Annotated in this window: 95 protein-coding genes, 1 tRNA gene and 4 pseudogenes (2 of these 100 cut by a window edge); 36 read left to right on the forward strand and 64 right to left on the reverse strand. The window is 62.0% G+C overall.

What is annotated here, in order from left to right:
• Positions 1-681 carry the 5' portion of a chromate efflux transporter gene (chrA, locus tag LOL23_RS02930; RefSeq protein WP_160976771.1) on the reverse strand. 510 nt of this gene lie to the left of the window's left edge, so 681 of the gene's 1,191 nt are visible here — the first part of the coding sequence; its start codon is at positions 679-681; its stop codon lies beyond the left edge, outside the window.
• 33 nt (positions 682-714) lie between these two features.
• Complete coding sequence (locus LOL23_RS02935) at positions 715-1,002, reverse strand: I78 family peptidase inhibitor (protein WP_160976773.1); 288 nt, start codon at positions 1,000-1,002, stop codon at positions 715-717.
• Between the two features lie 191 nt (positions 1,003-1,193).
• Between LOL23_RS02935 and LOL23_RS02940 the strand changes: the two genes are divergently transcribed.
• Both LOL23_RS02940 and LOL23_RS02945 read left to right on the forward strand, forming a co-directional pair.
• Positions 1,194-3,140 carry an ABC transporter ATP-binding protein/permease gene (locus LOL23_RS02940; protein ID WP_160976775.1) on the forward strand — a complete coding sequence of 649 codons (1,947 nt, stop codon included), beginning with the start codon at positions 1,194-1,196 and terminating at the stop codon, positions 3,138-3,140.
• A gap of 166 nt (positions 3,141-3,306) precedes the next feature.
• Positions 3,307-3,732, forward strand: coding sequence for a VOC family protein (locus LOL23_RS02945; RefSeq protein WP_160976777.1), 426 nt, complete (start codon positions 3,307-3,309; stop codon positions 3,730-3,732).
• A gap of 123 nt (positions 3,733-3,855) precedes the next feature.
• Here the strand turns inward: LOL23_RS02945 and LOL23_RS02950 are convergent, their stop codons facing one another.
• Together LOL23_RS02950 and LOL23_RS02955 are read right to left on the reverse strand one after the other, a co-directional pair.
• A complete protein-coding gene (locus LOL23_RS02950) occupies positions 3,856-4,989 on the reverse strand; it encodes a DSD1 family PLP-dependent enzyme (RefSeq protein WP_160976779.1) in 1,134 nt (377 codons plus the stop codon).
• Between the two features lie 109 nt (positions 4,990-5,098).
• Positions 5,099-6,487, reverse strand: coding sequence for an L-serine ammonia-lyase (locus tag LOL23_RS02955; RefSeq protein WP_237173130.1), 1,389 nt, complete (start codon positions 6,485-6,487; stop codon positions 5,099-5,101).
• Between the two features lie 155 nt (positions 6,488-6,642).
• Between LOL23_RS02955 and LOL23_RS02960 the strand changes: the two genes are divergently transcribed.
• Entirely contained in the window at positions 6,643-7,458 is an 816-nt protein-coding gene (locus LOL23_RS02960; protein ID WP_160976783.1) for an alpha/beta fold hydrolase, read from the forward strand.
• A 145-nt stretch (positions 7,459-7,603) separates the two neighbouring features.
• Here the strand turns inward: LOL23_RS02960 and LOL23_RS02965 are convergent.
• The 14 genes and pseudogenes from LOL23_RS02965 to LOL23_RS03040 form a co-directional block, all read right to left on the reverse strand.
• Positions 7,604-9,076: pseudogene (locus tag LOL23_RS02965) on the reverse strand (efflux transporter outer membrane subunit); the annotation flags it as partial.
• Positions 9,073-10,191 carry an ABC transporter permease gene (locus LOL23_RS02970; protein ID WP_160976787.1) on the reverse strand — a complete coding sequence of 373 codons (1,119 nt, stop codon included), beginning with the start codon at positions 10,189-10,191 and terminating at the stop codon, positions 9,073-9,075. The pseudogene LOL23_RS02965 and the gene LOL23_RS02970, both read right to left, overlap by 4 nt.
• A gap of 4 nt (positions 10,192-10,195) precedes the next feature.
• The gene (locus LOL23_RS02975; protein WP_160976789.1) at positions 10,196-11,365 is read right to left on the reverse strand and encodes an ABC transporter permease; all 1,170 of its coding nucleotides are present in this window, start codon (positions 11,363-11,365) and stop codon (positions 10,196-10,198) included.
• Positions 11,362-13,134, reverse strand: a complete 1,773-nt coding sequence (locus tag LOL23_RS02980; RefSeq protein WP_160976791.1) for an ATP-binding cassette domain-containing protein — start codon at positions 13,132-13,134, stop codon at positions 11,362-11,364. Before LOL23_RS02980 ends, LOL23_RS02975 begins: the two co-directional genes overlap by 4 nt.
• A 1-nt stretch (position 13,135) precedes the next feature.
• Positions 13,136-14,176 (reverse strand): secretion protein HlyD, encoded by a 1,041-nt coding sequence (hlyD, locus tag LOL23_RS02985; protein ID WP_160976793.1) that lies wholly within the window; start codon positions 14,174-14,176, stop codon positions 13,136-13,138.
• A 27-nt stretch (positions 14,177-14,203) separates the two neighbouring features.
• A complete protein-coding gene (locus LOL23_RS02990; protein WP_160976795.1) occupies positions 14,204-14,629 on the reverse strand; it encodes a hypothetical protein in 426 nt (141 codons plus the stop codon).
• Between the two features lie 190 nt (positions 14,630-14,819).
• Entirely contained in the window at positions 14,820-15,428 is a 609-nt protein-coding gene (locus tag LOL23_RS02995) for a TetR/AcrR family transcriptional regulator (protein ID WP_160976797.1), read from the reverse strand.
• A 1,101-nt stretch (positions 15,429-16,529) separates the two neighbouring features.
• Positions 16,530-18,278, reverse strand: a complete 1,749-nt coding sequence (locus LOL23_RS03005; RefSeq protein ID WP_032957520.1) for an ATP-dependent nuclease — start codon at positions 18,276-18,278, stop codon at positions 16,530-16,532.
• A gap of 156 nt (positions 18,279-18,434) precedes the next feature.
• Positions 18,435-21,938: a DEAD/DEAH box helicase gene (locus LOL23_RS03010; RefSeq protein ID WP_237173131.1), complete on the reverse strand. Its 3,504-nt coding sequence runs from the start codon at positions 21,936-21,938 to the stop codon at positions 18,435-18,437.
• Complete coding sequence (locus LOL23_RS03015) at positions 21,925-22,707, reverse strand: HamA C-terminal domain-containing protein (protein ID WP_032957538.1); 783 nt, start codon at positions 22,705-22,707, stop codon at positions 21,925-21,927. Before LOL23_RS03015 ends, LOL23_RS03010 begins: the two co-directional genes overlap by 14 nt.
• 225 nt (positions 22,708-22,932) lie before the next feature.
• Complete coding sequence (locus tag LOL23_RS18940) at positions 22,933-23,391, reverse strand: type II TA system antitoxin, ParD family (RefSeq protein WP_255772639.1); 459 nt, start codon at positions 23,389-23,391, stop codon at positions 22,933-22,935.
• A gap of 11 nt (positions 23,392-23,402) precedes the next feature.
• A complete protein-coding gene (locus tag LOL23_RS03030) occupies positions 23,403-23,663 on the reverse strand; it encodes a hypothetical protein (RefSeq protein WP_237173132.1) in 261 nt (86 codons plus the stop codon).
• Positions 23,664-23,954, reverse strand: a complete 291-nt coding sequence (locus tag LOL23_RS03035; protein ID WP_032957513.1) for a type II toxin-antitoxin system RelE/ParE family toxin — start codon at positions 23,952-23,954, stop codon at positions 23,664-23,666. It lies immediately after the preceding gene.
• Entirely contained in the window at positions 23,942-24,220 is a 279-nt protein-coding gene (locus LOL23_RS03040; RefSeq protein ID WP_032957511.1) for a CopG family ribbon-helix-helix protein, read from the reverse strand. The genes LOL23_RS03035 and LOL23_RS03040 overlap by 13 nt, the downstream gene beginning before the upstream one ends.
• A gap of 204 nt (positions 24,221-24,424) precedes the next feature.
• Between LOL23_RS03040 and LOL23_RS03045 the strand changes: the two genes are divergently transcribed.
• From LOL23_RS03045 to LOL23_RS03060, 4 genes are read left to right on the forward strand one after another with little or no spacing between them, the layout of a single operon-like run.
• Complete coding sequence (locus LOL23_RS03045; protein ID WP_237173133.1) at positions 24,425-24,676, forward strand: hypothetical protein; 252 nt, start codon at positions 24,425-24,427, stop codon at positions 24,674-24,676.
• A complete protein-coding gene (locus tag LOL23_RS03050; RefSeq protein WP_439652063.1) occupies positions 24,673-25,530 on the forward strand; it encodes a recombinase family protein in 858 nt (285 codons plus the stop codon). Before LOL23_RS03045 ends, LOL23_RS03050 begins: the two co-directional genes overlap by 4 nt.
• Positions 25,527-25,697 carry a hypothetical protein gene (locus LOL23_RS03055; protein WP_155271649.1) on the forward strand — a complete coding sequence of 57 codons (171 nt, stop codon included), beginning with the start codon at positions 25,527-25,529 and terminating at the stop codon, positions 25,695-25,697. Before LOL23_RS03050 ends, LOL23_RS03055 begins: the two co-directional genes overlap by 4 nt.
• Positions 25,698-25,726: 29 nt before the next feature.
• A complete protein-coding gene (locus LOL23_RS03060) occupies positions 25,727-26,059 on the forward strand; it encodes a hypothetical protein (RefSeq protein WP_237173134.1) in 333 nt (110 codons plus the stop codon).
• Between the two features lie 60 nt (positions 26,060-26,119).
• Here LOL23_RS03060 and LOL23_RS03065 read toward each other — a convergent pair whose 3' ends face one another.
• The 8 genes and pseudogenes from LOL23_RS03065 to guaA all read right to left on the reverse strand — a co-directional run bounded on the left by LOL23_RS03065 (position 26,120) and on the right by guaA (position 34,210).
• Entirely contained in the window at positions 26,120-26,377 is a 258-nt protein-coding gene (locus tag LOL23_RS03065) for a hypothetical protein (protein WP_237173135.1), read from the reverse strand.
• Positions 26,378-26,389: 12 nt separating this feature from the next.
• Positions 26,390-26,635 (reverse strand): type I toxin-antitoxin system ptaRNA1 family toxin, encoded by a 246-nt coding sequence (locus LOL23_RS03070; RefSeq protein ID WP_237173136.1) that lies wholly within the window; start codon positions 26,633-26,635, stop codon positions 26,390-26,392.
• Positions 26,636-26,700: 65 nt separating this feature from the next.
• Positions 26,701-28,266 carry a P-type conjugative transfer protein TrbL gene (gene trbL, locus LOL23_RS03075; protein ID WP_237173137.1) on the reverse strand — a complete coding sequence of 522 codons (1,566 nt, stop codon included), beginning with the start codon at positions 28,264-28,266 and terminating at the stop codon, positions 26,701-26,703.
• 18 nt (positions 28,267-28,284) lie between these two features.
• Positions 28,285-28,518, reverse strand: coding sequence for an entry exclusion lipoprotein TrbK (gene trbK / locus LOL23_RS03080; protein WP_151024282.1), 234 nt, complete (start codon positions 28,516-28,518; stop codon positions 28,285-28,287).
• 11 nt (positions 28,519-28,529) lie between these two features.
• A complete protein-coding gene (trbJ, locus tag LOL23_RS03085; RefSeq protein WP_237173138.1) occupies positions 28,530-29,342 on the reverse strand; it encodes a P-type conjugative transfer protein TrbJ in 813 nt (270 codons plus the stop codon).
• Positions 29,343-30,515: 1,173 nt separating this feature from the next.
• Complete coding sequence (locus LOL23_RS03090) at positions 30,516-31,214, reverse strand: ABC transporter ATPase (protein ID WP_237173139.1); 699 nt, start codon at positions 31,212-31,214, stop codon at positions 30,516-30,518.
• A gap of 139 nt (positions 31,215-31,353) precedes the next feature.
• Positions 31,354-32,313: pseudogene (locus LOL23_RS03095) on the reverse strand (tyrosine-type recombinase/integrase); the annotation flags it as partial.
• Positions 32,314-32,620: 307 nt separating this feature from the next.
• On the reverse strand, positions 32,621-34,210 hold the full coding sequence (guaA, locus tag LOL23_RS03100; RefSeq protein WP_160982586.1) for a glutamine-hydrolyzing GMP synthase: 1,590 nt from the start codon (positions 34,208-34,210) through the stop codon (positions 32,621-32,623).
• A 143-nt stretch (positions 34,211-34,353) separates the two neighbouring features.
• Between guaA and LOL23_RS03105 the strand changes: the two genes are divergently transcribed.
• Together LOL23_RS03105 and LOL23_RS03110 are read left to right on the forward strand one after the other, a co-directional pair.
• Positions 34,354-35,583 (forward strand): YbfB/YjiJ family MFS transporter, encoded by a 1,230-nt coding sequence (locus tag LOL23_RS03105; protein WP_237173140.1) that lies wholly within the window; start codon positions 34,354-34,356, stop codon positions 35,581-35,583.
• Between the two features lie 50 nt (positions 35,584-35,633).
• The gene (locus LOL23_RS03110) at positions 35,634-36,407 is read left to right on the forward strand and encodes an alpha/beta fold hydrolase (RefSeq protein ID WP_160982582.1); all 774 of its coding nucleotides are present in this window, start codon (positions 35,634-35,636) and stop codon (positions 36,405-36,407) included.
• A 44-nt stretch (positions 36,408-36,451) separates the two neighbouring features.
• On the opposite strand, the gene LOL23_RS03115 is transcribed toward LOL23_RS03110, so the two are convergent.
• Positions 36,452-37,042 carry an MgtC/SapB family protein gene (locus LOL23_RS03115; protein ID WP_160982580.1) on the reverse strand — a complete coding sequence of 197 codons (591 nt, stop codon included), beginning with the start codon at positions 37,040-37,042 and terminating at the stop codon, positions 36,452-36,454.
• A 525-nt stretch (positions 37,043-37,567) separates the two neighbouring features.
• Here LOL23_RS03115 and LOL23_RS03120 point away from each other — a divergent pair.
• Positions 37,568-39,808, forward strand: a complete 2,241-nt coding sequence (locus LOL23_RS03120; RefSeq protein ID WP_237173141.1) for a TonB-dependent siderophore receptor — start codon at positions 37,568-37,570, stop codon at positions 39,806-39,808.
• Positions 39,809-39,883: 75 nt separating this feature from the next.
• Here LOL23_RS03120 and guaB read toward each other — a convergent pair whose 3' ends face one another.
• From guaB to LOL23_RS03185, 13 genes are all read right to left on the reverse strand, one after another.
• On the reverse strand, positions 39,884-41,344 hold the full coding sequence (gene guaB / locus LOL23_RS03125; RefSeq protein WP_160982576.1) for an IMP dehydrogenase: 1,461 nt from the start codon (positions 41,342-41,344) through the stop codon (positions 39,884-39,886).
• An 87-nt stretch (positions 41,345-41,431) separates the two neighbouring features.
• Positions 41,432-45,574 carry a phosphoribosylformylglycinamidine synthase gene (gene purL / locus LOL23_RS03130; RefSeq protein ID WP_237173142.1) on the reverse strand — a complete coding sequence of 1,381 codons (4,143 nt, stop codon included), beginning with the start codon at positions 45,572-45,574 and terminating at the stop codon, positions 41,432-41,434.
• A 58-nt stretch (positions 45,575-45,632) separates the two neighbouring features.
• On the reverse strand, positions 45,633-46,211 hold the full coding sequence (gene greB / locus LOL23_RS03135; protein ID WP_160982572.1) for a transcription elongation factor GreB: 579 nt from the start codon (positions 46,209-46,211) through the stop codon (positions 45,633-45,635).
• Positions 46,212-46,275: 64 nt separating this feature from the next.
• Positions 46,276-47,106, reverse strand: coding sequence for a 3',5'-nucleoside bisphosphate phosphatase (locus LOL23_RS03140; protein WP_160982570.1), 831 nt, complete (start codon positions 47,104-47,106; stop codon positions 46,276-46,278).
• 156 nt (positions 47,107-47,262) lie between these two features.
• Entirely contained in the window at positions 47,263-48,210 is a 948-nt protein-coding gene (locus tag LOL23_RS03145; RefSeq protein ID WP_237173143.1) for an alpha/beta fold hydrolase, read from the reverse strand.
• A gap of 128 nt (positions 48,211-48,338) precedes the next feature.
• Entirely contained in the window at positions 48,339-49,751 is a 1,413-nt protein-coding gene (gene lpdA, locus LOL23_RS03150) for a dihydrolipoyl dehydrogenase (protein WP_237173144.1), read from the reverse strand.
• 8 nt (positions 49,752-49,759) lie between these two features.
• A complete protein-coding gene (locus LOL23_RS03155) occupies positions 49,760-51,280 on the reverse strand; it encodes a dihydrolipoamide acetyltransferase family protein (protein WP_160982566.1) in 1,521 nt (506 codons plus the stop codon).
• Positions 51,281-51,282: 2 nt separating this feature from the next.
• Entirely contained in the window at positions 51,283-52,374 is a 1,092-nt protein-coding gene (locus LOL23_RS03160; RefSeq protein WP_160982564.1) for an alpha-ketoacid dehydrogenase subunit beta, read from the reverse strand.
• Positions 52,375-52,376: 2 nt separating this feature from the next.
• Entirely contained in the window at positions 52,377-53,612 is a 1,236-nt protein-coding gene (locus LOL23_RS03165) for a 3-methyl-2-oxobutanoate dehydrogenase (2-methylpropanoyl-transferring) subunit alpha (RefSeq protein ID WP_160982562.1), read from the reverse strand.
• 208 nt (positions 53,613-53,820) lie between these two features.
• Positions 53,821-56,478 carry a DNA internalization-related competence protein ComEC/Rec2 gene (locus LOL23_RS03170; protein WP_237173145.1) on the reverse strand — a complete coding sequence of 886 codons (2,658 nt, stop codon included), beginning with the start codon at positions 56,476-56,478 and terminating at the stop codon, positions 53,821-53,823.
• Between the two features lie 217 nt (positions 56,479-56,695).
• Positions 56,696-57,514, reverse strand: coding sequence for a TatD family hydrolase (locus LOL23_RS03175; protein WP_160981641.1), 819 nt, complete (start codon positions 57,512-57,514; stop codon positions 56,696-56,698).
• 29 nt (positions 57,515-57,543) lie between these two features.
• Positions 57,544-58,257, reverse strand: a complete 714-nt coding sequence (gene lolD, locus LOL23_RS03180; protein ID WP_160981643.1) for a lipoprotein-releasing ABC transporter ATP-binding protein LolD — start codon at positions 58,255-58,257, stop codon at positions 57,544-57,546.
• Complete coding sequence (locus LOL23_RS03185) at positions 58,250-59,521, reverse strand: lipoprotein-releasing ABC transporter permease subunit (protein WP_160981645.1); 1,272 nt, start codon at positions 59,519-59,521, stop codon at positions 58,250-58,252. Before LOL23_RS03185 ends, lolD begins: the two co-directional genes overlap by 8 nt.
• A gap of 39 nt (positions 59,522-59,560) precedes the next feature.
• Here LOL23_RS03185 and LOL23_RS03190 point away from each other — a divergent pair, with 39 nt between their 5' ends.
• Complete coding sequence (locus LOL23_RS03190; RefSeq protein ID WP_160981647.1) at positions 59,561-60,487, forward strand: hypothetical protein; 927 nt, start codon at positions 59,561-59,563, stop codon at positions 60,485-60,487.
• Entirely contained in the window at positions 60,469-62,169 is a 1,701-nt protein-coding gene (gene recJ, locus LOL23_RS03195; RefSeq protein ID WP_237173197.1) for a single-stranded-DNA-specific exonuclease RecJ, read from the forward strand. The genes LOL23_RS03190 and recJ overlap by 19 nt, the downstream gene beginning before the upstream one ends.
• 168 nt (positions 62,170-62,337) lie before the next feature.
• Here recJ and LOL23_RS03200 read toward each other — a convergent pair whose 3' ends face one another.
• Positions 62,338-62,856 (reverse strand): VOC family protein, encoded by a 519-nt coding sequence (locus tag LOL23_RS03200; RefSeq protein WP_237173198.1) that lies wholly within the window; start codon positions 62,854-62,856, stop codon positions 62,338-62,340.
• A 33-nt stretch (positions 62,857-62,889) separates the two neighbouring features.
• Positions 62,890-63,360, reverse strand: a pseudogene (locus tag LOL23_RS18945) (YybH family protein); the annotation flags it as partial.
• A 162-nt stretch (positions 63,361-63,522) separates the two neighbouring features.
• Here LOL23_RS18945 and LOL23_RS03210 point away from each other — a divergent pair.
• Entirely contained in the window at positions 63,523-64,206 is a 684-nt protein-coding gene (locus LOL23_RS03210) for a winged helix-turn-helix transcriptional regulator (RefSeq protein ID WP_160981651.1), read from the forward strand.
• Positions 64,207-64,316: 110 nt separating this feature from the next.
• Here the strand turns inward: LOL23_RS03210 and LOL23_RS03215 are convergent, their stop codons facing one another.
• Entirely contained in the window at positions 64,317-65,234 is a 918-nt protein-coding gene (locus tag LOL23_RS03215) for a DMT family transporter (protein WP_160981653.1), read from the reverse strand.
• A gap of 130 nt (positions 65,235-65,364) precedes the next feature.
• Between LOL23_RS03215 and epsC the strand changes: the two genes are divergently transcribed.
• The gene (gene epsC / locus LOL23_RS03220) at positions 65,365-66,288 is read left to right on the forward strand and encodes a serine O-acetyltransferase EpsC (protein ID WP_160981655.1); all 924 of its coding nucleotides are present in this window, start codon (positions 65,365-65,367) and stop codon (positions 66,286-66,288) included.
• 18 nt (positions 66,289-66,306) lie between these two features.
• Here epsC and LOL23_RS03225 read toward each other — a convergent pair whose 3' ends face one another.
• The 5 genes from LOL23_RS03225 to LOL23_RS03245 all read right to left on the reverse strand — a co-directional run bounded on the left by LOL23_RS03225 (position 66,307) and on the right by LOL23_RS03245 (position 70,897).
• On the reverse strand, positions 66,307-67,188 hold the full coding sequence (locus LOL23_RS03225) for a type 2 periplasmic-binding domain-containing protein (RefSeq protein ID WP_160981657.1): 882 nt from the start codon (positions 67,186-67,188) through the stop codon (positions 66,307-66,309).
• Positions 67,185-67,958: an ABC transporter permease gene (locus tag LOL23_RS03230; protein ID WP_160981659.1), complete on the reverse strand. Its 774-nt coding sequence runs from the start codon at positions 67,956-67,958 to the stop codon at positions 67,185-67,187. The genes LOL23_RS03225 and LOL23_RS03230 overlap by 4 nt, the downstream gene beginning before the upstream one ends.
• A 13-nt stretch (positions 67,959-67,971) precedes the next feature.
• Positions 67,972-68,967: an ABC transporter substrate-binding protein gene (locus LOL23_RS03235; RefSeq protein ID WP_160981661.1), complete on the reverse strand. Its 996-nt coding sequence runs from the start codon at positions 68,965-68,967 to the stop codon at positions 67,972-67,974.
• 155 nt (positions 68,968-69,122) lie between these two features.
• Positions 69,123-69,929: an ABC transporter ATP-binding protein gene (locus LOL23_RS03240; protein WP_160981663.1), complete on the reverse strand. Its 807-nt coding sequence runs from the start codon at positions 69,927-69,929 to the stop codon at positions 69,123-69,125.
• 212 nt (positions 69,930-70,141) lie between these two features.
• Positions 70,142-70,897: a peroxidase-related enzyme gene (locus tag LOL23_RS03245; protein WP_237173146.1), complete on the reverse strand. Its 756-nt coding sequence runs from the start codon at positions 70,895-70,897 to the stop codon at positions 70,142-70,144.
• A gap of 295 nt (positions 70,898-71,192) precedes the next feature.
• Here LOL23_RS03245 and LOL23_RS03250 point away from each other — a divergent pair, with 295 nt between their 5' ends.
• The 5 genes from LOL23_RS03250 (at position 71,193) to LOL23_RS03270 (ending at position 76,616) form a co-directional block, all read left to right on the forward strand.
• The gene (locus tag LOL23_RS03250; RefSeq protein WP_160981665.1) at positions 71,193-71,747 is read left to right on the forward strand and encodes a hemerythrin domain-containing protein; all 555 of its coding nucleotides are present in this window, start codon (positions 71,193-71,195) and stop codon (positions 71,745-71,747) included.
• A gap of 131 nt (positions 71,748-71,878) precedes the next feature.
• Positions 71,879-73,588 (forward strand): methyl-accepting chemotaxis protein, encoded by a 1,710-nt coding sequence (locus tag LOL23_RS03255; protein WP_237173147.1) that lies wholly within the window; start codon positions 71,879-71,881, stop codon positions 73,586-73,588.
• A 118-nt stretch (positions 73,589-73,706) separates the two neighbouring features.
• Entirely contained in the window at positions 73,707-74,705 is a 999-nt protein-coding gene (locus tag LOL23_RS03260; protein ID WP_160981669.1) for a TRAP transporter substrate-binding protein, read from the forward strand.
• 94 nt (positions 74,706-74,799) lie between these two features.
• Positions 74,800-75,342, forward strand: coding sequence for a TRAP transporter small permease (locus tag LOL23_RS03265; protein WP_160981671.1), 543 nt, complete (start codon positions 74,800-74,802; stop codon positions 75,340-75,342).
• The gene (locus LOL23_RS03270) at positions 75,339-76,616 is read left to right on the forward strand and encodes a TRAP transporter large permease (protein WP_160981673.1); all 1,278 of its coding nucleotides are present in this window, start codon (positions 75,339-75,341) and stop codon (positions 76,614-76,616) included. The genes LOL23_RS03265 and LOL23_RS03270 overlap by 4 nt, the downstream gene beginning before the upstream one ends.
• Before the next feature lie 49 nt (positions 76,617-76,665).
• Here the strand turns inward: LOL23_RS03270 and LOL23_RS03275 are convergent, their stop codons facing one another.
• Positions 76,666-77,757 carry a tellurite resistance/C4-dicarboxylate transporter family protein gene (locus tag LOL23_RS03275; RefSeq protein WP_305072115.1) on the reverse strand — a complete coding sequence of 364 codons (1,092 nt, stop codon included), beginning with the start codon at positions 77,755-77,757 and terminating at the stop codon, positions 76,666-76,668.
• Positions 77,758-77,865: 108 nt separating this feature from the next.
• Here LOL23_RS03275 and prfB point away from each other — a divergent pair.
• The 3 genes from prfB to lysS all read left to right on the forward strand — a co-directional run bounded on the left by prfB (position 77,866) and on the right by lysS (position 81,261).
• A protein-coding gene (prfB, locus tag LOL23_RS03280) for a peptide chain release factor 2 (protein WP_202411809.1) occupies positions 77,866-78,970 on the forward strand; the annotation gives its coding sequence in 2 pieces (ribosomal slippage) (positions 77,866-77,946 and positions 77,948-78,970; 1,104 coding nt in all).
• A 2-nt stretch (positions 78,971-78,972) separates the two neighbouring features.
• Complete coding sequence (locus tag LOL23_RS03285; RefSeq protein ID WP_160981677.1) at positions 78,973-79,728, forward strand: SDR family oxidoreductase; 756 nt, start codon at positions 78,973-78,975, stop codon at positions 79,726-79,728.
• A gap of 12 nt (positions 79,729-79,740) precedes the next feature.
• The gene (gene lysS, locus LOL23_RS03290; RefSeq protein WP_160981679.1) at positions 79,741-81,261 is read left to right on the forward strand and encodes a lysine--tRNA ligase; all 1,521 of its coding nucleotides are present in this window, start codon (positions 79,741-79,743) and stop codon (positions 81,259-81,261) included.
• Between the two features lie 137 nt (positions 81,262-81,398).
• On the opposite strand, the gene LOL23_RS03295 is transcribed toward lysS, so the two are convergent.
• The 7 genes from LOL23_RS03295 to uvrB all read right to left on the reverse strand — a co-directional run bounded on the left by LOL23_RS03295 (position 81,399) and on the right by uvrB (position 87,994).
• Positions 81,399-82,283 carry a methylglyoxal synthase gene (locus LOL23_RS03295; RefSeq protein ID WP_160981681.1) on the reverse strand — a complete coding sequence of 295 codons (885 nt, stop codon included), beginning with the start codon at positions 82,281-82,283 and terminating at the stop codon, positions 81,399-81,401.
• 81 nt (positions 82,284-82,364) lie between these two features.
• Positions 82,365-82,688 carry an iron-sulfur cluster assembly protein IscA gene (gene iscA, locus LOL23_RS03300; RefSeq protein WP_160981683.1) on the reverse strand — a complete coding sequence of 108 codons (324 nt, stop codon included), beginning with the start codon at positions 82,686-82,688 and terminating at the stop codon, positions 82,365-82,367.
• Between the two features lie 2 nt (positions 82,689-82,690).
• Positions 82,691-83,059 (reverse strand): iron-sulfur cluster assembly scaffold protein, encoded by a 369-nt coding sequence (locus LOL23_RS03305; protein ID WP_237173199.1) that lies wholly within the window; start codon positions 83,057-83,059, stop codon positions 82,691-82,693.
• A 43-nt stretch (positions 83,060-83,102) separates the two neighbouring features.
• Positions 83,103-84,314 carry an IscS subfamily cysteine desulfurase gene (locus LOL23_RS03310; RefSeq protein WP_237173149.1) on the reverse strand — a complete coding sequence of 404 codons (1,212 nt, stop codon included), beginning with the start codon at positions 84,312-84,314 and terminating at the stop codon, positions 83,103-83,105.
• A gap of 22 nt (positions 84,315-84,336) precedes the next feature.
• Positions 84,337-84,843, reverse strand: coding sequence for a Fe-S cluster assembly transcriptional regulator IscR (gene iscR / locus LOL23_RS03315; RefSeq protein ID WP_160981689.1), 507 nt, complete (start codon positions 84,841-84,843; stop codon positions 84,337-84,339).
• A 210-nt stretch (positions 84,844-85,053) separates the two neighbouring features.
• Positions 85,054-85,545 carry a low molecular weight protein-tyrosine-phosphatase gene (locus LOL23_RS03320; protein ID WP_160981937.1) on the reverse strand — a complete coding sequence of 164 codons (492 nt, stop codon included), beginning with the start codon at positions 85,543-85,545 and terminating at the stop codon, positions 85,054-85,056.
• Positions 85,546-85,972: 427 nt separating this feature from the next.
• Positions 85,973-87,994 (reverse strand): excinuclease ABC subunit UvrB, encoded by a 2,022-nt coding sequence (gene uvrB, locus LOL23_RS03325; RefSeq protein WP_160981691.1) that lies wholly within the window; start codon positions 87,992-87,994, stop codon positions 85,973-85,975.
• Positions 87,995-88,201: 207 nt separating this feature from the next.
• Here uvrB and LOL23_RS03330 point away from each other — a divergent pair, with 207 nt between their 5' ends.
• Both LOL23_RS03330 and lexA read left to right on the forward strand, forming a co-directional pair.
• On the forward strand, positions 88,202-89,401 hold the full coding sequence (locus tag LOL23_RS03330; protein ID WP_237173150.1) for an amino acid aminotransferase: 1,200 nt from the start codon (positions 88,202-88,204) through the stop codon (positions 89,399-89,401).
• A gap of 115 nt (positions 89,402-89,516) precedes the next feature.
• Positions 89,517-90,173 (forward strand): transcriptional repressor LexA, encoded by a 657-nt coding sequence (gene lexA / locus LOL23_RS03335; protein WP_237173151.1) that lies wholly within the window; start codon positions 89,517-89,519, stop codon positions 90,171-90,173.
• A 209-nt stretch (positions 90,174-90,382) separates the two neighbouring features.
• On the opposite strand, the gene lon is transcribed toward lexA, so the two are convergent.
• From lon to tig, 4 genes are all read right to left on the reverse strand, one after another.
• A complete protein-coding gene (gene lon, locus LOL23_RS03340) occupies positions 90,383-92,851 on the reverse strand; it encodes an endopeptidase La (RefSeq protein ID WP_160981696.1) in 2,469 nt (822 codons plus the stop codon).
• A 149-nt stretch (positions 92,852-93,000) separates the two neighbouring features.
• The gene (gene clpX / locus LOL23_RS03345) at positions 93,001-94,308 is read right to left on the reverse strand and encodes an ATP-dependent Clp protease ATP-binding subunit ClpX (protein WP_160981698.1); all 1,308 of its coding nucleotides are present in this window, start codon (positions 94,306-94,308) and stop codon (positions 93,001-93,003) included.
• A 92-nt stretch (positions 94,309-94,400) separates the two neighbouring features.
• The gene (clpP, locus tag LOL23_RS03350) at positions 94,401-95,063 is read right to left on the reverse strand and encodes an ATP-dependent Clp endopeptidase proteolytic subunit ClpP (protein ID WP_160981700.1); all 663 of its coding nucleotides are present in this window, start codon (positions 95,061-95,063) and stop codon (positions 94,401-94,403) included.
• Complete coding sequence (tig, locus tag LOL23_RS03355) at positions 95,064-96,374, reverse strand: trigger factor (RefSeq protein WP_160981702.1); 1,311 nt, start codon at positions 96,372-96,374, stop codon at positions 95,064-95,066. It abuts the gene before it with no gap.
• Positions 96,375-96,521: 147 nt separating this feature from the next.
• On the opposite strand from tig, the gene LOL23_RS03360 reads away from it, so the two are divergent.
• From LOL23_RS03360 to tnpA, 7 genes and pseudogenes are all read left to right on the forward strand, one after another.
• Positions 96,522-96,606: transfer RNA gene (locus tag LOL23_RS03360), tRNA-Leu, on the forward strand.
• A 93-nt stretch (positions 96,607-96,699) separates the two neighbouring features.
• Positions 96,700-97,914, forward strand: a complete 1,215-nt coding sequence (gene dapC, locus LOL23_RS03365) for a succinyldiaminopimelate transaminase (RefSeq protein WP_160981704.1) — start codon at positions 96,700-96,702, stop codon at positions 97,912-97,914.
• Positions 97,911-98,732, forward strand: a complete 822-nt coding sequence (dapD, locus tag LOL23_RS03370) for a 2,3,4,5-tetrahydropyridine-2,6-dicarboxylate N-succinyltransferase (protein WP_160981706.1) — start codon at positions 97,911-97,913, stop codon at positions 98,730-98,732. The genes dapC and dapD overlap by 4 nt, the downstream gene beginning before the upstream one ends.
• Positions 98,732-99,871, forward strand: coding sequence for a succinyl-diaminopimelate desuccinylase (gene dapE / locus LOL23_RS03375; RefSeq protein WP_160981708.1), 1,140 nt, complete (start codon positions 98,732-98,734; stop codon positions 99,869-99,871). The genes dapD and dapE overlap by 1 nt, the downstream gene beginning before the upstream one ends.
• Before the next feature lie 17 nt (positions 99,872-99,888).
• Entirely contained in the window at positions 99,889-100,785 is an 897-nt protein-coding gene (gene prmB, locus LOL23_RS03380; RefSeq protein WP_160981710.1) for a 50S ribosomal protein L3 N(5)-glutamine methyltransferase, read from the forward strand.
• A complete protein-coding gene (locus LOL23_RS03385) occupies positions 100,782-102,752 on the forward strand; it encodes an ABC-F family ATP-binding cassette domain-containing protein (RefSeq protein ID WP_160981712.1) in 1,971 nt (656 codons plus the stop codon). The genes prmB and LOL23_RS03385 overlap by 4 nt, the downstream gene beginning before the upstream one ends.
• A 150-nt stretch (positions 102,753-102,902) precedes the next feature.
• Positions 102,903-103,169: pseudogene (tnpA, locus tag LOL23_RS03390) on the forward strand (IS200/IS605 family transposase); the annotation flags it as partial.
• A gap of 248 nt (positions 103,170-103,417) precedes the next feature.
• On the opposite strand, the gene LOL23_RS03395 reads toward tnpA, so the two are convergent.
• The 4 genes from LOL23_RS03395 to purN all read right to left on the reverse strand — a co-directional run bounded on the left by LOL23_RS03395 (position 103,418) and on the right by purN (position 109,529).
• A complete protein-coding gene (locus tag LOL23_RS03395) occupies positions 103,418-105,889 on the reverse strand; it encodes a UvrD-helicase domain-containing protein (protein ID WP_160981716.1) in 2,472 nt (823 codons plus the stop codon).
• Positions 105,886-107,097, reverse strand: coding sequence for a DesA family fatty acid desaturase (locus tag LOL23_RS03400; protein WP_160981718.1), 1,212 nt, complete (start codon positions 107,095-107,097; stop codon positions 105,886-105,888). The genes LOL23_RS03395 and LOL23_RS03400 overlap by 4 nt, the downstream gene beginning before the upstream one ends.
• A gap of 117 nt (positions 107,098-107,214) precedes the next feature.
• Positions 107,215-108,438, reverse strand: coding sequence for an RsmB/NOP family class I SAM-dependent RNA methyltransferase (locus LOL23_RS03405; RefSeq protein WP_439652068.1), 1,224 nt, complete (start codon positions 108,436-108,438; stop codon positions 107,215-107,217).
• A gap of 392 nt (positions 108,439-108,830) precedes the next feature.
• Complete coding sequence (gene purN, locus LOL23_RS03410) at positions 108,831-109,529, reverse strand: phosphoribosylglycinamide formyltransferase (RefSeq protein ID WP_255457230.1); 699 nt, start codon at positions 109,527-109,529, stop codon at positions 108,831-108,833.
• A 47-nt stretch (positions 109,530-109,576) separates the two neighbouring features.
• Between purN and LOL23_RS03415 the strand changes: the two genes are divergently transcribed.
• The 5 genes in view from LOL23_RS03415 to LOL23_RS03435 are tightly spaced (at most 42 nt apart) and all read left to right on the forward strand, a layout consistent with a single transcriptional unit that may run on beyond the window.
• The gene (locus tag LOL23_RS03415) at positions 109,577-110,554 is read left to right on the forward strand and encodes a bifunctional riboflavin kinase/FAD synthetase (RefSeq protein WP_160981724.1); all 978 of its coding nucleotides are present in this window, start codon (positions 109,577-109,579) and stop codon (positions 110,552-110,554) included.
• On the forward strand, positions 110,532-113,369 hold the full coding sequence (gene ileS / locus LOL23_RS03420) for an isoleucine--tRNA ligase (RefSeq protein ID WP_160981726.1): 2,838 nt from the start codon (positions 110,532-110,534) through the stop codon (positions 113,367-113,369). The genes LOL23_RS03415 and ileS overlap by 23 nt, the downstream gene beginning before the upstream one ends.
• On the forward strand, positions 113,362-113,934 hold the full coding sequence (gene lspA, locus LOL23_RS03425) for a signal peptidase II (protein WP_160981728.1): 573 nt from the start codon (positions 113,362-113,364) through the stop codon (positions 113,932-113,934). Before ileS ends, lspA begins: the two co-directional genes overlap by 8 nt.
• 28 nt (positions 113,935-113,962) lie before the next feature.
• Positions 113,963-115,171, forward strand: coding sequence for a bifunctional phosphopantothenoylcysteine decarboxylase/phosphopantothenate--cysteine ligase CoaBC (gene coaBC / locus LOL23_RS03430; protein WP_237173152.1), 1,209 nt, complete (start codon positions 113,963-113,965; stop codon positions 115,169-115,171).
• A gap of 42 nt (positions 115,172-115,213) precedes the next feature.
• On the forward strand, positions 115,214-115,343 hold the 5' portion of the coding sequence (locus tag LOL23_RS03435) for a DedA family protein (RefSeq protein WP_160981732.1). Its footprint extends 503 nt past the window's final position; 130 of the gene's 633 nt are visible here — the first part of the coding sequence; the start codon lies at positions 115,214-115,216; its stop codon lies off the right edge, out of view.

Raw genomic sequence — 115,343 nt, forward strand, 5'->3', positions numbered from 1 at the left:
CATGGCGGCAACTGGTGAACCGGCTGCGGCAGCCCACAACGGCAGCGCCAGAAGCAAGCCGACAAACAACACCAGGGCCGCCAAGCCCTGGCGACGCGTGATGGGATAGCCACCAGGTTGGGCTGCGGTGGGGCTGCTGCCCGCGTCACGCAAACGTGCACCAGCCACCCCACCCAGCACGATGGCGGCGACCTGCCCCGGTGCGGACGGCACGGCCAGCACCAGCAGAGCGGCGATAATGGCCAGTGCCGCCCTCGGGCGGTCGGGGCAGAGCGATCTGGCCATGCCCCAAACCGCCTGGGCGACCACTGCAACGGCTGCTAACTTCAGACCATGAACCACGGGAGACGCGGCCAGGCCTGGAATGCCGGACACCCCATATGCAAAAACAATGAGTACCAACGCCGACGGCAGCGTGAACCCCGCCCATGCGGCAAATGCGCCGCGCCAGCCCGCTTGGCGCAGGCCCAGCGCCAGCCCCACCTGACTGCTGGCCGGCCCAGGCAAAAACTGGCATAACGCCACCAGATCGGCGTATTCGTGTTCATCGAGCCAACGGCGGCGATTGACGAACTCGGCATGAAAATACCCCAGATGCGCGATGGGCCCGCCAAAAGAGGTCAGGCCTAGCCGGAGAAAAACAAGAAAAACCCGCCATGCGGTTGAGCGTTCGCGCGTCATATGTGCCCGGAGAATTCGCCGGCCGCCACGCCGTCAGCCGCAATAGGCGCGAACCACCACGTCGTAGCTGTCCAGCTGGAGATTGATCCGCCCGGCATTATAGTCGCGCGTGATGGCCTGGCCGGGCCGGATCACCCTTACGACACTGGCGCCGCTGAGCTGGCGCGCCTGCTGCTCCAGTTCTGCCGTCATATGACGGCCGGGAATCGGGCTGATGCGCTGGGCGCTGCACATGCCCGGCGGGCCGGGTGGTTCGGCCGTTGGTACGGTACACGCCGCAAGGCCCGCCAACAGGCTGGACACAGCAAAAACACGAATCATAGCGCCCCCTTCGTCATAGTTGACTTGTTTATACCGTAAATCTACCGTCGCTGTTCTTGATGAAACATTTACAGGAATTTTTCTCCGTCGACGCAGTCAAACCCGCGTAGTCGCGTGCCGGCGGCCTGCAGGCATCATCTGTACGCGTGCGCCCACGCAGTCAACAAGACCACATCCACAAACACACAACAATGAACCTGTATCCACTGCTCATTGAAAGCGGCATCTGGCTGCTCAAGGCATATCTACTCACCATGTTTGCCGCTGCGACGACGGTGTTCGCACTGGCGCGATATACCGTCTGGGGCCGGCAGTTTTGGGTGCTGACCGCATCGTATTTTTCGCCTCGACGCAACTGGCGCCCACTGGCCGCACTGGGGCTGCTGCTATTGCTGACGCTGGCGGCCGTCCGCCTGCAAGTCTTGTTTTCCAACTGGTACAACAGTATGTATTCGGCGCTGCAGCAACTGGACGCGAAGGCATTCTGGCTCGCCATGGGCCTGTTCGGCATGCTCGCCCTGGCGCATGTGGTGCGCTCGCTACTCGATTTTTACATGCAGCAGGCATTCACGATTCACTGGCGCGTGTGGCTCAACGAGCGCCTGCTGGATCGCTGGCTGCAAGGCCAAGCCTATTACCGCACCCAATACCTTGACACCCCGGCCGACAACCCAGACCAGCGCATTCAACAGGATATCGCCAGTTTTGTGCAAGGCTCGCTCACGCTGTCGTTCGGCGTGATCAATGCGCTGGTCTCCACGATCGCGTTCACGCTCATACTCTGGAACCTGTCGGGCCCTCTCACGCTGGGCAGCGTCGATATACCGCGCGGTATGGTGTTCCTGGTATTTGGCTATGTATTACTGGCCACCGCCTGCGCGGTCCGCATAGGCCGGCCGCTGATCGGGCTGAACTTTCTTAACGAACGCTTTAACGCCGATTACCGCTATGCACTGATGCGCCTGCGCGAGTATGCCGAAAGCGTCGCGTTCTATGGCGGCGAGAAGGTAGAACGCATGCTGCTGAACAATCGCTTCTCTCGAGTGATCGAAAATGCCTGGTCGATTGTGTACCGGTCGCTCAAATTCCTGGGTTTCAATTTTTCTGTGTCTCAGGCCGCCGTGGTATTCCCCTTCATCATCCAGGCACCGCGCTTCTTCAGCAAGCAGATCAGCCTGGGCGATTTGATGCAGACGGCGCAGGCGTTCGGGCAGTTGCAAGACAACCTCTCGTTCTTTCGCAACGCCTACGACCAATTCGCCACCTACCGCGCCACGCTGAACCGGCTGAGCGGATTCTCCGGAGCAGTCGATAACGCAGCCCAACTGCCATCGCCCGCCCTGCAGAATCAGCCGGGCGCGCTGGCCCTGCACAGTGTGACCGTTACCACGCCCGACGGACATCTACTGCTGGGGAACGCATCGTTGGATCTGGCCAGCACCGGCCCGCTGCTTATCCGCGGGCCCTCAGGCGCGGGCAAGACCACGCTGCTGCGCGCCATTGCCGGTCTGTGGCCGCACGCGACGGGCCGCATCATCCGGCCCATGCACAGCACGCTGTTTCTTGCCCAGAAGCCCTACCTGCCCCTGGGCACCCTGCGCAACGCCTTGTATTACCCGCACCCTGTGCCGGGCTCAAGGCCACAGGAGAACACGCCCGCAGCAGACGATGCAGTGGTGGCCACTGCAGCCAAGGCAATCACGCCCACTCCCCCACTGCCCTTGCCGGACTCAAAAGACACAGACGCAGAGATTGGCGCCGTCCTGGCCGCGGTGCAGCTCTCGCATCTTGAACCACGGCTGGACGAGGACGCGGACTGGAGCCGCATCCTCTCGCTTGGCGAGCAACAGCGCCTGGCGTTCGGCCGCCTGTTGTTGACACGCCCTGAGCTTGCATTGCTGGATGAAGCTACGTCAGCTATGGACGAAGGCCTGGAAGATGCCATGTACCGGCTGATAAAAACACATCTTTCGGACACATTGCTGGTTAGTGTGGGTCACCGCGGCACGTTGGTGCGCCACCACCAAACGCTGTTCACGCTGGCTGGTGATGGGTCAGGCGCATGGACGCTGTCATCGGCCACACCGGCCGCGCCAGGCACAACGGCAGACCTCGCAACGGCCCTGAAGACCGCCTGAAGCTGTTGTACAACGTGGCAGGCGGAGGGGCGCTACGCGGGCCGCATACGCTGCACGCAAAGGCCAAGTATTCTATGATCGTGCCTGTTGAAACCTGCAACATTGCATCCCCAATCGACAGGCCGCAGGCACTGCCAGCCGGCCCCACCCATTCACGGAACCCCTAATGAGCCTCTCCCCTTTTCACCTGGCCATTCCCGTCTATGACCTGCCCGCCGCGCGCCGTTTCTACGGCGAGGTGTTTGGCCTTGAAGAAGGCCGCTCCAGCACGCAGTGGGTGGATTTCAACTTTTACGGCCACCAATTGGTCATCCACGAACACCCCAAGACGGCATCACAGGATCATGCCCATACCAATCCGGTAGACGGGCACGAGGTGCCTGTACCGCATTTCGGTATCGTGCTTGAATGGAGCCAGTGGGAAGCGCTGGCGGAACGGCTCAAATCCTTCGATACCAAGTTCGTGATCGAGCCGTACATCCGGTTCAGAGGCCAGGTGGGTGAACAGGCCACCATGTTCCTGCTCGACCCCTGTGGCAACGCGCTGGAATTCAAGGCGTTTAAAGACATGGGGCAGTTGTTCGCCAAATAAGCCCAGTTGCATACAACGGTCGCAGGGCCGGCGGCAGGCCGCTGCCCCCGGGGCCCACCCACGCAAGGGTGACAGCCGGCGCATGCGGCCATGTAAGCCCCACGTGCAGCACGCCAGCAAACATTACCAGCCATAGAAGCGCGGCCACACCTGGGCGCTGCCGTCCGCTTGAAGTGCCTGATATTCGGGATACTGGGCGCCGGTGGCGCAGGCATGGTTGGGCAAAATGCGCAGCCGTGTGCCAACCGGAAACTTCTTGGCGACATCGCTCTGCGTGCCGTCGGCACGCGACAATATCCCGTGCTCCTGGTTGGCGCCGCTAAGCACATAGCCTTCCAGCATACTGCCGTCTTCGGTGCATACCTGGCCATAGCCGAAATCCCGCTTCTGTGCCTGCGTGCCGCGATCACGGCTCATCGCCATCCAGCCAGCATCAACAATGGCCCAGCCCTTTTCCTTCTGGTGGCCGATCACCGTCGTGAGCACGCTCAGTGCAATCTCGTCGGTCGAACAGACACCGACGTTGTGCATGACCAGATCGAAAAACACATACACGCCGGCGCGCACCTCAGTCACCCCTTCGAGATGCTCCGCCGTCAATGCCGTGGGTGTAGAGCCGATACTGACACCCGGACACGGCAGGCCGGCCTCGCGCAGGCGCTGGGCGGCGCGTACCGCACCTGCGCGCTCTTGTTCGGCAATTTCGAGCAAGCCCTCGTGCGTATCGCGCTCGTAGCTTGCGCCGGCGTGTGTCATCACGCCGCCAATGCGCATGCCACCATCGCGCAGTGCTTGCGCAACCGCCAACAATATCTCGTCGTTCGGCTTGATCCCCGAGCGATGGCCGTCGGTGTCGATCTCTATCCATACCTCGAACATGACGCTGTGCTCGGCGCCGTATGTGCAGATTGCCTGCGCGGCATCCACGTTGTCCGTAAGCAGCTTGAGCGCGCAGCCGCGCCGGACCAGCGCGTGCGCCTGTGCAAGTTTGCCCGGCGCCATGCCGACCGCGTAGAAGATATCGTCAATGCCGGCCTCGAAGAACTGTTCAGCTTCTTTAAGCGTAGACACTGTGATGCCCTGCGCGCCCGCCGCCATTTGTGCCCGCACCACGGGCAGGGATTTGCTGGTTTTGACGTGGGGACGGAAACGCACGCCCAGCGCATCCATGCGTGCCTGCATGCGGGCGATATTGCGCTGCATGCGCGTCACGTCGACGAGAGCGGAGGGAGTGTTCAGTTGCTGTAGGGAGGTCATGGCGCAGGCTCGCGGATAAGGTTCACCGCCCTTCTGTGCGGTGACGCGGGCGGACAGCGTTGAGGGCAAGGTTGAAGGCTGGATCGTGAATGGCTGTATGGTAGCTGACTCAACACTCGACAATATTCACCGCCAACCCCCCGCGCGCGGTTTCCTTGTACTTGTTGAGCATGTCGGCGCCGGTATCGCGCATCGTCTTGATGACCTTGTCCAGGCTGACATAGTGGGAGCCATCGCCATGCAGCGCCATGCGCGCCGCGTTGATGGCCTTGACCGACGCAATGGCATTTCGCTCGATGCAGGGGATTTGCACGAGCCCACCCACCGGGTCGCAGGTGAGGCCCAGGTGATGCTCCATGCCGATTTCGGCAGCGTTCTCGATTTGCGCAGGGGTACCGCCCAGCACAGCGCACAGGGCACCCGCCGCCATGGAGCACGCCACGCCGACCTCACCCTGGCAGCCCACCTCGGCGCCGCTGATGGATGCGTTTTCTTTGTACAGAATGCCGATGGCGCCCGCCGTCAGCAGAAAGTCGATCACGCCTTTGTCGCTGGCGCCGCGGATGGCATGGGTGTAGTAGTGCAAGACAGCCGGGACAATACCCGCCGCCCCGTTCGTCGGGGCCGTTACCACGCGACCGCCCGCCGCATTTTCTTCGTTCACCGCCAAGGCCCAGACATTGACCCAGTCCATGATCCGGAGCGGGTCATCGGGGTCTGATGCAAACGTGCCCAGGCGTTCAAAGAGATCCGCCGCACGGCGCCGCACCTTGAAGCCGCCGGGCAGAATGCCTTGCGCATGGCAGCCGCGCCGCACACAGGCCTGCATCACTTGCCAGATATTGAGCAGGCCGGCATCGATTTCGTGGTCGGTGCGCCAATGGCGCTCATTGGCGCGCATCAGTTCGGCAATGCTGATGTCGTGCTGGCGTGTGAGCGCCAGAAGCTCATCCGCGTGGTGGAAAGTGAACGGAAGAATTGTCGTATCTGGTGCAATCACCTTCTGCCTGGAGCCATCGGCGGCCACCGCATCGCTGACAACGAAGCCGCCCCCCACCGAGTAGTAGGTGGCTTCGTGGATGACCGCACCCTGCTGGTCAAAGGCCGAACACAGCATACCGTTGGCATGGAAGGGCAAGGCTTGACGGCGGAAGAAGACAATGTCGCGGGCTTCGTCGAAGCAAATCGGGTGGCTGTCGGCCAGCGTGATTACCCCTGCATCGCGTATGGCCTGCAGCATGGCTGGTATCTGGTCCACATCCACCGTATCCGGTTCATGGCCTGCCAGGCCCAGCAGCACGGCCTTGTCACTACCGTGCCCCTTGCCGGTGGCGCCCAGCGAGCCATAAAAGCCCACCCGCACCCGTGTCACCGCGCTCATGCAGCCGTGGCGTGCCAGCGCGCGCGTGAACATTCCGGCCGCCCGCATGGGGCCCACCGTGTGGGAGCTGGAGGGGCCGATGCCTATTTTGAACAGATCGAATACGCTGATGGCCATGTTGCCTTCCTGATAATGCCTGCCTATGTTTTCAGGCGATGCAATACGCACTGGCGCGAACGCCCTAACCACACGCCGCTTGCTGCTCGTCGATTAGACGTCTGGACTTCATCATAGGGAGGCCGTATCGTTATGTCTATTCGTATATTCAAAACATGATTGACGCTACGACACTCCCCTCCTTCCGCGACCATTGGGTGCAACACCCGCAAGGGCGCCTCTTCACCCGCCGCTGGCAGCCATCCGGGCACCCGCCACACGGCAATCCCATTGTGCTGCTGCATGACTCGTTGGGTTGTGTGGCATTGTGGCGCGACTTCCCCGCTGCACTATGCCAGGCCACCGGCCGCGAAGTGATCGCCTACGACCGGCTTGGGTTCGGGCGCTCCGATGCCAGGGATGCGCTGCCGTCGCTGGATTTTGTAGCCGAGGAAGCGCGTGACTTCTTTCCGCGGGTCTGCGAGCAGCTCGGTGTGGATGGCTTTGTAGTGCTGGGCCATAGCGTGGGCGGCGGCATGGCAATCCAATGTGCGGCCAATGAGGTGGGACGTTGCGAAGCGTTAGTGACGCTGGCCGCGCAGATATTCCCGGAAGACCGGACGCTGGAGGGCATACGGATCGCGCGCATGCAGTTCCACGAAGCGGCGCAGATCGAGCGACTGGCGAAGTACCATGGCGACAAGGCGCGCTGGGTGCTGGACGCCTGGACAGAAATTTGGCTGCACCCTGGCTTTGCATCCTGGTCGATGGTGGATGTACTTCCGCGCGTACGCTGCCCAGTACTCGCCATTCATGGCGAACAGGATGAGTACGGTTCCACCCGCCATCCCCAACTCATTGGCCAACACAGTGGCGGTCCAGTGCGCATCGAAATTCTCTCCGGCGTTGGGCATATGCCTCAGCGGGAGCAGCCACAAACCGTGGTCGAGCTGGTATCGGCAGCCATAAACACACAGCGTCGCCGTGTATGACGCGCTTCGGGCCTTCCCAACATAGATGACACGAGTCAAGAGCCTTGCGGGCACCCAATCGTGCGCAAGTGCCCGGCGCGTCTGCGTTCGGCCTAGCAAGTCACCGTGCTGGAAGGCCTCCAAGCACACCTCGCTTGGCCACTTAGGTCGGCGCATCCCAGCCGCCTCCGAGTGCCTTGTATAGCGCTGCCAATTGCACAGCAGCATTGGTATGTGCCCGTGCAGCCGCGGTTTCGGCCTCGTGCAAGCTACGTTGGGCAGCCAGTAACTCGACCAGCGCAATGTCGCCCGCCGCGTAGCGCGCCTTGGCGTGGCCGTAGCTCGTGCGTGCAGCATCCAGTGCCATGCCCCGGCGCTGCAGTGTGTCCAGCCCGCCGTAATAGTCGCTCAGCGCGCGCTCGGCATCGCCCAGCGCCGCCAGCACCGCCTGCTCATAGGCCAATGCAGCCTGCCGCTCCGCCGCCTCACGCGCCCGAATTTCGGCCCGAACACGGCCACCATCAAACAGGCGCCAGGATATTAGCGGCAAGATGGAAAAACGCGAGCTGGATGCGTCGAACCAATCGCCCGTACTGAGTGCTTGAAACCCGCCGCCGACACCGATAGAGAGTTTGGGGAACAGCTCGGCCATGGCTACACCGATATCGGCGGAGCTCGCTGCCAGGCGACGTTCCGCAGCGAGTACATCAGGGCGTCGGCGCAGCACATCTGCGCGCTCACCCACCGGCAGCGCCCGCAGCGTGCTCGCCGCCAATGGGCCATCAAGCAATGCGAGCTCCCGCTCGGGCGGTGCGCCCAGCAGTACACCCAAGCCAAGCACTGCTGTGCGCTGGCGCGTCTGAATATCCGGGATCAGTGCGTTCACGGCCGCCCACTGGGCATTGGCCGCTTCCACGTCAGCGGCCGACGCGTCACCCAGCGAGTGCCGCTTGCGCACCAGCGCCAAAGTCTGCCGCAGTGTGTCCAGTGTGGCCTGTTGTGCCCGCAGCTCGTAACGGGCGCCGACGACGGTGAACCAGGTGCGCGCAACCTCGGCCACGATCCGCATACGTACGCCCTGTGCCTCGGCTTCGGTCGCCTGCAGGCGGGCGCTGGCGCCTTCCAGGGCCCGCTGCCTGGCGCCGAACAAATCGGCCTCCCAGGCCGCGTCGAAGCCCGCATCGTAGATGGTCTGCGTAGGGTCGAGACCGGGGATGGAGCCTACAGGCAAAGGGCCGTTCTCGCTTTGACGGCGCCGGTTGACACTCGCGCCAGCGTTGACAGAGGGTAGCCGCTCGCCCGCCGCACGATCACGCAAGGCGCGCGCCTCATCAATGCGTGCGGCAGCCTGACGCAGATCCAGATTCTGTGCCAGTGCCGTGGTGATCAAGTGATCGAGGACTGGATCACCCAGTGCAGACCACCATTGGCTCAAGTCCACAGACTGGGAGTCGCTGGCCAGCGGCAGCGTCCAGCCGCTGCCGACATCGACCGGCGGCGGTTCGCGGTAATCGGGGCCCACGGTCGTACAGGCAGTCAGCAGCAGGCAGGACAGGGTCAGTGCGAGCGAACGTGCGCGCCCTGGGTTCAAGCCAGCAGCGGTTTCCCGTAGAAAGGGACTGTGGGTCTTGTATTTCATTGCAAGCGTCCTCGGACAAATACGGAGGCCATTGTCAGCGTTGCAAGCGCAATAGCCATCAGCGGCCACACGCTGGCAAGAATGTCACCGGGCGGCATGGCCTTGAGAAAGCTGCCTTCAACGATGATGAGAAAGTGGGTCAACGGAATGGCTTGGGCCAACCATTGCAGGACGATGGGCATGTTTTCCACCGGCGTGGCAAAGCCAGATATCAACACGGCCGGCACGCCGATAGCGAAGGCCCCCAGAATGGCCTGCTGCTGCGTCATGCTGACGGCCGAAATCATCAGGCCGATGCCCACAACCGAGGCAATGAACAGCACCAGGCTGGCAAGCAGAAGTGCGAACGAGCCCGTGAATGGTATGCCGAACAGGAACACGCCAGCGCTGATCATGAACAGGCCCAGCAAAGTGCCGATGGTCAACGCAGGGAGCGACTTGGAAATAATGATCTCCGGCGTCGAGGTGGGCGACACAAGCAGTTGATCGAAGGTGCCGAGCTCACGTTCGCGCGCAATCGACAGCGAGGTGATGAGCAGCGCGCTGAACAGCGCCAGAATGCCTGTCAGGCCCGGCACGATGAACCATCGATAGACCAGATTCGGATTGAACCAGTGGCGTACCACCACGGGCGTTGGTGCTTGGGCGTCGGGCACAACTTCGGCGCCGACATCCGCAGCGATGGTCGATAGATAAGCCACCGTGATCTGTCCCGAGTTGCTGCGCCGGCCATCGACCAGCACCTGCGCGCGGCCACTTTCGCCAGCGGCGATGGCGCGCGAGAAATCCATCGGGATGGCAAGTGCGGCGATCACCTCGCCACCGTCGATCAGCGCGTGCAGCTGCTGCTGGCTGTCGACATGCCGGACGTGCGCGATGAAGTGGGCGCTGTCCAGACGCTGCACCAACTCGTGCGACCAGCGCCCTGCATCCTGGTCGTAGACAGCAATGTCGACGTTGCGCACTTCCAGTGTCGCGGCAAAGGCGAACACCAGTAACTGCAGAATCGGAGGCACAAACACCACCATGCGGCTGCGCGGGTCGCGCAAGACGCTAAGCACTTCCTTGATGAACTGGGCGCGCAAGCGGGTGAATGAGAACGCTGAGCTCAACACGGCCTTACTCCAGGTTCTTGCGCGTGGCGCGCTTGGCGATCATGAAGAACAACAGCCCGATCGCCGTCATAGCCGCCAGGTTGGGTAGGAATACGGCCCAGATGTCGCCAGCCAGGAACACCGTCTTCAGGGAGTCGACGAAGTAGCGCGCCGGAACCAGCCGGGTGATGACCCTGATTGGCGCGGGCATCGCGTCGATCTCATACAGAAAGCCCGACAGCATGAACGCCGGCAGAAAGCCCGTGAACAGCGCGATCTGCGCTGCCAGGAACTGGTTGCGTGCCAATGAGGAAATCAGCAGGCCTTGACCCAGAGCTGGCACCATGAAAACCGCCGACAAGAGCAACAGGGACAGCAAGGAGCCACGCATTGGGACGCCGAACACGAACACCGCCAGCGCCGCCGCACCCAGCGTGGACAGCATGCCAAGCACAAAGTATGGCAGCAGCTTGCCGATCAGGATTTCGGCTACCGAAGCAGGCGTGGACAGCACCGCCTCCATGGTGCCGCGCTCCCATTCGCGCGCCACCACCAGTGCAGTCAGCATGGTGCCAATGATGGTCATGACGATGGCAATGGCGCCGGGAATCAGTGCACGGCGGCTTTCCAGCTCGGGGTTGAACCAGTAGCGCGGCTCCAGCACAATGGATTGCGCGGGCGCTGCGGCGTCCAGCCCGGCACGCCAGGACTGCACCACGCCGCGGGCGTAATTTTCGACGTAGTTGGCAGTATTGGGGTAAGAGCCGTCGGTGACGATCTGCACCAGCGGCTCGCTGCCGCGCTGGGCCAGACGCTGCTCGAAATCCTGCGGAATCACGATGTAGCCGCGCAGCTCACCGGAGACGAGTTGATCGGCCACCTCGCGCCGGTCATGGGCGAAGTGTGTATCCAGGAAACGTGTGCCCGAAAGCGCTGCGGCCAATGACTGTGCCGATGCACCGGGCGACTCCAGGACCACGCCAACGCGGACATCCTTTGCATCCAGCGACACCGCATAGGCGAACAGCAGCAGCAATACCAACGGCAGCACGAACGCGATCAGCAGCGTCGAAGGGTCACGCAACGCCTGGTAGCTTTCCTTGGTGACGAGGGCCGTCAAGCGCCGCAAATCAAAACGGCGCAAGTCAGTCCGTAGCGATCCACCCCCGTCTCTGTGCTTTGTGGCGCGATTCATGAGGCGGCCTCCACCTCGCGGTCAGCAGATTCCACCAAATAAATGAACGCGTCCTCCATGGTTGGGTCGGGCCGTTCGGGACTAATTGCCGAACGTTTGAGGGCGTCAGGCGTATCGAGTGCAATCAGTTGCGCACGCGAGAGCATGGCCACGCGGTCGCAGTATTCGGCCTCATCCATGAAGTGGGTGGTGACCATGATGGTCACGCCCTTGCGCGCCAGACCGTTGATGTGTGTCCAGAATTCGCGCCGGGTGATGGGGTCTACCCCCGAAGTCGGCTCATCCAGGAATAGCACCGGCGGCCTGTGCATGAGCGAACAGGCCAATGCCAAGCGCTGCTTGTGCCCCAACGGCAATGAATCGGGCGTAGCGGACAGCCAGTTGCCCAAATCGAAGGTTGCAATCATTTCCTCGATACGCGCGCGCCGGGTATTGCCGTCCAGCCCATAGACACCGGCCGAGAACTCCAGGTTTTGCCGTACCGAAAGCAGGCCGTAAAGCGAGAACTTCTGCGCCATGTAGCCAAGGTGGCTCTTGGCTGCACCGGTGGCGTGACGCAGATCATGGCCCACTACATGCGCATCGCCAGCTGTCGGTTTCAGCAGGCCGCACAGCATCTTGAAGGTCGTAGACTTGCCGGCGCCGTTGGGGCCGAGCAGGCCGAAGATTTCGCCTTTCCGCACTTCAAAGCTGACCTGATCGGTGGCAGTAAACGCGCCGAAACGCTTGGTGAGATTCCGGCAAGACACGGCAATGTCAGAACCCAGCTCAACGGGCGGCAGGCGTTCGGCCAGCGTCGACGTGCCGCCGGGGCCGCCGCCGAGCAGATCGATGAAGGCGTCTTCGAAGCGCGCGGGCACCTGCGTCAGTTGCACCTGCGCTTGATCTGCCAGGGTTTGGATCTGCTCCGTGTCCGCGCCTTCACGCAGCACCACACGCACGCCGGCACCCTGGATCACGCCATCGCTGACGCTGGGCAAATCGAGGGCTTGTGTCAGGACCGCTCGGCGCTCCGCACCGACGTCTTCCAGACGGAAGCTTCGGCCTTCGAGCTGCGCGGTCAGCACTTGCGGCGGGCCGTCGAACAGAAGCTGCCCCTGATTCAGCAACAGCACACTCTCGCAACGCTCGGCCTCGTCGAGATAGGCGGTGGACCAGACCACGGCCATGCCCTCGTCTGTCAGCGCCTGCACCATACGCCACAAATCCTGGCGGCTAACGGGGTCGACACCCACGCCAGGCTCATCCAGCAACAGAACCTTGGGGCGCGCCATCAGCGCACAGGCCAGGCCCAGCTTTTGCTTCATACCGCCGGAGAGCTTGCCGGCCAAACGTTTCGTAAAGGGCCCTAACCGGGTGAAGTCCAGCAGCTCGGCAAACAGATCGGCGTTGCGATCCGCGTCCATGCCGCGCAACTGCGCATACAAGCGCATGTTTTCCATCACCGACAAGTCTTCGTACAGACCAAAGCGTTGCGGCATGTAGCCGCTGGCGACGTGAATGGCGTCGTTGTCCTTGACCACGTCATAGCCAGCCAAGGTGACGTGGCCGGCGTTCGGCGCCAGGAGGCCAGTCAGGATCCGCATCAGCGTTGTCTTGCCTGCGCCGTCGGGGCCGACCAGGCCCGTCAATTGCCCGTAGTAAATGCGCGCGCTCAAACCCCGCAGCGCCTTCACGTCCCCGAAATGCTTGTCCACATCTTCGATGACGACCGCGACGTCTGCACCCACGCCAGCAGGCACAGGGGCGATGGCAGCGCTCGACCCCATTTCAACGTCCCCCCACCGGGGTGCGGCTGCCGGCGTTCGCATCAACCTTGATCGTCACTGGCATGCCTTGGCGCAAGGCACTATCACTGTCGGCTTCGTCAATGACGATGCGCAGGCGGTATACCAGATCGGTGCGCAGGTCCGTCGTCTCCACCGTCTTGGGGGTAAATTCGGCGCGTGGCGAGATAAAACCGATCTGGCCACGATAGACCTTGTCCGATGAATCACTTTTTACGTGCACCACAGTGCCGGGGGCGATGCGCCCCAGATCCGACTCACCCACATAGGCACGCACGTAAACCGGTTTGTCCAGGCTCAGGCTGTAAACCGTATTCTGGCTTACAACCATGCTGCCGGGCTCACGCACCCGTGCGATGATGGTGCCGTCACTAGGTGCTATCAATTCGGTGTCCGCCAACGCTGTAGTGGCCTGCGCCGCGGAAGCCTGCGCAACCGCAAGGCGAGCCTCTGCGGCGGCGATGTCTTCTTTGCGAAAACCTTCAGATGCTTGCGACAGCGCTGCCTTGGCAGCCTCGACACCAGCAACTGCCTGGTCTCGTGCCGAGCGGGCGGCATCGACCGTACGCTGACTGCTCGCACCCGACGCCAACAGGGCGCGCTGACGCTGGAAATTGCGCTCGGTTTCGGTGGCAAGCGCCTGCGCCTGCCTGAGCGCCTCACGCGCTTGGGTGATTTCCTGCGGCCGCAGGCCATGGCGCAGCTTGGCCAGTTCCGCCTGCGCCACCTGCTCTTGGGCCTGCGCTGCCGCAAGCGCTTCCCGATAGGGTTGCGCGTCAAGCGTCGCCAGGTGTGCGCCGGCGCTGACGACATCACCCTCATCGAAAGCCATCTGCATCACGCGCCCAGGCTGACGGAACGCGAGTTGCACCTCGCGGATGTCGACGTTGCCGTAGAGGCGCAACGAATCCTCTGTGTCATGGCTGCGCAATAGCCAGAGCGCCAGTACGCCGCCAAGCCCGATCACGACAACGGCGATCACGGCCCAACGAATTTTCTTGAAATGGGGGTTTGGCGTTGTCATCAATGAGTTTCCGCTAAAGATAGGTGCTCAGTGCTCGCGTGCGACCGGCGCATTCGTCGCCGACCAGCGCCAGGCTATGGCAGCTATGCCAGCCCACACCAACGTGCGCAGCGTCATAGCAACCGCAGTGCGCGGCTCCCAGGCGCCACCCAGCAGCACATACACACCAAAGGCCAGGAATACAAGCGCTGTTGCCCCCACAATGGCAATCGCCAGCCACACTGCCCAGCGCCGATGCATCCACAAGCCAACGCCCGCAGCAATGTAGGCGAACCCCGCCAGGAAATTGAACCAAAGCACGAAAGGTACATAGTGGCCGGCGGCTTGGCGCGCCGCGCCATCAACAAACAAAACTGCGCCGCCCTCCCGAAGCGTCATCAGGCCAAAGCCGATGGCGAGCAGAGAGATCAGCCAGTTCCAAGCATTGCGTTGCAGGTAAGTGTTCATCTTCATGGCCTTTGCTTGAATGGGGAAAATACCTGGTTTCAACAATCGTCACGTCGTACGTGCGTACGCGCTAAGAACGGGTGGTTGGACTGAAGACTGCATAACGAAGAGCCACGCTGGGCGTGCAAAGCAATCGCCTGAACCTGGCGGACCGCTGGACGGGCCGAACAGTTGGGGCGGCAAGACGGAAAGTGTTTTATGGGATGTGCGCAATGCCACGCAGATAGATGTCAAACACGGCGGGTGCGTCACGACGGATGTGGCTGACCTTGTCGGCGATCAGGGACTGCATGACCAGCCCCTGAATCGTGCCGATGAACAGCACGGCGGCAGCGCCCACGTCCAGATCGGCGTCCAGTTCGCCCTGCGCCTTGCCTGCTTCCATCAGACGGCGCAGGCGCTGTTCGTATTGACGGATCAAGGTTTGCACCATCCGCTTGGCGAGTGTCTCGCCAGACCGCTGCAGCTCCCCGAACAGCATGCGCGGCACACCTGGGTGCTTCGCCACGAAGTCGATGTGCGTCATGAACATGGCCTTGAGCGCGGCGGCTGGCGACGCGGCGCCTTCGGCCGCCTTGTCGACAGTGATCAACAGGCGTTCACCGACCCAGGACATGGTTGCTTCCAGAATCGCGTCCTTGGTGGGGAAATGGCGGAACAGCGCCCCCTGTGTCAAGCCCATCCGATCGGCGATGGCCGTGGTCGTTATGTCGGCCGGATTTTGCTCTGCCGCCAAGTCCACCACAGCTTGTACTGTGGCTGCGCGCCGCTCTTCAGCCGACAGATATTGAGGACGTCCACTCATCGTTCAGACCCTATAAAGTAAGTAATCTATTACTATCTTAGCACGCAAAATATCCGCGCCGCAATAGTGGAGGGGTAGCTCAGTGGAGAGGGAAGGAAGCGTGCATGCGTATTCACAGGCCGCATTGGGGTAAGACCGCACCTTCTCTTAGCAGAGGCGCGGCATGTGACTACCGTTTCCAGGCCCCTGCGAGCGGTCACTCGGATGCATTGAAAACCCAAACCCGCCCAGTTCGGCCACCAATGACACAGTGAGCTGCCCAGCAGCTCGCAGGGCCTGGATGAGGAGAGCCTCTGTGCCGCTGGTATGCGCTGTCGCGTGCGGGCGACACCGTCACGTCCTTACAATTTTTTGTTGAGATCGGTGTGTGTCGTGCAACCCTGCACGAGTAACTGCTTTACTCTTGATCTTCCCAAGGGTTGATGACTTTCACGCCGGCCGCCAGGAACGGGCTTACGTCCCTTGTCGCCACGCTGAACCGTTATCCAAGGCAATCGCCGCGATGATGGCATCAGCGGCCTCAATGCCGCTGCCGGCCTTTGCGGCGTAACCGCCGCCGCTACCCCCTCGATCCGCAACACTTCGGCCTGAGCCAATGAACGCAAGCGGCCTGCCTCAAAGCTTCCAGCACACCGGCCCGGTCGGCTCCCGTCCAGCTCGGTCCGTAGCGTCGCGCTGGTCTGTGAATGCAACAGTTTCTTGGGTACCTACCCGCTCCATGTACTGGTACATCAACGTCCATCATGGCATCATCAGCCGATAATACCCGCTTTAATACCATGCTCAAACGGTGCTTGGCGCTTCCTTTAGTTGCCAGACCATGCCAGACGAAATCACAAAAAATCCCGCAATTACGCGGGCTTAGAGGTGGTTTCATGCTATTTGGTGCCGGTCTATGCCGGACGCGGGATCATTCCCACTCCATACTCAACAACCAAGTTTTCTGTAGGAAATTCAGTAACTTAACTCAAAGAATGGTTTTGATACCATGAAAAATACCAAGAGCAATCTAGAGAATTTGCCTTATCGACGAATGCGATCGTTCATGCACCGCTCACAGTAGCCTTGGGTTTCGATGATGATTAGCGGCATGGTCATTTACTAAGCGACGAGCGGCTCCGCTTCGAGCGCCAAAGACTTAAGAAACAATTTGCGGAGCTCGTCGAGCTTTTCTTTAGCTATGCCCCCATCCTCAATAGCCTTCAGAGTGTGAACTGGCTTCTGGTCGTCCCGAACAGGTAAGTTCAATCCGAGGAACTTCTCCATACAGCTATCGACGAAACAAGGCTCCGCAAGGCGACTTGGGCCAGCCTTACTCCTCAGCATTTCATTCACCACCTTGTGGTGGTCCTTATCCTGATCGTCATCAAGCATCAAACCATACGGGATGCCGAATCCTTCAAGTAGAGCAATATAGCGATGAAGATTGTATTTCCCCATCGCATCGACAATCGCCACACGATGGCGGCTCAAGTCATGCCAGTCCCGTGCGAACAGCCACGCGAACAAGGCTTTTTCGGTGGCCCCCTCCACAAGCAGCACGCGGTCGGCGAAGAACATGGAGGCCCGCTCGGAATCTAACCAGAGCTGATAGCGGAATCTCTCCTCCTGTTCCGCAATCACCGCGTCTTCGGTTGCGCCTTTTAGCAGTTTCCTGGCGTTTCCCTTTGCACTCTCCGCCACCGCTGCGTCGTTAACATAATTTTCCAACCAATTCTTGAACTCGTATCCTTGACCAAGTACCTTACCAAGGTCGGTCTTCTTGACCTGGCCAATGCTACTCACACCATTATTGCGGCGGACACGAACAATCTGGCACAGATCGTCCGCCACCTTGCCTACGAAGATTGGCGAATGGCTGGTCACAATGACCTGCTGAGCATCCCCCGCTCCCAACCTGCGCAGGTGGTAAGCCATATTCTCTTGTTGAGCTGGATGCAAAAATGCTTCCGGTTCCTCAAACAGGATGAGGGTAAAATCAGGGTCGAATTCCTTTTTCCCCGCCACCTTGCTTTCGGTAAAGCTGGGCGCGAGCTTAATAAGTTCATACAGGAATGATCGCTGGAACCCATGCCCATAACGATCGAGTGCAAACGATGTTTCTCCAAGCATGGCGTCCACGAAGCCATGCCGGATTAGGTTCTTAGTGATGTCCTCCGGTGCGACAGGGTTCACTCCCATATCGAATCGAATGCCCCATTGCTCGATGGATTGGTTGATAGGCTTAGAAATCTGAGTCAAGAAGCCCTGTTCTCCGCATGCCTCGTCGTTCAACTTTCCGAATGCGCCTTCCATTTCCTTGAATGCTGGGCTGTCCGCGATCACACGCTTTAGCATCAGATTAAGCATATCCCGCAAGGGCGACGGGCCGCTGGTTTTCATCTGCTCCGCAGCGGTAGTGAGTGCCGGAATGTATATGACGCTTCCGACCTTAGCGGTACCGACGTTCTTCGCTCCATAGAACAATTCTTTCTCGGGCTCACCATTGATGATGGCGTAAATGTTGCTTTGGCTTGGCTTAAATCTTTCCTTTTCGGGGGACGCGAAGTAGCGACGGACGGTGAGGCTGTAACCAGCCACACCTGCCTTGTATTTGTCCGCCAACCCCTCCCATTCAATTTCGGACAAATCGAAAGTCAGTTCAACCCAGGATTCGTCAGTCTGTACGCCCTTCATCTTGGGAAGATCGTCGCCTGAATGCTTGAAGTCCTCATAGAACGCCCGGAGCGCGGCAACAATGTTGCTCTTGCCCGCGTTATTGGCACCCACGATCATTGTGTAGTCGTGAACCTCGATGTCAGCATCGACAATAGACCGGAAATTGTGGATGCGCAGGCGGCGAAGTTTCATGGTTTCCCTCGGGTGCTATTAGTTGATACCTACACCAATGCCACCGGCACCGGCGCGGCACTGCTTTGGCCGATGACGGCGTTTTTGACTTTGAGAGCGAGGCGCTCGCCCCAGCGAATATTTCGTTATGAGTTCCATCCGCCAGAAATTGTGCCCCTATGCATCGGCTGGAGGCCATCTCAGCTTGCCGCGCCCCACACGTAACGCCTCTACCAGCCTAGTGCCGCCGGGCAACCGGCCGGAAAAGAGGCTGGGCTTGGGATCAACCGCCGGTTTCTTGAACGCACCGACACGTTGATAGTCGGGTGTTGTCAGCCAAGTTCGCCCATCACCCTCGTCGGTGACTATGCGATAGAGGCCAGCCGGCGGGGCTATCGCGGTGTCAAGCAGACGTTTGTAATGTTCGACTGACCATTTCTGAATGCCTCCGCTGAGGGCGTCGGTCCGGAACCGCGCCCATAGCGCGGCCGTATCAGGCGTGGGCCAGTCACCGGCGTCGGTGTAGGCGGTGATCTCGTCGGACTCGAGCCAGGCCCGCATCTCAGCTGGCGTGACGAAGACCGGCATAGCATCCTCGATCGCTGCCATCGCCGCGCGCCGCGAAGGAAGGCCCGCGCGAATCAGCATCGACATCATGAATTGCGGGACGCCAGTTTCGACCGCTGCTGCTGCGCCGCCCGCCACCGTCTCCGGCGACCAACCGAGTGACATGCGGCGGGTACGAACAGCTTCCAAGGCCCAGACCAAACGATAGGTGAAGGCCTCTTCAACGACTCGCATGTTCTGCGGTCCGATCTTGGCCACATTCTCGCCAGACACCCAACTACGCAGGATAGCCTTCCAATTCGTCGGTAGCGCGTTCGCCTTATCGGGGATGAAAGGTCGCATGAACAGCAGACGTTCGCCGAGACCGCCGAGCGCATCGACAAGTGCCTCAACGTCGCCGCTCAGTGCCGCATGGTCAGCCCGGTCAAGGAGTTCGGCCAACTCGTCAGCCATGGCGTCGATTTTTAGACCCGCCTCAAGTCCAACGCCCATGGCGAAATGCCCGCGTCGCGCCTGCGCCGTGGTGGTTTTCCAGATGAGATCGGCGCGGGCCTCGAACACCTTCTTATGCAGCGGGGCGACGTCCTTGTCCTCACGCGCGATCTGGCGTGCCCAGAGCGATCCCTTGAGCGCCTCGTCCAAGAGCTTCGGCAGGTCGGCGCGATCGGAATCGAGTGCTTCGATCAGGCCAAATACCGTTGCGTCGAGGCGCTCGACGATCTGTGATAGCGGCTCCTCTTCGATGGTTTCCTCTTTGTCATCGCCACCGCCTTCATCATCGTCGCCCTCAGCGTCATACTCCGCGCCGGTCGCCAGTCGCTCGGCGACTTCGGCCTCTTCCTTGGGCGATCTCCAAGCTTCACGTGCGTTGGCCAAATATTCCCAGGCATCATCGCGATCCAGGACGCCTTCGCGGGCTAGCCTCTCAAGGATCTCGGCGACGATCTGGATGAGACCGCTCTTCAGCGTCCGGGCCTTTGCGGAGGCCACTAACTTCCTCCATTCCTTCTTTCGCCAGTCGACCTTATCGAACATGACATGCACGATAAGGCCTTCGACATCTACGAAGGCGCGTCCAGCGCGGCCGGCGACGTTCGCGAATTCCTCGCCTGTGATCTTCTCGGATGCCCGATACAACGCTGGCACCAGCAGGACGGCGGCGTTGAGGTTGAGACCCTGAGACAATGTCGGCGACGCGACGATGACCTTCAGAATACCCTCGGAGAGAAGGGCTTCCAGTTCGCGAAGGAATGGGCTCGGCAGCCGGCCGTGGTGGATGGCAACGCCGCTCTTTAGGCAGGCGACGGCGGGGTGGTCTTCGCCCAACCACTCCTTGCCGACCTCTAGAGCGCGGGCAATCGAGGCTTCATCCTCCAACAGTGAGTCCAGATAACCGCGTTTGCATAGGTCCACCACTTGTTTACCGTAGCTCTCGACCCAATTCGCCTGAGTGGAGAAGATCAGTGTCCGCTTGCCTTGACCCGCGAATTCCCATGCCGCGAACAGAGCGAGATGCGAGTTCTTGCGCGGATAGGGCTTCTTCTCTTTCCCCCGCGCGGCTTTCTCCACGACGAATTTGTCGAGAAACGGACCATCGTCGTCGAGGTCCAGCCGGAGCAGCGCGTCCTTGCCCCGCCAGGTGAGCGCGCCGAACCGCTGCCGCGTGGGGCGCCAGTCGGAACGCACAGGCTCGCCCGGTTCGTCAGAGCGTATCCACGCTGTAAGGTCTTCCAGCTCATCGCCGCTGGGCAGGATCGCGGATAGACAAACGATACGGCGTTCGCCTGCGTCAGCGCGCCGAAGCAGACGCTGCACGAGGGTTTCATAGCGGATCTCGCGTTCGCTGGGGCCAATCATGTGGCCTTCGTCGAGAACGATAAGGCCGACATTGTCGATCAGCGAGGGGTCGCTTCTCAACGCGAAATCAAGTTTCTCGGGCGTCGCGATGATGATCTCGCGCATGCGCAGCGCGTCTTCATCGCCAGCCGAAAGGCCGCTAGCGCCGTAAAGGGAGGAAACGCTGAAGCCGAGCGGCGCGAATGTTTTTCTGAACGATCGCTCAGTCTGGGCGGACAGTGCGCGCAGCGGCGTCACGATCAACACCCGGCGCGCCGACGACAGGGTCATCAGCGCGGCGATCTCCGCCACGCGAGTCTTACCGGCACTGGTCGGCAGGGCGACGACTAGATCGTCGGTGACATCCGTGGAGCGCCGAGCCGCTTCGCGCTGAGATGGCCATAGCTCCACCTCGGACGTCTTGCGGGCGAAGAGCGACGAGATGAATAGCCGGCGCAAATCCGGGTATTTTTCCTCCGTTCCCTCCGGCGGTTCAGTGGGCAAGTTTTCGTGCAGAGAATGCTGCCAGAGGTCATCGATCAAGTGACGGCAGAGGTTGCATATCCACCACAACGGAACATTCCCGCCGTTGTCCGCCAAGCTGACTGCGGTGGCGAGCAGCGCCCGCGCGGTCTCGATCGGCTCGGGTTCGCCCGTCTCCAGTGCGAAGTCGAAATGCGCCAGCGCCCGGCATATTGTCGTGTTGAGGATTGTCGATAGAGCCTCGTCGATGTCGGTCTCTTCGCCCATCAACGCCTTGGCGATCTCCTCATCTCCGTGAGCGTGATCGTCCAACCAGTCGCGAACGAATCCGCGCAGCTGGCCAAGATCGCGCAGGATCAAATGCCGAATCGCCGTTTCGCCCGGCGACGCATTGAGATCATCCATGGCCTCGTTGAAGAGCGAATAGGCAACGGCGGAGAAACCAGCCAGATGATAGGCTGCTGCGGCGATCGTGAGGCGAAAACCGCGATCAGGGGACTCGGGATCGCCGTTGCGCACCAGGGCTTCGAAGGAGTTGGCTGCGCGCTCGAACGCCTTGCTCGTCAGATCCGACGCACCGGCCTGAGCGCGCAGGGCCATCGCTCCGCGAAGCAGGGCAAAGCCGTGTTCGGCAAGATCGGTTTCGATCGTCGCACCTAGCGGCGGCGCGTTCGCCGGTAACACGCCTTCCTCGCGCATCAGCGACCAGGCAGCGCCACGATAGAGCAAGCGTCCAAGGATGCCATCGACGGTCGCGGTAGCTAAGAACGTGGTTAGTTCGTCAATCGTCTCCAAGATCTTCCGCCTCCTGGTACATGGCTGCGATGAAATCCTGGTGATCTGCGACGTGGACGTTTACTACGTAGTGGTCACGATTCGTCCCTGCGGCGTCGAGGTCCTCTTTCAAAGATGCATGAGGACCGTTACCCGACACGGTGAAAAGCATATGGTCGATGCGGTCGGCACGGAGGGACTTCACACCCACCTCGTCACGAAGGCTACGACCCAGCACGTTGTCGTCCGGATCATTACTCTCGAGGAGACGGTTTGCGACAAACAGAAGGGAATCGGGCGTGCAACGGCCGTTGTCGCGGTTCAGCACCTTCCGAGCGCTTGTAACCGTGGCCTTGCCAAGCACCTTGTTGCTCTTAGCCTCGCCCTTTAGAAGCCAGAGCTTCTCGTCCACCCCATTGTATCCAGCGCCGATGAAGTCATCGCCGCGCATGGCCATATTGCGGCCGTCCTTATAACGGAGGCGTCGCACCGGCACACGTAAGCCAACCTCTTCCTCGACCAGTTCCGTGGCAAGAATTTCGCCGAGATCGCCGGACCGGCCTTTAGCGGTTTGCGGCAACGCTTCACTAAGAATCTGCGCTGCGGCCTTATATCCGAGGCGCTTCACGTCTTCGGCTATGCGTTCGAGCCGGTCGTAGTGCGACCGAATAGTCGCGGCGAAGTCTGCGCGAATCTCGTCTCGACCGCCTTCCCTCTCAACATAGGTCCAGTAGTACTTGCGCTTATCCTTCTTTTTCGTGGCTTCGCACCACCGTTCGTACAGTCCCACGCTGCCCCCAATCGACCATCCCTGCCTCGTTCGTAGTGTGATTCCACGCATGCTTCCAGCCCGACTTGGATTACGTGATCCAATCGAGCGCAGTCAGGGCACTATCCGTTAGCGAATAGTATTCTATTTGAAACTATTATTGCGATTTAGAAATATCCATTCATCCCAGAAGCTAGCGGCACGTGAAATCGCTAATACAGAAAGGTGGCCAGTGTGCCACCCTTGTTATTTCCACCGTTCCAGTTCGCGGCCGACGTCGGGGCCAGCGTCGATTTCAGAGTGCAGGTTTTCGGGGGTGATGCCGGCGACGATCTGGGCAAGCTCATCATCAAGAATTTCATCGACGCCTTTGGCGGACACCTGCCCCGCCAGGCCGGCGTCGATCCGTTCGACCAGCAAAGCCTTGAGCTGTGCCCATGCCACATCGTCCTTGAGCAGGCCCGCAGCGACGGCCATGCGCACAAGCGCATCAAGCCCGAATTCGTTGATCTTCCCGCGCATCAGGTCAGACACGCGAGGTTGCGTCACGCCAAGATGGCGCGCGGCTTCGGCCGGCGTCCATCCGTGATCGCGGATTTGCTTTTCCAGGGCCATCATCAGCGCCGAACGCAGCTTCATGTTTTCAGCCCCGGCGGGCGTGTCCTCGATGGCATCCCACACACTGACAAAGGGTTCATTGCTCATCGCTTGGTCCTTCACTGGCTCGCCGGCGCGGTCAGCATGTCGAGGGTGATCCGGCGCACGAGCTGCAACGCGGCCGCCGGCGTTCGCGCCGGCGCAGGGTGTTCCTGGTCCGTGCGCACCTGGTCGCGCAGGCCATCCAGATCGTTGCCGCCGTCTACGACCGCTTGCATGAACGCGCGCACCAGGACCGCGCCGCTGGACCCATACTCACGCGCGGCCGCGAGAAAATCCCGCTTCAAGTCGTCATCGACCGTCACCGAAAGGCGTGCCATTCAATACCCCGCTTCTTTCTGATGCCGAACGGCAAGAATGGCGATGTTCTCCCCGTCGAAGCGATAGAGGGCGACATAGCCGCTGTTGCCGAAGTCGATCAGCCATTCCCGAAACTCGGGTTCCATGTCCTCGACCGGGCGGCCGATGCGTGGCTGATGTGCCAGAATCTTGACCCCGGCCCGGATCGCCTTCACCGCGCGTTGCGCCGCGTCGGCATCCTTGGGCGCGAGGAAGCGATAGAGCCGCTGCACATCAGCCAGCGCCGGCGGCGTCCAGATCAGACGTGGCACTTAGGCAGCTCCGCATCCTCGCCGGCTTCCAGCTTCGCCAGCCAGGCGTCGGCTTCCTCAAGTGTCAGATGCAGGCCGGTGCGCTGATACTCTTCCCAGGCGCGGAGCGCATCCTGTTTGAACGCCTCGCGCTTTTCCTCGCGCTCGACGTACTGCGCGATGGCTTCTCGCATGATCCAGTGCGACGTGCGCCGGCGGGCTTCGGCCAGGTGCTGGACGCGCCCTTTCAGCTCGTCATCGAGCTTGATGGATGTTGCCCTTGCCATGTGACCTCCGTAGCAAAAGGTAATACCTATTGGTACTATAGCCCGCTACTGCCCTGCCGTCCACCCCGAGGAGGCCGCGCTGAAATCGCTTGAAAGCTCATTAAGGCCGAGGAAATGCGCTAGGCGCATATAAATCGGCATTTCAAAATTGAGCCGTGTCGGCTACGATGGGCGCACTAGCCTATACCCAAAGGAGCCGGACGCATGAACTCAATCTCCCAGGGCCGCATCGGCCGACAACCTGAATCCGCTGCGGACGCGATGGAAATGGCCCATTTCGACGCTGAATACCCGCCGACGAGTTGGGTTGTCTTGGCCTGGCGTGATGGTGTGCCAGAGGAACGCAGCCGCCACGATAGCCGGGATGCCGCGCTGGCGGCTGCAAGGGCTTTGCTGCCGGCGGACGCGAGCATCGAGGACGGCGACCAGTGGGACCAGGTGAAGGAGGCAGCATGAGCACAAGGAAGGACCGGCGCGTCGGTTCGATGCTGGCCGGGATCGCACGCGAGGCAGGCGGCCTGACCGAAGCCGAAGCCGAGGCCATCGACCAGCTCCGCGACAAGACGCCGGCCGAGCCGATGAGGTTTGACGACGCCCCAGCCCTCAAGGTCGCCCGCGTCTATTTGCGCGTCAGCACCGACGCGCAGGACCTGGAACGCCAGGAAAGCATCATCGAGGGCGCGCGGGCGGCCGGCTACTACGTCGCCGGCGTCTACCGCGAGAAGGCATCCGGCGCACGGCCCGACCGGCCCGAGCTGCTGCGCATGGTCGCGGACCTACAGCCCGGCGAGGTGGTCATTGCGGAGAAGATCGACCGCATCAGCCGCTTGCCGCTGGCCGAAGCCGAGCGCCTGGTTGCCGCGATCCGGGCCAAGGGCGCACGCCTGGCCGTCCCTGGCGTTGTAGACCTGTCCGAGCTGGCGTCCGAGGCGCAGGGCGTCGCCAGGATCGTGCTGGAATCGGTCCAGGACATGCTTTTGAAGCTGGCCCTACAGATGGCCCGCGACGACTACGAGGACCGCCGCGAGCGGCAGCGCCAAGGCATCGAGCTGGCGAAGGATGCGGGCAAGTACCGGGGCCGGCGGGCCGATCCGAAGCGCCGCGCCCAGGTCATCGCCTTGCGCCGATCCGGTCATAGCATCACCAGGACGGCCGAGCTGGCCGGCTACAGCCCGGCCCAGGTCAAACGGATATGGGCAGAGGTCAGCCAGGCCGAGGCGGAACATATGGGAGCCTTTCAGGAGGACGCCTTGAGCGAAGCCGACGCCCTGGCGGCCGCCGGCGATGGACACCAGGAGGAACAGGCATGAAGGACCGGCACCACGACGACGCAATGGCCGAGGTCTACCGCAACGACCCGGAGCTGGCAGCCTCCCCTCGCCCGCTCACGCCGGCGGAGATCGAGGCGCTACGCCAGGACATGAGCCAGGCCATCGAATGGGCGCGCGCCGAGCTGGCGCGCCGGCGAAATCAGTAACAGCTATTTAGCAGCTAAGTGGAGTGTGTATGAGCGAAACAAGAAAGCCCGCCAATCGGCGTCGTATGGATGAACTCAAACTAGGGCTGGATTTAGGAGCGGTGGCAGAGGCACTCGCGGCCGGGGAGATCACGGAACGCCAGGCGAAGAACGCGGCCAAGTTCATCAACCAGGTCAAGGCGGTCCGTGAAAAGCCGCTCAAGGCCCGCCTCATCCAGTCCGATAGCGGCCAGTTTTTAGGTGAGGCTCATCCATTGGACTGCGGAGCCTGGAAAGCGTACCGCTATGGCCCGGAGTTTCGAGACGGGGGTAAGGTCTTTCCGTCACTGGAAGACGCGGAGCAATTCATCATAAACGGCTAGCATGAGCCACTAAAGGCGATGATTAAACGAAGCTGCCCCGCGTAGCGCGGGGCAGAAGGGTCAGCGCTGGCGGCCGCTAAATGGCCGGACCCGCAGTTTTGAGAGCTGGTCAGCCGTTCCGATCAGCCGTTGCCCGGTCGGCCGCATGACGGTCTGCTGTATGCGTTCCATCTTGTCCGCGATCGCCGATGCCTGGGGGCCGAAACCCAACGCCCAAATGAGCTGGCCGAGCAGATAGAAGCCCGGCACGAACACCAGGAACAACACCCCCATGACAAGCAGGAAGTCGGAAAACGATTGAGGGGGAAAGAAGTCCATAAAGCCTCCGATTTATTGAAAGCGAACGTGTCGGGTGGCCAGGGCATGCTGAAGCTGCGCCCTGGCCTGCGAAAAGTCCTCGCGCGTCGCGAGGCCCGTTTCAGCTTGGTAGAACAGCACCATGAACAGGTTAGCCGTTGCCTCGGCCAGCGGCCCCAGCTCGTGTGCGGCGTCCTGGTCCAGCCAGTCGATAGCGTTCAATTCCGCTGCCGCGTGCTGAACTGCCTGGGAAAATTCGTTAGGATGTAAAGTTGCCATTTTTCACCTCTCTCACAGGTGGTTAGTGGAAGTGTCGGCCGGCGTTGATGCGCCGGCCGGCGCGCTTAGGTCGGCTGCGGTCGGTTCACGAACGCGGCCACCTCGTCATTTGCCCCGGCCGCCGTGCTGTCGTTCGTGCCGGCCAGGTTATTTCCGTCGAATGTGCCAGCGCTTTTGTTTCCATGGGACGCCTTGATCGTCGCGGCGAGTTTGCCGCCGGTCGTCTCTGCAATCCGGCTCTTTGCCGCGTCGGCCATGCTGCCGGCCTTCGTGGATGCCATTGAGCCGATGCCTTTGGCGAGGTTAGCGACGGTATCGGCCGCGACCCGGCCGCCCTTGGCCGCAGTGGCCCCGATACCGCCGGACGAGCGGCCACCACCCAAGCCACCGCCCGAATTGCCGCCGCGTGCGCCGGTGCTGTTGTGGCCTGCTGCCGCTGCCAACGGCGTTTCACCACTGCCAGAGACGCCATCAATACCACCGCCGGCGTCGCCGCTGCTGCTGGTACCGGCGCTGCCACCACCACCGCCGCCCATCATGGTCGACAGAATGTCAGTCCCCGCAGAGACGTTATCGTTGGCCTTCGACGCGGCCGCTGCTACGGCCGCAGCGCCACCGGCGGCAGATACGGCCAAGGAGGCACCGCCTGATGCAATGGCCGCGCCCGCTTGAGTAGCGAGTCCTGCCGCCGTCATGCCAGCGCCGAACAGGGTTCCCGCGCCGAAACTTCCGATTCCACCGCCGCCTGCACTTGCGCCGGTGATGATGCCGGCGATGAGGGGTGGCACCTTGTTGACCAGGACAAGCAAAATGATGGCAACAACCAGCATGACGGCGAGTTCCTGGGTAGCCAGGTTGTTGCTTAGCTGGGCGAAATAGTGTGTCAGGAACGATTTGCCGATGGAGACGATGAGAACCATCGCCAAGAGCTGCAAGGCAATTCCGAGGATCGTCTTGTAGTAGTTGATGGCTATATCCGTTGTCCATCGGGAGCCACCGAACCCCAGGACAATAATGCCGGAGTAAAGCACGATCCAGGCCGATGCGAGCGTCAGAAGCATGTTGATCGACACAAGCGCCAGGACCAACAGAACAGCCAGAGCTTGTAGCTCCATAACTATTGCCGTGCCCATTTCGCGCCAGCTCAATTCCGAGGTGGCCTGGATTGTTCGGTTATAGAGATCGAACCCAAGATCGACGATGCTCGAAGGTCCAAGATTGGACGTGCTAAGGCCGCCCGCCTCTGCGCCCAGCTTCTGCATTGAGGTAATGATCGTGCCGGCAATGTTCATGCCGGTGACGGCGTTTGTCAGCAGCCACCAGAAAAAGCCTGTGACGATGATGAAGCGCGAAAGCTCGGCGAAGAACTCACCAATATCCGCTTTGCGGACCACCATCATGCCGAAGGTCCAAACCATGCTAATGGTCGTGAGCGCCCAAAATAGCCGCGAGGCGGCGGCCTCGATGATCGTTCCCCAGGTGCTCGCAGCTTCATTGAATCGGCGCAGCACATCGTTCATGATGCCGCCGCTACTCAGTTGACCGCCGGTGCTTTGGGCTAGCACTGGCTCGACTAGCAAGAGCGTCAACACTGCAACGATTGCCGCCCCTTTCCAGTAGGTGATTTTCATGTTCTTGCCCTCTCGGGATTAGAAGTCGTCGGCCGGGCTGGGCTTGTATTCCCACTGCCGCATTGCCTTCGCTTTCTGGAACGACTTGCAGCCATCCATGAAGGCTTGGCGCTTTGTCTCGCTATGAATCTCCGACAGCGATTTTTCGAGCAGGTCAGGGGCGCACGTAGCTGCGGTCGGCTCCGGTACATCGTCGCAGCCGGCAAGGCCGGCCGCGACAGTGACCACCACAATCAAAGGGAAAATCCGCATATACGCCCCTCTTAGAAGTCGTCGGCCGAGCTGGCCTTGTATTGCCAGGTACGCAACTGTGTAGCCCGAGCTTGGCCGCGCGCTTTCTCATCCAACTCGGCGGCTGATTGCGCCGCTATCGCGTTTTGTTGCGCGATCAACAGCCCCCGGATTTGCAGGAGCTGGTTAGCCTGCTGGCTGGCGAGCTGGTTGGCGTAGCCGAGGGCTTCCATCTGCCCTTGTGCGCCCTGCGCCTTCGATTGCAGCCGTTCGAGCTGGCGCGCGTCCGACTTGAGGTTTTCCTGTTGATCCTTGATGCCCTTGAACAGCGCATCGTTCGCCGCCTTTTGCGACTGCGATGCCAGGGCGCGCGTTTTCTCCAACGCTGCGCGTTCGGTGTCAGAGCAGCCGGCCGAGGTGAAGCACGGCGACGACTTGTAATAGGAAACGTCCTGGAACTTGCCGAGGTAGGCATCCAGGCTACCGGCCTGATTGGTGAGGTTGTTCAGGGTGTCAATGGACTGCATCAGCCCGTTGATGGTGGACTGTGCCTGATCCCAAATGTAGGCGGCCGGGGCCATCGTGTTTTGCAGCATGTTTTCGTACTGCTGCAACTGCGTCCGGTATTGCTCGATTTGCTTCTGGACCTGCGCGACCTGCTGAATCGCGGTAACAGTGGTTTGCGTCAGGTTGGTGCCGTCGATGACCGGAATGCCCGCTTGCGCTGGCATTGTGGCGACGCCAAAGGTCGCGGCGATGGAAAGAGCGATTTTAGCCGCTAAATTTTTCGGCTTCGCGGTCAGCTTTCGATTGTTGATTAGGGCGCCGTACGTCTTTGCTTGCATTGCATCTACCTCCATCAGTCACGTTTCGAATGTGTGCCTGATCATGCCTTGCAATGCGGAATGTGATCGACCTAATGATTGTACAAAACGGTTGACATCACAAAAATCACCTGTTGGGCAAGCGGGTCGTGTCTGTCTCGTCTCGTTCCATCGCTCAACTTGGTTAGCCGGCGGTAGCCGGCCAGCCTCGCAGAGCAAGATGCCCGTTGAGCACCGTCAGGTGCGAATAGGGGGGAGTGAAGATAGATGACCGGCTTGCCGGTTAGCTAACTTCACCCATCTTGCCCCGCTCACGCACCTGCAAACTCTGAGGAAAATCATGCAGTCCCTTCTGTATAAGGCGGTGTATTGCATGGAAATGACGCAATCGACTGAATACAGTGAAAGGCCGCGTTTTCGTAGCGATAGACCGCCATTTATCAACGTTGTACCGACTAAAAACAGGCAAATACAGGAAATTGCAAACGTTTGACTGTCGCGAGCGGCGACCGCACAGCGGGGCCGCCGCATCTGTCAAAGAACGATCAGACCCGAACGCAGAACGCCCGGTTTCCCGGGTTTTATCGGTCACATGTTCCTGGTTTGTATTTCGTTCGTTGACACTTGAGGGGCGGCAAATTTAGCCGCTGAAATTCTGATCGCGGCCGCGAGGGGTTCCACACTGGTCGAACCGCGCTCATGTTCACGAAGCCGCAGCCGTTTGGCAGCAAGGGCTATGCAGTGATAATAAGAATATTATTATTCTTACCGACTAAAGGGCTGTTGGCCCAATTCGCCTGCATTCTTTCTCTGGCGATTGCAAAAGCAAGTGTCGGCCTGCGGCCTGGTTGGACGCCAAGAATGGGGGAGCGGCTGCGGCGGAGTGGCCAGAGGGCCTGAAGCGGCCGTAGCGGCATTGTAAGAGCGATTCTGCGCCCCAGGATCAGGGGAAGCCCTAGACGGCCATAGCGGTCGTTGTAGGCGGTCTGACGACCACCTGCACTCTCCTTGGTGTTCAACCGTCGGCCCACGGCCGACTGGCAAGGCCAGGTCGCGCCTCAAGCGCGGGCTGCGCCGCGCAGGATCTGAATATCCTGAATATCCTGCTAACTCCGGGCGGGTGTGCGACGTTTCGGGCGCCTGTGCGACGCCATCGGGCGGGTGTGCGACGCTATCGGGCGGGTGTGCGACGCTTTAGGCGTCACCAGCACCTTTTTTCCTCACGCGGTCGCCATCCACAGTCAGGCCGAGCGCCTTCAATTCGTCGGCGTCTTCCCTCAGCCTGAATCGTGCATCGCGCATTGCCTTGCTTGGCACGGTCCCAGCAACGGCTACGATAACGGTGTCTACATACCAACCACCCGTCGGCTCGACTTTGTGGCTTAAGACGTGCCTTGCGACGGCCTGGCTGATGCCATGCTGTAGGCGAGCAATGGGGGCCGGGTCATAGTACAAACTCAAGTCATGTTCGAGCAGCATCACAAGCGCAACCCCAAGCCGCACCCTCCACAGATTCCGCTCTCTTCCCGTCAAAGGGTCAGGGCGTGTCATGGGTGAAGGGATAACGTGATCAATCAATCCGCCGATGATTGGGAAATCGAACTGGGGCGTCTCGATTGTGATCGTCGCAGCTCTCAGCTCGGCTAACAGCTTTTCGATCTGAGTAAAGCTGTACCGGCTGTCGGAAAGCGTTTTCCGCACGCGGGCTGGGTCTACGAGCAACTCGACACCACCATCTGAAACATCGCGCCGCCGTTCGGCGCAGTACAGAATCGCCTCAACAATATCGGCGTGCCGCTGACCTAACCTGCCGGTCACGCGACATCGACCAAAAGAGGTTTCCATCCAGTCGCCTTCGCGCAAGCGCGGTCGCTGGCTAGGTTGATAGAGCATTACTCGCGCCTGCGCGCTCGTACTGGTGGGTGTCACGGCATTACCACCGCTCATCATCACTCCCGTTTACGACATGCAGGACGTTCTCCTTCTTCACCTCCACCAGTTGCACCGGCACAAGGACGCCGCCATCGTGGCGTTGGTATGTCAACGTCAGCACTTGGTTGAGTGTGGCGCTACTCATGGGTAGGTCCGAGTCATACCGCGACGGAAGCAGATAGTCTGATCCGCCGGCGAAAGTCTTGAGGGCAATGAAGATGTCCAGCGCCTGCCGGGACAGGAAAACCAAGTGCGGATTGCGTCGCTTCATCCGCTCCTTCGGGATTGTCCAAAGCGCCTCGCTGAAATTGATCTCGCTCCACGTCGCGTTGGTCAACTCGCTTTTGCGCACCATAGTTAGAAGCAACAGCTTGGCGGCTGCCCGGATGGATGGCGTTGTGCCGATCCGCTCCATGTACTGGTACATCAAGCCGATTTCATCGGGCGTCAGCGCACGGTCACGCGGCTCAAATTTGGCGATGGTCGTCGGTCGAACCAGTTCTGCCGGGTTCTCTACCTTCTGTCCACGCTCAATGGCCCAGCGATAAACCTGCAACACGATCTCACGGGAATGCACCGCGGTTGCTGGTGCGCCTCGCTCGACAATGGCATCGGTCAATGCCCTCAAATCCTCGTGGGTGATTTCGATCAGCTTCCGATTGCCGAATTTCGGCTTCAACTCACGCTCGAAGACCGAACGGCGCATATCGCGGGTGGAGTCCGCCATCTGGTAGCCTCGCAGCCACTTTTCTGCCCAGGCCCCGAACGTTTCAGCGTCCTTGACACGCGCCTTTTCTCGCGCCTTCTCCTTGGCCGGTGACTTCCCGGCGGCGATCATCTTCTTGGCCTCACCCAACCGCTCGCGGGCTTCCGCGAGGGTAATGCCGCCGACACCGTAGCGGCCGAAGGTGATGGTCTCTTGCCTGCCGTGGATCGAGTAGTTGTAGCGGAACGAAATTGAACCCGCAGAGGTGACGGCCACATAGAGGCCGTCACGGTCATTCACTTTGTAGAGTTTGTCCTTCGGCTTGAGGTTGCGCAGCTTGGTATCAGTCAGCATCGTGTGTGCGATTCTCCACGTCAAAATACCATGCTCAGAAACGCTCGCATTTCCTCTTTAAATTCCTTACAGATCAATGCGTTATCTCAACTGAATACCATGCCAATCCCGTCAGAGGCAGCATGGTATCAAGCACCAAACATGGCATCAGGTCCAGATAGTACCACCTACCATGCCATACAAACGCGGTGCTTGGCGATGCGAAAATTTGCCGGACAGTGCCGGGCCTGGAACAAAAAAGCCCGCAGTTACGCGGGCTTAGAGGTGGTTTCATGCTATTTGGTGCCGGTCTATGCCGGACGCGGGATCATTCCCACTCGATCGTCGCAGGCGGCTTGCTCGATACGTCGTACGTTACACGATTAATACCGCGTACTTCGTTAATAATGCGCGAAGACACCCGCTTGAGCAGCGCGTATGGCAGTTCGGCCCAATCGGCTGTCATGAAGTCGGACGTTTGCACCGCGCGCAAGGCTACGACGTAGTCGTAGGTGCGGCCGTCGCCCATGACGCCGACCGATTTGACAGGCAGGAAGACGGCGAAGGCCTGGGACGTGAGGTCGTACCAGTTCTTGCCGCTTGCGTGGTCGATAGTAGAACGCAGTTCGTCGATGAAGATGGCGTCGGCGCGGCGCAGAAGGTCTGCGTACTCTTGTTTGACTTCGCCCAGGATGCGCACGCCCAGGCCAGGGCCTGGGAAAGGATGGCGATAGACCATGGCGGGCGGCAGGCCAAGCGCGATGCCAAGTTTGCGCACTTCGTCTTTGAAGAGTTCGCGCAGGGGTTCGAGCAGCTTGAGGTTGAGTGTATCGGGCAGGCCGCCAACGTTATGGTGGGACTTGATGGCGACGGCCTTGCCGGTTTTGGCGCCGGCCGATTCAATGACGTCGGGGTAGATGGTGCCCTGCGCCAGCCAGCGCGCATTCTTTAGCTTGCCCGCCTCGGCCTGGAAAACTTCAACGAATTCGCGGCCGATGATCTTGCGTTTGGCTTCAGGGTCAGCCACCCCCGCCAGCTTGCCCATGAAGGCGTCGGTGGCGTCGACATGGATGACCTTGATGCCGAAGTGATCGGCAAAGGTGGCCATGACTTGCTTGGCTTCGTTCAGGCGCAGCAAACCGTGATCGACAAAGACACAGGTGAGTTGGTCGCCGATGGCCTTGTGGATCAGGGCCGCAGCAACGGAGGAATCGACGCCGCCTGATAAGCCAAGGATGACTTCTTCTGTGCCGACTTGTTTGCGGATGGCGGCCACAGCCTCCTCGACGTAGTCGGGCATGTTCCAGTCGCGTGTGCAGCCGCAGATTTCCGTGACGAAGCGCGCAAGCAGCGCCTCGCCCTGTACGGTATGCGTGACTTCTGGATGAAACTGGACGGCGTAGAAGTTGCGCGTTTCGTCGGCCATGCCGGCGATGGGGCACGATGGGGTGGACGCCATGAGCTTGAAGCCCGGCGGCAGCGCGGTGACTTTGTCGCCGTGGCTCATCCAGACCTTGAGCATGCCATGGCCTTCTTTGTTGGAGAAGTCTTGCAAACCGTCGAGCAGGCGGGTGTGGCCGTGGGCGCGTACTTCGGCGTAGCCAAACTCACGGTGATCAGACCATTCGACCTTACCGCCAAGCTGCGACGCCATAGCCTGCATGCCGTAGCAGATGCCGAGCACCGGCACGCCGATCTCGAACACTGCCGAGGGCACCTTGAGCGACTCTTCGGCATAGGCGGAGGCGTGACTGCCCGACAGAATAATGCCCTTGAGGCCTTCACGCTGCGCTGTGATGAACGCATTATCGACATCCCCAGGATGGATTTCGCAGTAGACGCCGGTATCGCGTACGCGACGAGCGATGAGCTGGGTGACCTGTGAGCCGTAATCGAGGATGAGGATGCGCTGGTGCATAGTATGCGAAAAAAAAGAGATTCAAGGCGTTAATGTACCGTATCGGCAGGGTTCACGCTGGCGCGCAAAGCCCCACAGCGCTACAGTAAGCGCTGCCAGGTGGCCTGGGCGCCACACTCTTCCCTGACCCAAAAAAGAGCCTGATGACCGCCGCTCAAGAACAACATTCCACCCTGCTGGCCCTGTCAGCACTTGCCGCCCTCGCAGTCTGCATGGGGATCGGGCGCTTCGCGTTCACGCCGCTGCTGCCGATGATGCAGGCCGACGCGGGTCTCACGCTGGCTTTCGGAGGCTGGCTGGCCAGTGCGAACTATCTCGGCTACCTGGCTGGCGCGCTGGCGGCCGGCGCCCTACCAGGAAAGACAAGCACTCAATTGAAGGCAGGCCTCGGGCTCGTTGTGGTATCCACGGCACTCATGGGGTTGACGCAAAATGGCTGGGGGTGGCTGGCACTGCGTTTCGTGGCGGGCCTGGCCAGCGCCATTGGCCTGGTGGCCACCACTACCTTGTGTCTGACGCGGCTCAACGCTGCGGGTGCAGCCCGCAAAGCGGGCATCATGTTCGCCGGCGTGGGCGCGGGCGTTGCGCTTGCAGGGCTGATCTGCATGGGGCTGGTGGTCGCAGGTATTTCCTCCGCATCCTCGTGGCTGGTAATGGGGGCCACAGCGCTGCTCGGTATGGCCGCCGCCCGTCGCCTATGGACGGCGGATCACGCTCCATCGCCGCGTGCGTCGGCGCCAGTACAGCGCAGCGGCGCACCAGCGAATGCACCAGAGGCTGCAACTAGCCACGACGCACAAACGCACGCTCGGCCTGTCCCCACGCCAGGCGGCCGTTTCCGCCTGATCTTCTGCTATGGCTGCTTTGGCTTCGGCTACATCCTGCCAGCCACTTTTCTACCCGCGCAAGCTCGTCAATTGGTCACGGATCCCCAAGTGTTCGGCTTGGCGTGGCCGCTGTTCGGGCTGGCTGCCATGTTGTCGACACTGCTGGTGAGCTACCGTGCGGGCGGGCGGTCACGGCGGCATGTCTGGATCGCGGCGCAACTGGTCATGGCCGTGGGCGTGCTGCTGCCGGCGCTATGGCAAAGTATCTCCGCTATTGTGCTGGCCGCGCTATGCGTGGGCGGCACCTTCATGGTAATGACCATGATGGGGATGCAGGAAGCCCAGGCGATGGGCGGCGCGCAGCCACGCCGCCTGGTGGCAGCCGTCACAGCGGCGTTTGCGGCTGGTCAGCTCGCCGGCCCCGTCGTGTTCAGCCTGTTGCATGATTACCTGGACGTCAGCCTGGATGGCGCGCTGATCCTCGCGGGCCTGGTCCTGCTTTCAAGCAGCGTGCTGCTCGTGCGCCCGTTCTCACCCGCACGCTAGAATGGCCGCCAGGACAGCGCCATTTCGGCAGCCAAGAAAGGAGACCGCTCATGAAGGCGACCAGCCAGGCCACAAAGCCTGAAGCCACGGCAACACACACCTACGTGCTCGTGCATGGCGCCTGGTGCGGCGGCTGGTGCTGGTCCCGCGTGGCCCACCGCCTGCGCAAGGCCGGCCACCGTGTGTTCACGCCAACATGCACAGGCCTGGGCGAGCGCAGCCACTTGCTTGCGCAAGACACCGGCCTGGATACCTTTGTCCGGGATATCGCCAACGTGCTGCAATGGGAAGACTTGCGCGACGTCATACTGGTTGGCCACAGTTTCGGCGGCCTGGTCATTACCGGCGTGGCAGACATCATGCGCGACCGCATCGGCCAGTTGGTATACCTGGATGCCTTCATACTCGAAAGCGGCATCCGCACCATCGACACACTAAGCACGGACAACATCGAGAAGCTGCGCGAAGGCGTGGCAAAATCGGGCGGGCCAGTTCCGGTGCTGGCGCCGCCTCGCCCCCAAAGCTTGAGCCTGGAAGCCGCCGAAGACATCACTTTCGTGGAAGGCCGGCTGACGCCGCAGCCCTACCGCAGCTATACATCCGCGCTAACGCTGCACAATCCGGTTGGCAACACGCTGTCCGCAGCGTACATCCAGTGCACCGAGCCGGTGTTCCGGGCCGTATCCGCCAGCGCCGACTGGGCGCGAGATCAGGGTTGGCCTGTCTACCCTCTGGCGACAAGCCACTGCGCCATGATCACCGCGCCAGATGCAACGGTAGGCCTGCTGCTGGAGTTGGCTGGCGGGCACATCGCTGCCTCCTGAAGGCGGGTAAACGAGAGCCGCCGAAGGAAACGGGCCGCCTTTGCTCATAGGCCGCCTGGTGACGGCGGCGCCCCCGTGTCATCTGAACGTGCCGCTTCACGACGCATCTGTTTGGCGCCCGGGCTGGTTTCCACTTCGTCATCGGACGGTTCGATATGGTCTTCCAGGCGACGCAGGAAGGCCAATGTAATCCAGACCAGCGTAGTCGCCAGAATGGCTGTTATTTCAAGGCCCATGCCCGCGGCAACGCCCACAGCGGCCACAAACCAGATTGACGCTGCAGTTGTCAGGCCATGCACCTCCTGTCGGTCGCTCATCTTGATGATGGCCCCAGCCCCCAGGAACCCTATACCGGCGATGACGCCCTGGTATACACGGCTGAGATCGCGAACCTCCATTCCCATCTGAACGGGGATCAGCACAAACAGGGCTGCCCCGAGCGCAACCACCATATGGGTGCGCAGCCCTGCGGGCTTGCCCCGCGCTTCGCGCTCATATCCGATCACGCCACCCAGCAACGCCGCCATGCCGAGGCGCACAAGAATACGCGTGACATCGGCGGCATCCGCAACATCCGAAAACTCGCCTTGGATCGTTGCCCATACCTCCTGCCAGACACTCTCATATGTCGTCATCGTCGTCGACCGCCTGACTGCACGGCGTCAGTGAAATCGGAAAAACCAGTATATCTTGGCGTTTCTTTATAATAGTCTTCATTCTCATTCTCATTTATATTTTATGAATTCAGCCTGATTTGAATGCCTACCGGCTACGCACAGCCGGTTTTCGTTTCAACCAAGGAAGCACGTCAATGTCTGTGTCCCTGTACTTTGCGCTCCCGCTCTGCCGCTCCGTACGCGGTGTCTCTTGCCGCACAGCCCGCCTTCGGTGAGGTGCATCGCGCAACTTCATGGCAACGCTCAGCTATCAGATGTGAATGATCGCCGCATGCCTGCGACGACAGCACGGCGATTCCTTGTAAACAACTCCGGCATGCAGGCGACCGCAAGTCATCGATCGCATATCAACAATCGCGGCATGTCCGCGATCCCAAGAACGTTTGTGCGGCGCTGGCCGCACAAGCCTCCACCCTCGCCGCCTCGGCAGTCAAAGTGCCATCGTGGCGAGGTATTTTCAGCCGCAACATAGGACGCACATAGATGACTGTGCTTCACCACCACCCTTCCGCATCTTCCCATCCAAGGGCGCGGGCTGCGCGCCGTACCGCATGCCGCCAGGCATTGGCACTTGCCACGCTGGCCATCCCCGCCGCAAGTGCCCACGCTCAGGCGTCCACGCATGCTGCGCCCAGCATCCCAGCCCCTGCATCCATCTCCACGCTCTCCCCCATCCGCACGCAAGGCGCCACAGCCGGCAGCGGCCTCACCGAAGGCTCATCGTCATACACCATCAAGGCCACAAGCGCCGGCACCGGCCTGCGCCTGAGCCCGCGCGACATTCCGCAATCCGTGTCCGTCATCACTCGCCAGCGGATCGAAGATCAAAACATGACCTCCCTAGATGAAGTCATGGCCAGCACACCCGGCATCTCCACCGAGCACTACGACAGCGAACGCAATACCTTCAGCGCGCGCGGCTTCGCCATCGACAGCTACCAATACGACGGCATCCCGATCGCATTCTCCGGCCCGTACGAATCGGGCGAAGCGGCGATGGACCCCATTGTTTTTGATCACATCGAGGTCGTGCGCGGAGCCACCGGTCTGCTGACCGGCGCTGGCAACCCAGGCGCGTCCATCAACCTTGTGCGCAAGCGCGCCCACAGCAAGTCGTTTGCGGCGCAGCTCTCTGCGGGCGCTGGCCGCTGGGATGCCTATCGTGCCACGCTTGACGTCTCAACCCCTCTAATCGCCAGCGGCGTCGTGCGTGCGCGGCTTGTCGCCGCCCATACCGACCGAAACACCTTTATCGATCGCTACCACAAGCGGCACAACGTGCTGTTCGGCACCCTGGAGGCCGATCTGTCCCATGCCACAGTATTGCGGCTGGGCTACAGCTACCAGCAAAACACCCCGAAAGGCTCGCTATGGGGCGGCTTGCCATTGTGGTACAGCGACGGCACACGCGCCGAATGGCCGCGCAACTACTCGACGGCGGCACGCTGGTCTTCGTGGGCAACCACCACCCGCAGCGCGTTCGCGGGCCTGACACATCGCTTTGGAAGCGGCTGGCGCATCGATAGCTTGCTGAGCCACAGCCGGCATGGCGGAGACGCCCGCCTGCTTTATCTTCACAGCCTACCCGATCGCACAACCGGCCTAGGGATGAAAGCGCTGGCAGGCAGATATCTTGGCGACCGATCACAAACGTCACTGGACATCAAAGCGGCCGGCCCTGTTCGCCTGTTCGAGCGCGAGCATGAGCTGGTTGTGGGTGTGAACACCAGCCGGCAGATTGTCGATTTTCGTCGCCGCCCTGCACTGAGCAGGGCCCCGGTGGGCAGCTTTCTGCACTGGGACGGCAGCTACCCCGAACCGCAGTGGGATCCCGTCGAGCAGGTTTCGTCCCAGGGCCACCTCATGCAACGGGGTATGTATGCCGTCGCACGACTGAATGTGGCGGATCCATTGCGCGTGATCCTGGGCGGGCGCTATACCCAATGGGAACGCGCCCTCCTCGACCAAAGGCAATCGTATGAGTTCAATAAATCCGCCGTGCTGCCCTATGCCGGCATACTGCTGGATCTGAACGACAACCTGACGGCCTACGCCGCCTACACCAGCATCTTCAACCCGCAGGCGCGCCGTGACCGCGAAGGGCGTTGGCTGGATCCGCTGCAGGGCCACAGTTACGAAGCCGGCCTGAACGGCGAATTCCTGGATGGCAGCCTCAACGCCACGTTCGCCTTCTTTCAGGTGAACCAAGACAACCTGGCGCAAGAGGATATGGGCTATATGGTGCCCGGCACCACCGAGAAAGCCTATCGCGCCGCCAGCGATACACGCAGTCGTGGCTACGAGCTGGAGCTGACGGGTGAGCCTTTGACCGGATGGCATGTGTTTGCGGGCCTTACGCACTGGACGGCACGCGAGGCAAACGGCAACGCCGTACAGACGGCCCACCCCCGCACACTGCTGCGGTTGTTCAGTACCTATCGGCTGCCTGGCGCGTGGCAAAAATTGACGGTCGGCGGCGGCATCAATTGGCAAAGCGAGGTGTACAACATCGTCACCGGCCCGAAAGGCGCTGAGCGCGTTAGCCAACCCAGCTATGCGCTCGTCAACCTGATGTCGCGCTATCAGTTTGACAAGAACCTGCGGCTTCAAATCAACGTGAACAATCTGTTCGACAAAAAATATTATCGCCAGATCGGCTTTTACACTCAGAGCGCATGGGGCGAACCGCGCAGCTTCATGGCCAACCTGAGCTATCGCATGTAAGCAAATGCGGTGAAGGCCGCATGAAAAAAGCGCCGGCGTGTATGCCGGCGCTTTTTGTTTTGCGAAAGGCGACGCTTAATCGGCCCGGTAGTTCGGCGCTTCCTTCGTGATCTGCACGTCGTGCACATGCGACTCTCGCACACCAGCGGAGGTGATCTCGACGAATTCGGCCTTGGTGCGCATTTCTTCGATGGTGGCGCAGCCGCAATAGCCCATGGAGGCGCGGATGCCGCCGACCAGCTGGTAAATGATGGCGATGACACTGCCCTTGTAGGCGACGCGGCCTTCGATGCCTTCAGGCACGAGCTTGTCGACGTTGTTGGCCGGATCCTGGAAGTAGCGGTCGGCCGAGCCGTCGGCCATGGCCCCCAAGCTGCCCATTCCGCGATATGACTTGTACGAGCGCCCCTGGAACAGCACGACTTCGCCGGGGGATTCTTCGGTGCCTGCGAACATGCCACCCATCATGCAGGCGCTGGCGCCGGCAGCAAGGGCCTTGGACACGTCGCCCGAATAGCGGATGCCGCCGTCAGCGATAAGGGGCACGCCCGTGCCTTCGAGCGCCTTGGCCACATCGGCAATGGCGGTGATTTGCGGCACGCCCACACCCGCAACAATGCGCGTGGTGCAGATGGAGCCAGGGCCGATGCCGACCTTGACGCAGTCGGCACCTGCCTCGACCAGCGAGCGCGCGGCGGCTGCAGTGGCGATGTTGCCCCCGATGACCTGGATGTTGGGATAGTTTTTCTTGACCCAGCGCACACGGTCGATCACGCCTTGAGAATGGCCGTGGGCAGTATCGACCACGATGGCATCCACACCCGCGTTGGCAAGCTTCTCGACGCGTTCTTCGGTGCCTTCGCCCACACCCACGGCGGCGCCAACGCGCAACTGCCCCTGGTGGTCTTTGCTGGCGATGGGGTGTTCGGTGTTCTTGACGATATCCTTGACCGTCGCCAGACCGCGCAGCTGGAACTGGTCGTTGACGATGAGCACGCGCTCGAGGCGGTGCTTGTGCATCAGGGCCTGGGCTTCGTCCAGCGTGGCGCCTTCTTTCATGGTGACCAGGCGGTCTTGTTGCGTCATGACATCGCGCAGGGGGACATCGAGGCGGTCTTCGAAGCGCAGGTCGCGGTTGGTGACGATGCCGACCAGCTTGCCGCCCTCGACCACCGGCAGGCCGGAAATGCCGTGCTGGCGCTGCAGCGCGATGGCATCGCGCACCTTCATAGTGGGCGTGACGGTGACTGGATCGATAACGATGCCGAACTCGTGGCGTTTTACACGGGCAACTTCACGCGCCTGCTGGTCTGCCGACAGATTCTTGTGGATGATGCCGATGCCGCCCTCTTGCGCCATGGCGATGGCCAGGCGGGATTCCGTCACGGTATCCATGGCGGCGGATACCAGAGGAATGTTGAGCGTGATGTCGCGCGTGAAACGCGTAACGAGAGAGGTGTCGCGGGGAAGAATGTTGGAATACGCCGGCACCAACAACACGTCGTCGAAGGTTAGCGCTTTTTTGATGAGACGCATAAAGACAAGCTCCGTGCAAAGCGAGATTATACGCCACGCAAGGGTAAATACCTAGCGCGGGGCGCAATGCGCCCCGCCTTGAGGACATCAGCCCAGCCAGACGCGCGCATTGCGGAACATGCGCAGCCAGGGCGTATAACCGCCGTGCGCCGTGCTAATGCCGCCGCTGTCGCGCACGCCCCAGCGCTCGGGCGCCCACGACATAGCCACATTGCGCGTGACACGCTCCGGATGCGGCATCATCACGGTGAAGCGGCCGTCGGCCGTGGTGACGCCAGCCAGGCCGCCGGGGCTGCCGTTGGGGTTGAACGGGTAACGCTCTGTGCGCACACCGCGATGATCAACGTAATACAGCGCACCCGCCACCTTGGCCGGATCGCCCTGGATCGCGAAGTTGGCGTAACCTTCGCCGTGCGCAACCGCGATGGGAACCTGGGTGCCGGCCATGCCTTGCAGGAACAGCGAGGGGCTGTCGGGGATCTCGACCAGCGTCAGGCGTGCTTCGTATTTTTCGGACTGGTTGCGGGTGAAGCGGGGCCAGTGTTGCGCACCCGGAATCATGCCCGCAAGGGCCGCCATCATCTGGCAACCGTTGCACACACCGAGCGCGAAGACGTCGGGGCGGGCAAAGAAGGCCGCGAACTGATCCGCCAACCGCGCGTTGAAACGTATGGTTCGGGCCCAGCCCTCGCCGGCGCCAAGCACGTCGCCATAGCTGAAGCCGCCAACGGACACAAAGCCCTGCACATCCGCCATGCTGGCGCGCCCCGCCAGCAAGTCTGTCATGTGCACGTCGATGGCTTCGAAGCCGGCCTTGTCGAAAGCCCACGCCATCTCGACCTGGCTGTTGCAGCCCTGCTCGCGCAGCACCGCCACACGCGGACGTGCGCCGGAGGCAATATACGGGGCTGCGATATCTTCCTGCGGGTCGAAGTCCACGCGCGGCGTGAGGCCGGGGTCTTTCACATCCTGCCAGAGGTCGAATTCAGCCTGCGCGCAGTCAGGATTGTCGCGCAGCGCCATGATGCGGCGGGTGACCTCGCTCCATTGCCGGCCCAATTCGGCGCGCGGCTTTTGATATACACACTTGCCATCGCGGTACACCTGTATTTCGTCCGCGGTGTTCAAGCCGCCCAACACGTGCGCGTGCGTGGATAGCCCCACGCCCCGCAGCGCCTGCAGAACGGCGTCGCGCTGGCCTCGCGGCACCTGGATAACGGCGCCCGCTTCTTCGTTGAAGAGCGCCTTGAGGGTCGCCTCGTCGCGCTGCACGGCAACCTGTTCGGGGCGGATCTTGTAGTCGCCCGCGTCCGCGGTGTGCGGGTCGATGGTGAGCATGTCTACATTGATGGACACACCTACGTGGCCCGCGAAAGCCATTTCGCAAACCGTGGCCAACAAGCCGCCGTCGGAGCGGTCGTGGTAGGCCAGGATGTGGCCTTGCGCGGCCAGCTCGCGGATGATGTGGAAGAAGGCCTTGAGCGCACCGGCATCGTTGATGTCCGGCACCAGCTCGCCCACCTGGTTGAACGCATTGGCCAGGACCGAGCCGCCCATGCGCTGCGCCCCTTGGCCCAGGTCGATGAAGATCAAGGACGTGTCGCCCGCGTCGGTGCGCAGCTGGGGCGTGAGCGTGCGCCGCACGTCGCTCACAGGCGCGAAGGCAGTCACGATGAGCGATACCGGCGCCAGCACGGCGCGCGCATCGCCATCTTGCTGCCAGCTTGTCCGCATGGACAGCGAATCTTTACCCACCGGAATGGAAAGATCGAGCGCCTGGCACCAGTCGCTGACAGCCGCGACCGTGTCGTACAACGCGGCATCCTGCCCTGCCGTACCGCAGGCAGCCATCCAGTTGGCGGACAGCTTGATGTCTTTGAGCGACTGCACATCGGCCGCCACGAGATTGGTAAGCGCCTCGGCGACTGCCATGCGCCCCGAGGCCGGGGCATTGATCACGGCCAGCGGCGTGCGCTCGCCCATAGCCATGGCCTCGCCGCGCACCCCTTCGTAGTCGGCCAAAGTGACCGCGCAATCGGCCACCGGCACTTGCCAGGGGCCAACCATTTGGTCGCGGCTGCTCATGCCGCCCACGCTGCGGTCTCCGATGGTGATCAGGAAGTTTTTACTGGCAACCGTTGGATGGCGCAGCACGCGGTCGACCGCTTCCGCCAAGTCGATCCCGACCAGATCGATGTCTTCGTGCAGCAGCTCGACGCGAGAAACGTCGCGCGTCATGCGGGGCGGCTTGCCCAGGATGACGTCGATCGGCACATCGACCGGGCGCGGCTGCGCGCCATAAGCAGCTTGCGCAGGCGAGGCGGGGCGATGCGCGGCGGGCGGCTCATCCGCCGGGCCGGCGTCGGGCGCCGCATGACTGTCGGCCAGCACATGCCGCACGCTTTCCAGGCCGGGCAGGCCCTCGCCAAAGGTAACGCGCAACTGCCGCGCTTCGGTGGCCACACCCACCACCGCATAAGGGCAGCGCTCGCGGCGGGCGATCAAGTCGAAACGGGCCAGGTCTTGGGGCAGCACCGCTAGCACATAGCGCTCTTGCGATTCATTGCTCCAGATTTCGGCAGCCGACAGGCCGGATTCTTCGAGATGGACGCGTTCGAGTTCGAAGATGGCGCCACGACCCGCGTCGTTGACCAGTTCGGGGAAGGCGTTGGACAGCCCACCCGCACCGACATCGTGGATAGCCAAAATGGGGTTGTTGTCGGCCTGCTGCCAGCAGCGATCGATCACCTCTTGCGCCCGGCGTTCGATTTCAGGGTTGCCGCGCTGCACGGAGTCGAAGTCGAGCTCGGCCGTGTTGGCGCCGGCGCTCATGCTGGAGGCTGCGCCGCCGCCCATGCCGATGCGCATGCCTGGGCCGCCCAACTGAATAAGCAGTGCGCCGGGAGGCAGCGGATCTTTATGTGTGAGGCGGGCGTCGATAGCGCCCAGGCCGCCGGCGATCATGATGGGTTTGTGGTAGCCCCACTGCGTGCCGGCGGATGCCTGCTCGAACACGCGGAAGTAGCCCAGCAGGTTGGGCCGCCCGAATTCGTTGTTGAATGCAGCGCCGCCAATGGGGCCCTCGATCATGATGTCGAGCGGCGTCGCGATGCGGTCGGGCGCCCCGTAGTGATCAGTTTCCCACGGCTCGAGCGCATCTTTGAACCGCAGGTTGGAGACCGTGAAGCCGGTAAGGCCCGCCTTGGGCTTGGAGCCCCGGCCCGTGGCACCTTCGTCGCGGATCTCGCCTCCCGCGCCGGTGGCCGCGCCGGGAAACGGCGCAATGGCGGTGGGGTGATTATGCGTTTCCACCTTCATCAGCGTGTGCATGGTGGCCGGGTAATGGCGGTAGACAGGCTCGCCGCCCGGTTCGCCGGCATGGAAAACGGAGACATCGGCGCCGCGCATGATGGCTGCGTTATCGGAATAGGCCACCACGGTGCCTTCGGGCTGCGCCGCGTGGGTGGCGCGGATCATGCCGAACAGGGTGTTGGGCTGCGCTTGGCCGTCGATGACCCAACTGGCGTTGAAGATCTTGTGGCGACAGTGCTCGCTGTTGGCTTGCGCGAACATCATCAGTTCGACGTCGGTGGGGTTGCGCCCCAACTGCCGGAATGCTTCGTCGAGATAGTCGACCTCGTCGGCCGACAGCGCCAGGCCGAGCTCGCGATTGGCGTGCTCCAGCGCGCCCTTGCCTTGCCCCATCACGTCTATCGTTTGGATGGGCTTGCCAGGCAGCGAAGCGAACAACGCGGCGCCGTCGAATGCAGCGTCGACGACGGTTTCGGTCATGCGGTCGTGCAGGCAGGCAGCAATCGCGGACAGTTGGGCCTCATCCAGCGACCGCGCGCCTAGCAACCCGCGCGACGGGGTAATGAAATAGCGGATGCCGCGCTCGATGCGGCGCACGGCGGACAACCCGCAGTTATGGGCGATGTCTGTGGCCTTGCTGGCCCATGGCGAAACCGTGCCGAGGCGTGGCACGACGCGCAGCACCAGGGTGTTGCGGCCTTCTTTGGCGGCCTGCTCGGGCGCTGTGCCGTAATCGAGCAACTGCGCCAGGCGCTGCTTGCCCGTGTCGTCGAGCGTGCCTTCGATCCAGACGAAATGTTCATAGCGGGCGTCGATATCGCCCACAGGCAGGCCCTGCTGGGCAAAACGCTGGAGCAAACGCTCGCGGCGGAAGGACGAAAGGACGGAAGAACCTGGAAAATGCTGGATGGAGTTCACGTTGCTACGCAGGCAAAAGGAGGACTGGACCCGCCATTTTACCTGTTTAAACGCCGCCCTACCCGTTTGTGCCAGGGCTCTCGGGCTCAGGATAACTGACTTCCAGGATATCGAGTTCGTCCATGCCTGCGGGGGTGCGCAGCGTGACCGTGTCGCCTTCGCGCGCCTTGATCAACGCGCGCGCCACCGGCGAGATCCAGCTGATGCGGCCCCGCAGCGGCTCGGCCTCATCCACGCCGACGATCGTGACGCGAAAGACCTCACCCTTGCGGTCGCTATATTCGACCGTGGCGCCGAAAAACACCTGGTCGCGGTTGGGCTGCAACGCCGGATCGACCACCTCGGCCTGCTCCAGGCGTTTGGTCAGGAAACGCATGCGACGGTCGATTTCGCGCAGCCGCTTCTTGCCGTACAGGTAATCGCCGTTTTCGGAACGATCGCCGTTGGAAGCGGCCCAGGACACAATCTGGACGACGTTGGGCCGCTCTACATTCATCAGTTCGGCCAGCTCCGCCCGCAGCTTTTCGTAGCCCTGGCGCGTCATGTAGTTGCGCGTACCCTGGGGCAGCGCGACGGCGTCGGGGCCCAGGTCGTCATCGTCGTCGTTGTCGGATTCTTTGACAAATGCCTTGTTCATGGTACTGATATGCGAATCGTGCCCCGGCGCCGCGACTGAGCGGGCTGCCAGAAGCGTATAAAAATCAGATCCAGTCGTGCCAGACGGGGGTGAGCCCCGCAGGCAGCGGCGGAATGCCGCCTAGATCGGCCTTGCCCTCCCGCGGGCTGTGGAAATCGGAACCGGCGGACGCCATGAAGCCGTATACGCGCGCCACCCGCGCGTATTCGATGAATTGTTCGGCTGTGTGGCTGCCGGTTACAACCTCGATGCCAATGCCGCCAGCCTCTTTGAACTGCGTGTAAAGGGCATCGAACTGAAGCGGTGTGTATTGGTAGCGCCCAGGGTGTGCAATGACCGCGCGCCCACCCGCATCGACGATCCAGCGCACGGCGTCGTTCAGGCTGGACCAGTGCATGGGCACATAGCCCGGACGCCCATCGCCCAGGTATTTGTCGAACACCTCTTGCATGGTCTTGCAATAGCCTTGCTGCACCATGAAACGCGCGAAGTGCGTACGGCTGATCAGGTCGGGGTTGCCGACGTACTCAAGCGCCCCATCATAGGCCCCCTGCACACCGAGCTCTTCGAGACGCTGTGCCATCTTGTGGGAGCGCACCGCCCGGCCACCTCGTATGGAGGCCAGGCCGTTGTTCAACGGTTCATTGTCGACATCCACATTAAGGCCGACGATATGCACGGTATGCCCGCACCAGGTGACGGAAACTTCAACCCCGTCGATGTAATGCATGCCCAGCGCCTCGGCTGCCTCGCGCGCCTCTGCCTGGCCGGAGAGCTCATCGTGATCGGTGAGCGACCACAGCTCGACGCCGTTTTGATGCGCGCGCGCAGCCACCGCCGCCGGCGCGAGTACGCCGTCGGACATCAGGGAATGGCAGTGCAGGTCGACCTTCAAATGTGCTCCAGTGTTGAATTCTTAGTTTACAAGAGACGGGGCGCGCCTGCGCGGCGGGCCCTACCGTGTGGACGAGCCTGCCGCTGACGGAGACAACGAGGCGGCAAGCGTGACGACGAGATGCACCTGCGTGACGGGCAGGCACGGCGGGCGGTGCTAAGCCAGCAAAAACGCCTCGATCGGTGCAATCTGCGCTGTGTCGCGCAGCGTGGGTGCGTGGCCAACCCCTGCCACCGTGTGCAGCTGCGCATTTGGATTGCGGCGCAGCATCTCCTGCGCGGTCTGCTCCGTCAGGAGATCAGATTTTTCGCCACGCATGATCAGCACTGGCTGCTGAATGCTTTCATAAGCCTGCCACAGCATCACTTCAGATGCCTCGAGCGAGGCGGGGTTCTGCAACGCGAACGGCTCTGCGATGCGCAAATCGTAGTGCTGCACCCAGCGGCCACCTTGAGGCAGGAATACATGGCGGGTGAGATCTTCCCAACCAGCCCTGTCGTGCAGACCGAAACCCTCAGAAACGCTACGCACGTAATCGACGGCCTCGTCGAAGCTGCCAAACACCCTGGGCTGGCCAACATAAGCGGCAATGCGCGCCAGCCCCGCAAGATCCAGCGTGGGCCCGATATCATTGAGCACATAGCGGCCCACAGGCAGCATGAGGTCGCCAGACAAGCCCTCACCCGGACGTTCGGGGCGCAGCGCACACGCCAGCGCCATGCCGCCTGCCATCGCCATGCCGATCAACCCGCCCATGGACGTACCTACCCAGTCAAGCTGCACGGGTCGCAAGCGTGCAATCAACGCGAGAACATCGGCCACATATTGGGGAACGACATAATAGGCGGGGTTGACCAGCCAGTCGGATCGCCCCCGGCCCACGATATCCGGGCACACCACACGATAATGCGCCGCCATGCGCCGCGCCAGATAATCGAAGTCACGACCTGTGCGCGTCAGGCCATGCACGCACAGCAGCACCCTGTCATTGCCAGGATCGCCCCATTCCCAATACGCCATGCGGTGCAGGCCGGCTGGGCTGGCGCACACCACGTAGTCGAGCCGCGGCTGGGCGGCGAGGTCCAATCGTGCAGGTACTGTCATGAAGGCTCGCGAAGAAATGAAGAAATCAAGGAGGGGATTGCAGCGCACCAGAACAAAAGCAAATTGATTGTACGTCCAGAGCGGGAACGCACTGTTTGCCGCGCGGCGTCTTGCGCGATAGTGCGCCCTCACACATGCAGTGCGTGGCCCAGCGCGCGCAGCGCGGCTTCCTGCACGGCCTCGCCCAGCGAGGGATGAGCATGGATAGTACCGGCCACGTCTTCGAGCCGCGCGCCCATTTCCAGCGACTGCCCGAATGCGGCGGCCAGTTCGGAAACGCCCCGCCCCACCGCCTGCCAGCCCACGATGAGGTGGTCGTCCCGCCGGGCCACCACACGCACGAAGCCGCCCGATGACTCCAGTGTCATGGCGCGGCCGTTGGCAGCGAAGGGGAATGCCGCGCTGATGCAGTCCAGTCCTGCGATCCGTGCTGCCTCAGGGCTCAAGCCGGCGGTCACCACTTCTGGGTCGGTAAAACACACGGCCGGTATCGCTGCGGGTGCGAAACGGCGACGACGGCCCGCGATAATCTCGGCCACCATCTCGCCTTGCGCCATGGCTCGATGCGCCAGCATGGGCTCGCCGGTAAGGTCTCCAATCGCCCACACATCGCGCATCGATGTGCGGCATTGATCGTCCACCCTTACCGCGCGGCCATCCATATCCAGCCCAAGGCTTTCCAGTCCGAAGCCAGCTATGCGAGGCCGTCTGCCCACCGCAACGAGAACCTTGCCGACGTGGAGTGTCTCGCTCTGCGGATCTTTACCCGCCGCCATATCGACCCGTTCGATCAAGAGGCCGCCGCGCGCGTCCAGGCCGCGCACGGCGCTGTTCAGATGCATGGTCACTCCTAACTGGCGCAGCGCGTCGGCCACGGGCTTGCCAAGTTCGGCGTCGTAGGCCGGCAAAATGCGTTCACGCGCCTCGACGATATGAACCTCGACGCCGAGCTTGCGATAGGCCATGCCCAACTCCAGGCCAATGTAGCCGCCTCCCACCACGGCGAGGCTGGACGGCAGAGATGGAGGAGACAGCGCCTCGGTGGAGGAAATCACAGCCCCGCCAAACGGCAGCCCGGGCAGTTCGACGGGCTCGGAGCCCGTTGCCAGCAGTAGATGGTCGCAATGAATGTGCAGGTCGCTGCCTTCGTGGCGCATTTCGACTGTCTTGCCGTCGATGATGCGCGCCGTGCCTCGCAGCACCCGCACACCCTGCTTCTTCAGCAGTGCGCTCACGCCACCCGTGAGGCGTTTGACGATACCGTCCTTCCAGGCAACCGTACGTGCGATGTCGATCGTGGGCTTGCCGCCCGTCTGTATGCCCAGCACAGAGGATTCGCCATGATTGGCAACGGCATGAAACTGCTCAGCAGCATGGATCAGCGCCTTGGACGGGATACAGCCTATGTTAAGGCACGTGCCCCCCACCGCCGCCGATTCGACCACCGTAACCGGTATGCCCAGCTGGCCGGCACGGATAGCGGCCACATAGCCGCCGGGCCCCGCGCCGATGATCAACAGCGTCGTAGAAAATGATTGCATGCCGCCCCCTATTCGACAAACAACAGGGCCGGGCATTCGAGGCAGCCGCGTATCCGCTGTATGAACTGCGCCGCATCCATGCCGTCGACCACCCGGTGATCGAACGACGAGGATAGATTCATCATCTTGCGCGCCACGACGGCGCCCTGGAGGATGACGGGCCGTTCAACGATGCGGTTCACCCCCACAATCGCTACCTCGGGGTAGTTGATGACGGGCGTGGACACCAGCCCGCCCAGCGCCCCCAGGCTGCTGAGTGTGATGGTGGACCCGGTGAGTTCGTCGCGAGAGGCGCGGCCGCCGCGCACCGCTTCCGCCAGCCGCGCGATTTCTGCGCTGCAGGCCCAGACATCCATGGTTTCGGCATGTCGCAGCACCGGCACCATCAACCCCGCATCCGTCTGCGCTGCCACCCCCAGGTGCACGGCGCCATAACGCGTGACAATACCGCCGTCGTCGTCATAGCGGGCGTTGATATGCGGAAAATCGCGCAAGGCAACAACGATGGCGCGGGCCAGGAAAGGCAGCAGCGTCAAACGGCCGCGCTGGCCCCCCCATTGGGCGTTCATGCGCGTTCGCAGCGCCTCGAGCTCGGTGACATCCACTTCTTCGACGTAGCTGAAGTGCGGAATGCGGCGCTTGGATTCCTGCATGCGCTCGGCAATTTTGCGCCGCAGCCCCACCACCTGCACCTTCTGTTCGTCGTCTCGGCGGGCATAGCCGCGCGCGCCGCTGGCCGGCGCGGCAGCCCCGCCCTGCGCGCGAGCCAGATGGCGATCGATGTCCGCATGCGTGATCTGCCCCGCAGGGCCGGTGCCGGCGACGTACTGAAGTTCCAGCCCCAGATCCCAGGCTCGCTTGCGTACTGCCGGCGAGGCCAGGGGCCTGCCGCCGTGCGGGCGGGCCGGCAGCTCCGTCGCCCCGGAAAGCGCGGGCACTGCCGCCGCCGCACGGGGTATCGCCATCGTGCCCGCGCCGCTCTGTGCGCCGCCAATTGCTGGGGCAGCCCTATCGCCGCGCTCCGGCGCTGCTGGCGATGCGGCTTCATTGCCAGCCACGCCGCTCGCCGACGCGCCAATACCGCCATCGTTTGGAGATAAGCGTGATACCGCTGCCCCCACATCGCGCGCACCCTCTTGATCCCTGGGTGCAGCATCCCCTGCGCCCGGAGCTTTCGCCTCCGCCGCAGGAGGGGCAAAAGCCTGTACCTCAGCGCCGGCCGCCGCCGACGGTACCGCCGCCGCGTGGCCCCGCTCCCGATCGCGATGAAGGTGCTCGTTGCCCTCGCCTTCGACCTCAAGCCGGATAAGCTCCGCCCCCACAGCCATCACCTCGCCCACCTTGCCGCCCAGCGCGGTCACTGTGCCGTGCACTGGGGACGGAATCTGCACCGTAGCCTTGTCCGTCATGACGTCGGCCAGCACTTGGTCTTCGGTCACCGCGTCGCCCGGTTTTACATGCCATTCGACCAGTTCAACCTCGGCAATGCCTTCACCAATGTCCGGCATCTTGATGATATGCACGCCCATGGTTATTCCCCCCTCCCACTGGTGGGCGCAAACCCGCTTCCAGGGCGCCCGGGGGACTCATCCATCACCTTGCGAAAAGCATTGCCCACCCGAGTGGGGCTGGGAAAATACGCCCATTCGTGAGCATGAGGGTACGGTGTGTCCCACCCCGCGACGCGCTCAATGGGTGCTTCAAGGTGGTAGAAGCAGTGCTCCTGCACCAGTGTGGCCAGCTCCGCGCCAAAACCGCTGGTCTGCGTGGCCTCGTGCAGCACCACACAGCGGCCCGTCTTGCGCACCGAGGACACGACGGTGTCGATGTCCAAGGGCCAAAGGCTGCGCAGGTCGATGATCTCGGCATCGACGCCCGTTTCGCGGGCCGCAACCTCGGCCACATACACCATGGTGCCGTAGGTGAGCACAGTGAGATCCGCCCCCTTTCGGAAAACGGCGGCCGATTCGAGGGGGATTGCGTAGTAGCCTTCGGGCACATTGCCCAAGGGATGCTTGGACCAGGGCACCACGGGCTGGTCGTGGTGGCCGTCGAAGGGCCCGTTATACAGACGCTTGGGTTCCAGGAAGATAACAGGATCGTCGCACTCGATGGCGGCAATCAACAGGCCCTTGGCATCGTACGGATTGGACGGCATAACGGTACGCAGGCCGGTAACATGCGTAAACAACGCCTCGGGACTCTGGCTGTGCGTCTGCCCACCATAGATGCCGCCGCCGGACGGCATGCGTATCGTGAGCGGCGCAATGAATTCGCCTGCCGAACGGTAGCGCAGCCGCGCCGCCTCGGACACGATCTGGTCCGTGGCTGGGTAAAAATAATCGGCGAACTGGATCTCGACGACGGGCCGCAGGCCATAGGCCCCCATGCCGACCGCCGCGCCGACGATGCCGCCCTCCGAAATCGGGGCATCGAATACACGTGTTTTGCCGTACTTGGCCTGCAAGCCTTCGGTGCAGCGGAACACGCCGCCGAAGTAGCCAACGTCCTGGCCAAAGATCACGACGTTTTCATCCCGCGCCAGCATTACATCCATGGCAGAACGCAACGCCTGGATCATGGTCATGGGCCGCGACTGGGTACCGCTTGTGTGCTCGCTCATGATTACACCCCCGCCTGCTGGCGCTGGCGCCGCAAATGCCAGGGCATGTCTTTGTAGACATCTTCAAACATGGTGGCCACGCTGCTCGCCTGGCCGTTGGCCAGTGTGCCGTGCGATTCGGCTTCCTTCTGCGCCGCCACGACTTCAGCCTCGATCTCTTTCTGCACTTGCTTGTGTTCCTCGGCCGACCATGCCCCGATCTGTTTCAGGTGCTGCGCCAGCCGCTCGATGGGATCGCCCAGCGGGAATCGCGACCAGTCATTGGCGGGCCGGTACTTGGAAGGATCGTCGGACGTAGAGTGCGGGCCGGCGCGATAGCTGACCCATTCGATCAGCGTGGGGCCCAGGTTGGCGCGCGCGCGTTCGGCGGCCCATTTGGACACCGCGTGCACGGCCAGGAAATCGTTGCCATCGGCTCGGAGCGACACGATGCCTGTACCGATGCCGCGCGCGGCAAACGTGGTGGCTTCGCCGCCCGCCAGTGCCTGGAAGCTGGAAATGGCCCACTGATTGTTGATGACATTCAGGATGACCGGCGCCTGGTACACATGGGCAAAGGTAAGCGCCGTCTGGAAGTCGGACGCGGCCGTCGCCCCGTCTCCGATCCATGCCGATGCAATCTTGGTGTCACCCTTGATTGCCGAGGCCATGGCCCAACCCACTGCCTGTACGAATTGCGTAGCCAGGTTGCCGGAGATGGAGAAGAAGCCGTAATCGCGCATGGAATACATCACAGGCAGTTGACGGCCTTTGAGGCGATCTTTGTCGTTGGAGAACAGCTGGCACATCATGTCGACCAGCGGCACACCCTGCGCGATCAGCAAGTCTTGCTGGCGGTACGAGGGGAAACACATGTCGCCCTTGCGCAGCGCCAGGATCTGCGCCGTGCCGATGGCTTCTTCACCGAGGCTCAGCATGTAGAACGACATCTTTTTCTGCCGCTGCGCAATCAGCATGCGCGCATCGTAAATGCGTGTCTTGATCATGGATTTGAGGCCATGCCGCAGCAACTCGGTGTCGATGGCCGGCTCGGCCCAGGGGCCTACCGCCGTGCCCTCATCATCCAGTACGCGGATCAGCGTATAGGCCAGGTCGGACGTATCGTGCACCGAGGCATCCAGCGCAGGCTTGCGCGCTTCGCCGGCCGGCGCCAGCCTGAGATAGGAGAAATCGGTAGCGTGGCCTGGACGGCCGGAGGGTTCCGGCACATGAAGCCGGAGAGGTTTTGTTTGTCTCATGGTTCGCTTCTGAAAACATCTTGTGGAAAATTTTCGATGCTGTTTTTGTGCCTGGCGCGGGCCCCCGCGGCGCTGAACGCTGTGAAGCAAACCCCGTGCCGGGCGTAGCCGCCTTGTGGGCGGCATAAGATCATGATCGCCGATTCAGGGGCGATAAGCAAGCCTGCGCGAGCGGTGCGGCGATAGCGCCGCGCGATGTCCTGCACCCCTAAGATCCGCCCCAGTATGTCCCGCGGCGTGCTCGCGCACTGATCGCCGACAAGGCTCCCTTCGACGACTGGATGCTGATCGCGCCATCGCTATCGGTGCGCCAGAAGTGTGCACCCACTGCTTCCCAACGACGCTGCACATAGGGGCTGGGGTGACCGTGGGGGCTCCAACGACCTGCCTGAGCGATGACGTGGGCGGGTCGGGTAGCATGGACCAGCATGATGCTCGATGATGACGCTGAACCGTGATGCGGTGCCATGACCACATCGATGCCGCCGAGGCCGGCATCAATCAGCCGCCGCTCCTGGCGAGCGCCGATATCGCCGGTGAGCAGCGCAGTATGGTGGGGGCCGCGAATGCGAAGCACGCAGCTACTCGCATTGCGGGACTGCGGCAAGGCGTCGGGCCACAGAAAGGTGAATTCAACCCCGTCGACGACCCATGCCCTGCCCCGCTCGCAACGTGCCGACCGTACCGGCATGCGCGCGGGCGCTGCCGGGTGCACTGCATCGGGCAGATCAAAAGACGCATAGGACTGCCCCACCTCAACGCCCTGCAAGACGCTGTGCAAACCGCCCGCATGGTCTGAATCGGCGTGCGATACCACCAGCACATCCAGCCGCCGCACACCAGCGGCACGCAGAAAAGGCAGCACGATACGGGCGCCGTCATCGATGCCGCCATGATGGGCGCCGCCAGTGTCGAACAGCAAGGTCTGGCTGGCGGTTCGCACGACAATTGCGCCCGCCTGCCCGACGTCCAGCGCATCGAGCCACCAGTCGCCGTGCGGCGGCCGCTCGGCGCGCCAGCACAATGCCGGCAATACAAGCAACCATGCCGCCCGCCGCAGCGGCGGCCCATATGGCGCGACGGCAAGCGCGATGCCCGCCAACGCCAGCGGTAAGGTCCAGAATGGCGCGGCGGCAGCAGGCAAACTGGCGACCGGCAACGCGGCCAGCCATGCGGTGGGCGCCATGACGGCCTGCAGTACGCCATGCCCGATGGCAGCGAAGACGCCGGCCACAGGCCCGGCGCCTGGTATCAGCGAGGCGGCGGCGCACAGCAGCGATAGCGGCGTGACAACCACGCCGATGAGCGGAATCGCGTAGGCGTTCGCCAATGGCGATACCAGCGATATCTCGTGAAACTTGAGTGCCAGTGCCGGCATCAAAGCCACCGACACCGCCAGTTGCAGGGATATTGCAGCTACCACGGCCCGCCGCCAGCGCAGCATGCGCGATGGGGGCGCCAGGCCAATGGCCATCCCGCGCCATTGGGTGCTGGTCAGCAGTACCGCTACCGCGCCGAAAGACAGCCAGAAGCCGCTGGCCAGCACAGCCCACGGGTCCAGCAAGACGACAAAAAGCGCTGCCAGGCAGACGATGCGCGTACCTGTGACCGGCACGCGCAGCACGTATGCAATAGCGACCACGGCCAGCATCAAAAAGGTGCGCCGCGCCGGCACACCCCACCCGGCCAACAGGCAATAACACCAGGCCACGGCCAGCGCCGTCCAGGCCGCTGGCAGGCGAGCAGGCAGCCGTTCAGCCAGCAGCCTGCCGCGCCAGCGCAGGCGCCGGGCCAGCCAATACACGGAGAGCCCGCCCAGGGCGGCGATCATGGTGATGTGAGAGCCGCTGATGGATACCAGATGTGTGATGCCGCTACGGTTGAAGACCTGCCAGTCGCCCGTCTGGATACTGGCCTGATCCCCCACAGCGAGCGCCAGCAGCACGCCGCCGTAGCGCTGCCCCGACAGGTGCGGCAGCATCGCGGCGCGTACCGCATGGCGCGCGCGCTCGGCCAATACTTCCAGGCTGGCAGCGGGGTGGTCCGCCAACAGCACCGGCTTGCCCCGTACGGTCGCCGTGGCACGCACGCCGCGCGCAAACAGATGGCCTTCCTGGTCGAAGCCATGCGGGTTGCGAGCGCTCCAGGAACGCCGCAGCCGCAGCGCCATACGCCACACTTGACCAGGGCGCGGCGCCGACCACTCACCTTGCCGCTCACGCGGAAGGCGACTGAGGGCATGCCCATGCCCGGCGGACTTAGCATCCCGCCCCCCACCGCTGGGGCCAGGACTGCGTGCGGCGGCTTGCAGAGCAAGCGCCTTGCCAGCCGCGCTGGAAGTGGAAGCAGGCCGTCCCGCAGGCACGGCAAGCGGCCAGTTGACCATGATCCGTGAGGGCACGCCGCCGGGCCGCGCATCCAGGACACGCGCTTCGAACTGAATGCTCTGGCGATCGACGCGCGGCAGCGTCACCACCTGCAGTGTGACGCGCGAGACGCGGTCGTCATTGACGGGCGCCAGCGCATCCGCAAGCCGCAACTCCGCGCGCCAACTGGCGTATGAGACGCCCAGCGCCAGCGCCCACGCCAACAATAGAAGCATATGCAGCAGGCGCCCCACACTTTGACGACGACGGCGCGCCTGCCTGCCACGCCGCCGCCCCCCTGCTCTTCGGTCATCCCGCGACCCGTCTGCCGGTTGTTCGCCGAAGGTGGCCCATGCGCGCCGCGCAACAATGATGACCAGCGAGATAAGCAAAAGCGCCGCGAGCCCACGCAGAATCGCACCCTGCGACGGCAAGGCCGGTAAGCCATGCACAATGCAGTTGCCCGCGACAAACGCCAGTATCCATGCCCGCCCGCTCATCCGCCTGCTCCCGCCAGTTGCTCGGCCGTCGAGCATAGCGGGCGCCCACACTGGTTGGGCGCCAACGCGGCGCGAATGTCATAGCGCGTTTGCAGCATTGCGCAAGCGATACGTCAACCAGCACACACCCTGCGCAATCTTGGCAGTACCTGCCCAAGGCTGCTGCCAGCATTATCTCGTCGCCAGAATCCGCGCAACAACGTGGCTGTACGAGCCCTCAGCGCGCCAGCGCGCCGCCCAACCGCGGCAACACGCGGCAGGCGTTCTGCCCGGTTTGCGTGATGATGTCGTCGCGGCCTGTGCCGCGCAGCTCGGCCAGCGCATCAGCCACGCCGCTGACTTCGGCGGGCTCATTGCGCGCGCGCGATGCGCCGGGCGCCCCCAGCCAGGCGGGCGGGATATCCGGCGCATCCGTTTCGAGCACCAGTGCATCGGCAGGCAATTGCGCAGCCAACCGTCGTATCTGTAGCGAGCGCGGAAACGTCATGGCACCGCCCAGACCCAAAGCGAAACCCTGGTCGATAAAATGCCCCGCCTGCTGAAAACTGCCGTTGAAGGCATGGGCAATCCCCCCCACACCCGACACGCGCCGCAGATGCTTCAGAATCTGGTCCTGTGAACGCCGCACATGCAGCAGCACTGGTAAGCCATGGCGCTGGGCAAGCGCCAGCTGCGCCGCGTAGAAATCTTCCTGCTTGCGCGCCATGTCGTTCTCGCGCAGGGCCGGGATAAAGAAATCCAGCCCGATTTCGCCGATGGCAACAAAACGCCGGTCGGCCAGCGCCTGCTCGACACGCAGAGCAAGCAGATCGAGGTCTTCAAGGCGTGCCTGCGGAATACACACGGGATGAATGCCCAAGGCATAGCTTCCGCCATCGAAGGCATGCGCCAATACGCGCACCGCATCGAAATTGACGCGACCGATGGCGGGGATAACAATGCCGGCCACACCTCGCAGCTGGGCTCGATGCAGCACCGCGTCGCGGTCCGCATTGAACTCGGCCGCATCAAGATGGCAATGGGTGTCAATGAGCATCGGCGCCTCCGGGGCCAGGCCCACAGGCATCAGGCCAGATTGAGCGGGACAGTTTCAGGGTCGATGAGCAGCCCTTTTTCCATACTAAGCTGGCGGTGCGCCAGCGCTGCCAAGGCCGGGTCGTGCGTGACAATGGCAAATGCCGTGCCGAACTCCCGATTGACGCGCACCAAGAGCTCGAACATGGATTCAGCCGTATAGCGATCAAGGTTGCCAGTGGGCTCGTCGGCCAGTACGCAGGTGGGGCGCGTGACCAGCGCCCGCGCCAACGCCACACGCTGGCGCTCGCCGCCCGAAAGCTGGCCTGGGTAGTGCTCGATACGCTGCGCCAGACCCACTTGCTCCAGCACAGCTTGCGCCTGTTCGCGCGCCTTGGCGCGACTGTCACGCCGCACGATGAGGGGCATGGCCACGTTGTCGAGCGCAGAAAACTCGGGCAGCAGATGGTGAAACTGGTACACAAAGCCCAGGTGCGCGTTGCGCAGGCGGCTGCGTTCAGTTTCGGACAAGCCGGCCACCGGTTTGCCATCGACGAACACCTCGCCCGAGGTGGGTTGATCCAGCAGCCCCAGGGTATGAAGCAGTGTGCTCTTGCCAGAGCCCGAGGCGCCTACGATGGCGACCATTTCGCCGTAATCGACGTGCAGGCTGACATCGCGCAGCACCTGGATGGATTCACCGCCCTCGGTGTAGGTCTTGACCAGATTGGACGCTTTCAGCGCGTGGATGCGGGTGTCAGTCATGGCGAAGCACCTGGGCTGGTTGCAGGCTGGACGCGCGCCAGCTCGGGTAGAGCGTGGCCAGCAGCGACAGCACGAGTGAAGTAATGGCGATCGTGACGATGTCGCCCGCCCGGGGATCGGAAGGCAGCTCGCTGATGAAGTAGATCTGTTGCGGCAGAAACTGCACGCCCAGCAGGCGCTCGATGAAGGGGACGATGATATCGATATTGAAGGCGATCAGCATGCCCAGCCCCACGCCAGCCAAAGTACCAATGATGCCAATCAGCGACCCCTGCACCAGGAATATCTTGGCGACCTCGCGCGGGCTGGCACCCAGCGTGCGCAAAATAGCGATGTCGGAGCGCTTGTCCTTCACGGCCATCACCAGCGAAGACAGCAGATTGAAAGCCGCCACCGCCACAATCAGCGCGAGGATCAGGAACATCATGCGTTTTTCTGTTTGCACAGCCGCGAACCAGGTTCGGTTGTTTTCTGTCCAGTCTTGTGCAGACAGGCCGGGCGGCAAGCTCTGGCGCAACTCCTGCGCAACCAGCGGAGCCTGCTGCATATCGGCGATGCGCAGCCGCACGCCGGTTTGCGCACTGTCGCGGAACACTTTGGCCGCATCTTCGTAGTTGATGAACGCCATACTGGCGTCGAACTCGTAGTAACCCGAGGAAAACAGCCCGGTGACGGTGAACTGGCGCATGCGCGGCGCAAAACCCGCCGGCGAAATCGTGCCCTGCGGCGCCAGCACCAGCACCGTGTCGCCCGGCCGCACACCCAGGGACGCGGCAAGGTAAGTGCCCAGCACAATGCCGTAGCTGCCAGGCTTGAGCGAATCGAGCCGCCCGTTGACCATCTGGCCGCCCACATCAGACACTTCGCCCTCGAGCGCCGGGTCTATGCCGCGAACCTGCACGCCGCCCAGTTGTTCGCCCCTCACAATCATGGCCTGCGCGGCGACAAAGGGTGCCGCGCCTCGCACTTCTGGGTTCTGGGCCGCCCGGTCGGCGATCTCCTGCCAGCGCGCCAGCACATCCTGCGGCAGCGTATGGCTGGCGTAAAGTTCGATATGCGGCAGCACCGACAGCATGCGGTCGCGCACCTCTTTCTGAAAGCCGTTCATTACGGATAGCACGACGATCAGGGCAGCGACCCCCAGCGCAATACCCACCATGGAACTGGCGGCGATAAACGACACGAAGCGATCGCCCTTTCCGCCTTTGCGGCGGGATCTGGCAATACCCGCGTACCGTGCCCCTATCCAGAATTCATATGACATCTTTCTGCCACCATTTCCCATAAACACTACAATCGCACCATGCGAATCGTACTACCCGGCGCCTTGCCCGGCCCCCGCGAGGCGGGCGAACTGGCGGCGCATCTTACTACCCACGCGCCGGCCCTGCAGCGCTGGCTGGCCCGCGCCCGGCCCCGCGTGATCAAGGCCAATCCAGCCGACACCGGCTGCCTGCCCCACGAGTACTGGCAATTGTTGGCGCATGGCTTTACGCCCGGCCCTGGCCAGAATTTTGCCACAGGGCTGGGCCCGCTACGCGGCGGCGGCAGCGACCTTGCTCGGCCGGTATGGCTGGCCGAGCTGGTGCACGTGTCGCCCGCGCGCGACGGCGCGGCGCTGCTGCCAGCCCAAGAGCTGGCCATCACGCCAGCGCAAAGTGTAGCCCTGTTCGAATCGGTTCGGCCGCTCTTCGAAGAAGACGGTTTCCACCTTGACGGCGCCGGCGAGCCCTATTGGCAGGTTACTCCGCCGCAAGGCTTCACCCTGCCAAGTGCCAGCCCGGCGCTGGTGGCGATCACCTCGGTAAATGATTGGTGGCCGCAGGATGCCGCCGCGCGCCCGTGGCGGCGTCTGGTCAACGAAATCCAGATGCTGTGGTTCGACCACCCAGTCAACGCCGGGCGCGAGCAGGCCGGCTTGCCACCCATCAACAGCCTGTGGCTGTACGGTGGTGCACGCCGCGATCAGTTGCAGGCGTCCGAGCAGTCCGACGTGCGGGTCGAAGATGCCCTGCTCGCTCCCGCCACGCGGCAAGACTGGCAGGCATGGCTGGCCGCGCTCGCCGCGCTCGACAAACGCCTGTTCAGCGACCCATCGGCGCAAGCGCCGCATGCGCTCGTCCTCACTGGCAGCGACCGCATCATCGAGCTACAACCCGCGCCACAATGGAAGCAATGGCTGCCCGGCAGCCGCGATACATGGAGAAAATGGTGGTCACCCCAACCCTGAGCACGCGTCCCGTCAACCCAGAGGCGACGCGCATCCTTGAGGCGGCCGGCATCCACCCCCTGCTCTCGCGCCTGTGGGCGGCGCGCGGTGTGCGCAGCGCCGACGAAGCACAACATCACTGGCGCGGGCTGCTGCCCCCCAGCCAGCTCACGCACGTGCAGCACGCGGCCGCGCTGCTGGCCGATGCCATCCAGGCACGCAAGCGCCTGCTGATCGTGGCCGACTATGACTGCGACGGCGCCACAGCCTGTGCCGTGGGCGTGCGGGCCCTGCGCGGCATGGGCGCCACCGTCGACTACCTGGTGCCCAACCGCTTCGAAACAGGCTATGGCCTGTCGCCGGCCGTGGTAAGCCTGGCGCTCCAGCATCCGGCGGGCAAGCCCGACATCTTGATCACCGTAGACAACGGCATTGCCAGCATAGACGGCGTGCAGGCTGCCCGCATGGCGGGCATAGAAGTTATCGTCACCGATCACCACCTGCCCGGCGACGCCTTGCCCGACGCACTGGCGATCGTCAATCCCAATCAGCCGGGCTGCGGCTTTCCGTCCAAGAACCTGGCGGGGGTGGGCGTCATTTTCTATCTGATGCTGGCGCTGCGCGCCGAATTGCGCGCGCGCGGCATTTTCCCCCCCGACGGCGGGCCGCGTCTGGACCAGCTCGCCGACCTGGTGGCGCTGGGCACTGTGGCGGACGTCGTCAAACTTGATGCCAACAACCGTCTGCTTGTCACCCAGGGCTTGGCCAGGATGCGCAGCGGGCGCATGCAGCCCGGCCTGCGGGCGCTGTTCGCGGTGGCCGGCCGCGAGCCGCGCCAAGCCAGTGGCTTCGACCTGGGTTTCGCGTTGGGCCCCCGTATTAATGCCGCCGGGCGACTGGCTGATATGAGCGTGGGCATTGAATGCCTGATCACAGACGACGAAGGCCGCGCGCTGGCATTGGCGCGGCAACTGGACGACATGAATCACGAACGGCGCGGGATCGAAACCACGATGCGTGAAGAGGCCCTGGCCGCCATCGAGGCCAGCAGCCCGACAATAGGCGCCACGGTCTGCGTGTACCACCCTGAATGGCACCAGGGCGTGGTGGGCCTGGTTGCCTCGCGCCTGAAGGAAACCTATTGGCGCCCCACGCTGGCCTTTGCCCGCGCCGACAGCGGCGAGTTGCGCGGTTCGGGGCGCTCCATCCCCGATGTGCACTTGCGCGACGTGCTCGATCTGGTGTCCAAGCGCCATCCCGGCATCATCCTGAAGTTTGGCGGGCACGCAATGGCGGCTGGCCTCACTCTGCGCGAGGACGCCTATGCACTATTCACGCGCGGCTTCGATGAGGCAGTGCTCGAGCTTACGGGGCGCGACAGCTTCGAGCCAGTGATTGAAACCGATGGTTCGCTGGAAAGCGGCTACGCCAACGCCGAGGTGGCGGGCATGCTGCAGCAACAGGTATGGGGGGCGGGTTTTCCTGCGCCGGTGTTCCGCGATCGCTTCCTGGTGCGCCAGCAGCGTCTGCTGAAAGACAAACATCTGAAGCTGACACTGGAGCGCGACTACCAGCGCTTCGATGCGATCTGGTTCAACCACAACGCAATGCTGCCCGAGTATGCCGACGTGGCATACCGGCTGGACCAGAATGTCTGGAACGGGGTTGTGTCGGCGCAATTGATCATCGAATATGCCTGCTGAAGGGCATTTGACGCTTTGGTAATGCATAACAGCGACGAGCGGCTGCCGCAAGCATCCCGCCAGAAAACGCCCGGCGGTCGGTAAGATTACTGACCACCGGGCGTTTTGATGCGCAGCGTAATCGCCGCGCCTGATCCATAAAAACGCTTATTACTTGCTACTTGCCGCTCACTGTTTGCCCTGGGCGAACTCCGCCATCATCTTGCGCCCGCCCTCGGCGATCTCTTCGGGGCTCAGGTCGCGCTGATGTGTCGCGATCGACCAGCGATGACCAAAAGGGTCTTCGACCTGGCCGTAACGATCACCCCAGAACATATCCGCCGCGGGCATGAGCACCGTACAGCCCGCCTTGGCGGCTTTCTCGATTGCCGCATCCACATCCGTCACGTACAAATGCAGGGTCACGGGTGTGCCGCCCAGGGTGCTGGGCGCTTTCGAACCGGCACATTGCGGCATTTCGTCAGTCAGAAAGACTGTCGACCCCGCTACTTGGATCGCCGCATGCATGATTTTGCCGTCGGGCCCTTCCAAGCGTCCGCCTTCTTCCGCGCCAAACGCCTTTTTGTACAGGTCGATTGCCTTGGCCGCGCCATCAATCACCAAGTGCGGGGTGATAGTGTTCATGCCCAGCGGTATGGGGCGCACCGCTTGTTTGCCATCGGCTTCGTCCGGCGTAAGTTCCCACATGCCGCGGCCGGTAGCCATGTCGATGGGCACCGAGAAATGCTCATGCGTCACCATCCAGCCGCCCGCCGCATGGCGATACGTGGTCGTCATGCGGGAGTATCCCCCCTCGCCCAAGCTGCCGTCCTGGTTCTTCATGGCGCAGCGCACGATGGCATGCGCCACCGCTAAATCGCCTTCCACCTGTATATCCAACTCATGCGGCGTCAAGTCCAGAATGCCTGGGCACATGCCCAAACACATCTTCCAGTGGTCCTGATAAGCCTGCCGGCCCTTGAACTGCAAGGCCTGAATGGCATCGAAGGCGATCACGCCCGGTGCATAGTGCGCCATGATCTGGCCGATATCCTTCTTGCGCACGGCGGCGCACCAGCTCTTGATGCGCGCCTCGACTTCCGCCCGTGCGATGTTACTTGCTGCGGTGTCCATAATGCCTGCCTCCTGGTGGGAAGAATCACGCCCGCGCCGGGTGCCGGCACGCTCTCGTGGTGCCGCCATAGCCGCCATACGTCATGCGCCGGCTGTGTCTTTGGCGGTCACATCAATTTATCACCAGTTAGTCCTAAATAACAACCACGCAGTCCTTTAAAAGAAGTAACATGATATGATGTTACAGATCCGTGATGGCAGGCTGTCATCTCGGTGCCCCCATCCAGATGTTCGAACACTATGGCAACAAAACGCAGCTACGATGATTTTTGCGCCGCAGCGCATGCCCTGGATATTGTCGGTGAACGATGGGCCTTGCTGATTGTGCGCGAACTGCTGCTGGGCCCGCGGCGCTTCAGCGATCTGCGGGCCGGCTTGGTATCGATCAGCCCCAACGTGCTCACCCAGCGCCTGGGCGAATTGGAATCGGCCGGTGTCATCGAACGACGCAAACTCGGCCCACCGGCTGGGGTGTGGATTTATGCACTTACCCCCTGGGGCCAAGAACTCGAGCCCATTCTTCTGCGCCTCGCGCACTGGGGTGTGCGCTCGCCAGCCTTTGCACGTGGCAAGCCAATCAGCGGCGACTCACTGCTGCTCTCCTTCAAGGCCATGTATCACGCCCCACCAGCGGGCGGCTCGCCCGTCCACATCCAGTTGCTTATTGACGGCCAGGCGTACTGGGCCAGCATCGATGCTGACGGCATAACCGCCCTGCGGGGCCACGCAGGCAGCCCGGTAGACGCCACTGTGGAAGCCGGCACGCCGGTGCTGCTGCGGCTGGCATACGGTGGCGCAGACCCCCAGGCCATGGCTATGCAAGGCGCACTGCGCTACACGGGCAGCCTGAATGCACTGCGCCGATTCTTCTCGGCCTTTCGGCTGCCGGAACAAATCGAACCAATGCTCCACGGCGGCCGATGACGGGCAAGGGCCCGCCAAGGTAACGGCACCCGTCCGCAACCCCATGCGGCGCAGACAGGCGTATCGGCCCGGTGCAGCGCTTTACTGGTGCGCGTATGCTGCCGGGCGCATCACGGCCCCGTTGGCCGCCTTATGCGCGAAGACATCACAATCCCACCGACTATCAGCGCAAATGCCACCGCATGATAGCCCCGCGGCGCCTCGCCCAGAAACGCGGACGACAGCAGTGCCGCGAACAACGGCATCAGGTTGGCAAAGAAAGCCGCCGTTGCAGGCCCAACCCGCTGCACGCCCACACCCCAGGCCCGGAACGCCACGATCGCCGGCCCGATCGACACATACAACAGCCCCAATACCACCGGCCATCCCCAGACGATCTTCGCATCGGTAAGCGTCCACTCCCCTGCCGTCATCAAGGCTGACCAGCCAACGCCGTATACAACTTGGGCCGTCAAGAACCCCGCCCAGTTTTCGCGTATGGCGGCTGGGTCGCCCGGCTGCGCCAGCAGCCAGCTATAAAATGCCCAGACAATGGTCGCCACGATCATGAACAGGTCGCCCGCCACGAAACGCAGCCGCAAAACCTGACCCCAATCGCCATGGCTGAGCACAACCAACACCCCCAGTACAGACAGCGCCGCTCCGGCCAACTGGCGCCCATGCACAGGCGTGCGAAAAAACACCACACCGATAGCCAGCATCCAGATCGGCATGCTGGCGCCCACCAGCGTCACGTTGATAGGCGTGGACGTATGCAGCGCCATATACTGCAGCGCGTTGTACAGCCCAATACCGAGCAAGCCAAGCAGCAGATAACGTTTGCGCTGCAGCCAGAGCCCACTGCCCTTGCGGTATATGGCCCGCGCGGGCACCGACAAAATCGCCAGCGCAATGGTCCAGCGCAGGAAATTGAGCGTGACGGGCGGGATGAGGTCGTAAATGATACGGCCAACGACGGCATTGCCTGCCCAAAGCAGCGGCGCCAGCACCAGCAGCGCGGCAGTGGCGGGCGTGAGTTTTTGATTCATAAGGAAACGGCAAAGACGAACAGGCGGCCCAAGGCCGCCAAAGCGCTATGGTAGCGCATAGGGCGCCGGCGACTTGGTATCATATTTATTTGCTTGTACGCGCCTGCACGGCGCCGGGAGTCTTCGCCACATGGCTGTGTTCAACATTCAACCCATTGTTTCTTCCCTGAATGCAATTCGTCAGCAATGGCGCGACGCACAGCGTCGCTCGCGCGAGCCCGGCGGGCGTGAATTTCCGTCGCCACAGGCCATCGCAGCCATCCTGACCGACCTGAAAGGCGTGCTGTTTCCTATGCGCCTGGGTCCGCTCGACCTACGCCAGGAAAGCGAAGACTTCTACATCGCCCATACGCTGGATTCGGCCTTGCACGCGCTGTTGGCGCAAGTGCGCCTGGAGCTGCACTACCAAAACCGTCTGGCGCCGTTGGACGAAAATAATCTGGAAGCCCGCGCCGTGGAGGCGGTACAGTCATTTGCCGAGGTACTGCCCGACATGCGCAGCCTGCTCGACAGCGACGTGCTGGCAGCCTATCAAGGAGACCCCGCGGCACGCAGCGTCGACGAAGTGCTGTTGTGCTATCCCGGGGTGCAGGCCATGATCCACCACCGCATCGCCCACCAGTTCTACAAACAAGGCCTGCCGCTGCTGGCACGCATGGCGTCCGAGCTCGCTCACTCCGCGACCGGCATCGACATCCACCCAGGCGCACAAATCGGCCGCAGCTTCTTTATTGATCACGGCACGGGCGTGGTCATCGGCGAAACCTGCATCATCGGCGAGCGTGTGCGCATCTATCAGGCCGTCACGTTGGGCGCCAAGCGCTTCCCGGTGGGTGCCAATGGTGAGTTGCAGAAGGGGCTTCCGCGCCACCCTATCGTCGAAGACGATGTCGTTATCTACGCTGGCGCAACCATCCTGGGCCGCGTCACATTGGGCCGCGGCTGCACCATCGGCGGCAATGTCTGGCTGATCGACGATGTGCCGCCGGGCTGCCACGTCACGCAGGCAGAGTTCACCGGCACTCGCCCCTGCGATCCGGCCGCAGAGGTCTGAATCACCGCCGCCCAAGGCTCAATGGCAGTCGGGCACGTTTTGATCCAGGTATACCTCAAAGGCGATATCCCGGGCGCGTGCATCCGCGCGTTTGGCAAAAAAACCTTGCTGGCGCCAGTGCTGCGCCAGCGCGCGCGCTGCCTCCCCGGCACGGGGGGCATCGTCGCGCACCATAAATACCAGCCGTGCCGCCGGCCCGGGCGGTAACGTGGCTGAAAACTTTTTCCACTCGGGTAGCTTGAGCAATGGGCGCAGCATGGCTTCGTCGTGAACCGCCGCATCGCAGGTGCCCACGCGCAGCGCCAACAGCGAATCCGCCGGCGCCCGCATCACGTTGACATGCGCGCCATATTGGCTGGCGAGCCAGCCCGCATACCGCCCGCCTTCGGCCACGCACACCGTTCGGCCTTGCAACTGCTGCCACGATTTGATGTCGGTATCGCTGCGCAATATGGCCATCGGACGCGATTCATAACCGGTAGGCACAAGCACCATACCGGCTTGAACAGCCCCATCCACCGCGCCTATCGCCGTACCCGCGCCGCGGACGGCCTGACCGGCCGGAACGTAGGCCAGCACGGCATCGGCCTGCTCACTGGCCAACACGCGCGAAGCGCCCTCCGCCTGCACCTGCAGCGCATGCACCGCTGCGCGGCCCAGCGACTTGGCCCATGCCTGCGCGAGCTCTGCATCCAGCGCGGCAGGTGTGCGTACCTTGGATCCCCCCACAAAAGGGGGTATCACGTATTGCATGCCTACACGCAGCGGCTCAGGGGCGGACGCGGCGGACGTGGCGTGCACGACGCCGCCGGCCCACAACAGGCCCACCGCCAACCCGGCGGCGGCAGCCACAGCAGCACATGGCAAGGCCAGCCCGCGCATGATTCGACCCCCGCTCAAACGTACTGATAGCGCAGCACGCGGCGCTTCAGGTTTTCGAGTACCACCTGATCAATCAGTGTGGCCAGCACGGCGATTGTCAGGATATTGGCCATGACGCCAATCATGTCGGCGGTTTCGCCTGAATAGGCCAGCGCGCGGCCCAAGCCCTGCCCGAAACCAATCAGCATCTCAGCCGAAATCAGCGCGCGCCAGGCATTGCCGAAGGCCAACTGGGCGCCGGTGATCAGTTCGGGCATCACCGCCGGCAGGTACACGCGCCGTATCATGTCCCAGCGGCTCGCCCCCATCACGCGCGCGGCTGAAACGTGCACATTCAACACGCTCTCCGTGGCATTCATCACTGACAGCGCCGCAGGAAAGAACGCCGACAGCGCCACCACCACAATGATGGGCACATTGCCAAAGCCCATCATGATGAGAAACAGCGGCACCCATGCAATAGACGGAATGGATTGCAGGATGATGATGGCGGATTTCAATACTTCGCGGAAGAAATACAGGATGCCGCCCACGAGGCCAAAGCCTATGCCGAATGCGAGCGCAGCCACATAGCCCACGCCCAGCCTCCACAGGCTGCCAGAAAGCTGCGCCTGGAAGGCGGATGAGCCGATGTCCTCACCCAGGCGGCCGATGACGGTGGGCACGCCTGGCATTAGGAAATCAGGCAGTATCCATGCCATCACCTGCCAGAACAGCAGTATGGCGGCGACAGCAATAATCATGGCCAGCCTTTTCAGCGCTGGGGAAAGTCGGGTGGGTGTGCTCATCTAAACAATTACCTTACAGCTTGCGTGCTTGTTGCCATTCCAGATCGACAATCTTGCTCACGTCAAAGGGCTTGCCATCTTTGGTCTTGAGCGCGCCCTGGCCTTGCATGATGTCGGCGATTTCCTGCATGCGCTTCATGTCGGCATCAGTAAGCTTGGGGGTGAAGGTCTGGGTGGCAATCGCTTTGCTGATGACCTGCTCACGCGGCAGCTCGCCCTGCTTGAGCGTCTTGAGTGTGGGCTCGGCAATGAAATAGCTGGCGATCAGTTTCGCGCCCTCATCGGGCTTGTTCTTCAGCAATTCGATAGCCTCGGCTTGGGCGTCGAGCGACTTCCACACGTCGTCCTTGCGCTTTTCCAGCGTGCTGCCGGACGTAATCACAACCATGCACGGGAAGGGCCATACTTCACCAATCTCGTAAATCTGCTTCACGGGTGCGATAAGCTGCGCAATGCTGGCCTGAGGCTCAAACAAGAAGGCAGCATCGACGCGCTTACCCACCAGCGACTGCACCGCCACTTGCGGGCTCACGCCCAAAATCGAAAGGTCTTCCGGCGTCAGGCCGGCATTCTTGAGCACCACGCCGCGCAGCACCGTGTCTGCCGTGCTGCCTTCTTTTTGCGAGGCAAGCGTGTGCCCCTTGAGATCTTCGACCTTGTTGATGCCGGCATCCTCGCGCACCACGATGGAGTGATAGCCGTTCTGCGCCCCGCCTACGACCTTGAGATCAGCGCCACGCGACGACCACGAAGCCGCGTTGGTGAAACCCAGCACGCCGGTATCCAACTGGCCGCCAACGATGGCCTTGATCAGATCAGTACCCGACTTGAATTCAACCAGTTCGACGTCCAGCCCATGCTTTTTGTAGAAGCCGCCCTCGTAGGCGGCGATCGCCTGAGCGTCATCCATCACGCGCAGATAGCCGATCTTGAAGGTATCGGCGGCTAACGCCTGGCCGGCCAACGCAAATGCTGCCACCACGGGCAGCAGAAAACGGGAAAGCTTCATAATGGTCAACTCCATGAGGCGCACCCGACGGGTGCGCAAATACGAAAAACTCTAGTACGCCGAATGCGTCGGCGCTGAGTGCCGGGCCCCGGGGCGGTTCGGCACAAAGGCCCTCTAGGAATGCGGCAGCGCGCTGGCGCCCCGCGCCCGACGGCTTAAGCCGCGACGGCGACGTCTCTGAACACAGACGTTGCCCGTGCGGGCGTGGTCTTGGCGGGCGCCGTACTCTCGTGCACGTCGATGCCCAGCAGTTCCAGGATCTCGCGCCGCATCGGGGCGAATTCAGACAGGTCGTGGGACTTCTCGTGCTGCGTGAGGTTGAATTCTTTAAGCACGCGCGCCGGGCGCGGACTGAACACCAGGATGCGGTCAGCCAGGAACAAGGCCTCGTCGACATCGTGCGTCACCAGCAGCACGGTGGGCCCCGCTTCGCGGATCAGCGTGCGCAGGGCATCCTGCAACGTCATGCGCGTCAGTGCATCGAGCGCGCCGAAGGGCTCGTCGAGCAACAGCGTCTTGGGGTGAGAGATAAAAGCCCGTGCGAGCGCTGCGCGCTGACGCATGCCACCCGACACCTGATGCGGGAAGTAATCCTCAAAACCCTGGAGGTTGACTTTTTCCAGCCAGGCGAACGCCTCGCGGCGCGCGACGCGCTTGTCGCGCTTCTGGAACTCGAGTGCCAGCGCGACATTCTGCGCCAGCGTGAGCCAGGGATAGAGCGCGTTCTCCTGGAACATCAACATCCGTTCCGGATGCGCCCCCTTGATCGGCTTGCCGTCGGCCAACAGTGAGCCGCCACTGGGCTGTTCCAGGCCTGCCACCATATGAAGCAAGGTGGATTTGCCGCAACCGGAGGGGCCGACCAGCGCCACCAACTCTCCGTCGCCGATATCGCGCGAAAAGTCCTGGATAACTTCCAGACCGGAAAATTGCTTGGCTATATTCTTGAACGACAGTTTCATGGCAGCTCGATGACTTCAATGGTTATATCGAACTGTACTTTTGCGGCAAATAGCGGACAAGAATTTTTACGCTCTTTGTTTATAACCAATAGACATAAAAAAGTGCAGTATGCAGTGTCCCGGCAGGGCATCCATGCCGGGACGGCGTGCCATGCGGGTACGACCATGATCAGCCCGCGCTGCCTGCCTGCCAGCCGACAGCGTCTATCTGCTTACTGTGGCGGCTGGAAGGGTATTGGCCGATTCATACCGTGGTATTCGGGGTTGGGGATCATGTCCGTGGCGATCGCCATACGGTTGGACATATTGAAGAAGCCCACTGTGTCGGCCAGATCGAAGATATCTTCATTGTTCAGCCCCACCGCGCGCAGCGCCTCACGATCGGCCTCGACCACCTGCTCGGGCGTCTTGGTCAACTTCCAGGCAAAATCCAGCATAGCTCGCTGTCGGGCGTCCAACGGCGCAACGCGGTAATTCATTACCATCATCTCGCCCAACTGCGGGTCGCCAGACAGCGCGCGCACGGCCTGCCCATGCGCCACCAGACAGTAATAGCAATGATTGGCGCTGGACACGACCACAGCCACCATCTCGCGCTCGAGCTTGCTCAGGCCCGAGGGTGCCAGCATGAGCTCGTTGTACATCGCCATGAAATTGCGCAGTTTGTTCTGCTTCAGGCTGTAGGCGGACAGTACATTGGGGACCAGCCCCAGCTTGTCGACGCATTTCTGGAACACTACCTTGATGTCGTCGTCAAGTGTCGCGGGATCGGAAACGCCAAGGGCGGATATATGGTCGGGTTGAGGCATCGCTGTCATCTCCTGGCCGTCGGCGCTTGCGCGCCGGCAACTGCTTTTATATGGATTGCGTTCTGCGCCACCCCAGCGGCAGCGTGGGAAGCTGCGCACGGCGGCAGCACCCATGATAACCGCAGTGGCGCGCTGCGCCGTGGCAACTTGCCCCGGCATCAATGGCCCCTCCGCCCACTCGCATGCGCACGCCCCCGCCCTTTCAGCGCCTTGCTCCTCCAGAACTGCGTGCCACCTGCTTCTCACCACGCGGCCTCAGACGCTCGGACTTCTAATAACCATGCCTGTCAGCGTGCCTAACGGGCACGCACGCGCGCCGCGCGTTACGATGTCATCTGGCGGCACTGTGCCACCCGGCGCACGAGGCTGCGCCGTATACGGCCTCCTCTCCAAGGCCATCCTGCCCGGCCCGACAAGGCGGGCCCTATATACCCATTCAAAGGAGCCAGCCAGCATGAGTACCGCATTTCCCGGTTTCGAAGGCCCCTCAGCCAGTACCGAAGCACCACTCGAGATGCTGGCCGCCTGTCATGCGCGCATCCGACGCCAGTGCGCCACACTGGCACGCCTGGCCGCGCACCTGCCCACGCACGGTAGCGACGAACAGGCGCGCAGCGCCGCGTCTGGCATCCTGCGCTACTTCGACACGGCGGCCGTACATCACCACGCCGACGAGGAACAAGACCTTTTCCCAGCGTTGATCGAATCCATGGCTGGTTCCGACGCGGTATGCATCCGCAACCTGGTGGCGGGGCTGGCGGCGGAACATCATGACATGGAAGCCCGGTGGCAACAGCTGCGCAAGATTCTGCAACGTATTGCAGCCGGCGAACCCGCTGAGCTCTCCGACGAGACTGTGACTTCCTTCACACAGGCCTACGCCCGCCACATGCAGATCGAAGAAGATGAAGTACTGCCTATGGCGACCCGCCTGCTCTCGGACTCGCAGATCGACCGCATCGGCCGCGCTATGCGCGAGCGCCGCGGCATCACCGACGCCATAATCTGAAGGGGCCGCCAACCTGCGACACCTGGAACCGCCGCACCGCTTCACATAGTTGTAATCATAGTTTGCAACAATCACGCCGGCCCGAGCATGTCCGCAGCCCTTCATGCTCAGATTTCCCCGTGGCATGTGCAATGCGTTTCCAGATCACCCTCAAGAAGAGTTTTGTTGTCTTTCTCTGCATCCTGGCCATACTGACAACCCTGGTCGCCGTCGCGCTCACACACCTCACCGGCACCATCGCCACGCTCAAGCGCATCGAGCAGCAACGCTACCAACTGACCGTTCTCGCGGCAGACTACAAATCCGCCATTCAAGCAATGTCCCGCAATGTCATGGCATTCGTGGCCAGTGAGCAGCCTGAATTCCAGGAACGCTACGAGAAACTGCATCAGGTCTTGCGCGGCGACATGCGCACCGAAAACCATTCACCAAATAGTGCGCAATCGGCCATGCTGGCGCGCTTTCGCCACGCTGGCGCCACCGCCACGGAATTGGCGGGCCTGGAAACGGTAGACACACTGCTGGCCGAACGCATCAAGACCGAAATCGAGGCCATCAGCACAGCGAGTGGCCAGTTCGACGACGGCCAAGGTGGGATACGCGTGGCGCTGCCCAATGCGCTGATGGCAAAAGTAATGATTTTCGGGCAGCACTATACCGAAGCCTCCCTGGCCATCGACCAGGCCATTGACAAGGTCAATGCCGCACAAGCACAGCGATTGACGAATCAAGTCGAGGCTGCCAGCGCTGCCAGCACAGACGCCTACCGTATCGCCATGGCGGCCATTATTGCCCTGCTTGCCTTCAGCGCGCTCGCCCTGTGGCGGCTGTATCGCTCCATCAAGGCACCGCTCGACCAGGGTGTGCTGCTGGCCCAGCAGCTGGCACAAGGCCACCTGGGCGCATGCGCAGACGCCGCACGCAGCGACGAGCTGGGCAAACTGCTGCAGGCACTGAATGGTGTGGGCATCGGCCTGCGCCGCGCCGTCACCGAAGTGCGCGACCGCGCGGCACGCATTGCTCAAGCCTCGCATGCTATTTCAGACGGCAATCTCGAACTCTCGCAACGCACCGATATACAGGCGGCAAACCTGCAGGCTTCGGCGGCAAGCCTGGAGCAGCTCTCCGTTGCCACTGCCCGCAACGCCGAGCATGTCGCCCGCTCCATGGATCTCGTGAAACAGGCAACGCGCAATGCGGACGACAGCGGCCAGATCGTGCAGCGGGCTGTGGCCGCCATGCGGCAGGTTCGCCAGGACACCCGCCGCATTGCAGACATTACCGGGCTGATCGACCATATTGCCTTCAACACCAATATTCTGGCCCTGAATGCCGCTGTCGAGGCCGCGCGCGCGGGCATGCATGGCAAAGGGTTTGCGGTCGTGGCAGCAGAAGTGCGCAGCCTGGCTGCCCGCTCGCGCGACGCAGCCCATGAAATCCGCACACTTATCGACGAGTCGGTCAAGACACTGGACGCCGGCGCCAACCTGGTCGACGACGCTGGCAGTGCCATGCAGGGCGTGGTGGGTTCCGTGCAGCAAGTGAGCACGATTATGGGCGAGATTACACAGGCCTCTGCTGAACAAGCCGAAGGCATCCGGCAAGTGAGCGATATGGCTGCAGGCCTGGATGCTATTACACATAAAAACCTGCTTATGGTGCACGAAGCAGCCAAGGCTACGCTGGCGCAACAGCGCGAGGCGGATGGTTTGCTGGCCAGCCTGTCGCACTTCACGCTCGAACCCGCCCGCATCACCACGGCGCCTCACGCGAACCGCCGCATGCGGGCCGCGCGCCGCCACGCGACCGCCCTTGCCGCACATGGGGGAAACACGCTTTGACACATCTCGCCCACCCCGCTACATTTAACCAGCGGTAACGCGCGTCGACCTACCCGGGCAACGCACAACAAACATGTAGGCCAGCCTCCCAGAGCGGCTCGACAAAGGAGACAAAAATATGAAAATCATCTCGGTAGCAAGCATATTGAGTGTGGCGGTCGCATTGACATTTGGCGCGCCCGCCGCCGCCCAGAGCCCCATTGTCATCAAGTTCAGTCACGTGGTGGCCGCCAAAACGCCCAAGGGCCAGGGTGCGCTCAAGTTCAAAGAAGTTGCCGAGAAGCTGCTGCCCGGCAAGGTAGAAGTGCAGGTGTTTCCCAATTCGCAGCTGTTCGGCGATGCCAAAGAAATGGAAGCCCTGCTGTTGGGCGATGTCCACTTGATCGCGCCATCGCTATCCAAGTTCGACCGCTACACCAAAAAGCTGCAATTGTTCGATCTGCCTTTCTTGTTCGACGATGAGGCCGCGGTAGACCGCTTCCAGCAAAGCGAGGCCGGCCAAGCGCTGCTCGACGCCATGAAGAACCGGGGGCTCAAGGGTCTGGCGTACTGGCACAACGGCTTGAAGCAGCTTTCCACCAACCGCGACAAGCTCGAGCGGCCTGAAGATGTCAAAGGCCTCAAGTTCCGCATCCAGGCCTCCGATGTGCTCGAGGCACAGTTCCGCCAGTTGGGCGCAAACCCGCAAAAGCTCGCCTTCAGCGAGGTCTATCAGGCCTTGCAGACCGGCGTGGTCGACGGCCAGGAAAACACCTGGTCCAACATCTATTCCCAGAAGTTCTACGAGGTCCAGAAAACCATTGCCAACACCAACCATGGTGTGATCGACTACATGGTCGTCACCAACGCCAAGTGGTGGGACGGCCTGCCGGAAGACATCCGCAAGGGGCTGACACAGGCCATGAAAGAAGCCACCGTCTACGCCAACGGAGAAGCCGCCAAGCTGAACAAAGAAGACCGCCAGCGTATCATCGATGCCAAGAAAGCGAAGGTACAGGTACTCAGCAAGGACGACGTAGCCGCATGGCGCAAGGCCATGGAGCCCGTGTGGAAGAAGTTTGAAGGCGATATCGGCAAAGACCTGATCGACGCCGCCCAGAAAGCAAACCAATCCTGAACCGCGCAACGCGCATGTCAATGCGGCACGCCGCGCCCATGGCCACCCGTGGGCGTGACGGCCGCGCGCCTATTCCATGCTTCAGGAGCCTCGCATGAAACCTCGCTGGCACGAGCGGCTTGAAGAGTGGCTGCTCGCCACGCTTCTGGCGGTCATGACCCTCATTACCTTCGCCCAGGTTGTGGCCCGGTATGTTTTCAACTACAGCTATGTTTGGGCGCTCGAACTGGCCACCTTTATCTTTGGCGGGCTTATTTTCCTGGGCATCTCTTATGGCGTGCGCGTCAGCGCCCATATCGGCGTGGATGCCCTGGTGAAGCTGCTGCCTCCTCGCACTGCCCGTGCCGTAGCCATTGTCGCCACACTGCTATGCCTCGTCTACGCACTCATTGTTTTCTATGGAGGCTGGGTCTACGTCAGCAAAATGTACGACATCGGCATCCTTGCGCAAGACATACCCATCCCGCAATGGGTGCCGCGCCTGGTCATGCCGGTGGGTTTTGCGCTGCTGCTGCTGCGCCTGCTGGGCATCCTGCGCGACCTGCTGCGCGGCAAGCGTTCACGCTTGCTTGGTGATGAGGCCGAAGAGGCCCTCAAGCACCGCACCGACATCCCCGCCGATGGAGAACAGCCATGACCACACTCGGCCTTTTCATCATGCTGTTCGTCTTCATGTTCATCGGCATGCCGGTGGCGGTGGCGCTCGGCCTGTCCTCGTTGCTTACCATCTTCCTGTTTGGCACCGACTCACTTGCGTCACTCGCACTCAAGATGTACGAAACGTCCGAGCACTTTACGCTGATGGCGATTCCGTTTTTCATCCTGGCGGGGGCATTCATGACGACCGGCGGCGTCGCACGGCGTATGATCCGTTTCGCTGTCGCAACGGTTGGGCATTTCCACGGCGGGCTGGCCATCGCATCGGTGATGGCCTGCTGCCTGTTCGCGGCGGTGTCCGGGTCGTCGCCCGCCACCGTTGTGGCAGTGGGCTCCATCGTCATTGCAGGCATGGTGCGTTCCGGCTACCCCTTGCCTTTCGCGGCAGGCGTGATCTGCAATGCCGGTACGCTGGGCATATTGATCCCGCCGTCCATCGTGATGGTGGTCTATGGTGCCGCCACCGAAACTTCGGTTGGCAGGCTGTTCATGGCAGGCGTGGTGCCCGGTCTGTTGCTGGGCCTGTTGTTGATGGTCGCCATTTACGTGATTGCCCGCATCAAAAACTTCCCACGGCAGCCGCGCGCGTCGCTGCGCGAAGTCGTGGCGGCGGGCCGCGACTCGATCTGGGGCCTGCTGCTCATCGTCATCATCCTGGGCGGGATCTACGGCGGCGTTTTCACCCCGACTGAAGCGGCGGCTGTGTCCGCCGTCTATGCATTCTTTGTCGCCGTATTCGTGTATCGCGACATCAAGCTGACCCAAACGCCCGACGTGCTGATGGACGCGGCCAAGGTGACCATCATGCTGATGTTCATCATCGTCAACGCGCTGCTGTTCGCCCACGTGCTCACGACCGAGCGTATCCCGCAGGCAATCGCGGAACAGATCGTGGCCTGGAACATGGCGCCCTGGCAGTTCCTGATCGTGGTCAACCTGCTCTTGCTGGTGGCGGGCATGTTCATGGAGCCAACCGGCATCATCCTGATCCTGGCCCCTATTCTGTTTCCCATCGCTATGGAACTGGGCATAGACCCTGTTCACTTGGGCGTCATGATTGTGGTCAACCTGGAGATAGGCATGGTGACACCACCCATTGGACTGAACCTGTTCGTCACGGCTGGGATTACACGCATGACGATAGGCCAGGTGGTGCGCGCCGCGTCGCCGTGGCTGATTCTGTTGCTGGGCTTCCTTGTGCTAATTACCTATGTGCCGCAGGTTTCGTTGTGGCTGCCAAATCTGCTCGAATAGCGTTGCTACTGCCAGGGGTCACAACCCCTGGCAGTGCAAAAAGGCCCCGCTATAGCGCAGACCCGGGCCGACGCAGCAACCGCCATACCAAGCCACCGAAAGCAGCTGCCCACGCCACGCAAGCCAGTACGAAAAACACCCGCGCCAAGGGCTGCAAAAATGCAAACCCCATCACAGCCTGTAATTCGAAGGTCGCCGCCGCATACATACCAAGCGGAAACACGGCCCCCCAGTAAAGTGGGTCATAGTGCAAGGGATAGCGCTGCCAGATGTAGCGCCACACACTGAGGATGAGCAGCATCGGAATCCACCACGTCCCACTTGCCCAATAAAAAATGGTGAAGCCCTTGATGAACGGCAGCAGCGACACCAGATAGGGTGCGCTGTCGTCGGCGTGACCTACCAACAGCGAGCCGGCCAGTGTGGAGATGGCCATAGCCCCCATATTTATCCAGTATGGCGGTGTGAGGTCGGCCGGCGAGAAACTGAAAAACGTGTAGCGGTAGAAAATCAGCGTCATCGTCCAGATGTACAACATGCCGCCCCATAGCCACATCGACAGCGCCAGGAAATTCAGCTCCAACCGCACCGGCTGCGCCAGGGTGCCCGACAGCAGTGAACTGGCCACCGCAATGGCCTGCGTGGCGACAATGGCCAGCAGCCAGGCACCGCTGAGCCCTTTGTCGAGCGCGGGTTTTTCACGTTTGATGGTAAATGCGGCAAAAACGGCGTAGGTAAGGAATGCCCAGAGCGTGAGTGCAACCGCCCAGAGCACCTGCCCCAGATACATATCACGCGCCAGTACCATATACTGGCTGCCCAGCACGGCGCAGGCAGCCACCGTAGTGAAAAAACCAGGGCCGCGCCCGTGGTCGAACATATCACCGAAAAAAGCCCGCGGATGGCGCAACATACGCAGGACGGACAGCACGCAGAGCGCCACGAACAACGCGTTGTTGAGCAGGAACAGCGCGTGCGCAATGATGCCGTGGCCCAGCATGTGCGCGGCAAGGGACACGATGCCGGTTGCCATGACCATGCCGAAATTCGCGGGCGACATGTTCGCCAGCCCCGCTCCAGGCCCCCCATTGCTGGCAGTGTTGGTGGCGGGTTCGGGGTGGCTGGCAGCGGTACTTGGCATGGCGGCGAACGTATTGGCGCGGCGGTTGGTCAAGTGCGCATTCTAGCCCCGCCCGCAACGGGTTAAAATACTGGGTTAACCAAAAGTACTTATCTTCAGGAACTCACCATGGAAGCAGAACGCCAGAACCTACTCGCCGCGCACCTTGACGACTACGCCGAGCGCCAGGCCTTGCTCCGGAGGTATCTTTGACTACGATGCCAAGGCTGAACGCTTGCACGTCGTAAACGCCGAGCTCGAAAGCCCCGACGTCTGGAACGACCCTAAGCATGCCCAGGATCTCGGGCGCGAAAAGAAAAGCCTGGACACCATTGTTGGCACCCTGACAGGCATCGCCGACGGGCTCGCCGATGCGCGCGACCTGTTCGAACTGGCCGCCGCCGAGAACGACGACGCCACCTTGCTGGCTGTCGAAGCGGACGTAGACCGCATCCGGGAAGAGCTCGAAGCACTCGAGTTCCGCCGTATGTTCTCCAACCCCGCCGACCCGCTCAACTGCTTCATCGACATCCAGGCTGGCGCCGGCGGCACCGAGGCACAAGACTGGGCATCCATGCTGCTGCGCCAGTACCTTAGGTATTGCGAGCGCAAAGATTTCAAGACCGAAATACTCGAAGAGTCCGAGGGCGAAGTCGCCGGCATCAAGTCGGCCACGCTCAAAGTCGAAGGCGACCACGCTTTCGGCTTCCTGCGTACCGAAACCGGCATACACCGCCTGGTGCGCAAAAGCCCCTTCGACTCCTCCAACGGCCGCCACACTTCCTTCGCCAGCGTATTTGTCTACCCCGAAGTCGACGACTCCTTCGAGGTCGACGTAAACCCCGCTGACCTGCGCGTGGACACCTACCGCGCCAGTGGCGCGGGCGGCCAGCACATCAACAAGACAGACTCCGCCGTGCGTATCACGCACATACCCACCGGCATCGTCGTACAGTGCCAGAATGATCGCTCCCAGCACCGCAACCGCGCCGAAGCCATGCAGATGCTCAAGTCGCGCCTGTACGAAAAAGAAATGCGCGAACGCATGGCCGAGCAGCAAAAAATGGAAGACGCCAAGACTGACGTGGGCTGGGGCCATCAAATCCGCTCCTACGTGCTGGACCAGAGCCGCATCAAAGACCTGCGCACCAACGTCGAGATCTCCAACACCCAGAAGGTACTCGATGGCGACCTCGATGCCTTTATCGAAGCCAGCCTGAAACAAGGGGTATAGCTATGCAAGCGACCACCGTGGCGATCGTCACCGGCGCCTCGCGAGGCCTGGGCCAAGCCCTGGCCCGCGGGCTGCTGGCACGCGACACCTGGCTGCTTACCATTGCCCGCACGCACGACGCCGAGCTGGCCGCGCAAGCCGAGCAGGCCGGCGCCAGCTTGCAACAAGTGCAGTGCGATCTGGCCAACCCCGCCGCCACAGAGCGCGTAGCCACGCAGATCGTCGCCAGCCTGCCCCCAGGCGCGCAGCGCTACCTGCTGATCAACAACGCTGGCACGGTCGAGCCGGTCGCCCAGGCTGATCACCTCACTCAAGCCGCGGCGATCACCGCCGCCTTCAGCCTGAACGTTACCAGCGTCATGCTGCTCACGGCAGCCTTCCTCCAAGCCGTCTCGCCGCAACAGCAAGCCGTGCGCCGCGTGCTCAACATCTCGTCGGGCGCAGGCCGCAGCCCGGTACCTGGCTGGGGGGTCTACTGCGCCACCAAAGCCGCACTCGACCTCTACACCCGCGTGCTGGCATCCGAAAACCACGGTGTGCAAGCGGTGGCGCTGGCGCCGGGCGTCATCGACACCGCCATGCAGCAAACCATCCGCGCCAGCGACCCGGCCGATTTCCCCAACCTACCCCGCTTCACGCAGCTGTACGAGCAAGGCCAACTGGCCAGCCCCCAAGACACCGCCGCCCGCATCCTGCGCTTTCTGGCCCGCGACGACTTCGGCGCCACCGTGCTCGACGACATCCGAAACTACGATTGAAACGCCTCACCCATGAATGATCCTACGCCCAACCTACCTGTCGCCGACGAAAACCACCTGATCGCCGAGCGGCGCGGCAAGCTTGCCCGCCTGCGCGAAGAAGGGGCAGCCTACCCCAACGATTTCCAGCCTGATGCACGCGCCGCCGATTTGCATGCCGAGTACGATGCGCAGGACAAGACCGAGGTGGAAGCCCAGAACCGGCGGGTGAAGGTAGCGGGCCGCATGATGCTCAAACGCGTCATGGGCAAGGCAAGCTTTGCCACGCTGCAAGACGGCTCGGGCCGCATCCAGGTTTTCCTCGACCGCACCCAACTGGGCGACGAGGCCTATGCCGCGTTCAAGGGCTGGGACATCGGCGACATCCTGGCGGTCGAAGGCACGATGTTCAAGACCAACAAGGGCGAGCTGTCAGTCCATGCCACGGCTATCCGCCTGCTGGCCAAATCCCTGCGGCCGCTGCCTGATAAATTTCACGGCTTGGCCGACCAAGAAATGCGCTACCGCCAGCGCTATGTCGATCTCATCATGACGGACGACACCCGCCGTACCTTCCTGGCCCGCAGTAAAACCATTTCCAGCCTGCGCAACTTCATGGTCAACGCCGGGTTCCTGGAAGTCGAAACGCCAATGCTGCACCCCATCCCAGGCGGTGCGGCAGCCAAGCCCTTCGTTACCCACCACAATGCGCTCGATATGGAAATGTTCCTGCGGATCGCGCCCGAGCTGTACCTCAAACGCCTGGTGGTAGGCGGATTCGAACGCGTATTCGAAGTCAACCGCAACTTCCGCAACGAAGGCGTCAGCCCGCGTCACAACCCAGAATTCACCATGATGGAGTTCTACGCGGCCTACACCGACTATCAATGGTTGATGAGCTATACCGAATCCCTGCTGCGCCAGGTTGCCATCGACGCAACCGGCAGCGCCGTGCTCACCTATCAGGGCGAAACACTAGACCTGTCCCAGCCTTTCGACCGTCTCACCATCGTGCAGGCCATACAGAAATACGCGCCCGGCTACACCGATGCGCAACTGCATGACGACACTTTCCTGCGCCAGGAACTGCGCCGCCTGGGCGCCGACGTCGACGGCCCCGTGCTGGGCCGTGCCGGCATGGGCGCCCTGCAGCTGGCGCTGTTCGAGGAAACCGCCGAAGCGAAGCTGTGGAACCCCACCTTCATCATCGACTACCCCGTCGAGGTCTCGCCGCTGGCCCGCGCCTCGGACAACGACCCCGGCATCACCGAACGCTTCGAGTTGTTCATGACGGGCCGCGAAATCGCCAACGGTTTCTCCGAACTCAACGACCCGGAAGACCAGGCCGCCCGCTTCCTGGCCCAGGCAGCCGCCAAAGACGCCGGCGACGAAGAAGCCATGTACTACGACGCCGACTACATCCGCGCCCTGGAATACGGCCTGCCACCCACCGGCGGCTGCGGCATCGGCATCGACCGCCTCGTCATGTTGCTCACTGACAGCCCCAGCATTCGCGACGTTATTCTCTTCCCGCACCTGCGCCGCGAAGACTGACCCGATACATGGATGCAAAGCGGCCCGCTCGAGATACGAGCGGGCCGTTTTATTTCAGTGAAGCGGCCGCATCAGGCCATCATTGCCGCCGCCCCTGAGCCGGCAGCGCGATCTGACGTTTGTGCCTCCTGGCCGTATCAGACCACCGTTGCCACCGCCCCAGCCCATTTGTGGGCCACAGCCGGCGACGCAATACAGCAGGCATGCTCGGTCACCACCCGGACTGCACGTTCCAGCAATTGAATATCCGCCTCATGTTGGCGTGCCACATGCGGATCTTCAAAGAAGATTACGCGCTGGCAACGGCGCTCCAGCACCAGGTCGGCAATCTGCGCGTCGCCGCCCAGCGGCCCGCTCAGAAATGGCTGTATCCATTGCTGCTCGGGCGGCCAGCCCCGCGACCAGGCTAGCTCATTCAGGCGGCTGCTGGTTGTGCCAGTACCCACCCGCCGTGCAAAACGCGACAGCAGGTCGAAGTGGCGGTCGGCGAACTCAACCATTTGCCCCTTGAGTGCATCGTGGGCAATCAAACCCAGCGTCTGGTTGGCGACCTCGAAGACATCCTTTACAGACGAATCAGGTGCCAAGCCGCGGCACAGGCGCTCGATTTCTATCCATTCGATCGCCCCCATCAGCGTGGACACGAACGGCCGGCCGTGTGTGATGCATTGGCGCTTGAGCGCCAATGCCTCAGGGAAGATGGACGAGGGATCAACCGGATCAATGAGATAGATGGCGCCGTCGAACGGCGGCTGGCCCTCGACGCCCTCGGTAACATGCGCCACCAGCTTCATCAGCCCGCCTTCCCGGCCATACGGGAAACGCACCAGCCCCGTATAGCCGCGCAACAGGCCGGAGCGTTCGATTGCGTCGTAGGTGCGGCCAACCGTATAGAGCGACGCACCCAGTTCGCGCACGCTGGGGGCGGAGCGCTCAAGCCATTTGAACAGCGCGGCGCCATAGGTTTCGTGATGCAAGCGATTGGCCGCCAAGCCAAACCGCAAAGGAGGATGGGACGTCATGAATGGGGAACCTGCATGCCAGACCGCGCCGCGTGGCGCGAACAAAGAGGAAAGGCGCGATGCACGCAACCAGCACGTGAATCAGACGGTGAACGACTCACCGCAGCCGCAAGAGGCTTTCTCGTTGGGATTGGTAAAGCGGAAGCCTTCGTTCAGCCCTTCGCGCGCGTAGTCGATCTCTGTGCCATCGATGAAGGGCAGGCTCTTGGGGTCGACGTAAAGCTTCACGCCATGCTGTTCGAACAGTAGATCCTGAGCGGCCGCCTCATCGACGAAATCCAGTTTATACGACAGGCCTGAACACCCAGTCAGCCGCACGCCCAGGCGCAGGCCAATGCCTCCACCCCGTTTCTCGAGGTGGCGCTGGACGTGGTCGGCGGCGCGTTGCGTAAGTGTAATAGCCATGATTAGTCCTGATGCTTTTCCCGGTAATTCTGGACCGCAGCCTTGATGGCGTTTTCGGCCAGGATGGAACAATGTAACTTAATGGGTGGCAGCGCCAGCGCCTGCGCGATTTCGGTATCGCGAATAGCGAGGGCCTGGTCGAGAGTTTTGCCCTTGAGCCAAACACTGGCCAGCGACCCCGCGGCAATGGTGCAACCGCAACCATACACCTTGAACCGTGTCTCTTTGATGATACCCGATTCATCGACCTGTATCTGCATGCGGGTAACACCGCCCGAAGCCGGCGACCCTGCCATGCCGGTGCCCACCCGTACATCGCTGTTGTCCAGCGTGCCCACATTGCGCGGATGCAGGTAGTGATCCTGCACCATGTCGCTGTATATCTTGTTGCTGCTGCTCACCCCGCCGCCCCCATCAGTGCGCAGCCCACTGGACCGCATTGAGATCCACGCCTTGCCGCGCCATTTCCCACAAGGGGGAGACCTCGCGCAACTGCGCAACCCGCTCAGTAATCACGCGCACGGCCAAGTCTACGTCTTCGGTGCGTGTGAAACGACCCAACGACAGGCGCAAAGAACTGTGCGCGAGTGCGTCGCTGCGGCCGATGGCCCGCAGCACATATGAAGGCTCGAGGCTGGCCGAGGTGCAGGCCGAGCCGCTGGACAGCGCCAGTTCGATCAGCGACATCATTAATGCCTCACCCTCGATGTAGTCGACGCTGACGTTGACATTGTGCGGCACACGACGTTCGGCGTGGCCATTAAGATAGAGATCGGGAATCTGCGAAAGACCGGCCCAAAGGCGATCTCGCAGGGCCACGATGCGAGCATTGTCCGCCTGCATTCCAAGCCCCGCCAGACGAAAGGCCTCACCCATGCCCACGATCTGGTGCGTCGCCAAGGTTCCCGACCGCATGCCGCGCTCATGGCCTCCACCGTGAATCTGCGCCGTCAAGCGCACACGTGGCTTGCGGCGCACATACAGCGCGCCTATGCCCTTGGGGCCATAGGTTTTGTGGGCAGAGAAGGACATCAGGTCGACATCCAGCGCCTGCAGGTCGATGGCAACCTTACCGGTGGCCTGGGCGGCATCGACATGAAACACCACCCCCGCTTCGCGGCACAGTGCCCCCAACGCGGCGATGTCCTGCACCACCCCGATCTCGTTGTTGACCAGCATGACCGAAGCCACAGTGGTATCCGGCCGCAATGCGGCGCGAAAGCGATCAGCATCGAGCAAGCCGTCTGGGCCGACCTCGAGCCAGGTAACCTCGAACCCTTGCCGTTCGAGCTCGCGGCAGGTATCCAATACAGCCTTGTGCTCGGTCGCCACGGTGACGATATGCTTGCCCCGCGCGCTGTTGGCCTGGGCCGCGCCCTTGATGGCTAGGTTGTCGGATTCGGTGGCGCCGGATGTCCAGACGATTTCACGCGGATCGGCATTGACCAGCCCGGCCACTTGGGCGCGAGCCGTTTCCACGGCCTCTTCCGCCTCCCATCCCCAGGCGTGCGTATTGGAGGCTGGGTTGCCGAAATGCGTAGTGATCCATGGGATCATTTTCTCGGCCACGCGCGGATCCACCGGCGTGGTGGCAGCGTAATCAAAATAGACGGGATGGCTGGCCATCGGCGTTGCTCCTGGAATGCGGCTATGCCCGCATGGGCCCCAGCACCGGCGCTTCCATCATGCGGCCGGCGGCGGCTGCGCGGGCCTGGTTGGCCTCTTGCAGTTGCCGCATGCGCTGCTGGTCGACGAGGTCTTGCAGGGACACGGAATCGAGATAATCAATCATTTTACGATTAAGACTGGCCCAGAGGTCATGTGTCATGCATTTACCCGTACCGCCGTTGCGGCCGATATTACAATTTTCCTTGCCGCCACAGCTGGTGGCATCCAGCGGCTCGTCGACCGCGAAAATAATGTCTGCCACTGTAATGTTGCGCGCCAGGCGGCCCAGCGAGTAGCCACCGCCTGGGCCCCGCATGCTGTCGACCAGTTCGTGCCGGCGCAACTTGCCGAACAATTGTTCAAGGTACGACAAGGAGATATTCTGGCGCTTGCTGATCGCCGCCAGCGTGACCGGGCCACTGTGCTGGCGCAGCGCCAAATCGATCATTGCAGTGACCGCGAAACGGCCTTTGGTTGTCAGTCGCATGGCTATGATTCCTTGCAGGACATTGGAAAAATGAATACGGCGCGCAGCCGATTTACCGCGCATGGCCACGGGCCCAAGCCAGCCCGAAACCATTTCCGACTAAATAACTCAAGTTTACCAAATTACCGACTGTTTTGCTAAGGAATTAGCCATGAAAAAACCGTGCCTGAGCACGGTTTTTTTGAGGTGCTATTTATATAGCGCGCCGCTTTATGCGGCCTGATACTGCAACGCGCGTTTGCGCACCAGCTCGAGTACGCCCTGACAGGCGTCTTCGAGGTAGTCGAGCACTTTGTTGAATGCCTCGGGGCCACCATAGTAGGGATCTGGCACCGTTGCTTCTTCGTACTCGTTTGAGAAACGCATGAGCAGCATCAGCTTATGCTGATAGATCTTGGGGCATTGCTGCTGCAATGCGGAAAGATTTTCCCAGTCCATGGCCAGGATAAGATCGAACTCGCGGAAGTCTTCGGCAGTAACCTGACGCGCCACGCAGTGGGACAACTCGTAACCGCGCTTGCGCCCGGCCGCTTGTGCGCGTGCGTCGGGGGCTTCCCCGATATGGAAGCCGTGGGTGCCCGCCGAATCTACGCCGATGACGCCAGAGAGGCCCGCCTCATCGACCATATGGCGGAAGACACCCTCTGCGCTCGGCGAGCGACAGATATTACCCATGCAAACGAAAAGTACCTTAGTCATAATAGGCGTGAGTGTGCGGGAAAACCCGCTGTATGGCAAGCATTTTTGCGTGCGGCAAAAGGCCCGCACTTTCCTGTTGACAATGCGTGAAAAGCCAAACGTACAAATGGTTTAGCGGCCACGAAAGCTGTGGCGGCGAACCGGTTTTCGCATCCGACTCGGTGTGCCGAGCCACAAATCATGCGGCGCAGCATAAATGCCGGGCAAACCCTGAAAGCCTTGAAGTGGTTATGGTAAACCCTAGGTCAGGCGAATGCAATAAAACTAATATAAGAATCCAGCAAAAGCTGTTACAGGACGATGAACTGCCATTTCAATTGTTGGCAATTTCCAACAATTGAGCACGAGGGGCAGCATGCGGCATGCCTGTGCGCGGCAAGATATCGCAAATCGGGCCGGTGGCCGGCTTCTGCCTGCCCACCCTAACGCCTTACGACATCAGGGCGCGCTCTTTGAGGCGATTGAGCGCATCACGCGCCGCAGCTGCCTGCTCAAATTCCAGGTTTCGGGCGTGATCCATCATCAAGGCGGTCAGCCGCTTGATCTCACGCGCGAGCGCCTTGTCATCACGCAGCACCTCGGCCGGGATATCATCGGCCGCGCTGGGCGCGGGAACAGCCATCACACCGTCGATCAGTTCGCGCACCGCCTTGCTGACACCACGCGCAGTGATACCGTGTTGCACGTTAAAGGCAAGCTGCTTGGTCCGCCGCCGTTCGGTTTCGTCCATGGCGCGACGCATTGAATCGGTGATGCGGTCGGCATACAGGATCGCGCGGCCATTCAGGTTGCGGGCCGCGCGCCCTATCGTCTGGATCAGGCTGCGCTCGGAACGCAGAAACCCTTCTTTGTCGGCATCGAGAATCGCGACCAGCGACACCTCGGGGATATCCAGGCCCTCGCGCAACAGGTTGATCCCCACCAACACATCGAACACACCCAGCCGCAAATCACGGATGATCTCCACACGCTCGACCGTATCGATGTCCGAATGCAGGTAGCGCACCTTCAGGCCGTTCTCTGAGAGGTAATCCGTGAGGTCTTCGGCCATGCGCTTGGTAAGCGTGGTGACCAGCACCCGATCACCTGCCTGAACACGCAGCCTGATCTCGCCCAGGAGGTCGTCCACCTGCGTCTGCGCCGGCCGCACTTCGACTTCGGGATCGACCAGGCCGGTGGGCCGCACCACCTGCTCCACCACATTGTCGGTGTGCTCCTTTTCATAGGCGGCCGGTGTCGCGGAGACAAATATACATTGACGCATCCGATGCTCGAATTCTTCAAGCTGCAGCGGCCGGTTATCCATGGCCGAAGGCAGGCGGAACCCAAATTGCACCAGTGTGGATTTGCGCGAACGGTCGCCCCGGTACATGGCGCTCAACTGCCCCATGGTGACATGGCTTTCATCGATAAACATCAGGGCATTGGCGGGCAGATAGTCGATCAGCGTGGGCGGCGGCTCGCCCGGCGCCGCACCCGACAAATGCCGCGAATAGTTTTCGATGCCCTTACAAAAGCCCAACTCCTGCAGCATCTCGAGATCAAAACGGGTGCGCTGCTCCAGGCGCTGGGCCTCGACCAACTTGTTGTCGGCCACCAACTGGGCAAGGCGCTCGCGCAGTTCCTGTTTGATCGTTTCGATCGCCCGCAGTACGGTTTCGCGCGGGGTCACATAATGCGAACTAGGGAACACAGTAAAGCGGGGCACGGCGTGCCGCACCTTGCCGGTAAGGGGATCGAACATATCCAGCGATTCGATTTCGTCGTCGAACATGGTGATGCGCAGCGCCAACTCGGCATGTTCTGCGGGGAATACGTCGACGACCTCGCCACGGGCACGAAAATGCCCGCGGGCAAACTCTACATCGTTGCGCTCGTATTGCATGGCAACCAGCCTGCCCAGGAGTTCCTGGCGGGGGATGCGGTCGCCCGTGCGCAAGGTAAGCACCATGGCGTGGTAGTCGCCCGGATTGCCGATTCCGTATATGCAGGACACCGTGCCGACGATCACCGTGTCCGGCCGTTCCAGCAGACTTTTGGTGGCAGACAGCCGCATCTGCTCGATATGCTCGTTGATGGACGAGTCTTTCTCGATGAACAAATCACGCGTCGGGACGTAGGCCTCGGGCTGGTAATAATCGTAGTACGACACGAAGTATTCCACTGCGTTGCGCGGGAAGAACTCGCGCATCTCGGCATACAACTGCGCGGCCAGCGTCTTGTTGGGTGCCAGCACGAGCGCCGGACGCCCGCAGCGCGCAATCACATTGGCCATGGTATAGGTCTTGCCAGAACCCGTGACGCCCAGCAACGTCTGATACATCAGGCCATCGTTGAGCCCCTCGACCAGAGCATCAATCGCGCCCGGCTGATCGCCCGCGGGCGGATAGGGTTGGTACAGCTTGAAAGGGCTGTCCGGGTATTCGATGAAACCGGGTGCGGGTGCGTTCATGCCTGAACCTGTAACACTGGACACTGTAAGGGTAAACCCCTTATTATCACATTATTGAAAAAAATTACTTCAAGCTTGCGCAGCAAGGGCTGGCGCGCCGCTCGATGCTTCACCGGCGGCAGCATGGCTCGCGCATTGTGCAGATAAACAACCCGGCTTCGGCCGGCCCGCATTGCCTCTCTCCCACTCTCAGCCCACATCCAAGCCATGACAACCCTTTTCGATTCCGTCGAACTCGCACCGCGCGACCCGATTCTCGGCCTCAACGAACAATATAACGCCGACACCCGTTCCAACAAGGTGAACCTCGGCGTTGGCGTGTACTACGATGACGAAGGCCGTATCCCCCTGCTGGCCGCGGTACGCAAGGCAGAAGAAGCCCGCGTCGCCGCCCATGCAGCGCGCGGCTACCTGCCCATCGAAGGCATCCCTGGCTACAACACCGGCGCACAAACATTGCTGCTGGGCAAGGATTCTCCCCTGCTGTCGTCCGGCCGCGTCCTGACAGCCCAGAGCCTGGGGGGCACCGGCGCACTCAAGATCGGCGCCGATTTCCTCAAGCGCCTGCTGCCCGCTTCCAAGGTCGTGATCAGCAACCCCAGTTGGGAAAACCACCGCGCGCTGTTCGAGGCCGCTGGTTTCACTGTCGAAACCTACCCCTACTACAACGCGGCCACCCACGGTCTGGATTTCGACGGCATGCTGGCCGCCCTGCGCGCACTGCCCGCGAAAACCATTGTTGTGCTCCATGCGTGCTGCCATAACCCCACCGGTGTCGATCCCACCTTCGCTCAGTGGGAACAAATCGCCGATGTCGTGCGTGAACACAATCTGGTTCCCTTCCTCGATATCGCCTACCAGGGCTTCGGCGACGGCCTGGAAGAAGACGCCGCCGTGGTTCGTATGTTCGCTCAGCGCGATGTCACCATGCTGGTCAGTTCTTCGTTCTCCAAGTCCTTTTCGCTATACGGCGAACGCGTCGGCGCCCTCACGCTCATCTGCTCCTCACGCGAAGAGTCCGTCCGCGTGCTCAGCCAGCTCAAGCGCGTCATCCGCACCAACTACTCCAACCCGCCCACCCATGGCGGCATGGTAGTGTCGTCGGTGCTGAATACGCCTGAGCTCTTTGCCTCATGGACACAAGAACTGGCCGGCATGCGCGACCGTATCCGCACCATGCGTGCGCAACTGGTCGAAAAACTCAAGGCCAACGGTGTGCAGCAAGACTTCAGCTTCGTGCTAGCCCAGCGTGGCATGTTCTCGTACTCCGGTCTCACGTCGCAGCAGGTCGACCGACTGCGCGACGAACACGGCGTATACGCTGTGGCCAGCGGCCGCATCTGCGTCGCCGCGCTCAACAGCCGCAACATCGACTACGTCGCCAAGTCCATCGCGGCAGTGCTGTAAGCACAACCGTTGCTCGCCGTGGCCGCGCCATCCGCGCCGGCCACGGCGCAGCCTTGATCTTTTCCCCGAATTGCTGCAGAATCCCTACCTGTATATAAATACAGTCAGGGTAGTCATGGCCATCAAACTCACCGCTCGCCAGCAGCAGATCCTCGATCTCATCCGCAGCGAAATCTCCCGTACCGGCTTCCCTCCTACCCGGGCCGAAATCGCCCGCGCGCTCGGCTTCAGGTCCGCCAATGCGGCCGAAGACCACCTCAAGGCTCTGGCCCGCAAGGGTGCCATCGAGCTCACCGCAGGCGCCTCCCGCGGCATTCGCCTGCTGGGCCTGGCTGGTGCCTCCCACCCAGCCGTCGCACCCGAGGCGCTGCCCGGTGCGGGGCAACTGCTCATTCCCATCGTTGGCCGCGTAGCCGCCGGCAACCCCATTCTTGCGGCGGAGCACGTCGAACGCGAAGTCGGCATCGAGCCCGCCCTGTTCACCCAAACGCCCGATTACCTCCTGCGCGTGCGCGGCGCCAGCATGCGCGACGTCGGCATCCTCGACGGCGACCTGCTCGCCGTGCGCAAGGCCCCCGAAGCTCGCAATGGCCAAATCGTCGTCGCACGCATCGGCGACGACGTCACCGTCAAGCGCTTTTCCCGCTCCGGCCAGCGCATCGAACTCCTACCCGAAAACCCCGATTTCCAACCGATTATCGTCACCCCCGACGACGACTTCACCCTCGAAGGCATCGCAGTAGGCCTGATTCGCAGTACACCTTTGCATTAAGGCCTGGGCACCACGCCGCAATACGACGGCGAGCACAAACACACCTTTCACTGTCGCTATCGTCGGCACATCAAACACAAACAAAAAAGGCTGCGCTTGTTCAGTACAGAGCCCAGCCTTTTTTGTTTAACCGCTCGGTTTACCAGACCAACGCGTGGCGTCAGCGCGGCAACCGGGACATACGTACCTCCCGGTTGCCGGCAACTGCATCAATGACGCAGGCCGTCGGCGTTGTCGCCCGATCCAGGCTTGGCGGTGGCCACCGCTTCGGCGGCCAGGCGCGCAACCTCTTCGTCTGACAGGGGCGTGGGCATGTTCTGCAACGCCACTTCGAGCACGCGGTCGATCCAGCGTACAGGGATGATCTCAAGGTGGTTCTTGACGTTATCCGGGATCTCGGCGAGATCCTTCACGTTTTCTTCCGGGATCATCACTGTCTTGATGCCACCGCGGTGCGCAGCCAGCAGCTTTTCCTTCAGGCCGCCAATACCCAGTACTTCACCGCGCAGGGTGATCTCGCCGGTCATGGCCACATCGGCCCGCACGGGTATGCCGGTAAGCGCGGACACCATGGCGGTGGTGATGGCGATACCCGCCGAAGGGCCGTCTTTAGGTGTGGCGCCCTCGGGGAAGTGCACGTGCAAGTCGCGCTTTTCGAATGCCGTGTTGGGGATGCCCCACTTCTGCGCACGCGCACGTACCACCGTGCGGGCCGCCTCGACGGACTCTTTCATGACATCGCCCAGCGAGCCGGTGCGCAGCACGACACCCTTACCGGGCATATCGGCAACTTCGATGGTGAGCAGATCGCCGCCAACCTCCGTCCAGGCCAGGCCTGTTACCTGACCGATCTTGTTTTCTTTCTCGGCATGACCGAAGCTGTAGCGACGCACGCCCAGAAAGTCGTTGAGGTTCTCAGCGGTCACCACCACTTGCTCGGCAACCTGCGCCGGCGCCGCCTTGGGCCCCTTGCCCGCGGCAACATTTTTGCCCAACTGCTGCTTGACAACCTTGCGGCAGATTTTGCTGATCTCGCGTTCGAGCGCGCGCACCCCCGCTTCGCGGGTGTAATAACGCACGATGTCGCGGATGGCCGGTTCCTGGATCTCGAGCTCGCCTTCCAGTACGCCGTTGTTCTTCATGAGCTTGGGCAGCAGGTGGTCAAAAGCGATATGAACCTTCTCGTCTTCGGTATAACCCGAGAGGCGAATAACCTCCATGCGGTCCAGCAGGGCCGGCGGAATGTTCAGCGTGTTGCTGGTTGCCACGAACATGACATCGGACAGGTCGAAGTCGACCTCGATGTAGTGATCCTGAAAGGTGTGGTTCTGTTCGGGATCAAGCACCTCAAGCAGGGCCGACGAGGGATCGCCGCGGAAATCCGCACCGATCTTGTCGATTTCGTCGAGCAGGAACAGCGGATTGCGCACTGCAACCTTGGACATGTTCTGCAGTATCTTGCCCGGCATGGAACCGATATAGGTGCGGCGGTGGCCACGGATCTCGGCCTCATCGCGCACGCCGCCCAGCGCCATGCGCACGAACTTGCGGTTTGTGGCACGGGCAATAGACTGGCCCAGCGACGTCTTGCCAACGCCCGGAGGGCCAACCAGACACAAAATAGGCGCTTTCAGCTTGTCGACACGTTGCTGCACGGCCAGGTATTCGACGATGCGTTCCTTGACCTTTTCAAGGCCGTAATGATCCGCGTCCAATACTTGCTCGGCATTGGAAATGGAGTTGTTGATGCGGCTCTTCTTGCGCCACGGCAGGCCGATGAGCGTATCGATGTAGTTGCGCACCACAGTCGCCTCGGCTGACATGGGCGACATGAGCTTGAGCTTCTTGAGTTCGGAATCGGCTTTCTTGCGTGCCTCTTTGGGCAGGTGGGCAGCCTCGATCTTCTTTTCGAGTTCCTCGATGTCGGCGCCCTCTTCGCCCTCGCCCAACTCCTTCTGGATGGCCTTGACTTGTTCGTTCAGGTAGTAGTCGCGCTGGCTCTTCTCCATCTGCTTCTTGACGCGGCCACGAATGCGCTTCTCGACCTGGAGGATGTCGATTTCGGATTCGAGCTGCGACAGCAGTTTTTCGAGCCGACCGGCGGTGCCGGTGACTTCGAGCATTTCCTGCTTCTGTTCGAGCTTGAGCGGCAGGTGCGCGGCAATGGTGTCGGCCAGGCGACCGGCGTCGTCGATGCCAGTGAGCGAGGTAAGGATTTCCTGAGGAATCTTTTTGTTGAGTTTGACGTATTGCTCGAATTGCGCCACCACGGCGCGGCGCAGGGCCTCGGACTCGGCGCCCTCGCCTTCTTCAGCCTCAATGGCGGTAACGACCGACATGAAATGCGTGTCAGCGTCGGTAACCTTCTGGATGCGGGCGCGCTGTACGCCCTCGACCAGCACTTTCACCGTGCCGTCGGGGAGCTTCAGCATCTGCAGGATGCTGGCCGCACAGCCGATTTCGTAGAGATCTTCAGGGCTGGGATCATCCTTGCCGGCAGACTTCTGCGCCACCAGCATAATGTTGTTGCCGGCTTCCATCGCCAACTCAAGGGCTTTGATGGAACGCGGACGACCAACAAACAACGGAATCACCATGTGCGGAAACACAACCACGTCGCGCAGGGGCAACAGTGGGAGTTCCGTAGGTTCGGCGGTGAGAATCTGGCTCGCAGACATAGTAATTTCCTTAAATTTTTACCTTGAGAAAAAAAGGGAAGCCGGGGCCTCCCTTTTCAGCTCTACCTGTAGGTATAAATGGTGGCGACTGCCAGGTTTTCAAGGTTAAGCATACATGCCTGCATGCGAAAAGACGTAGCGAACAAACCCTATGCCGCCGCGTCCTTCAGCTTTTTGACGGGAGGCCGCTGTTCGGCGCCCTCTTCGTCGGCGTCATCCGCATAAATGAGCATGGGCGTGCCGGTACCCGAGACAGCGTTTTCATCCAGCACTACGCGTTTGACGTTCTTCCGGGATGGAAGTTCGTACATCGTACCCAGCAAGGCTTGTTCGACGATGGAACGCAGGCCCCGGGCGCCGGTACGACGCTTGATCGCGCGCTTGGCAATAGCCGCCAAGGCCGCGGGACGGACGTCGAGCTCGACATCTTCCATTTCAAACAGTTTCTGAAACTGCTTGATCAGGGAGTTTTTGGGCTCGGTGAGGATACGCACCAGGGTGTCCTCCTGGAGCTCCTCGAGCGTGGCTACAACCGGCAAGCGACCGACGAGTTCGGGGATAAGACCGAACTTGATGAGGTCTTCAGGCTCGGCCTCGGCGAAAAGCTCACCCACGCCGCGCTCGGTCTTGGCACGCACGGAGGCCGAAAAACCAATACCGGAGCGCTCGGTGCGGTCGCGGATGATTTTTTCGAGCCCGTCGAAGGCGCCGCCCACGATGAACAGGATATTGGTGGTATCAACCTGAACGAAGTCTTGGTTGGGATGCTTGCGGCCACCTTGCGGAGGCACCGATGCAACCGTACCTTCGATGAGCTTGAGCAGCGCCTGCTGCACGCCTTCGCCTGAGACGTCGCGCGTGATGGACGGGTTATCGGCCTTGCGCGAGATTTTGTCGATTTCGTCGATGTAGATAATGGCGCGCTGCGCCTTCTCGACATCGTAGTTGCAGTTCTGCAGCAGCTTCTGGATGATGTTTTCGACGTCTTCACCCACGTAGCCGGCTTCGGTCAACGTGGTGGCATCGGCCATCACGAAGGGCACGTCCAGCATACGCGCAAGCGTCTGGGCCAGCAGCGTCTTGCCCGAGCCAGTGGGGCCAATCAGCAGGATATTGCTTTTGGAGAGCTCGACGTCGTCGCCCTTGACCTGCCCGTAGCGAATACGCTTGTAGTGGTTGTACACCGCCACCGCCAGATTGCGCTTGGGGATGTCCTGGCCAATGACGTAGCCATCAAGGAAAGTCTTGATCTCTTGCGGCGTAGGCAGCTCATTGCGTATGGCGTCGCGGGCGGCTTCTTGACTTTCCTCGGTAATGATGTCGTTGCACAGATCTATGCATTCATCACAGATGAACACCGAAGGCCCCGCAATCAGCTTGCGCACTTCATGCTGGCTCTTGTTGCAGAATGAGCAGCGCAAGGTCTTTTCGTCCGCCGATCCTTTCTTTTCAGGCATAAAACTCTTTCAGTTCAATGGGCGGGCGCTACGCGCCCACCTGATAATCACGACGGGGCCGGATACCGGCGATGAGCCGGCCCGCCGGCCTTTCAGGCCTGGTCTGTACGGCTGACCAGAACCTTGTCTACCAAACCATACGATACCGCATCTTCGGCGGACATGAAATTGTCACGCTCGGTGTCGACCGAGATACGCTCCACCGGCTGCCCGGTGTTCTGGGCAAGAATGCTGTTCAAGCGCTCGCGCAAGCTGAGAATTTCGCGCGCCTGGATCTGAATATCGGACGCCTGGCCCTGCGCACCGCCCGAAGGCTGGTGAATCATGATGCGCGAATTGGGCAACGTGTAGCGCTTGCCCTTGGCACCCGCCGCCAGCAGGAAGGCGCCCATGCTGGCCGCCAGCCCTGTGCACAGCGTGGAGACATCGGGCTTGACGAACTGCATGGTGTCGTAGATGGCCATGCCCGCATACACGGACCCACCCGGCGAATTGATGTACAGCGAAATGTCTTTCTCGGGGTTTTCGGACTCGAGGAAGAGCAACTGGGCGACGACCAGGTTGGCGGACTGGTCGTTGACCGGGCCAACGAAAAAGATGACTCGCTCGCGCAACAAGCGCGAGTAAATGTCGTAGGACCGCTCGCCGCGGCCCGACTGTTCGATCACGATGGGCACATAGCCCAGCCCCGTCGGGGTTACCGAATCCCCACCATACATGGATGCGTAAAAATCGGTAAATCGCGATGTCGACATTTAGTTGGTCCCCATGAGTTCGTCGAAGCTGACGTTTTCGTCGGTTACTTGCGCATTGGCCACAACATGCGCCACGACATTGTCTTCGAGCACGATAGCTTCGATTTCGGCGCGGCGCTGGCGGTCGGACAGATAGTACGCCACAACCTGCGCGGGCTGCTCGTAGCTCTGGGCGAACTCTTCGATGCGGGCGCGAACCTGCTCGGGCTTGGCCTGAAGGTCGGCGGACTTGACCAACTCGGAAACCAGCAGACCCAGGCGCACGCGGCGTTCGGATTCGCCGCTGAAGGCTTCCGCCGGGATAGGCATGGAGTCGGCGTTAGGCATGCCACGCTGTTTGAGCTCTTCGCGGGCGGCTGCGATGCGGCTTTGGACGTCGCTGTCGACCAGCGCCTTGGGCACGTCAAACGTACCAGCGGCGGCCAACGCATCCATCACGCTGGCCTTGGTGCGGGCCTGCACGCGCGACTTGACCTCGCGCTCGATGTTGGCACGGATGTCGGCCAGCAGTTTCTCGACGTCGCCTTCGGCCTGGCCCAGCGACTTGGCGAACTCAGTGTCGACGGTGGGCAGAATGGCCTCGGCCACTTCGGTGACGGTGATGTTGAATTCAGCCGTCTTGCCGGCCACTTCCTTGCCACCGTAATCGGCCGGGAAGGAGAGCGGGAAGGTTTTGGTTTCGCCTGCCTTCATGCCGCGCACGGCGGTTTCGAACTCGGGCAGCATGCGGCCCTGGCCAAGCACGAAGGGGAAGCCTTCGGCCGTGCCGCCTTCGAAAGCGACGCCGTCGATCGTGCCGGCGAAGTCGAGCGTGACGCGGTCGTCGTCTTGCGCGGCGCGGCCTTCGCGGGCTTCATACGTGGCGCGCTGCTTGCGCAAGATGTCGACGGTGCGCTGGACGTCGGCGTCAGACACCGTAGCGTTGGCGCGCTTGATCTGCAGCGTGGACAGATCGGGAGCCTGAATCTCGGGATAGACTTCGAACGTGGCGGAGAACGCCATAATGCCGTCTTCGACGCCTTCGGTCTTGGGTTCGAGATTCGGCGTGCCGGCAACGCGTAGCTTGGCGTCTTCGATGACCTTGTCGAGCGTGCGGCCGACTTCGGCATTGATGACGTCGTAGCGGATGCCCGGGCCGTGGCTGCGCTCGATCAGCGACAGTGGGGCCTTGCCGGGACGAAAGCCCTGGACCTTGGCAGTGCGGGCGACACGCTTCAGTTGCGCCTGGACCTGCTTTTCAATATCCGCGATGGAGATCGCGAGATCTACACGGCGTTCCAGACCGGACAGAATTTCAACCTCGGGCTGCATTGGTGACCTATATATGATTGAGTAATTGACGAAGTAAACGGGACATTTTACAAGAAAGTTGGCTGGCGCATCGAACCGGCCTTGCATCCAGCACTTACCCGCCCTCCAGCAGGCGTGAAAAACAGTTATAATGCCCGGCTATCCCTTGCGAACGTGGCGGAATTGGTAGACGCACCAGATTTAGGTTCTGGCGCCGAAAGGTGTGAGAGTTCGAGTCTCTCCGTTCGCACCACCTCAAACCGCAGTTTCACTTACTCGGTTATTGGTTCAGCGCGCCGCGACGCGCCCAGAAAACGCCCGCGGCGATATCAGGCACGCCGCAAACATGAATCCCCTCCTTAGCGCTCTGCAGCCCTACCCCTTCGCGAAACTCCGGGCCTTGCTGGCTCAGGCGGGCGAGCCGCCCAAGGGTTTGGCCCCCATCAATCTTTCCATCGGCGAACCCAAGCACCCCACCCCCGAATTCATCAAAGAAGCCATGTGCAGCGCCATGGGTGGGCTGGCCGTGTACCCGCCCACCAAAGGCGCAGCCGACCTGCGCGGCGCCATCGCCGAATGGATCGCGCGCCGCTACGGCATCGCCCGGCCCGATCCCGACACGCAGGTTCTGCCCGTACTGGGCTCGCGCGAAGCATTATTCTCCTTTGCCCAGGTTGTCGTCGATCCAGGCGCCGGCGCGCACGTGGTGTGCCCCAACCCCTTCTATCAGATCTATGAAGGCGCAGCCCTGCTGGCGGGCGCTACACCCTACTTCCTCAATGCCCAGGCTTCGCTGCGCTTCGGCTATGACTGGGCCAGCGTTCCGGCCGATATCTGGCGCAAGACGCAACTAATATTCGTATGTTCGCCGGGCAATCCAGCCGGAAATGTACTGTCGCTCGACGACTGGCGCACGCTGTTTGCGTTGTCCGATGAGTACGGCTTTGTCATCGCCGCGGACGAGTGCTATTCCGAAATCTACTTCGACGAGGCAGCCAAGCCCCTGGGCAGTCTCGAAGCGGCGATGCAACTAGGCCGCGCCGATTTCCGCAACCTGGTCAGCTTCTCCAGCCTCTCCAAACGCTCGAATGCCCCCGGGCTGCGCTCGGGTTTCGTGGCGGGCGATGCGCGCCTGATCGAGCAGTATCTGCTCTACCGCACCTACCACGGCAGTGCCATGAGCGCGGTGGTATCCGACGCCAGCATCGCGGCCTGGAACGATGAATCCCATGTGGTCGAAAACCGCCGCATGTATCGCGAGAAGTTCCAGGCGTTGGTGCCGGTGCTCGGCCCGCTCATGGATACGGGCTGGCCGGATGCGTCGTTCTACCTGTGGGCCCGCACGCCGGGCAGCGACACCGATTTCGTGCGCGATCTCTACGCGGCCACTGGCGTCACCGCCCTGCCAGGCAGCTTCCTGGCACGCCCCGCACACGGCCTCAACCCCGGCGAGGGCCGTGTGCGCATTGCTCTGGTTGCACCAAGGGCGCACTGTATCGAGGCGGCGGGCCGCATTGCGGACTTTCTCACTTCTTCCAAACACACCATCTCACACTCATGACATCCGACCTGCAAAACACGATCGAAAACGCCTGGGATAACCGCAACGCGCTGTCGCCCGAGTCCGCCTCTGCCGAGGTGCGCGATGCAGTCGGCACTACACTCGCCAGCCTGGATGCCGGCACGCTTCGTGTTGCCGAGAAATCCGGCAGCCAGTGGATCGTGCATCAATGGATCAAGAAAGCGGTGCTGCTGTCCTTCCGCCTTGAGAACAACACCGTTATGGGCCAGGCGCCCTTGCAGTTCTACGACAAGGTGCCCACCAAGTTCGAGCAGTACAACGCCCAGGCTTTCGCACAAGGCGGCTTCCGCGTGGTGCCGCCAGCCGTCGCGCGCCGCGGCGCCTACATTGGCCGCAATGTGGTGCTGATGCCCTCTTACGTCAACATCGGCGCCTATGTCGACGAAGGCACTATGGTCGACACCTGGGCCACGGTCGGCTCGTGCGCGCAAATCGGCAAAAACGTGCACCTGTCCGGCGGGGTAGGTATCGGTGGCGTGCTCGAACCCCTGCAGGCCAACCCCACCATCATCGAAGACAACTGCTTCATCGGCGCGCGCTCCGAGATTGTCGAAGGCGTCATCGTCGAGGAAAACTCGGTGCTTGCGATGGGTGTCTTCCTGTCTCAGAGCACCAAAATCTACGACCGCGCCACCGGTGAAATCACCTACGGCCGCGTACCTTCGGGGTCGGTGGTGGTGCCGGGCTCGTTGCCGTCAGCCGATGGCAGCCACAGCCTTGCCTGCGCCGTCATTGTCAAGCGCGTCGATGCGCAAACCCGCGCCAAAACCAGCATTAACGACCTGCTGAGGGCCTGATGAACGACTCCGCCGTCCTGGCGCTCACGCGCGACCTGATCTCACGCCCGTCGGTCACACCGGCGGATCACGGCTGCCAGCAGCAGCTAGCCGAACGCCTGCGGGTGGCGGGCTTTACCTGCGAAACGCTGGTGTTCGGCGACGTCACCAACTTGTGGGCGCGGCGCGGCGCCAGCGGTCCGCTGGTGGTTTTCGCCGGCCATACCGATGTGGTGCCCACGGGCCCACTGGAACGCTGGGACAGCGATCCGTTCACGCCGTCCATCCGCGACGGCAAACTCTACGGTCGTGGCGCCGCCGACATGAAAAGTTCGATCGCAGCCTTCGTGGTGGCCGCCGAAGAGTTCGTGGCGCAATGCCCCGAACATACCGGCTCCATCGGCCTGCTCATCACTGCCGACGAGGAAGGCCCTTCCCTGGATGGCACCGTTAAAGTGTGCGAGGCGCTCACGGCACGCGGCGAACAGCTCGATTACTGCATCGTGGGTGAACCGACCAGCGTTGATACGCTGGGCGACATGATCAAGAACGGCCGCCGGGGCTCGCTGTCCGCGCGCCTCGTCATCAACGGCAAGCAGGGTCATGTTGCCTACCCGCATCTGGCGCGCAATCCCATTCATTTATTCGCGCCCGCGCTGGCCGAGCTGGTCGGCACCACGTGGGACGACGGCAACGAGTACTTCCCGCCCACCACCTTCCAGGTGTCCAACGTCCACGCCGGCACCGGCGCCACCAATGTGGTGCCCGGCACGGCCACGGTAGATTTCAACTTCCGCTTTTCCACCGCCAGCACGCCGGATTCGCTCAAGGCGCGTGTGGCGGACATTCTCGCGCGGCACGGGCTGACGTACGACATCAACTGGACGCTGGGCGGCGAGCCCTTCCTGACGCCGCGTGGCGAATTAAGCCAGGCGCTGGTCCAGGCCATTGCCGACGAAACCGGCACGCAGGCCACCTTGTCGACCACCGGTGGTACATCAGATGGGCGCTTTATCGCCAAGATCTGCCCTCAGGTGGTCGAATTCGGCCCGGTTAACGCCAGCATTCACCAGATCAACGAACACATTGCGGTCGATGCGCTGGAGCCGCTGAAGAACATCTACCGCCGCACACTCGCCGCGCTGCTGCCGGCACGCTAACGCTATTACGCTTTTTTATGTACGAATCCGCCCAAACCGACCTGCATACCTTGCGCGACCTGTTGCGCTATGCCGTGAGCCGCTTCAACGCCGCCGGGCTGTCTTTCGGCCACGGCAGCGACAATGCCTGGGATGAAGCTGCCTACCTGCTGCTACACACCTTGCATCTCCCGCTGGACACGCTCGACCCCTATCTCGATGCCCGTGTCCTGCCCGAGGAGCGCGCAGCCTTCCTGGCGCTGCTCAAACGCAGGGTCGAAGAACACATGCCGGCCGCCTACCTGACGGGCGAGGCCTGGCTGCAAGGTCACCGGTTCATCGTTGATCCGCGCGTGATCATTCCACGCTCGCCAATCTCCGAATTGCTGGCCGATGGCCTGTCGCCCTGGATCCCGGATCCCGATAGCGTCGACGCCGTGCTCGATCTGTGCACCGGTTCGGGCTGCCTGGCAATCCTGGCTGCGCTGGCCTTCCCCAATGCCCAGGTCGATGCGGTGGACCTGTCCGAACAGGCACTGGAAGTAGCAGAGCAAAACATCGCGGCCTACGGCCTGCAAGGGCGTGTCACGGGCTATCGCAGCGATTTGTTCGATCAGCTCGATCCGTGCGAGTACCGGCTGATCATCTGCAATCCGCCTTATGTGAACAGCCAATCCATGGATCAACTCCCGGCCGAATACCGCCATGAGCCCGTAAGCGCGCTGGCAGGCGGCGAGGATGGCATGGACATCGTGCGCAGGCTGCTCGACGAAGCGCCTGCCTTCCTGGCCCCAGGCGGTATGCTGGTACTGGAAATCGGCAACGAATACGACAATTTCGTGGCAGCCTTTCCCCAGCTCGATCCCGTCTGGCTTAGCACGGAGCACACCGAAGATCAGATCCTGATGCTGACACGGGAGCAGTTGTCGTCGTGATACGCGCTACCGGCCTCACTCTGCGGCGTGGCGTAAAGGTTTTGCTCGAAGACGCCGATTTCACCGTCAACCCTGGCGAGCGGGTCGGCATCGTCGGCAAGAACGGCGCTGGCAAGTCCACGCTGTTCGCGCTACTGCAGGGGCACCTGGACGCCGACGCGGGTACGCTAGACATACCGGCGGCCTGGCGCATCGCAAGCGTCGAGCAGCAGATCGACGACAACACCCGTCCCGCCCGTGAATTCGTGATCGATGGTGACACGCATCTGCGGGCTTTGCAGGCTGCGCGCGCCGAGGTGCCTGATACCAATGGCCAGCGCATTGCCGAACTCGAAACCGCGCTGATCGAGGCCGGCGCATGGAGCGCACCGTCACGCGCCGAACAGCTCTTGGCCGGCCTGGGCTTTGCCCCGAGCCAATGGATGCGGCCCGTGAAGCATTTCTCGGGCGGCTGGCAGATGCGGCTGGCGCTGGCGCGGGCGCTCATGGCGCCCTCCGAGCTTCTACTGCTGGACGAACCGACCAACCACCTCGACCTGGATGCCATGCTCTGGCTGGAGCGTTGGTTGGCTGCGTATGACGGCACAGTGATGCTGATCTCGCACGATACTGAGTTTCTCGACGCGGTGGCACGCAGCATTTTGCATTTCGACAACGGCAAATTGGTGCGCTACCGTGGGGGTTATGAAGACTTTCTCACCCAGCGCGCGGAGCGGCTGCGTCAGTCGCACCTGGCCTGGGATCGGCAGACACGCGAAACCGCGCGTTTGCGCAGCTTCATCGATCGCTTCAAGGCCAAGGCCACGAAGGCCAAGCAGGCGCAAAGCCGGGTGAAGGCCCTGGCTCGCATGGAGGTGCTGGCACCCCTGCAGGCCGAGGCAGGCATTGATATCCGCATCCCCGATCCTGTCAGCATGCCCGATCCTTTGCTGGTTCTGGATAACTTGCGCATGGGCTATCAGGATGATGCGGGGCGGCCGCTGGAGATTCTGTCCAATGTCACGCTGATGGTGCGCGGCGGGAGTCGGATCGGTGTGCTTGGCGTAAATGGCGCAGGCAAGAGTACGCTGATCAAGACGCTGGCGGGCCAGCTTGCGCCGCTGGGCGGCGAGCGGCGGGCCTCGCGCGGCCTGGAGATCGGCTATTTTGCGCAACATCAGCTCGATATGCTGGATGCCGATTCCACGCCATTGCAGCATCTGGCCCGGCTTGCTCCCGACACGCGCGAGCAGGAATTGCGCAATTATCTTGGCGGCTTTGGTTTCAGTGGCGGTACGGTCAACAGCCGTATTGCGCCAATGTCGGGCGGCGAGAAAGCACGGCTGGCCTTGGCGCTGATCGTATGGCAAAAACCCAATCTGCTGCTGCTGGACGAACCGAGCAATCACTTGGATGTGGACACGCGTGAGGCGCTGGCCACGGCGCTGGCCGAGTTCCCGGGCAGCGTGCTGCTTGTGTCGCACGACCGCCATTTGCTGCGCACGACGGTGGATCAGTTCTGGGTGGTGGCCGACGGCACGGTGTGCGAGTTCGACGGCGACCTGGAAGATTACCGCGATTGGCTGGCCGCGCGTACTGCCGCTGCACGCGGCGAGGCGCGGGCTGAGGCGCGCGACGCAGCGCAAGCCAAGGCCGACGACGGGCAGGCAGGCGATGGTTTGCCGGCTATGGATCGTAAGCAGCAACGACGCGAGCAGGCAGAGTCCCGCCAGCGGCTGGCGGCGTTGCGCAAGCCGCTGGAGGCGAAGATCGACAAGGTGGAAGCGGGTATGGAAACGGCCCGCGCGCGGCTGGGCGAGCTTGATACACTAATTGCGGATCCAGGGCTGTACGAGGACGCGCGACGCCAGGAGCGCCAACAGGTGATGGCTGAGCATGGCGAGTTGAGCAAGCGGCTCGATGAGCTTGAGGAGAGCTGGCTGGCTTTGCAGGAGTCCCTCGAAGAGTTGACATCCTCTCCTCCCTAAAAAAGGGGATTCCTACGGCGCTCGCAGCGGTGCAAGGCTGCTGTGCGTCGCTTCGGTGGGTTCCTGCTTCACCGAGGCTGCACGCTTGGCCCTTGCGGGCCTTGCGCGGCTGGCGTCCTCTCCACAGGCGGCAACGCGGTGTCCCCGCGCTTCGAGTCGCAGCTATCTGAGTTCGATGGCGAGGATGACCATGTTCACCTGCTGGTGAACTACCCTCCCAAGGTTTCTGTTTCGGCGTTGGTCAACAGCTTGAAGGGCGTATCCAGCCGAATGATCCGCAAGAAAAACCACCCCAGCATTCGCCAGAAGCTGTGGGGCGGCGCGTTATGGTCGCCGTCCTATTTTGCCGGTAGCTGTGGCGGTGCGCCCATCGACGTCATCCGCCAGTACATCGAACAGCAGCGGACGCCGCATTAGCTGCGTTGAAGGGCGAAGCTTGCCGAGCATCTGATCAATCAGGGCACTGCCTGACGGCTACCCTGGTTTCAGCGGCGTACACGAACTCGCCCCTTTTGCCCACCCGATACGGAGAAAAAATGCTTGCTTGAAACGATAGAATGTCACACAGGCCGGCACCAGCCGCCTCGGCCCATACGCGGTGACAGCGACAGGCTAAGGGACCAAGGGATTGAATCAGGGCTGGCCCGACGTCAAACATGCCGGGCTCAGGCGGCGATGATTTCCAGTTTGGCAACGCCCAAAGCCAGTGTCTTGGTGCCGACGTCGCGGAACTGGATCTGGGCCTGGGCATCTTGCCCCGCCCCGCTCAGCCCGATTACTGTGCCATCGCCAAATTTGGGATGGCGTACGCCCGTCCCAATCAGGAACTGCTTATCACCCACCATGACGCCCGAAGATTGCATGCGTGGCACACGGGGCGCTACTGAGCCGCTGTCTGGGCGGTTGTAGGCATCGCCGCGCCGGAACGCACCGCTCCAGGTGTTTTCGCGTGGGGCAAGGTGGCGCTCGCGCGGCGTCAGCCACTTCAGGTGCTCGTCGGGGATTTCGTCCAGAAAACGGGAACGCAGCGCGTAGCGCGTTTGCCCATGCAGCATGCGGCTTTGCGCCAGCGAGAGATACAGACGCTCGCGGGCGCGGGTAATGGCCACATACATAAGGCGCCGCTCTTCTTCGAGCCCAGCTGGCTCGAGCAGGCTGTTCTCGTGTGGGAACAAACCGTCTTCCACACCGGTAATGAACACGGAATCGAACTCCAGGCCCTTGGCGGAGTGCACAGTCATGAGTTGCACAGCATCTTGCCCGGCCTGGGCTTGATTGTCACCCGCTTCCAACGAGGCGTGGGTAAGAAAAGCAGCCAAGGGCGACATGGGGCCCGCCTCGGCCGAATCGGCGGAAACTTGCGCCGGACTGGGCGCGGCCACGGACGCTTGAACAGAACCTGCCTCCCCTGCCCCACCATACGCTGCTGTCGCAGCGGCAGGCACTGCAGCATCGTGTGAGGGAATAACAACGCCAAGGAAGGGCGTTGCGGCATCCACCACTTGGCGGTCATCAGGCAAAGACGCAGTGCCATCGGCGAGCGCAGATGCTGACATGGCCGCCAACGCCCCTTCCGGTATGCGCCCCGCAGCCAGCCCGTCGACGTTTTCTTCGGCTGCAAAGGCTGCCGCCGCGTTGACGAGTTCCTGCAGGTTTTCGAGGCGTTCAGCACCTTCGCGTTCAGCCTGGTAGTGCGCCAATAGCCCGCTGTGATGGATGACGTGCTCGACCAACTCGGGCAACGAGAGCACTTGCGCCTCGTGCGCCATCTGTTCGATGAGCGATGCAAAGCGCGACAGATTGCTGCCGCCTTTACCAGACATCAGCGGCACAGCCCTAAACAGACTGGTGTTCTGCTGGCGGGCAAGGTCGGCCAGTTGTTCGAGCGTACGTGCACCAATGCCGCGCGTGGGAAAGTTGACTACGCGCAACCACGAGGTGTCATCGTGCGGATTGTCCATCAAACGCAGATAGGCCAGCGCGTGCTTGACTTCCTGCCGTTCAAAGAACCGAAGACCGCCATATACCTTGTAGGGGATGCCCGCGGAGAACAGCCCATGCTCAATGGTGCGCGACTGCGCATTGCTGCGGTAGAGCACAGCGATTTCGCGCCGTTCGCGCCCTTCATTGATCAGTGCCCTGATTTCGTCGATGATCCACTGCGCTTCCAATTGGTCGGAAGGCTGCTCGATGACGCGCACCGGCTCGCCTTCGCCCTGCTCCGTCCAGAGGTTTTTGCCCAGGCGAGAGGTGTTGTGGGAAATGAGCGCGTTGGCGGCATCCAGGATATGGCCATAGGAGCGATAGTTCTGCTCAAGCCGAATAACGTTGCCGTGGGCGAAATCACGCTCGAAATCCGCCATATTGCCAACATTGGCGCCGCGAAACGCGTAGATGGATTGGTCGTCGTCGCCCACCGCAAAGATGCTGGCACCGCCGCCGGCCAGCAAAGTCAGCCAACGATACTGCAGCGCGTTGGTGTCCTGGAATTCATCGACGAGGATGTGCTGAAAGCGCCGCTGGTAGTGTTCGCGAATAGGTGCATGGCGCTGCAGCAACTCATAGGCGCGCAGCAGCAGCTCGGCGAAATCAACCACCCCTTCGCGCTCACATTGCTCTTGGTACAACGTATAAATGTCAACCAAGCGGCGGCGATAGGCGTCCCACGCCTCGACACTGCCTGGACGCAAGCCTTCTTCTTTGGCACTGTTGATAAAGCGTTGTACATCGCGCGGCAGGAATTTGTCGTCGTCGATATTGGCGCCTTTGAGGAGGCGTTTAATCGCAGCGAGCTGGTCGGCAGTATCGAGAATTTGGAAGGTCTGCGGCAGGCCGGCATCGCGGTAATGCGCACGCAGCAGGCGATTGCACAGGCCGTGGAATGTGCCTACCCACATGCCGCGCGTATTGATCGGCAGCAGGCTGGTAAGGCGCGTGAGCATTTCGCGCGCCGACTTATTGGTGAAGGTAACGGCCATCAGCCCGTAGGGGCTGGCTTGGCCCGTTTGGATCAGCCAAGCCATGCGGGTTGTGAGCACCCGGGTCTTGCCACTGCCGGCGCCGGCCAGCACCAGCGCATTTCCGGCAGGAAGAGTAACGGCAGCCTGCTGTTGCGGATTAAGACCCTTGAGCATCATGCCGCGTAGCGGCGCAGGCGATAGGAGAACTGTTCGAGGCTGGCGATGCCGCTTTGCTGCGCGCGCTGGCACCACGCCTGGAGATCGGCAAGCAGTTGTTCGCTGCTGGCACTGGAGCTTTCCCAGACACGGGTCAGTTCGCGACGCATCTGCACCAGCGTGGACAGCGATTGATTCTGGGCGAGTACGCTGTCAACCTGCGCGCGCTGCGCCGGCTCGAGTGCATCGTCGCTGCGGCAGATCCATGCCTTGCAACTACGCAGCAGCGAATAGCTGCATTGCGCATCACCTTGGCTGCGCGAGGGCTTGAGACGCTCAAGTTCTTCGGTAGCGGCCTTGCGGAGCATATCGGTGTAGCGGGCCAGGATTTCGTAGCGGTGGGTAATTACACCTTGCAGGGTGCGGGCGTTGACCACCGCTTCGGAAGCGGGTTCGAGCCTGAGCTTGGGCGCCAGCTTCTTGACCTTCGCCAGGCCGAAGAAGCGCAGCACCTGGATGTAGCACCAACCCAGGTCGAATTCGTACCACTTGGTGGAGAACTTGGCCGAGGTGCCGTAGGCATGATGGTTGTTGTGCAGCTCTTCGCCACCGATGATGATGCCCCAGGGAGACACGTTGGTGCTGGTGTCGGGGCTGGCATAGTTGCGATAGCCCCAGGCATGCCCGATACCATTGACGACGCCCGCGGCCCAGAAGGGAATCCAGGCCATTTGGATAGCCCATACGGTGAGGCCAAGCACGCCAAAGAGGGCGAGATCGATGGCCAGTGTGATGAGGATGCCCAGCAGACTGTAGGGGGTGTACAGCTTGCGTTCGAGCCAGTCGTCGGGCGTGCCGTGACCAAAGCGCTTGAGCGTTTCAGGGTTGGTGGCTTCTTCGCGATAGAGCTCGGCGCCGCGGAAGAAGACTTTGCCCAGACCGAAGACGACGGGCGAGTGGGGATCGCCCTCGCGTTCGCACTTGGCGTGATGCTTGCGGTGAATGGCCACCCATTCTTTGGTGACCATGCCGGTGGTCATCCAGAGCCAGAACCGGAAGAAATGCATGACGGCCGGATGCAAATCGAGGCCGCGGTGCGCCTGGCTGCGGTGCAGAAAGATCGTGACCGCAAGAATGGTGATGTGCGTAAGCACCAGCGTAACAATGACGACTTGCCACCACGACAGCTGCAGCAAACCACCCGCCAGGAATTGAAGTATTTGGTCCATAAACCTTTTAAAAGCCTTTCATTTCAAAGGCAAAAATAGAACAACGAAAAGTTTAGCCCACTTGCCTGTCTAAGGACAGGGAAGTTGCAAATTAGTTTCCGTCATACTTAAGATAAATCAAGTTTCGCGCACCATAACCGCAGCGAAAAAGCCATCAGTGCCATGGCGGTCGGGCCGCATCTTCAGCCAAGGCCCCTCAAGCGTCAGATTTTTACAACGATCGTTGACGATTTCGCTCGCATCCAGCAGTTTAAACCCCGGATTTTCGTTCAAAAATGCCTCAACCTGCGCCTCGTTCTCCTCGGGCAGGACACTGCACGTAGCATAGACCAGGCGCCCGCCCGGTGCCACGCAACTGGCGGCCTGACGCAAGATGTCCGCCTGGGTTCGCCGAAGATCGTCGAGCGAACCCGGGTGCTGGCGCCATTTCAGGTCGGGGTTGCGGCGCAACGTGCCCAGGCCGCTGCAAGGTGCGTCAACCAGCACCCGATGGGCTTTCCCGCGCAAACGCTTAACCCGCTGGTCGCCTGTAGCGCTGATTACCACTGGCACAATGTTGGACAGACCGCTGCGTGCGAAGCGGGGCTTGGCGCGCGCCAGCCGGGCGGCGGACACATCGAAGGCGTATAGGCGGCCGGTGGAGCGCATGAGCGCGCCCAACAACATGGTCTTGCCACCCGCACCCGCACAATAATCAATGATCATTTCGCCCCGGCGCGGCGCAACCAGCAACGCCAGGATCTGGCTGCCTTCGTCCTGTACCTCGATCAGCCCTTGTTCGAACATGGGCCAGCGGTTGATCGCTGGCTTGCCGCGCATGCGTATGCCCCAGGGCGAATAGGGCGTGGGCTGCGGATCCCAGGCACCGGCCGGCCCTTGTTTAAGCACGGCCAGCATTTCGTCTCGGTCGGCTTTCAGGGGGTTGACGCGTAAATCGAGGGGAGCGGGCTGATTCAGGGCCTGGATCAGTTGCTCACTGTCTTCGAGGCTGGCCAGGCGTTCTTCGAGCCAGTCTGGCACGCTGTGGCGCACGGCGGGCGGCAGCGAGAATGGATCGATGGCGCCGACATGGTCGAGCCAGGCTCGCTCGCCGGGTTCCAGGCCGGTGTCCAGGATGGTAGGTGTCAGCACGCTTGCCAACCCGAGAATGGCGAGACGGCGGCCCGCAGCCCCCTCGCCGCTTTCGGCGTACTGCCGGTAGCGGCGAAGGTGGCGCAAGACGTCGAACACGGCTTCGGCCACTTCGCCGCGATCACGCATGCCCAGCCTGGGATGGGCTCGGAACCAATGCGAAAGCACTGCGTCGGCCGGGTATTCCCACTGCAGGACCTCCCCCAGCACGCTACGCACTTGTTCGATGCGTGCAGCGCCAGGTGCGTAGGGGCGGGCTGGATTCGCACCAGCCGCATTGCTGGCGCGGCCAGTCTCGCTTCGAGCGCGCGCCGGGGCGGTGCCTCGTGAGCTAGACCCTCGCGGGGCGTTTCCCTCGCTGCGCGCGTGTGCTGGGGCGCTGGAGGAGCCACGCCCGGCGAACTCGGTATCGCGTCGGGAACGCGGCTGCGACGCCCCGGAAGCCGGATACGAGCGTTCGCCCTCACCCGTGGAGCGTCGCGGCGCTTCACGAGACGCGCGGCTGTCGCGGGCATCGCGGCGGTCGCGTGAGCCTGGAGCGGAGGAACGGGCTGCGCCCGGTTTGCCGGGCCGGGAGCCCTTGCGGGCGGGTTGACTGGCGCTCATGCGAGTTGTTCCGAGGAAAGGACGCCGGCAGGCGTCAGGACAAAAGACCGGCTGGCCACGCCACTGACGTGGACGCGCTGCAGGGCATCGAGCGACACGCGGCCCTCGGCCAGCCAGCGTACCACGTTGGCGTAGACACTGTGTTCCACACGCAACAGCCTTGCGGCAAGATCGTCTGGCGTGTCTTCTGCCAGCACAGGCACGATACCCTGCGCAAGCACCGGGCCGTGATCCAGAACAGGCGTAACGAAATGCACCGTGCAGCCATGCCACTGCACCCCTTGGGCCAGCGCCTGCTGGTGGGTGTGCAGGCCCGGAAACGCGGGCAGCAGGGACGGATGGATGTTGATGAGCCGGCCATTGAAGCGCTCGACAAAACCGGGGGTAAGCACTCGCATGAAACCCGCGAGCAGCACATAATCAGGCTGCCAGGCGTCGATGGCATCGGCCAGGGCGCTGTCGAAGGCCTCACGCGACGGGTACTGGCGATGCGGCACGACGACGGTTGGCAGGCCTTGTTGGGCGGCCCAGGCCAGGCCCGCCGCCTCCGGCTTGTTGGCAATGACCGCGCAGACCTGCGCGCCCACCCCGTCAAGCTGTGCCCGCTCCACGGCGTCGACGATCGATTGCATGTTGGATCCCCGGCCCGAAATCAGAATGACAAAGCGGCGGGGGGCGCTGAGATGTGCGTCCAAGACGAAAATTCCTGAGTAGATCAATACAAAATTGTAAACTCTCGGCTGTGAAAAACACTCTGACCCTCTATCGCACCCTGCCCCGCCACGATACACACTGCGCCAGCGCGGTCACTATCGGCAATTTTGATGGCGTGCACCGCGGGCACCAGGCTATCTTGCGGCGCATGCGCGAGCAGGCTGCGCAACGTGGGCTCGCTCCCACCGTAATGACGTTCCATCCGCATCCACGCGCCTTTTTTGCCGAGCGCGGCCAGCGTCCGGAACTCATCCCCACCCAGATCAGCAGCCTGCGCGACAAGCTGTGCGATCTTGCGGCTCACGGTGCCTGTCAAATCGTACTCAAGCGCTTCAATCAGGCACTGGCGGACATGTCCGCTGAAGACTTCATCGAGCAATTGCTGGTGCGCGGCCTTGCAGCCCGCTGGCTGCTTGTGGGCGAAGACTTCCGCTTCGGCCACAAGCGCAGCGGCGATATCGACCTGCTGCGCAAGGCCGGGCGCACGCTGGGCTTCGACGTGGAAACCGTGGCCGATGTCGAAGACCAGCACGGACACCGCATCTCCAGTTCCGAACTGCGCACTGCTCTGGCCGTTGGGCAACTGCAACACGCCGAGCACCTTCTGGGGCATACCTACCGCATTTCAGGCCACGTCATACACGGCCAGAAACTCGGCCGCAGTATCGGCTACCCAACGCTCAATATTGTGCCGCCCGCGCGCTGCGCTCTGCGGTCGGGCGTGTACGCGGTGCGCGCACACGGCCTGGGGCCTACGCCGCTCAATGGCGTAGCCAGCCTGGGCGTGCGGCCTACCGTCACTGAGGCCGGGCGCCTGCTGCTCGAAACCCACCTCTTCGACTGCCGCATCGATGCTTACGGTAAACTCATAAGCATTGAATTTCTCGCCTATTTGCGCGAAGAAGAAAAATTTCCGGATCTTCCCACAATGATCGCCGCCATCGACAACGATGCGCAGGGCGCTCGAGACTATTTCGCCTTCCATGGACTATCGAAACACCCTTAACCTGCCTGATTCACCCTTCCCCATGCGGGGAGACCTCGCCAAGCGCGAACCCGGCTGGATCGCCGATTGGGAAGAAAACAAGATTTACGCGGCCATCCGGGAGGCAAGCAAGGGGCGCCCAAAGTTTGTGCTGCATGATGGCCCGCCGTATGCCAACGGCGACATCCACATCGGCCACGCCGTCAACAAAATCCTGAAGGACATCATCGTCAAGAGCCGCAATATGGCGGGCTTTGACGCCGTGTATGTGCCCGGCTGGGATTGCCACGGCATGCCCATCGAAATCCAGATCGAAAAAAAGTACGGCAAGCACCTGCCGGTGGCCGAGGTACAGGCCAAGGCGCGGGCTTACGCGCTCGAGCAGATCGATCGCCAGCGCAAGGATTTCAAGCGCCTGGGCGTACTGGCCGACTGGGAAAAGCCCTACCTCACCATGAGCTACAGCAACGAGGCCGACGAGCTTCGCGTGCTGGCACGCATCCTCAAGAAGGGCTTTGTGTTCCGCGGCCTCAAGCCGGTGAACTGGTGTTTTGATTGCGGCTCGGCGCTGGCCGAAGCCGAAGTCGAGTACGCTGACCGCAAAGATCCGTCCATCCATACCGCTTTCGCCTTCGACGACAAGGCCAAGCTGGCTCAGGTGTTCGGCCTGCCCGAAGTCAGCGACGGCGCCATCGTGATCTGGACCACCACGCCCTGGACGATCCCGGCGAACCAAGCGCTCAACGTACACCCCGAACACGACTACTCGCTGGTGAGGCTCGACAAGCCGCGCGCCACCGGCTCCATGCTGCTGCTGGCCACCGAGCGCGTCAAAGACTGTCTTGAAGAATGGAAGCTGAGCGGCAAGGTGGTCGCCACAGTAAAGGGTGAAGCGCTGGCCAACCTTGCCTTCCGCCATCCGCTGTACAACGCGCACGAAGGCTACCGGCGGCTGTCGCCTATCTACGCAGGCGACTATGTCACGCTCGACTCGGGTACCGGCGTGGTGCACTCTGCGCCCGCCTACGGCGTGGAAGACTTCATCTCGTGCAAGGCGCACGGCCTGGACGACGCAGACATCCTCAACCCAGTGATGGGCGACGGCCACTATGCCGAAAGCCTGCCGCTGTTCGGCGGCATGTCGATCTGGAAAGCCAATCCTGTCATCATCGAGGCACTCAACGATGCAGGCGCGCTGCTTCATACCGAAATGGTGTCTCACAGCTACATGCATTGCTGGCGCCACAAGACGCCCGTGATTTACCGCGCCACCAGTCAATGGTTCGCCGGTATGGACCGCCAGCCCACAGAAGGCCGTACGCTGCGCGAGGCAGCGCTCGAGGGCGTGGACAACACCGAGTTCTACCCAGCCTGGGGCCGCGCGCGCCTGCACGCCATGATCGCCAACCGGCCCGACTGGACGCTCTCGCGCCAACGCCAATGGGGTGTGCCGATGGCCTTCTTCGTGCACAAAGAAACCGGCGCGCTGCATCCTCGCACAGTAGAGCTCCTCGAAGAAGTCGCACAGCGCGTCGAACAGCACGGCATCGAGGCCTGGCAATCGCTCGATCCGGCCGAATTGTTGGGCGACGAAGCCAGCCAGTACGAGAAAAACCGCGACACACTCGACGTATGGTTCGACTCCGGCAGCACCCATGCCACGGTATTGGGCGGCAAGGGCCACAACATGAAAGGCTCGCACGCCGATCTGCTGCAGTGGCCGGCCGACCTTTACCTGGAAGGCTCCGACCAGCACCGCGGATGGTTCCACTCATCGCTGCTGACCAGTTGCATGCTGTACGGCCGCCCGCCCTACAAGGCGCTGCTCACACATGGCTTCGTGGTCGATGGCCAGGGCCGCAAGATGAGCAAGTCGGTGGGCAATGTGGTCGCGCCGCAAAAGGTGTCCGACACGCTGGGTGCCGAGATCCTGCGCTTGTGGACGGCCGCTACCGATTATTCCGGCGAGCTGTCCATCTCCGACGAAATCCTCAAACGCGTGGTCGAAAGCTATCGCCGCATCCGCAACACGCTCAAGTTCCTGCTGGGCAATCTGCACGGCTTTGACGCATCCTCCGACACCGTCGACCCACAGCAGATGTTCGAGATCGACCGCTATGCACTGGCCATGACGGCGCAAATGCAGGCCGAGGTGCTCGATTGCTATCAACGCTACGAGTTCCATCCCGCAGTGGCGCGCCTGCAGATATTTTGCTCCGAAGACCTCGGCGCCTTCTATCTGGACATCCTTAAAGACCGGCTCTACACAACCGGGCAGAACAGCTTGGCGCGCCGCTCGGCCCAAACAGCCCTGTACCACATCACGCACAGCCTGCTGCGCCTGATGGCGCCCATCCTGTCGTTCACGGCAGAAGAAGCGTGGCGCAACCTGAACCAGGGCGCCTCGGTGCAAACCATCTTCACAGAGCTGTACCACACCCTGCCCGAGACGGTCGGCACGGATGCGCTGCTGGGCAAGTGGAAGCGCCTGCGCGAAATCCGCGCCGAAGCAATGCGCCGCATCGAAGAAGTGCGCACCCGCGGCGAAATCGGCTCATCCCTGGCAGCCGAACTCGACATCTATGCCGACGGCGATGATCACGCACTGCTGGCAAGCCTGAATGACGACTTGCGTTTTGTGCTGATTGTTTCGCGTGCGACAGTCCACAAGGCACCGGGAGAGTTGCGCATCGAGGTGCAGGCCACCAAGGCCACCAAGTGCGAGCGCTGCTGGCACCACCGCGACGACGTCGGCAGCGATCCCGCGCATCCAACGCTGTGCGGGCGTTGTGTCAGCAACCTTTTCGGCCAGGGCGAGCACCGCGAACATGCCTGATCACGGCCATCCGTCCTCCTCGCCGCCCGCTGTCGGTGCGGCACAAGGCGCGGCCCCCGCAAAGCCCGCGCGGGGCCGCTTCTGGGCTTGGTTGCTCACCGCGGCGCTTATCATCGTGGCCGACCAACTCACCAAGGTGTATTTCGATACACGTCTGGCCTATGGCGAACGCTGGCCCTTGCTGCCGTTTTTCGACTTCACCTTGCTGTACAACCCTGGTGCCGCTTTCAGCTTCCTGGCCAGCGGCGAAGGCTGGCAGCGTTGGTTCTTCACCGCCGTCGCCCTCGGTGCGACGGTGCTGATCCTGTATCTGCTGCGCCGCAATCCGCATCAACCACTCTTCTGCGCGGCGCTGGCCCTCATACTGGGCGGGGCTGTCGGCAATGTGATTGACCGCATCCAGCACGGCCATGTAATTGATTTTCTGCTATTTTATTGGCGCAACTGGTATTTTCCGGCTTTCAACGTGGCCGACATCGCCATCACGTGCGGTGCCATCCTGCTGATACTCGACGAACTGCTGCGCATGCGGCGCGAGCGGCGCGGCGCAGCCTCCCGCTCCTGAACCTATCGGCCTACGTGCCACCGTCTTCATGGCTGAACTTGCAAACAAACGTATCGTGTTGGGGTTGACGGGCGGCATTGCCTGCTACAAGGTTGCCGAGCTGCTGCGTCGGGCGCAGGACGAAGGTGCAACCTTCGACGTCGTCATGACGGATGCCGCTACAAAGTTCATTACACCGATCACCATGCAGGCCCTGTCAGGGAGCCCGGTTTACCTGGATGCCTGGGACAATCGCGTGCCGAACAACATGGCGCACATCAATCTAACCCGCGGCGCCGACGCCATATTGATCGCGCCCGCCAGCACAGATTTCATTGCCCGCCTGGCCAACGGCCTGGCCGACGACCTGCTCTCGACGCTGTGCGTAGCCAAAGGCGCCTGCCCTCTGCTTGTGGCCCCAGCCATGAACCGCGAAATGTGGCTGCACCCAGCAACCCAGCGAAATGCCGCCACCCTGCGCGGCGACGGCGCCACCATACTGGGCCCGGCCGAAGGAAGCCAGGCCTGCGGCGAAACCGGCAGCGGGCGCATGCTGGAACCGGCGGAACTACTGCATGAGTTGATCGCCTTCTTCCAGCCCAAGGTGCTGCACGGCCGACGGGTGCTCATCACCGCTGGGCCTACTTCCGAAGACATCGACCCCGTGCGCGTCATCACCAACCGCTCATCGGGAAAAATGGGCTATGCGATCGCCCGCGCGGCGCGCGAAGCCGGCGCCGATGTGGTACTGGTGTCGGGCCCCACTGCGCTTGACGCCCCCTATGGTGTGCCACGCATCAGCGTTCGCAGTGCACGCCAGATGCATGCCGCCGTCATGAACGAGGCAGGGATGGCAGACATTTTCATTTCTGTCGCAGCCGTTGCTGATTGGGGCGTCGCCAACCCCAGCGCCCATAAGCTCAAGAAGCAGGATGACGCGAAACCTCCCGTCATCGAATTTTCCGCCAACCCGGATATACTGGCGGAAGTGGCTGGCATGCAATCCGGCCCCTGGTGCGTGGGCTTTGCCGCCGAAACCGAAAACCTCAGCGCACACGCGCAGGCTAAGCGCGCGCGCAAGGGGGTTCCGTTGCTGGTGGGCAACCTGGCCCAGCACGCCATGGATGCCGACCACACCGAGCTCGTACTGTTCGACAACGCTGGCGAGCACGCGCTGCCGTCTCTCCCCAAGCTCGATGCCGCACGCGCGCTGGTGCGCGCCATCGCCGAACGCCTGCCCCGCAGCCCCAGGCCCTGAGGTGCGGCCATCGCAGCGCTTCTCGCCCCGATACGGAGCCCAATGGACCAATACCTGCCCCCGCTACTTACCTTCATCCAGGACAATCACGCATATGCCGGCCCCATTCTGGCGCTGCTTTGCCTGGGTGAATCCCTGCTCATTATCGGCCTGCTCATCCCCGCCTCGGTAG

Source organism: Paracandidimonas lactea (assembly GCF_021653995.1).
GTDB lineage: Bacteria > Pseudomonadota > Gammaproteobacteria > Burkholderiales > Burkholderiaceae_B > Allopusillimonas > Allopusillimonas lactea.

Coding starts and splice junctions, on each gene's coding strand:
- LOL23_RS02935 (WP_160976773.1), bottom strand. CDS start 1,002: ATGATTCGTGTTTTTGCTGTGTCCAGCCTGTTGGCGGGCCTTGCGGCG.
- LOL23_RS02940 (WP_160976775.1), top strand. CDS start 1,194: ATGAACCTGTATCCACTGCTCATTGAAAGCGGCATCTGGCTGCTCAAG.
- LOL23_RS02945 (WP_160976777.1), top strand. CDS start 3,307: ATGAGCCTCTCCCCTTTTCACCTGGCCATTCCCGTCTATGACCTGCCC.
- LOL23_RS02950 (WP_160976779.1), bottom strand. CDS start 4,989: ATGACCTCCCTACAGCAACTGAACACTCCCTCCGCTCTCGTCGACGTG.
- LOL23_RS02955 (WP_237173130.1), bottom strand. CDS start 6,487: ATGGCCATCAGCGTATTCGATCTGTTCAAAATAGGCATCGGCCCCTCC.
- LOL23_RS02960 (WP_160976783.1), top strand. CDS start 6,643: ATGATTGACGCTACGACACTCCCCTCCTTCCGCGACCATTGGGTGCAA.
- LOL23_RS02975 (WP_160976789.1), bottom strand. CDS start 11,365: ATGAATCGCGCCACAAAGCACAGAGACGGGGGTGGATCGCTACGGACT.
- LOL23_RS02980 (WP_160976791.1), bottom strand. CDS start 13,134: ATGGGGTCGAGCGCTGCCATCGCCCCTGTGCCTGCTGGCGTGGGTGCA.
- hlyD (WP_160976793.1), bottom strand. CDS start 14,176: ATGACAACGCCAAACCCCCATTTCAAGAAAATTCGTTGGGCCGTGATC.
- LOL23_RS02990 (WP_160976795.1), bottom strand. CDS start 14,629: ATGAAGATGAACACTTACCTGCAACGCAATGCTTGGAACTGGCTGATC.
- LOL23_RS02995 (WP_160976797.1), bottom strand. CDS start 15,428: ATGAGTGGACGTCCTCAATATCTGTCGGCTGAAGAGCGGCGCGCAGCC.
- LOL23_RS03005 (WP_032957520.1), bottom strand. CDS start 18,278: ATGAAACTTCGCCGCCTGCGCATCCACAATTTCCGGTCTATTGTCGAT.
- LOL23_RS18940 (WP_255772639.1), bottom strand. CDS start 23,391: ATGAGCAATGAACCCTTTGTCAGTGTGTGGGATGCCATCGAGGACACG.
- LOL23_RS03030 (WP_237173132.1), bottom strand. CDS start 23,663: ATGGCACGCCTTTCGGTGACGGTCGATGACGACTTGAAGCGGGATTTT.
- LOL23_RS03040 (WP_032957511.1), bottom strand. CDS start 24,220: ATGGCAAGGGCAACATCCATCAAGCTCGATGACGAGCTGAAAGGGCGC.
- LOL23_RS03045 (WP_237173133.1), top strand. CDS start 24,425: ATGAACTCAATCTCCCAGGGCCGCATCGGCCGACAACCTGAATCCGCT.
- LOL23_RS03050 (WP_439652063.1), top strand. CDS start 24,673: ATGAGCACAAGGAAGGACCGGCGCGTCGGTTCGATGCTGGCCGGGATC.
- LOL23_RS03055 (WP_155271649.1), top strand. CDS start 25,527: ATGAAGGACCGGCACCACGACGACGCAATGGCCGAGGTCTACCGCAAC.
- LOL23_RS03060 (WP_237173134.1), top strand. CDS start 25,727: ATGAGCGAAACAAGAAAGCCCGCCAATCGGCGTCGTATGGATGAACTC.
- LOL23_RS03065 (WP_237173135.1), bottom strand. CDS start 26,377: ATGGACTTCTTTCCCCCTCAATCGTTTTCCGACTTCCTGCTTGTCATG.
- LOL23_RS03070 (WP_237173136.1), bottom strand. CDS start 26,635: ATGGCAACTTTACATCCTAACGAATTTTCCCAGGCAGTTCAGCACGCG.
- trbL (WP_237173137.1), bottom strand. CDS start 28,266: ATGAAAATCACCTACTGGAAAGGGGCGGCAATCGTTGCAGTGTTGACG.
- trbK (WP_151024282.1), bottom strand. CDS start 28,518: ATGCGGATTTTCCCTTTGATTGTGGTGGTCACTGTCGCGGCCGGCCTT.
- trbJ (WP_237173138.1), bottom strand. CDS start 29,342: ATGCAAGCAAAGACGTACGGCGCCCTAATCAACAATCGAAAGCTGACC.
- LOL23_RS03090 (WP_237173139.1), bottom strand. CDS start 31,214: ATGCTCTATCAACCTAGCCAGCGACCGCGCTTGCGCGAAGGCGACTGG.
- guaA (WP_160982586.1), bottom strand. CDS start 34,210: ATGCACCAGCGCATCCTCATCCTCGATTACGGCTCACAGGTCACCCAG.
- LOL23_RS03105 (WP_237173140.1), top strand. CDS start 34,354: ATGACCGCCGCTCAAGAACAACATTCCACCCTGCTGGCCCTGTCAGCA.
- LOL23_RS03110 (WP_160982582.1), top strand. CDS start 35,634: ATGAAGGCGACCAGCCAGGCCACAAAGCCTGAAGCCACGGCAACACAC.
- LOL23_RS03115 (WP_160982580.1), bottom strand. CDS start 37,042: ATGACGACATATGAGAGTGTCTGGCAGGAGGTATGGGCAACGATCCAA.
- LOL23_RS03120 (WP_237173141.1), top strand. CDS start 37,568: ATGACTGTGCTTCACCACCACCCTTCCGCATCTTCCCATCCAAGGGCG.
- guaB (WP_160982576.1), bottom strand. CDS start 41,344: ATGCGTCTCATCAAAAAAGCGCTAACCTTCGACGACGTGTTGTTGGTG.
- greB (WP_160982572.1), bottom strand. CDS start 46,211: ATGAACAAGGCATTTGTCAAAGAATCCGACAACGACGACGATGACGAC.
- LOL23_RS03145 (WP_237173143.1), bottom strand. CDS start 48,210: ATGACAGTACCTGCACGATTGGACCTCGCCGCCCAGCCGCGGCTCGAC.
- lpdA (WP_237173144.1), bottom strand. CDS start 49,751: ATGCAATCATTTTCTACGACGCTGTTGATCATCGGCGCGGGGCCCGGC.
- LOL23_RS03155 (WP_160982566.1), bottom strand. CDS start 51,280: ATGGGCGTGCATATCATCAAGATGCCGGACATTGGTGAAGGCATTGCC.
- LOL23_RS03160 (WP_160982564.1), bottom strand. CDS start 52,374: ATGAGCGAGCACACAAGCGGTACCCAGTCGCGGCCCATGACCATGATC.
- LOL23_RS03165 (WP_160982562.1), bottom strand. CDS start 53,612: ATGAGACAAACAAAACCTCTCCGGCTTCATGTGCCGGAACCCTCCGGC.
- LOL23_RS03170 (WP_237173145.1), bottom strand. CDS start 56,478: ATGAGCGGGCGGGCATGGATACTGGCGTTTGTCGCGGGCAACTGCATT.
- LOL23_RS03175 (WP_160981641.1), bottom strand. CDS start 57,514: ATGCTCATTGACACCCATTGCCATCTTGATGCGGCCGAGTTCAATGCG.
- lolD (WP_160981643.1), bottom strand. CDS start 58,257: ATGACTGACACCCGCATCCACGCGCTGAAAGCGTCCAATCTGGTCAAG.
- LOL23_RS03185 (WP_160981645.1), bottom strand. CDS start 59,521: ATGTCATATGAATTCTGGATAGGGGCACGGTACGCGGGTATTGCCAGA.
- LOL23_RS03190 (WP_160981647.1), top strand. CDS start 59,561: ATGCGAATCGTACTACCCGGCGCCTTGCCCGGCCCCCGCGAGGCGGGC.
- LOL23_RS03200 (WP_237173198.1), bottom strand. CDS start 62,856: ATGTGGGAACTTACGCCGGACGAAGCCGATGGCAAACAAGCGGTGCGC.
- LOL23_RS03210 (WP_160981651.1), top strand. CDS start 63,523: ATGGCAACAAAACGCAGCTACGATGATTTTTGCGCCGCAGCGCATGCC.
- LOL23_RS03215 (WP_160981653.1), bottom strand. CDS start 65,234: ATGAATCAAAAACTCACGCCCGCCACTGCCGCGCTGCTGGTGCTGGCG.
- epsC (WP_160981655.1), top strand. CDS start 65,365: ATGGCTGTGTTCAACATTCAACCCATTGTTTCTTCCCTGAATGCAATT.
- LOL23_RS03230 (WP_160981659.1), bottom strand. CDS start 67,958: ATGAGCACACCCACCCGACTTTCCCCAGCGCTGAAAAGGCTGGCCATG.
- LOL23_RS03235 (WP_160981661.1), bottom strand. CDS start 68,967: ATGAAGCTTTCCCGTTTTCTGCTGCCCGTGGTGGCAGCATTTGCGTTG.
- LOL23_RS03240 (WP_160981663.1), bottom strand. CDS start 69,929: ATGAAACTGTCGTTCAAGAATATAGCCAAGCAATTTTCCGGTCTGGAA.
- LOL23_RS03245 (WP_237173146.1), bottom strand. CDS start 70,897: ATGCCGGGGCAAGTTGCCACGGCGCAGCGCGCCACTGCGGTTATCATG.
- LOL23_RS03250 (WP_160981665.1), top strand. CDS start 71,193: ATGAGTACCGCATTTCCCGGTTTCGAAGGCCCCTCAGCCAGTACCGAA.
- LOL23_RS03255 (WP_237173147.1), top strand. CDS start 71,879: ATGCGTTTCCAGATCACCCTCAAGAAGAGTTTTGTTGTCTTTCTCTGC.
- LOL23_RS03260 (WP_160981669.1), top strand. CDS start 73,707: ATGAAAATCATCTCGGTAGCAAGCATATTGAGTGTGGCGGTCGCATTG.
- LOL23_RS03265 (WP_160981671.1), top strand. CDS start 74,800: ATGAAACCTCGCTGGCACGAGCGGCTTGAAGAGTGGCTGCTCGCCACG.
- LOL23_RS03270 (WP_160981673.1), top strand. CDS start 75,339: ATGACCACACTCGGCCTTTTCATCATGCTGTTCGTCTTCATGTTCATC.
- LOL23_RS03275 (WP_305072115.1), bottom strand. CDS start 77,757: ATGCCAAGTACCGCTGCCAGCCACCCCGAACCCGCCACCAACACTGCC.
- LOL23_RS03285 (WP_160981677.1), top strand. CDS start 78,973: ATGCAAGCGACCACCGTGGCGATCGTCACCGGCGCCTCGCGAGGCCTG.
- lysS (WP_160981679.1), top strand. CDS start 79,741: ATGAATGATCCTACGCCCAACCTACCTGTCGCCGACGAAAACCACCTG.
- LOL23_RS03295 (WP_160981681.1), bottom strand. CDS start 82,283: ATGACGTCCCATCCTCCTTTGCGGTTTGGCTTGGCGGCCAATCGCTTG.
- iscA (WP_160981683.1), bottom strand. CDS start 82,688: ATGGCTATTACACTTACGCAACGCGCCGCCGACCACGTCCAGCGCCAC.
- LOL23_RS03305 (WP_237173199.1), bottom strand. CDS start 83,059: ATGGTGCAGGATCACTACCTGCATCCGCGCAATGTGGGCACGCTGGAC.
- LOL23_RS03310 (WP_237173149.1), bottom strand. CDS start 84,314: ATGGCCAGCCATCCCGTCTATTTTGATTACGCTGCCACCACGCCGGTG.
- iscR (WP_160981689.1), bottom strand. CDS start 84,843: ATGCGACTGACAACCAAAGGCCGTTTCGCGGTCACTGCAATGATCGAT.
- uvrB (WP_160981691.1), bottom strand. CDS start 87,994: ATGAACGCACCCGCACCCGGTTTCATCGAATACCCGGACAGCCCTTTC.
- LOL23_RS03330 (WP_237173150.1), top strand. CDS start 88,202: ATGACAACCCTTTTCGATTCCGTCGAACTCGCACCGCGCGACCCGATT.
- lexA (WP_237173151.1), top strand. CDS start 89,517: ATGGCCATCAAACTCACCGCTCGCCAGCAGCAGATCCTCGATCTCATC.
- lon (WP_160981696.1), bottom strand. CDS start 92,851: ATGTCTGCGAGCCAGATTCTCACCGCCGAACCTACGGAACTCCCACTG.
- clpX (WP_160981698.1), bottom strand. CDS start 94,308: ATGCCTGAAAAGAAAGGATCGGCGGACGAAAAGACCTTGCGCTGCTCA.
- clpP (WP_160981700.1), bottom strand. CDS start 95,063: ATGTCGACATCGCGATTTACCGATTTTTACGCATCCATGTATGGTGGG.
- tig (WP_160981702.1), bottom strand. CDS start 96,374: ATGCAGCCCGAGGTTGAAATTCTGTCCGGTCTGGAACGCCGTGTAGAT.
- dapC (WP_160981704.1), top strand. CDS start 96,700: ATGAATCCCCTCCTTAGCGCTCTGCAGCCCTACCCCTTCGCGAAACTC.
- dapD (WP_160981706.1), top strand. CDS start 97,911: ATGACATCCGACCTGCAAAACACGATCGAAAACGCCTGGGATAACCGC.
- dapE (WP_160981708.1), top strand. CDS start 98,732: ATGAACGACTCCGCCGTCCTGGCGCTCACGCGCGACCTGATCTCACGC.
- prmB (WP_160981710.1), top strand. CDS start 99,889: ATGTACGAATCCGCCCAAACCGACCTGCATACCTTGCGCGACCTGTTG.
- LOL23_RS03395 (WP_160981716.1), bottom strand. CDS start 105,889: ATGATGCTCAAGGGTCTTAATCCGCAACAGCAGGCTGCCGTTACTCTT.
- LOL23_RS03400 (WP_160981718.1), bottom strand. CDS start 107,097: ATGGACCAAATACTTCAATTCCTGGCGGGTGGTTTGCTGCAGCTGTCG.
- ileS (WP_160981726.1), top strand. CDS start 110,532: ATGGACTATCGAAACACCCTTAACCTGCCTGATTCACCCTTCCCCATG.
- lspA (WP_160981728.1), top strand. CDS start 113,362: ATGCCTGATCACGGCCATCCGTCCTCCTCGCCGCCCGCTGTCGGTGCG.
- coaBC (WP_237173152.1), top strand. CDS start 113,963: ATGGCTGAACTTGCAAACAAACGTATCGTGTTGGGGTTGACGGGCGGC.